This is a genomic window from Actinoplanes sp. NBRC 103695 (assembly GCF_030269485.1).
Classification (GTDB): Bacteria; Actinomycetota; Actinomycetes; order Mycobacteriales; family Micromonosporaceae; genus Actinoplanes.
This window is the reverse complement of sequence record NZ_BSTL01000022.1, coordinates 1-115,343: the sequence shown is the minus strand read 5'-3', so window position 1 is coordinate 115,343 and position 115,343 is coordinate 1. Positions and strand designations below refer to the sequence as shown.

The window sequence follows — 115,343 nt, the reverse complement described above, 5'->3', positions numbered from 1 at the left end:
TCCGCCGCGGGCGCCGGCCGCCGGCGACCTGGCCCTGCGCTACGACGAGCCCGCGGGTTCGGAATGGCTGCGGGCGTTGCCGATCGGCAACGGACGTCTCGGCGCCATGGTCTTCGGCAACGTCGACACCGAGCGGCTGCAGCTCAACGAGGACACCGTCTGGGCCGGCGGCCCGTACGACTCCGCGAACCCCCGCGGCGCGGCGGCACTGCCGGAGATCCGGCGGCACGTCTTCGCCGACCGGTGGACCCAGGCGCAGGACCTGATCAACCAGACGATGCTCGGCAGTCCCGCCGGGCAGCTCGCCTACCAGCCCGTCGGGAACCTGCGGCTCGCCTTCGGCAGCGCCGGCGCCCAGCGGTACGAGCGGACGCTCGATCTCACCACCGCCACGGCCGCCACGACCTACGTGCTCGACGGCGTGCGCTATCACCGGGAGACGTTCGCCAGCGCGCCCGACCAGGTCATCGTCGTCCGCCTGACCGCGGACCGGGTGAACGCGATCAGTTTCACCGCCACGTTCGACAGCCCGCAACGCACGACCGTGAGCAGTCCGGACCAGGCGACCATCGCCCTCGACGGCATCTCCGGCAGCATGGAGGGAATCGCCGGCTCGGTCCGGTTCCTCGCCCTGGCCGGTGTCAGCGTCACCGGCGGCACGGCCACCAGTTCCGGGGGCACGCTCCGGGTGGCCGGCGCCACGAGCGTGACCCTCCTGGTGTCGATCGGCTCCAGCTACGTCGACTACCGCAACGTCGGCGGCGACTACCAGAGCATCGCGAGAAAGCACCTCACCGCCGCCCGCGGCGCCGGTTTCCGGCGGCTGCGCTCCCGGCACCTGAGCGACTACCAGAGGCTGTTCAACCGGGTGACGATCGACCTGGGGCGCACCGCGGCCGCCGATCAGACCACCGACACCAGGATCGCCCAGCACGCCGGGGTCGACGACCCGCAGTTCTCCGCCCTGCTCTTCCAGTACGGCCGCTATCTGCTGATCTCCTCCTCGCGGCCGGGCACGCAGCCGGCCACCCTGCAGGGCATCTGGAACGAGGAGATGGCGCCGGCCTGGGACTCGAAATACACCGTCAACGCGAACCTGCCCATGAACTACTGGCCGGCCGACACCACGAACCTCTCCGAATGTCTCCTGCCGGTCTTCGACCTGATCGAGGATCTGACGGTCACCGGTGCCCGCACCGCCCGTGCGCAGTACGGCGCGGGCGGCTGGGTCACGCACCACAACACCGACGCGTGGCGGGGCACGTCGGTCGTCGACGGCGCGTTCTGGGGGATGTGGCAGACCGGCGGCGCGTGGCTGGCCACGCTGATCTGGAGCCACTACCGGTTCACCGGCGACCTCGGGTTCCTCCGCGGCCACTTCCCGGCGATGCGGGGCGCGGCGCAGTTCTTCCTCGACGCCCTGGTCACCCATCCCTCGCTCGGATACCTGGTCACCAACCCGTCGAATTCCCCGGAGCTGGCCCACCACCCGGACGCCAGCGTGTGCGCCGGACCGACCATGGACAACCAGATCCTGTACGACCTGTTCAGCGGCTGCGCGCGGGCCTCCGAGATCCTGGGGGACGACGCGGCCTTCCGCAGCCGGGTGCTGTCGGCCAGGGACAGGCTGGCACCGATGCGGATCGGCTCCCGCGGCAACATTCAGGAGTGGCTCGCGGACTGGGTGGAGGCCGAGCGCACCCATCGGCACGTCTCTCACCTGTACGGCCTGCACCCGAGCAACCAGATCACCAGGCGGGGCACCCCGCAGCTGTACGAGGCCGCACGCCGCACGCTGGAGCTGCGCGGCGACGACGGGACCGGATGGTCACTCGCGTGGAAGATCAACTACTGGGCCCGGCTGGAGGACGGCGCACGCGCCCACAAGCTCATCCGCGACCTGGTGCGCACGGACCGGCTCGCGCCGAACATGTTCGACCTGCACCCGCCCTTTCAGATCGACGGCAACTTCGGCGCCACGTCCGGCATCGCGGAGATGCTGCTGCAGAGCCACAACGGCGAGCTGCACGTGCTCCCCGCGCTGCCCCCGGCCTGGCCGGCCGGCAGTGTCGCGGGTCTGCGCGGCAGCGGAGGATTCACGGTCGGCGCCACGTGGGGCGGTGACCGCACCGAACTGGTCGTCACCCCCGACCGCACCGGCGCGGTCCGGGTCCGCAGCCGGGTCTTCGCCGGTGAGTTCGAGTTGCACGACGACACCGCCGACGAGGTTGTCCACCCGACACGCCCGGAGACCGATCTGGTCGAGTTCACCGGCGTGGCCGGCCACACCTACCGTGCCTCCGCCGCGACGGCGGCGGGACCGACAGGGCAATGAGGTGAGCTCAGCAGCGCCGGCGGCCGGCTTCCCGGTGAGCGGGCACCGTTCTACGAACCACAGTGGAACGGTGTCACGCCGGCCGCCATCCGGATGCCGCCGTAGAGGTGGGCCAGCAGCAGCGGATCGGAGTAGTACTCGCTCTTGTGGCCCATCGCGGTGTAGAAGGCACGCCCTCCGTCGTACGGCTGGCACCAGGAGACCGGGTGGTGGGCTCCCATGCCGGGCGACCCGCCGGGGACGCTGTAGCCGCGCGGGTCGTACGTCCGCTCGTCCACCTCGGCAAGAACGCGCACGGTGTGCCGGGGGTTGGTGCGGAAGTTGTACCACTCCTCCTCCCGGTCCCAATCGCGCGGCAGCGGCCGGGTGGCGGGGGTGTCACGGCCGAGGACGTTGACCGTCGCCACCTGGAACTGGGCGTTGACCGAGCCCGGGTGGTCACGGAAGTACGCCCCGACCAGCCGGCCGTACCACGGCCAGTCGTACTCGGTGTCCGAGGCGGCGTGGATGCCCGCGTACCCGCCACCGGAACGGATGTAGCGCTTGAAGGCATTCTGCTGTTGCTCGTTCAGCACGTCGCCGGTGGTGCTCAGCCACACCACGACGTCGTACCGGGCGAGGTTGGCGTCGGTGAACGCCGACGCGTCCTCGGTCGCGTCGACGGTGAAGTTGTGCTCGGCGCCGAGCTGCCGGATCGCGGCCACCCCGGCCGGGATCGAGTCGTGCCGGAACGCCGCGGTCTTCGAGAAGACCAGTGCGGTGAACCGGGGCTGCGCCGACGCCGCCGCGGCCGCGGGCCCCGCCGAGCCGGCCAGCCCGATCGCCACGACGACCGCCATCAGGTATCTGACCAAGCGTCTCATGATCACTCCTCGGCATCCGTGCCTGTGAAAAGGGCTGCCATCGAAGCCTATGACTTCCGTGCCCGATCAGAAAGAGCGAGTTCCGGAAGTTTCGGATTGAAACCTTTCGACTCCGCCCCACTTGCATGGAGGGTGAAAAAAGTTATCAGGCTTCCGAAGAGGCAAATTGCCAGCTAGAGAAGGTAAACGATCGACGCGGCGCCACACGGGGTCACGATCAACTTCCGGATGTTTTCCGGAAAGTATTGTTTCGCTGGTGTTGCGCTGCCTAGCATGACCTCACATTCACCTTCATCGTTCCCTGGTTCAGGTCGGGCAATCCACCGACACCTCCTTCACCCGCACGGTGGCTCGATGCCCCTGCCCGCGTGAAGCGGGTGGCCCGGTCCGGAACCGAGAAAGGAGGCCATCGTGGCAATCAGCTCCCGTTTACCCTTCCGGCCACTGCTCGGCGTCGCCGCGGTCGTCCTCGCCGCAGCGGGCATGGGATTGGCGATGCCCGCCGCCAACGCCGCGGCGAGCACCCTGGGGGCCGCGGCCGCCCAGTCCGGCCGGTACTTCGGCACGGCCATCGCGGCGAACCGGCTCAGTGATTCGACGTACAGCACGATCGCCGGCCGCGAGTTCAACATGATCACGGCCGAGAACGAGATGAAGCCGGACGCGACACAGCCCAACCGCGGCCAGTTCAACTTCAACTCCGGCGACCAGATCTACAACTGGGCGACCCAGCGCGGCCTGAAGGTACGCGGCCACACCCTCGCCTGGCACGCGCAGCAGCCCGGCTGGATGCAGAGCCTCAGCGGCAGCAACCTGCGCCAGGCCATGATCGACCACATCAACGGCGTGATGGGCCACTACCGGGGCAAGCTCGCCGCGTGGGACGTCGTCAACGAGGCCTTCGAGGAGAACGGCAGCCGCCGCAACTCCAACCTGCAGGGCACCGGCAACGACTGGATCGAGGTGGCGTTCCGCACCGCCCGCAGCGCCGACCCGAACGTCAAGCTCTGCTACAACGACTACAACATCGAGAACTGGACGTACGCCAAGACGCAGGGCGTCTACAACATGATCCGGGACTTCAAGTCCCGCGGCGTGCCGATCGACTGTGTGGGCCTGCAGACCCACTTCACCGGCGGCAGCTCGCTGCCGGGCAACTTCCAGACCACCCTGTCCAGCTTCGCCGCCCTGGGCGTCGACGTGGCGCTGACCGAGGTCGACGTCACCAACGCGTCCACCTCGCAGTACGCCGGGCTGACCCAGGCCTGCCTCAACGTGGCGCGCTGCATCGGCATCACCGTCTGGGGCGTGCGGGACAGCGATTCCTGGCGCTCCGGCGAGAGCCCGCTGCTGTTCGACGGTGGCGGCAACAAGAAGGCGGCCTACACCTCGGTGCTCAACGTGCTCAACTCGGCGAGCCCGGGACCGTCCCCCAGCGATGACCCCTCCACCCCACCCGCGCCGAGCGGGACACGGATCATCGGCGCTCAGTCGGGCAGATGTGTCGACGTGCCGGGCTCCTCCCAGAACAACGGCACCCGGGTCACGCTCTACGACTGCAACGGTCAGAGCAACCAGACGTGGACGCTCACCTCGAGCAAGCAACTGACCGTGTACGGCAGCAGGTGCCTGGACGCCGCCGGATCCGGCAACGGTTCGGCCGTGCAGATCTACAGCTGCAACGGTCAGGCGAACCAGCAGTGGAACGTCAACTCCAACGGCACCATCACCGGCGTGCAGTCCGGACGCTGCCTGGACGTCTGGGGAACCGGCAATGGTCAGCAGGTCCAGATCTACGACTGCAACGGACAGGCCAACCAGCGATTCAGCCTGAGCTGAACCCGGTTGCACCGCGCTGCGGTGTGGCGGCGCGACCGGCCGCCACACCGCAGCACCCGGTCCGTGGACCCGGTCAGGATCCCGGCCCGGCGGCTTCCCGGCCTCGCACCCAGTCCTGCTGTCGCCGGGTCAGGACACCCGCCGTGGCCAGCGCGGCGACGCCCAGGAAGGTCAGCAGCCAATGGGTCTGGTCCACAGCCGGCGGACCGGTCAGGCCCAGGCCGCGAGCGGCATCGCCGGACAGTCCCCAGACGTCCGGGCGCAGCAGGCCGCCCATGCCTGTCGAGCCGGCCTTCATCAGGTACCACCACAGCGACACCGCGAACGCCGTGGCCGGCACGAGCAACGCGACCAGTCCGCCCACCGCCAGCCCGGCGTTCACCCGCGGGCGGCCCGACGCCACGATGCGATGCGCCATCGAGGCCGCGAGCAGCCAGCCGGTCAGCAGACCGAGCAGCAGCCCGCCGCCAAGCAGCCACCCGAAACCGGCGGGCCGCAGCGGCCACCCGGCAATCTGTCGCAGCCGCATCTCACCGCCGTAGGCGTACACGCTCAGCTCGATCCCGCCGCGTTCCGCCTTGAAGTGCGCGGCGTCGTCGATGGTTACGGGCTCGACCGACCAGCCGTCGGCGACCAGCCGCTGCCGGGTTCGTTCGGCCACCGCGGCCGGATCGGCGCCGGCCGGCAAAGTGTCGTTGATGCCCAGATAGTGGTCCGACGCGCCCCTGCTGATCGGGGTGCTGCCCGGCACGGACAAACGCTGCGCCATCGCCGCCGGCGCGGGCAGATCCGCGTACCCGGAAGTCGCCGCGAAGGCGCCACCGGCCGCACCCAGCGCACCACCGGCGATCAGCGCCAGCACGGCCGCGACGACCGCGGTGGGCCGGCCCGCGGGCAGCCGGAACCTCTCGCGCAGTCCATCGAGGACGAACTGCCGGCGGGCGGAGCGGTCGACCCGCCCCGACGGGCCGGCAAGGTCCGTCAGCGTGGCGATCAGCTCGGCGCCGTGCCGGCGACGCATGCGCAGCGGGTACGCGAGGAGCAACGCCCTCATGCCGCACCCCCCGCGAGACCCGCCCGGCCGTCCAGCAGGCGTTCGGCGACCGACGCGCGCCGGTGCAGACGCTGGGCCTGAACGGCGAGCGCGGTCGCACCGGCGTCGTTGAGCCGGTAGTAGCGGCGCAGCCGGCCGTCCACCGCCTCCTCCCGGTCGACGCCGATCAGGCCCTGATCGGCGAGCCGGTCGAGGGCGCCGTAGAGGGTGCCCGGCCTCAGCTTGACCTCGCCGTCGGACAGGTCGACGACGGACTGGATGATCCCGTAGCCGTGCAGCGGCCGGGCCGCCAACGCACTCAGGATGAGAAAGCTCGTCTCATGCACGGCCGGGGACAGTACGCGAGACTGAATATAACGTCAAACGTTCTATTGCGCCGACGCTCCACACGATCGTCGGTTTCTGCGAGCCGCAACTTCCGGGACTTTCGCGTCGATCCTCTGTCGACGCCGGTGACCCCATTTGTTGATCTCCACGGCAGGTTCGGTCAGACGAATGCCTTGACATGTCTATGTATCTCTTCCTAGCTTGGGCTTCACATTCCGGAAACACTTCGAAACTTTCGGAACCCGAGAGGTGAGCTTCATGGCACCCCATAAATCCCTGGCCTTGGCGGCCGCACTGGCTCTGAGCACGGCCGGCCTGGTCGCCTGCAGCGGTGGCGACGACGACGGCTCCGACTCCGGCGGCAACGTCACCATGCAACTGTGGGAGAACGCCACGACCGGTCCCGGCAAGGCCTTCTGGGAGAAGGTGGCCGCCGACTACCACACGGCCCACCCGACCGTCACGATCAAGATCCAGACCGTCCAGAACGAAGACCTGGACGGCAAGCTTCAGACCGCGCTGAACTCCGGCTCCGCGCCCGACATGTTCCTCCAGCGCGGCGGCGGCAAGATGGCCGCGATGGTCGAGGCGGGCCAGCTCAAGGACCTCACCGACGACCTCACCGCCGAGACCAAGGCGGCCGTGGGCGACGCCGCCCTCGGGACCGGCACCATCGACGGCAAGGTGTACGCCGTGCCGACCTCGATCCTGCCCGGCGGCTTCTGGTACAGCCAGGACCTGTTCAAGGCGGCCGGGGTCACCACGCCGCCGGCCACCCTGGACGAGCTCAACGCGGCGGTGACCAAGCTCAAGGCGAAGAACACGCCGATCGCGCTCGGCGGCAAGGACGCCTGGCCGGCCGCTCACTGGTACTACTGGTTCGCCCTGCGCGCGTGCAGCAAGGCCACACTCGACGCCACGGCCAAGAGCAAGACCTTCGAGGACCCGTGCTGGACGAAGGCCGGCGAGGACCTCAAGGCGTTCGCCGCGACCCAGCCGTTCAACAACGGCTTCCTGACCACCTCGGCGCAGCAGGGCGCGGGCAGCTCGGCCGGCCTGATCGCCAACCGAAAGGCGAGCATGGAACTCATGGGCGCCTGGGATCCGGGCGTGATCGCCGGCCTCACCAAGGACACCAAGCCGCTGCCCGACCTGGGCTTCTTCCCCTTCCCGTCGGTGCCCGGCGGCCAGGGCGACCCGGCCGCGATCATGGGCGGCGCGGACGGCCTCTCGTGCTCGGCCCAGGCGCCCAAGGAGTGCGGCGAATTCCTGAACTACCTGGTGACCAAGGACGTGCAGACGGCCTACTACAAGGCCTTCAACTCGCTGCCGGTCAACAAGGAGGCGCAGGCGGTCATCACCGAGCCGTACCTGAAGGCGGTCCTGGAGGCCTACAACAAGGCGCCGTACGTCTCGCAGTGGCTCGACACGGTCTACGGCCAGAACGTCGGCAACGCGCTGAACATCGGTGTGGTCAACCTGCTCGCCGGCAAGGGCGACGTCGCCGGGATCATCAAAGCCGTCAACGACGCGGCCAAGAAGGGCTGACGTGAGCGCTGCTGTGACCGAGGGAGCATCCAGCAGCCGCGAACGGGACGGAGGCGGCGTGCGTACGTCGCCCCCGCTCCGGCCCCGCCGGCGCGGGATCGGCTGGGCCCAGCGCCTGGAGATCACGGCGCTGTCGGGCCCGGCGATCCTGATGTTCCTCGCCTTCGTGATCTTCCCCGTGGTGATGGCCGCGTACTACGGCTTCTACCGGTGGAAGGGTTTCGGGGTACCGACCAACTTCGTCGGCCTCGACAACTACGTCACGATCCTTCAGGACAAGCCGTTCCGTGAGGCGCTGTTGCACAACGGCCTGATCGTCGTGCTGTCGCTCGTGCTCCAGGGGCCGATCGCCATCGGTTTCGCGCTGCTGCTCAACCAGAGGATGCGCGGCCAGTCGGTCATCCGGGTGCTCATCTTCGTCCCGTACGTCATCGCCGAGGTCATCGTCGGCACCGCCTTCAGCCTCATGCTGCAGACCAGCGGCGCCGTCAACGGCGTCCTGCAGTCGATCGGTCTCGGCTCGCTGCAACAGGACTGGCTGTCGAACCGCGCCATCGCCATCTGGACGCTGGGGCTGATCCTGACCTGGAAGTACGTCGGGTTCGCGGTCATCCTGTTCCTGGCCGGGATGCAGAACATCCCGGAGGAGCTGTCCGACGCGGCGGCGATGGACGGCGCCTCGTACTGGCAGACCCAGCGGTGGATCACCCTGCCGCTGCTGATGCCGACGATCCGGATCTGGGCCTTCCTGTCGATCATCGGCGCGCTCCAGCTGTTCGACCTCGTCTACATCATCTGGGGCCAGTACGTCTCGTCGACGGCCGGCACCTCCACCATGGCGACGTACATGGTCACCGAGGGCCGCAACGCCGGCAACTACGGGTACGGCAACGCGGTGGCGGTCGTGCTCTTCATCATCTCGATGACCGTCGCGCTCGCGTACCAGCGTTTCGTCCTGCGCCGGGACACCGAGGGCGCGCTCACCGGAGGGCGGTAGGAATGGCAACGAGAACCGGGAACCGCTGGGGCAGCCCGATCGTCTATCTCGCCGCTCTGCTGCTGATCGGGGTGATGCTCGGACCGGTCGTCTACATCATCGTCGGCGGGTTCCGGACCAACTCGCAGATCACCGTCGACCCGGCCGGCTGGCCGGACCCGTGGCAGATCGGCAACTACCTCGACGTGCTGCGCAGCGACACCTTCTGGCGGCAGGTCGGCAACTCGACGATCGTGGCCGTCGCCACGACCGCCGGGGTCGTCGCGCTCGGCGTCATGGCCAGTTTCGTGCTGGCCCAGTACACGTTCCGGGGCCGCGGGGCGATGTACGCGCTGTTCGCCGCCGGCCTGATGTTCCCGGCGACGGTCGCCATCACGCCGCTCTACATCTTGATCAAGGACCTCGGGCTGGTGAACACCCTGCCCGGCATCATCCTCCCGCAGATCGCCTTCGGGCTGCCCACGACGGTGATCATCCTGGTGCCGTTCCTGCGGGCGATCCCCAAGGACATCGAGGAGGCCACCGCCATCGACGGCTGCAGCCGGCTGGGCTTCTTCTGGCGGATGGTCCTGCCGCTGTCGGTGCCGGGCCTGATCACCGTCGCGATCCTCGCGTTCATCGGCAGCTGGAACAGCTACCTGCTGCCGCTGTTCGTGCTGAACAACCAGGAGTCGTTCACCCTGCCGCTGGGCGTGCAGGCCTTCTCGTCGCAGTACTCGGTCGACACCGCGAAGGTGCTCGCGTTCACATCGTTGTCGATGATCCCGGCCCTGGTGTTCTTCAGCCTCTTCGAACGTCGCATCGTCGGCGGGCTCACCGGCGCCGTCAAAGGATGACCCGTCAAGTCCCTGTCGAAACATCATACGTGTTACCTATTGAAACATGATACGTATGCCCTTACGTTGCGTGTTGATGAACGGCCCGTCAGCACGTTGACCCGACAGAGGACACCGACATGGGTGAAACAGCTATCTCGCGGCGGCCTCGCCGCCTATCCGGAGCCGTGCGTGGCGCCGGGATCCTGGCCGTCGCCTTGACCATGGCCGCCTGCAACGGTGGTGGCGGCACCGGTGACAACCCGTCCGGTTCGTACGGCTTCCCGCAGGTGGCTCAGGACGACAAGGCCGAGATCACGGTCTGGGTGGACGCCGATCGTGCCGGCGCGGTGGAGGCCTTCAAGAAGGCCAACCCTGCCGTGCCGGTCAAGGTGGTCAGCTACGACGGGTCCGCCAACGGGTCCAACTCGTTCCGGACGAAGATGCAGCTGTTCGACCGGGCCGGCAGCGGCTGGCCCGACGTGGTGTTCTCGACCCAGAACAACGACGCGGCCTGGGCGAGCCAGAAGACCGGCGGCAAGCAGGCGTTCGCGGCCGTACTCGGTGGCGGTCTCGTTCCGAAGGCCACGCTCGACGGCTTCACCCCGGGTTCGCTGAACCCTTGCACCGTCGAGGGCAAGGTGTACTGCCTGCGTAACGACCTGGCCCAGGCGGTGCTCTGGTACAACAAGACCCTGCTCGACAGGTTCGGCTACGCCGTTCCGGCGACCTGGCAGGACTACCAGGCACTCGGCGAGAAGGTGGCGCGGGAGCACCCGGGCTACATCGTCGGGACGGTGGGCGACGCCTGGACCCCGGAGGTGTACTTCTGGGCCAGCAAGTGCCAGGCCAACGGAATCACCGGACCCAAATCGGTCACGGTCAGCACCGGCAGCACCGAGTGCAAGCGCGCCGCGACGATGCTGGACACCCTGATCAAGAACGGCACCACACCCAACATCAGCGTCTTCACGCCCGAGTTCGTCAAGAAGTACGCCGGCAAGGTCCTCCTCATGCCCGGTCCGGCCTGGTACGCGGGCGCCATCTTCAACAACCCTCAGTCGCTGAACGTCCCCAAGGGCCAGCTCGGCGTCGCGGCGCCGCCCGCGTGGCAGGGCGAGACCGCCGTGACCGGCAACGTGGGCGGCGGCACCTGGTTCATCAGCAGCCATTCCAAGAACCTCAAGGCCGCGGCCACGTTCGCCGAGTTCGTCACGACCGCCGACGACTACCAGGTCAACGTCGCGCCGGGCTATCCGGCCTTCGCGGCGGCCGGTGACAAGTGGATCAAGAAGCAGGAGTCGAGCGGCTACTACGCCACCGACCTCCGGCCGGTCGTCAAGGCGGGCACGGAGATCTGGGACGGCTGGGGATCCGGGATCTTCAGCCAGGAGGCGATCTGGGCGAAGACGATGACCCCCGCGATCGCCGGCGGCAAGAGCCTGGTCGACCTGCTTCCCGAGTGGGAGACCGCGATCAAGAACCAGGCCCAGGTGAACGGCTACACGGTCAAGTGACAGCAGTGGACACGGCGCTCCGGCCGGCGGCGACGCCACGCCGCCGGCCGGGCCGCGCGAGCGACGAGCGCTCGCGAAACCCGATGAGCTACGCCTTCATCGCGCTCTACGCGGTGCTGACCGTGGCGTTCGGCATCCTGCCCGCTCTGTACGCGCTCTATCTGGCCTTCACCGACGCCGAGGGCGGGTTCGCGGGCGTCGGCAACTTCACCAAGGTCGTCGGCGACTTCCGGTTCATGCCCGCCGTCGGTCACGTCGCGCTGTACCTGGCGATCTGGCTGGTCGCGCTGGTCGTGCTGGTCACCCTGCTGGCCATCGTCGTGCACGCCGTCGCGGTGCGCTGGGTCAGCAGTACGCTGCGGCTGATCTTCTACCTCCCCGGCGCGCTGGCCGGCGCGTCCAGCGTCCTGCTCTGGCTGTTCGTGCTCGACCCGGCCGCCGGCCCGATCGGTGGTTTGTTGCACCTGCTCGGCTTCGACAGCTTCGTCGAGGTCATCGTGCCGGCGAACCTGCCGCCGATCTTCGCCGTCATCGCGTTCTGGACCGGCGCCGGCGGCTGGATCGTGATCATGTACGGCGCGCTCAACAACATCTCCGCCGACGTGATCGAGGCGGCGCGCATGGACGGCGCCGGCCGGATCCAGATCGCCTGGCGGATCCAGCTGCCGCTGCTGCGCAAGTGGATCTCCTACATGGGCATCATGTCCCTCGCCGCCGGCACCCAGCTGTTCGTCGAGCCACAACTGCTGTCCCAGGCCAGCAACGCGATCGTGCCCAACGACTACTCGCTCAACCAGCTCGCCTACCAGTACGCGTTCCAGCAGAACGACTTCAACGGCGCTGCCGCGATCTCGTTGCTGCTGCTGGCCATCGCCCTCGCGCTCTCGGCCGTGTTCGTGCTGCGCGGCGGCTTGTTCGAGAAGGACTGAGCCATGCCGACAACGCGTGCCGGCCGACCGGCCGGTGTCACCGGCCGGAGCGGCCGTGCGATCGGCACGGCCGTCGTCGCGATCTTCGTGCTGTTCTTCCTCATCCCGATGGCCTGGCTGCTGCTGGCCACGACGAAGTCCGCACGCGGCCTGACCGTCGGCAGCCCGTTCACCCCCGGCACCCTCGGCGATCTGGGCCGGAACTGGGAGCAGCTCTTCGCGTTCCAGGACGGGGCGGTCACCCTGTGGGTGGGCAACTCCGCCTTGTACGCGGCCGGCGCTCTGGTCATCACCGTCATCGCCAGCATCCCGGCGGGCTACGCCATGGCGCTCACCCGGTTCCGGTTCCGGCGCCTGCTGCTGGTCATCACCCTGATCGTGATGCTGATCCCGAACACCGCGCTGGTTCTGCCGATCTTCCTGGAGCTGAACTCGGTGGGCCTGATCGGCAGTCCCCTGTCGGTGATCCTGCCCATGTCGTTCTTCCCGTTCGGCGTCTACCTCACCTACATCTACTTCTCCACGAGCATTCCGCGCGACCTGCTCTCCGCCGCCCGCATCGACGGCTGCACCGAGCTCCAGGTGTTCACCAGGGTGGCTCTGCCGCTGGCCGCGCCGATCGTGGCGCTGGTGGCGTTCTTCAGCTTCGTGCAGAGCTGGAACAACTTCTTCCTGCCCTTCGTGATGCTCCCGTCCAGTGACGGATACCCGATCCAGGTCGGGCTCACCTCGTTGCTGGCGTCGACGCCGGCGTTCAACCCCAGCTCGGCCGGGTCGGAGTCCGTCCAGCTGCCGACGCTCGCGCTGGCCACCGTCATCTCGGTGCTGCCCGTGCTGATCGTCTTCCTTTTCTCGCAGCGTTTCCTGGTGGCCGGCATGACGGCCGGCGGCACCAAGGAGTGAGGCGCGCACCCGCACCGAGGAGCAAGAGTGAAGATCACCGGATACCGCAGCCTCATCACCGGGCACGACTGGGGCAGGCGGATCGGCGATGCCAACGGGGTGATGCCGCGGCCGCTCACCGACGTGCACGTGCTGATCGTCGAGACCGACACCGGCCTCGAGGGTGTCGGCGTCGGCCCGCACGGCGACATCGACCGCGTCTTCGCCGTCGTGCGGGGCCAGGACCCCCGAGGCGTGACAGCGCTCTACGACCGGATGCTCGCGGGCGTCTTCAAGACCGGGCACGCCGGGGCGACCTTCGGCGCAATCGGCGCTATCGACATGGCCCTCTGGGACCTCAAGGCGAAGGCCGCGGCCGAACCGCTGTGGCGCACGCTCGGCGCGCTGGACCGGTTCGTGCCCGGCTATGCCTCCGGTCTGGACATGGCGCTCGACGACGATGCGCTCGTGGCCCTGTACACGGAGTTCGCCGATCGGGGCTTCGCCGCGGGCAAGCTGAAAGGTGGCCGGGACCTCGAGCACGACCTGCGCCGGCTGGAGGCGATCCGCGATGTCCTCGGGCGCAACTCGAGGCGACCCGCTCTCATGTTCGATGCCAACGAGTCCTGGAACCGGTCGCAGGCGGTGCGGTACGTGACCGCGCTCGAGCGCACGGTCGATCTGACCTGGATCGAGGAGCCGGTCCGCCGATGGGACGCCGCCGGACTCGCCTCGGTGCGCCGCGGCATCCGCGCCGCGGTCGCCACCGGCGAGAACCTCACCGGCCTCGAACAGTACCGGCCGCTGCTGGACGCCGACGCGGTGGACATCGTCCAGGTGGGCAACGTCTGGGGCATCACCCACTTCCTCCGGGTGGCGGCCCTGGCACACGGCCATGACCTGCCGGTCAGCCCGGTGGCCTATCACGCCAACCCGCTCGCCCACGCCGCCGCGGCGGTCCCCAACCATCTGGCCTTCGAGGTTCAGGGCCTGACTCCCCCGATCGGCCTGGCCGTGGACCAGGAGTACGAGGACGGCGGCATCGTCCTCGGCGACGAGCCGGGTATCGGCATCCGGGTCGACGAGAAGCACATCAGCGCCGTCCGCGCCGCCGATCCGCCCGCCGCGGTCGAGGGCCCACACGTTCGTCCCGGCCGGGCGGGCCTGCGCCTGACACCGGACTCACCGAGGGAGCGTCTCTAGGTCGTGGGTGGCGCCTGGAACCGGCGCCGCTGCCAGGAACCGATGATGTGGTCGCGCATCGCCTGTTCCGCGGCGGCGACGTCCTGCCGGGAGATGGCACCGACGACGGCGGCGTGCTCCTCGAGGGTGGAACGGAAGGCGTCCTCGTACCCGATTCCGTGGAACCTGCTGCTCTCCTGAGCGCGGAGATACAACCGTTTGGCGATGTTCTCCGCGAGGCGGTTGCGGGACAGCTCCATCACCGTGAGGTGGAAGACCACATCCGCCTGGCGGAAGGAATCACTCTCGTGTTGCATCTCGCGCATCACTTCCAGCGCGTGCTCGATGCGAACGAGTTCCTCCGGCGTGCGACCGGCCGCCACCGTCCCGGCCATGGCGGACTCCAGGTGCCCGCGGACGACGGTCAGCTCGTCGAGCACACCCGACGACTCGTCGTTGTCGATGAGCGCGGAGATCACCACCGGGTCCAGCATGTTCCACGAGCCGGACCGCGCCACCTGGGTTCCCCGTCCCTGGGTGACGATGACCAGGCCCTTCTCCTCCAGCCGCTTGGCCGACTCGCGGATCACCGTGCGGCTCACCCCGAAGTGCTCACTGAGCGGCCCCTCCGGCGGCAGCAGCGCGCCCTCGAGAAGCTGCCCGGTGACGATCAGCTCGGCCAGCTCGGCCACGACGGCCACACTCAGACGCTCGGCGCGACGGCGCGGAGGCAGCTTGAACGCGTCGGATGGAGCCGTCATGACTGGTACCTTAGCCACCGCGGTCAGTCGTTGAGCTGGGCGCGCTCGATCTCGGCCAGCGCCGCCGTCAGGTAAGCCGTCACCCGCTTGTCGGCGACCTCGTCGCCGCCGGAAAGATCGCCGGGAAGATCGCCGGGCACGCCGCCAGAAACACGGCCGGGTACATCACCGATCAGGTCGGCCAGCAGCAGCGCCGCGTGGCGGGCCTGAGACTCCGGGGACGGCAGCGGCTCGCCGTCGTCCTCCCAGACGCCGAGCGCGCCGGCCAGCAGCACCAGCAGCACGTGCGGGTCCACCTCGGGGTGCCACACCGCCGCCGACCGGGCGCAGCGCTGGAGCACCGTCCGCACATCGTCGCCGTCCACCCCGTCGGGGTGGGTGTCCTCCAGCACGACCCGGATGGCCGTCCCGAGGATCAGTCCCACCTGCGCCGGGTCGAGGGCCGCGAGCCCGGCGGCGGCCTCGGTCAGCGCAGAGGAGTCGCGGTGGCGCGCCGCCGCCACCCCGGCGAGGGCAGCGGCGGCGATCGGACGGGCCGGCGCGGGCAGATGCCGCCAGTTCTGCGTCATGCGGAAACCCTAACGACTGTCCTGACCCTCGTCCGGATCCCTCAGCGAACTGATCATGCTCCGCAGGACGGTGTACGCGGCCGCCTGCTCGGCCCCGGTCATCCCGCCCAGCATTCTGACCTCGACGGATCGGACCGCGGCAGACGCCTTCGCCAGGCTTCGCCGGCCGCGTGGCGTGAGCCTCGTCGGCAAAGCCTTTCCCACGGGCGCCTGCGCCGGCCTGATCACGTACCCGTCTCGTTCCAGGGTCTGAAGCAGCACGTTCATCGACTGCCTCGTCACGAACGCGCCCCGCGCGAGCTCGGAGTTCGACAAACCGGGGCGCTGCGCCAGCAGTTCGAGGCAGGAGTAGTGCGTCACCGTCATCCCCAGCGGCCGCAGCACCGCCTCCATAGCCGCCCGGAGGGCGCTCGAGGCCTCTTTCAGCAGGTAGCCGAGTGAAGTCTCGAGGTCGACGCCCGCGTCGTCTTGACTCATGTCAGGATTCTGACATAGCTTGGTGCATGTCAGCAAACTGACATGACAGCAGAAGGAGCATCATGCCCGTCACCGGCCCCGACTTCATTTCCCTGCAGGCTCGCGACCTCGAGGCGTCGCAGGCGTTCTACGAGCGGTACCTCGGCCTCGTCCGCTCTCCGGCGGGACCTCCGCACGCGGTCGTCTTCGAGACCAAGCCGATCGCGTTCGCTCTCCGTGACATCGTTCCGGGCACCGATCTCGCGTCCGTCGTTCAGCCCGGCATCGGTGCGGCGATCTGGCTCCACGCCACCGACGTCCAGGACATTCACGATGCCCTGGTCGCCGATGGCCACACCATCGTCTCGGCGCCGATCGACGGGCCCTTCGGCCGGACGTTCACCTTCGCCGATCCCGACGGCTACCAGGTCACGCTCCACGACCGGAGCTAGGTGGTGTGTCAAACCCGCGCCTGGACGGGTTTGACGCACCACCTAGGTCGTCCGGCGGGCCTCGGCGACGCGGCGGCCGGCCTCCGACTCAGGAAAGCGGTCGAGCATGGCTCGAATCTCACCGGCGTCGGTGTTCGCGCCGAAGATCTCGGTGCCGGGCTGCAGGCGTACGCCCTCGGAGAGAGGCCCGGCCACCACCGGGTCGAAGCCGAACGCGGAGATCAGCCCGGCAACCACCTCGACGTCCGCGGGGTCGTCGCCGGCCAGGGCGATCGCCTTGCGATCGGGCCCACCCGCCTCCAGGTCGTGGTAGCCCATGTGGTTGAAGGCCTTCACGACCCGCGACTCCGGCAGGAAACGCTGCACGATCTCGCTGGAGGACGTACGCGGGTCGGTGAGGTCCTCGCGGATCCCGTCGATCTCCCACCAGTAGTTCATCGCGTCCACGACCAGCTTGCCGCGCAGCTGCTCGACCGGGACGCGTCGGTGCTTGCCGAGCGGCAGCGCGAGCACCACGATGTCGGCCCGCGCGGCCGCCTCGGCGCCGGTGACCGCCTTCGCGCCCGGCACCAGGACCTCGACGATCAGCGCGATCTTCTGTGGATCCCCGGAGCCGGCGATCAGCACGTCGTAGCCGGCCGCGACCGCGAGCCGGGCCAGGACGGTGCCGACCTTGCCGGCGCCGAGGATGCCGAGGGTGGCCATCGCGTCAGCCCGCCAGGATGTCGCGGACCATCGGGATCACCTTCGAGCCGTACAGTTCGACCGCGCGCGTGCGGGCGCTGATCGGCTGCGGGCCGACGGTGTAGATCAGGTCGAAGCGGCCGACGTCCAGCGCCTTGACCGAGGCGGCGATCCGGCGGGCCACCGTCTCCGGCGAGCCGACGTAGAGCGAGCCGTCCGCGACCTCGTTGTTGAAGGCGATGCGGCTCATCGGCGGCCAGCCGCGCAGTTTGCCGATCCGGTCCATCTGCTCCTTGTACGCCGGCCAGAAGATCTCCTTGGCCTGCTCGTCGGTGTCCGCCACGAAGCCCGGCGAGTGCATGCCGACCGGGAAGGCCTGCGTGTTGAGCTGCTCAGTCGCCCGCTGGTAGAGGTCGACGTACGGGGCGAAGCGCGCGGCCTGCCCGCCGATGATGGCCAGCATGAGCCGCAGCCCGTGCTGGGCGGTGCGCACGACCGACTGTGGGGAGCCGCCGACGCCGACCCAGGTGGTCAGCCGGCCGGACTCGGTCTTGGGGAACACCTCGATGTCGTCCAGCGCCGCGCGGGTGGTGCCGCTCCAGGTGACCGGCTTCTCGTCGAGCAGCTTCACGAACAGGTCGAGTTTCTCCTCGAAGAGCACGTCGTAGTCGCTCAGGTCGTACCCGAAAAGGGGGAACGACTCGGTGAACGACCCTCGCCCGAGGATCGCCTCGGCCCGCCCGTTCGAGATGGCGTCGACCGTGGCGAAACGCTGGAAGACCCGCACCGGGTCGTCGGAGCTCAGCACGGTCACGCCCGAGGCCAGCTTGATTCGCTGGGTACGCGCGGCGATGCCGGCCAGCACCGTCTCCGGGCTGGAGATCGAGTACTCCGGGCGGTGGTGCTCGCCCAGCGCGATCCCGTCGACGCCGGTCTGGTCGGCGAGGACCGCCTCCTCGATGACCTGCCGGATGGCGGCGGCCTGCGAGACGGGCTCGCCCGAGTCGCCCAGCGGCACGTCGCCGAACGTGTCGAGACCCATCACGAGGTTGCTCATGGTCCTGCCCTTCCAGTAGATGACACATCAACTATCACATGATGTAATTGACACGTCAAACACCGAGGGAGGCACGCTTATGCCCGGGACGCGACGGCTACCCACCCGCCACGAGCTGGCCATGTGGCGGGAGTTCATCGAGGCGACGGAGTTGCTGCGTACGGCGGTCGCGACCCGCCTGCAGGACGACGCCGGGCTCTCCATGGGCGACTACACCGTGCTGCTGGCGCTCACCGAGGCCCCCGAGCGACGGTACCGCTCGTCCGACCTGGCCACGGCCGTCGGCTGGGAGCGCAGCCGCCTCTCCCACCACCTGGGCCGCATGGAACGCCGCGGGCTGATCCGCCGCGAACACTGCACGGCCGACAGCCGGGGCTCCGAGATCGTCCTGGAACCGGCCGGTGACCAGGCCTTCCACGCGGCGACGGCACCGCATCTGCGGGCCATCCGCGAGCTGTTCGTAAGCGCTCTCACCCCCGAGCAGGTCGCCGCGGCCGGCGAGGTGGCCGCCGCCCTGCGCCGCCACCTGGGCTGAACGCCTCAGTTCCGCCCCGATCCGGCCGATCGTTCGAGGTGCCGGAACGGCAGCGGATTCGGTCGGTGGAGGCACGATGCGGTCACAACGACCAAGGCGCTCGCCGCGGGCGATGGCCGTCACGTTCGGCCTGATCCTGGCCCTGCTGTCCGGTTTGGCGGTGCTGGGCAGCTGGCGTCAATCGGCCCTCGTGCGGCAGCTCACCGCCGACGCCGACAAGATCGACGCCTACCAGGAGGCCATCTATCTCTCCCAGCGGGAGATGGAGATGGTGCAGGCGGTGCTGAACGATCCCAACGGGGCGGAGCGCGACGAGCTGCTGACCCTGCACGACCGGACCCGTACGTCGATCGAGCGGCTGGCCGCGACGGTCGCCGACGAGCACCGCGGGCCGGCCGAGGTGATCGCGCGACGGGAGGCCGATCTGGAGCCGATCATCCGGACCTACATCGCGCAGATCTCCCGCAACGACCTGGACGCCGCCTACGACACCCTCGAGGAGGACATCGAGCTGAACCAGGACGCCATCGCGGCCAACCTGCGGATCATCGTCACCGCCGAGTCCACCGAGTACCAGCAGGCCCGGACGGCCGCGGAGAACGACTCCCGGACCCTGTTGTGGGGCACCGTCGCCATCTTCCTGCTCGGCCTGGCCGTGCTCACGCTGTACGGCCTGTCGGCACGCGCGCACCGGCGCCAGATCGATCACCTGGCCGCCACCGACACCCTGACCGGGCTGCCCAACCGCGCGGCGTTCGTCGCCGCGGTCGGCGCCGCCCAGGATCGGCGGGAGGAGTCCCCGACTGTGGTGGCCGTCAACCTCGACGGGTTCCGCGACGTCAACGACCGGTTCGGCCATCGGGTCGGCGACCTGCTGCTGATCGAGGCCGGCCGGCGCATCGCCGCCTCGGTGCGCGAGGAGGACATCGTCAGCCGGCTCGGCGGGGACGACTTCGCGATCCTGCTCGCGGACGCGGTGCCCGGCCTCGACGAGACCCTGGCGACCCGCTTGCACGAGCTGTTCCTGACGCCGTTCGCCCTCGGCGACGTCAGCGTCGACCTCGAGGTCAGCATCGGTTCGGCGGTCGCCCAGCCCGAGCAGGACCCCTCGGCGGTGCTGGTCCACGCCGACCTCGCCCTGCACGACGCCAAGCAGAACCGGTCCGGCTTCCGCCGCTTCGACCCGGCCGAGATCCAGGGGTACGCCGCCCGGCTGACCATGCTGGGCGACCTGCGCCGCGCCTTGGAGCACGGCGACCAGCTGGCCCTGCACTATCAGCCGAAGTACGCCCTGGGCGGCACGGCCATGACCGGGGTCGAGGCCCTGGCCCGCTGGACCCATCCGACCCGGGGAGCCGTGTCGCCGAACGAGTTCGTCCCCGTCCTGGAGACGACCAGCCTGATCCACGAGTTCACCTACTGGGCCTTGCGGACCGCGCTGCGCCAGGCCCGGGAGTGGCTCGACGCGGGACGTCCGCTTCCGGTTTCGGTCAACATCTCGACGCGTACGCTGCTCGACCCGGGGTTCCCCGACCGGGTGGCCGGCGAGCTGGTGTCCGCCGGGGTTCCGGGTCACCTGCTCTGCATCGAGATCACCGAGTACACGGTGATGAGCGACCCGGACACCGCCGTACGCGTGCTGCGCCGGATCCGGGAGCTCGGCGTGAAGACGTCGCTCGACGACTACGGCACCGGGTACTCCTCGATGGCGTATCTGAAGACGCTCCCGCTGGACGAGCTGAAGATCGACCGGGCCTTCGTCAGCGACATGATCGCCGACCCGGGCAGCCTGGCGCTGGTCGAGTCGGCCGTGACCCTCGGCCACAAGCTGGGCCTGACGGTCGTCGCGGAGGGCATCGAGGACGTCGCCACGGCCGACGCGCTCACCACGATCGGCTGCGACATCGCTCAGGGCTATCACTACGCCCGGCCGATGCCCGCCGACGAGGTGACCCGGCTGAGCGCGGCCCCCCTGGTCATGGACCGCGGAGCGTGAGGCCGCTACCATCGTCGGCGATGGTTACCTACTCGCAAGGAACGGGGGTCTCGTTCGTCTCAGGTGAGCGCTGATGCGTTCCTGGACGAGCTCGGAGACCCGGCTTCTGTGCTGGCGGCGCGTGCGTGAGTTCGCCGTTCCGCCCTCGATGGTCGAGACCGCCACCGCCCGCCGCGAGGCAGGCGACTGGGCCGGCGCGTGTGCCGCCGCACGGTTCGACGTCGATCTCGATCCGCGGGCCGTGGCCCGCGACCTCACCCCGCTCCTGCGTGACGACCTGCGTCATCTGGCGCCGGATCTGCTGCGCTGGCACTGGCCCCGGGTCGCGCCGGACGGCCTGCTCCGGCCCGGCCTGACCGTCGCGCTCGCGCGCTATCCGGGCGGGCTGCAGTTGGTGGCGCGGACCCCGCCGGGCTGGGCCGAGGCCGGTCAGCGGATCAGCCTCGCGCTGGCCCGCAGGTCCGATCCGCGGTACCGCCTCGACCTGCACCGCCACCTCTGGGATGCCCGGCGGGCGCCCGAGTTCCGGTCCCGGCCGGGCCTGGCCGAGCAGAGCGACGAGGACCGCTGGCGTGCCGAGGCCGAGCTCCTGCGGGAGCGCCACGTGGTCGTGCGCGGCCGCCGCCGGGCGTTCCTCGACCTCGACGGCTGCGGCCGGGAACCGACGCGGGTCGCCTATCTGCCTTACGCCGCCACGTGGCTACCGCCCGATGTGGAGCTACTGCGGGCCGGGATGATCGATCCCGGACGGCTGCATCCGTTGGTGGCCAACGCCTTGGCGCCCGGGGCCCGGATCGAACCCCCGGCCGGTGACGACGGGCCGATGCTGGTCGAGTGCCGGGGCGCCTCGCATCGGATCGGGCTGCGTAACGGCCGCCCGGTCCCCCTCGACCACGATCCGGACGACCTCCGCCGCGAGGAACTCCTGGTCGCGCTGGGTGGCCCGCCGATGCCCTGCCTGCGGGCCATCGACCGGGCGATCCGCCACCCCGACGACCTCCCGGAGATCCGGAACCGCCTCGATCACGGTGACACCGCCGGCGCCTTGGCGGCCGTCGAACGCCTGCTCGGACCGGACGTGCTCCTGCGCGACGGTCCGCTGCGGGACGAGCTCGCCGCGGCCGCCGAGCAGTGGATCGACCATGGCCTCTTCCGCGCCGGCCTCGCCCGGCACTGCCCGCCCGGATCGGATCGCGCCGTCATGCGCGGCCGCCCGCGGCAAGCCTTCACTCGCTGACTTCCTTCGACCTCCCAGGTGATGACATGACTGTGACCGCTGCTGCCCGATTGCTGGATCTGCTGACCACTGTGGACACCGAGGACCGCCCCGACCCGCAGCTCGAAGCCCTGGCCCTGGCCGTGCAGGCCGACCTGCCGGTGCTGCTCTGGGGCGAGCCCGGGATCGGCAAGACCGCCGCCATCGGCCACCTCGCCGAGTCGCTCGACCTGCCGCTGACCACGGTGATCGCGAGCGTCCACGAGCCCTCCGACTTCTCCGGCCTGCCCGTGGTGGGTGACGATCCGGCCGTCCAGGGCGTGCCGATGGCCCCGCCGGACTGGGCGGTCCGCCTGGCCGAGACCGGCCGGGGGCTGCTGTTCCTGGACGAGTTGTCGACGGCCCCGCCCGCCGTGCAGGCCGCCCTGCTGCGCCTGGTGCTGGAACGCCGGGTGGGCGCGCTGCGGCTTCCTCCGGGCGTACGCATCGTGGCCGCGGCCAACCCGCGCGGCTCCGCGGCCGACGGCTGGGAGCTCAGCGCACCCCTGGCCAACCGTTTCGTGCATCTACAGTGGACATTCGACCCCGATGTCGTCGTACGCGGACTCGCCGGCACCTGGCCCCGGGCCACGCTCCCCCACCTCGACCCGGCGAACCTGACCGATGCGGTGGCCTTCGCCCGGCGCGCGGTGTGCGGCCTGCTCACCACCCGGCCGGCGCTGGTGCACAAGCTGCCCTCCGGCGAGGCCCGCCGCGGCAGCGCGTGGCCGTCCCCGCGCACCTGGGACATGACCCTGCGCCTGGTCGCGTTCGCCACCGCCGCCGGCACCTCCCGCGAGGTGCTGTCGATGCTGGTCCGGGGCACGGTCGGCGACGGGCCCGGCCTGGAACTGCTGGCCTCGATGGAGCGCCTCGACCTGCCCGATCCCGAGGCGCTGCTGGCCGATCCGGCCAGCCCGCTCCCCGAGCGCGGCGATCTGCGGCAGGCCGCGCTGGACGGGGTGGTCGAGGCGGTCCGCAAGGCGCCGACCGAGCCACGCTGGGACGCGGCGTGGGCGGTGCTCGTCCACGCGCTCGACACCGGCGCGCCCGACCTGGTCGTCGCGCCGGCTGCCACGCTCGCGGCCCTGCGCCGGGACGACTGGGCGGTGCCCGCGGCCATCGAGCGGCTGGCCGGCGCCATCGCCCTCGCCGAGCGGGCCGCCTGATGGACCTCGGAAAGCTCTACACGGCCCGGCTGCACGCCGTGAACAAACGGCCGTACCTGGCGACCGCCTTGTTCGCACTGAACCTGGTGCCGTCGAAGCGGGTACCGACGATGGCCGTCGACCGGCACTGGCGGTGCTACGTGTCACCGTCCTTCGTGGACCGGACGGCGATCACCGATCTGGCCGGCGTACTCGTGCATGAGGTCTCTCATCTCCTGCGAGACCACCACGGGCGCAGTGAGCGGGTCGCGCGCCGCAAGGACCTCACCGGGAACGGCGATCAGCTGCGGATGAACATCGCCGCCGATCTGGAGATCAACGACGACGTGTACGGCCATGGGCTGCCCACGCCGGAGGGCGCGATCACGCCGAAGCGGCTGCGGCTGGAGCCCGACCGGCTGATGGAGGAGTACCTCACGCAGTTCCGGCTGGGCCGGCTCACCGACGAGTGGGCCTGGCTGGACTGCGGCAGCGGCGCCGACGGCCTCGCGCGCGAATGGGACCTGGGTGCGGACGGCGCGCACGGGCTGAGCGATCAGGAGCGGGACGCGGTCCGGTTCCGGGTGGCGCAGGGACTGATCGGGCATCCCGGCGACGTGCCCCGGGGCTGGAAGCGCTGGGCCGACGAAGCGTTCCATCCGCCACAGCCCTGGCGGGACCTGCTCGGCGCGGCGGTGCGGGCGGCGGCCGGATCCGGGACGGGCGAGGACTATTCGTACGGCCGCCCGGCCCGCCGCTCGGCCGCCCTGCCCGGCGTGGTCCTGCCCAGCCTGCGCCGCCGCCCGCCGCGGGTCTGCGTGGTGATCGACACCTCCGGCTCGGTGAGCGACGCGGAACTCGGCGGCGCGCTGCTGGAGGTGGCGGCCATCTCCCGGGCGGTCGGCGGCCGGCGCGACCTGGTCTCGGTGCTGTCCTGCGACGCGGCGGCCGGGGTCGCGTACCCGCTCTGCCGCGCCGAGGACATCCCGCTGATCGGTGGCGGCGGCACCGACCTGCGTGCGGGCTTCGCGCGGGCGCTGCGCTCACGGCCCCGGCCGGACGTGGTGGTCGCCCTGACCGACGGGCAGACGCCCTGGCCGTCGTCGCGGCCGCCCTGCCGCACCGTGGTCGGCCTGTTTCCCCGCCCGGTGTCGAAACACGGCTGGGATGAGCCGCCACCGGACTGGGCGCGGGTCGTCAGAATCGGGTGACACAGGTCACTTGTGGGGGCGTATGCGCAGCAAGAGGCCCGTTTTGATTCGCTAGCCTCGGCCGTCGTTCGGCGAGATGTCGTACCTCCGATCTAGGGTCCGAGGAGGTAAACGAGAGTTCAGTTGGCGACGACGGGAGTCCCGCTGGTGACCACGCTCGACCAAGGCGAGCTCGCGCGCGAGTTACGCACCGAGGAGGAAGTGGCGGCGCACATCCGCGCCATCTGCTTCAAGACAGGCCCACCGACGTTGATGGGCGCCGAGCTCGAGTGGACCGTCCACCCCACGGCGGCACCCGAGGCGCCCCTCGACCCGGACCATCTGCGTCACGTCCTCGGCCGGTACGCCCCGGCCACCTTCCGACCAGGCCATACCCCAGATCCCCTGCCCTCCGGCGGCACTCTCACACTGGAGCCGGGCGGGCAGCTCGAGATCTCCTCGGCACCGGCCTCCGCCACCGCCGCGCTGCACGCGGCCGTGACCGCCGACCTCGCCCATCTCACCGCCCTGCTCGACTCCGGCGGCCTGCGTCTGGGCGAACACGGCATCGACCCCTACCGACCGCCTCGCCGCCTGCTCGACACGCCCCGCTATCGAGCCATGGAGCGGGCCTTCGACGCACACGGCCCGCACGGCCGCGTCATGATGGGCAGCACCGCCGGGCTGCAGGTCTGCCTGGACGCGGGCACCCCCGCCGAGCTCGGGGTCCGCTGGGCCGCGGCGAACGCGCTCGGCCCTCCGCTGGTCGCCCTGTTCGCCAACTCCACCCGGCACGCGGGGCGCGACACCGGGGTGGCCTCGGCCCGCATGGCGACCTGGTGGGACATGGACCCGCGCCTGACCCACCCGCCGCTCGATCCACCCGACGACCCCTCCGGCGCCTGGGCTCGCTATGCGCTGGCCGCTCCCCTGGTCTGCGTCCGCCGCGACGACGGCCGCTGGGATCCGCCGCCCGGCGTGACCCTGGCCGACTGGGTCGCCGGCGCGGTTACCCAACCACTCACCACGGCCGACGTCGACTACCACCTGACCACGCTGTTCCCGCCGGTGCGCCCACACGGCTACCTGGAGATCCGCTACCTCGACGCCCAGCCCGGCGACGAGTGGATCGCCCCGGTCGCGATGGTCACCGCCCTGTTCGGCGATCACCGGACCACCGAGCGGGCGCTGGAGCTCGCGCAACCGGTCGCCGGGCGCTGGCTGGAGGCGTACCGCTGCGGTCTGGCCGACCCGGCGCTCGCCCGCACCGCCGCGGCCCTGACCGAGCTGGCCGCCGACCGGCTCGACCTGCCCGCCGACCTCGGCACCCACGTCATCGACACCATCCACCGGCGTCTGCGCCGCGCCGGCGTCACCGAGGAGCAGTGATGGCCACCGAGACCGAAACCCTGCGCCCCGCCGACCTCACCCAGGAGCAGTGATGGCCACCGAGACCGAAACCCTGCGCAGCCTGGTCGCCACCGAGCTGGAGCGGGCCCGCGACCGCACCGTCCTGCTCACCGAGGCCGTCGACGAGGACGACCTGGTGCGGCAGCACTCCCCGCTGATGTCCCCGCTGGTGTGGGACCTGGCCCACGTCGGCAACCAGGAGGAGCTCTGGCTGGTCCGCGACGTCGGCGGGCGCGAGCCGGTGCGCCGCGACATCGACGAGCTGTACGACGCCTTCAAGCATCCGCGCGGCGACCGGCCCCAGCTGCCGCTGCTCGGGCCGGCCGAGGCACGCCGTTACGTGGCGACCGTGCGGGACAAGGTGCTCGACGTCCTCGACCACACGCGACTCGACGGGACGCCGCTGGTCGAGCGGGCGTTCGCGTTCGGCATGATCGTCCAGCACGAGCAGCAGCACGACGAGACCATGCTCGCCACGCACCAGTTACGCACCGGCGCGCCCGTTCTCCAGGCGCCGCCTCCGCCCGGCTCGACGACGCCGGTCACCGGCGACGTGCTGATCCCGGCCGGGCCGTTCACGATGGGCACCACCACCGAGCCCTGGGCGCTGGACAACGAGCGCCCGGCCCACCAGGTCGACGTGCCGGCCTACTTCATCGACCGGGCGCCGGTCACCAACGAGCAGTACGCCGCCTTCCTCGACGCCGGCGGCTACGACGATGAACGCTGGTGGAGCACTGCGGGGTGGCGGCATCGGCGGTCGGCCGGGCTGAGCGCGCCGCAGCACTGGCAGCGGGACGGCGACGGGTGGGCGTACACCCGATTCGGCCGCACCTCGCGGATCGTCCCGGACGAGCCGGTGGTGCACGTCTGCTTCTACGAGGCCGAGGCCTACGCGGCGTGGGCCGGGAAGCGGCTGCCGACCGAGGCCGAGTGGGAGAAGGCCGCCCGCTTCGACCCGGCGACCGGCCGGTCCCGGCGCTTTCCCTGGGGTGACGAGCCGCCGACCGCCGACCAGGCCAACCTCGGGCAGCGGCATCTGCGACCCGCGGCCGTGGGCGCGTACCCGGCGGGCGCCTCGCCGAGCGGGGTGCACCAGCTCATCGGCGACGTCTGGGAGTGGACGTCCAGCGACTTCCACGGCTACCCCGGGTTCGCCGCGTTCCCCTACCGGGAGTACTCGGAGGTCTTCTTCGGATCCGACTACAAGGTGCTGCGCGGCGGCTCGTTCGGGACCGACGCGGCCGCCTGCCGGGGCACGTTCCGCAACTGGGACTACCCGATCCGCCGGCAGATCTTCAGCGGGTTCCGCTGCGCGCGGGACGCCTGATGTGCCGCCACCTGGCCTACCTCGGCCCGCCCGTACCCCTGGGGAAATTGCTCTTCGATCCTCCGCACTCGCTGGTCAAGCAGTCGTGGGCGCCGCAGGACATGCGCGGCGGCGGCACCGTCAACGCCGACGGGTTCGGGATCGGGTGGTACACGCCGGACGGTCCGGTGCGGTACCGGCGGGGCACGCCGATCTGGAGCGACACCACGCTGCCCGGGCTGACGGCGGCGCTGAGCTCGACGGCGGTGCTCGCGGCCGTCCGCAGCGCGACCGCCGGCATGCCGGTCACCGAGTCCGCGGCCGCGCCCTTCGGTGAGGGGCCCTGGCTGTTCAGCCACAACGGGGTCGTCACCGGGTGGCCCGGCTCGGTGGCGAAACTGGCGTCCACGACGGCGATCGACGGTCTGCTCGTCCTCGAGGCGCCCACCGACGCGGCCCTGCTCTGGGTGTTCGTCCGCGACCGCCTCAGGTCCGGCGCCACCCCGGGCGACGCGCTCGCCTCGGTCGTGGCCGAGGTCGAACGAGCCGCGCCGGGCTCCCGCCTCAACCTGCTGCTCACCGACGGCGAGACGATCGCCGCCACCACCGTCGGTCACTCGCTGTCGGTCCGGCGGCGGGCGGCCGCGCCCGGCGGCGAGCCACCCCTCGCCTCCGGTCATCCGTCTTCGGCCCGCCGGGCGGCCGACGTCGTCGTGGCGTCCGAGCCGTTCGACGACGACCCCGGCTGGCAGCCCGTCCCCGACCGCACCCTGCTGGTCGCCACGGCCACCGCCCTCACGACGACAACCCTGGGAGAACCGTGAACGTGCACGCCATCGACGTCCACCTGGACGCCGACGAGCTCAGCCGCGCCCTGCGGACCGACGTGACCACCGGGCTCACCACCGACCCGAAATCCCTGCCGCCCAAGTGGTTCTACGACGCCCGCGGCAGCGAGCTCTTCGAGCAGATCACCGAGCTGCGCGAGTACTACCCGACCCGCACCGAACGGCAGATCCTCACCGACCGGGCCGCCGATATCGCCCGGCACACCCGGGCCACCTCGCTGCTCGAACTCGGCTCCGGCTACTCCACCAAGACCCGGCTGCTGCTGGACGCGCTGACCGCGACCGGCACCCTCGAGACGTTCGTACCGATGGACGTCTCACCCACCGCGCTGACCGCCGCCGCCGACCGGATCACGGCCGACTACCCCGGCCTGCGGGTGCACAACGTCGTCGGCGACATGACCCGTCACCTGAAACACCTGCCGACCGGCGGCGACCGGCTGATCGCGTTCCTCGGCGGCACGATCGGCAACCTGGTGCCGGCCGAGCGGGCCGCGTTCCTCGCCGACGTACGGGCGGTGCTCGAACCCGGCGAGCACCTGCTGCTCGGCACCGACCTGGTGAAGAGCCCGAGCGTCGTGGTCCCGGCCTACGACGACGCTTCCGGGGTGACCGCCGAGTTCAACCGCAACGTCCTGCGGGTCCTCAACAACAGCCTGGACGCCGACTTCGACCTCGAAGGCTTCGCCCACGTCGCCCTCTGGGATCCCGACCACGAGTGGATCGAGATGCGGCTGCGCGCCCGCTGGCCGATGCGCGTCACCATCCCCGGCGTCGACCTGGTCGTCGACTTCGCGGCCGGCGAGGAGGTCCGCACGGAGGTGTCCGCCAAGTTCCGCCGCGAGGGTGTCGAGCGGGAACTGGCCGAGGCCGGGTTCAGCCTCGACCACTGGTGGACCGACCCGGACGGGCTGTTCGCCCTGTCGCTGTCCACCGCCGTCCCGCAGGGCTGAGCATTCCCGCACGGCCGCCCAGAGCGTCCCCCGACGAGGAGGCATCGCGGCCTCGCCTCCTCGTCCCAGCGCCGAACCTAACCGGCCAGGCCGGCCTTCACGTTCCGGCTCAGGTCGTCGGCCAGGATTTCCGTCAGGCCCGCCGCGATGCCGTCCAGGGCCTGCCGGGCGACGAGCGCCGGGTCGGTCTTCTGGTCGGCCGGGGCGTGCGCGGCCATGTCGGTGTCCATGTAGCCGACGTGCAGGGCGGCGACCGCGATGCCGCGCGGGGCGAGCTCGTGGCGGACCGAGTCGGTCATCGCCCAGCCGGCCGCCTTGGCCGCCGAGTAACCGCCGGTGACGTCGAGGTGGAGCCAGGACAGTACGGACAACACGTTGAGAATGGCGCCGCCGCCGTTGGCCTCGATCGACGGGACGAACGCGCGGGTGACGCCGAGGGTTCCGAAGTAGTGCGTCTCCATCTCCTGCCGGATCAGGTCGAGGTCGCCGCCGATGAGCGGCTGGCGGAGCGAGATCCCGGCGTTGTTGATCAGCAGGGTGGTGTCCCCCGCCGTCTTGACGGCCCGCTCGATCGAGGCCGGGTCGGTGATGTCGAGCTGCAGGGGAATGGCGCCGGGCAGGTCGACCGAGGCCGGGTTGCGGGCGCCGGCGTACACCTTGGCGCCGCGTTCCAGCAGCTGAGTGGCGAAGTGGCGGCCCAGGCCGCGGTTGGCGCCGGTGACGACGGCTACCGAGTTCGTGATGTCCATGCCAAATAGATTATGACCGTCATCTAAGCTGCGCAAGGTAATAGATGACACATGCCATCTATACTCGGATCCATGGGACGGGTGTCGCAGGCGCAGGCGCAGGAGAACCGGAAGCGGATCGTCGAGACGGCGGCCCGCCTGTTTCGCGAGCAGGGGATCGACGGGGTCAGCGTGGCCGACGTGATGGCCGAGGTGGGGCTGACCCACGGCGGGTTCTACAAGCACTTCGCCTCGAAGGACGCGCTGGTCACCGAGGCGGTCGGGCTCGCGTTCACCCAGGCCGGCGAGCGGATCACCTCGCTCGACCGGGACGCGTTCCTGGAGGCGTACCTCTCGCCCGAGCACCGCGACGCACCGGGCACCGGCTGCCCGACCGCCGGGTTCGGCGGCGACCTGGCCCGCGAGGATCCGGACAACGCCGCCATTCCGGCGTACGCGAAGGGGGTGGAGCTTTACGCCCGGCAGCTGGCCACCGACGGCGGCGAGGACCTGGTCGCGGTGAGCACCCTGGTCGGCGCGCTGCTGCTGGCCCGGGCCACGGCGGGCACCGAGCTCTCCGACCGCATCCTGGCCGAGGCCAGAGCGGCCCTTATGTAAAGTCCCCCGGATGGATTCTCCCGGATGGCTTCCGCTGGTGTCCGGCGGCCGGGTCGCGGTCGGCGGCGACAAGCTGCGGCACTGGGGCATCAGCGAGACCTGGCGGATCCGCTGGACCGGCGGCTCGACCACGATCGTCAAGCGCGGCGCCGGCGCGGAAGCACTCGCGCTCGACGTGTACGAGCAGGTGCTGATCCCCGGCCGGATCGCCGCGCCACGGCTCATCGCGGCGCATCGCGGAGACGGCTTCGTCGTCCTCGAGTTCGAGGACGTCGGCGCGCAGTCGTTGGCCCAGCGACCGTCCACGGACGGCTGGCTGGCCGCGGCACGGCTACTGGCCCGGCTCCGGAACGAAGCGCGAGGGCGGATGGACGCCGGAAGCCGGTTCCGGTTCTCGACGGCCGAGCTCACCGACACCTGGAGGCGGGCCGCCACGGCGCTCGCCGGGGTGCGGCCGGACCTCGCCGGCGCGCTGGACGGATGCGAGCCGTTGCTCGAGCCCCGGCCCACGCCCACAACTCCTCCGCGGCGCCGGCGTTGCCGTTGCGCACCGGTGAACGCTTCCAGGAGATCGAATACGCGAAGCCGGTCACCCCGGCGCCACCGGCCGGCGGGCTCGACGAGTACCGCTGCGTGATCCTCGACCCCCAGATCACCAAGCCGGCGTTCCTGACCGGCGTCCAGTTCACCCCGCAGAACGTCCCGATCGCCCACCACGCCATCACCAACGTGATCGCGCCCGAGCACGCGGCCGAGGTCCGGGCGATCGACGCCAAGACGCCGGAGGAGGGCTGGACCTGTTTCAGCTCGGCCGGAGTCGGTGACGCGACCTGGGTGGACACCTGGACACCCGGCGTGCAGGAAATCCCGCTCGACGGTGACCTCGGCTTTCCGCTGAAGCCGGGCAGCCTGATCGTGATGGAGACGCACTACAGCCTGCTCGGCACCGGCGGCAAGCCGGCCGGCAGTGACCAGTCCACCGTGCGGCTGCGCCTCACCGACGGAACGCCGCGGACCACGACCCTCGACACCTCGCCTCTGTTGGTGCCCATCGAGCTGCCCTGCGCGCCGGACGAGTCGGGTCCGCTGTGCGACCGGAGCGCCGCGGCCGCCGACGTCACGAAACGCTTCGGGGCGGAGTCCGGCGCGATGGAGGGAAACCTGCTCAAGATGTGCGGCTATGCCAAGCCCAAGCCTGGCAACACCCAGACCTGCGACACCCCGGTCCCGGGACCGATGACCGTGTACGCCGCCCGGGGGCACATGCACCTGCTCGGCAGGTCGGTCACGGTCGAGCTCAACCCGGGCAAGCCCGACGCCAGGCTGCTGCTCGACGTCCCGGCCTTCGACTTCGACAACCAGGCGCTGCAGGTGCTCCCCGAGCCGGTCAAAGTCAAGGCCGGAGACACTCTCCGGACCACGTGTACGCATGACGCCGGCCTCCGCAAGCGGTTGCCGCAGCTGAAGGCCCTGCCGCCGCGCTACGTGATCTGGGGTGAGGGCACCGCGGACGAGATGTGCCTCGGCATCCTGACCACGTCGGCCGGGTCATGAGCCGGTCGCCGGGCCGGATCCCGCTGCCGCTGCGAATGTTCCTCGGCTTCGCCTGTGACCAGGCGTGTGACCACCGCCGATCGAGTGCGGTGCCGGCCATTCAGTGCGCACACCATTTCTGGCGCCGTCTGACCCAGCGCCTACGACTACATGCACGGCGTATTTCCGGGAATTGGCAAGTGCAGCGCGTGTTACTCGTCGCGCACCCGGGCGAGTGACCACTTGACGGCCCATGAGAAGCACACATCTCTTCCGCGGATCAAAGGCGAATTTCCCGTTCCGCGTTATCCGGAGCGATGGTAACGCGAGATCGTGGCAACACGCCGATCCCATTCGGCAGGTTGCGTGGACAGCCACCGGCGGCCGCGCTCGCGAGCTCCGGACATCAGCCAGCCGTGCCCGGTCAACGCAAAGGTGGTCGGATTCCCGACGGGTGCATAATCCCCTCCCGCTGTCGGTGATCTGACCGGAAGAACGTCAGCCTGACGGAAGCATCCATCGCATGGCAGTGTCCCAGCCCGGCGAGGTCGGCTCGCCCATCGCGGTCACCGAGGACGAGCTCCGGCGGCTCCTACGCGACGCGCTAGCCGCGGAAGCCGATCCGAGCATCGGCTTCGTCTGGCAGGACTTGGACAACGAATTAGCTGTACACAGCCTCGAGTTACGGGTTGCACTGCGCGAAGGACTGCTACTAGCCGCTCTGCCGGTTCAGTGCGACCAGGCGAGAACCCAACTGGTGGTCCCGTACGCACTGGGCACCGAGAGCGAGCCGGCCGGGCTGATCGGTACCGCGGAGACCGCCGCCCGTGGCGCGGATCCGCTGGTCGTGGCGGTCTGGGGACCGACCGCGGTGGCCGCCGTGTGGATCGCGTTCCGTCAGGTGTGCGAGACCGTGGCGGCCCGGGCCGGTGAGGACGCGCACTGCTGCCCGATGCTGCCCGGCGCGGTCTGGGCGAGCCACGGAGTGCTGCGGGTGGTGCCGCAGGCCCGGCACGCCATCGACCGCGCCGCGCGGTCATGATCGGCGTCGAGCTGCCGGACGAGCTGGTGCAGGTCGGTCTGGCGCTCGGTGTGCTGCGGCTGGACCGGCCCGGGGATCCGGCGAGCCTCGCGCTCAATCCGGCCTTTTTCGGCGACCCGTCCGGCACGCTGGCCGGTGTCGCGCACGACCCGGACCGGCGGGAGGCGCTGCTGCGACTGGCCGCGTCGCTGTTCGGCGAGGTGTCCCGCACCCTCGACCTGCCCGCCCTGCCGCCCGGCCAGACCTGGATCCCGCTCGTCCAGGAGGGACCGGCCGCACTCTGCGCCATCGTGGACGCCGCACCGGGCCGGGTCAGCTTCGGACTCGGTGGGCGCGCGGCCACCGAACGCGACGGCCTCAGGCTCTCCGCGACCCTGGCCGTGCCCGTCGCCGGCAGCGATGGCGAGAGCGGTGTGGTGCTGCTACCCGGCACCCCGGCCGGGACGATCCGCTTCGGCATCGCGCTGGACTTCCCGCCGGCCGGCCCGGACGACGTGGTTGCCCTGGCCGGTGTCGCCGTCATGGCCGACCTGCCGACGGCCGGCGGACAGGCTCCGGCGCTGGCCGTCCGGCTCCGCGGGCTGCGGCTGCCGGCCTGGCCGCAACCTCGCGACCTCACCCTGACCGACGACCCCGATCTGCTCGGCGCCCAGCTGGTCGAGGTGCTGCACGGCCTGCTCGAGACGCGGGCCGGTCGCGGCGACGACGACTCCGGGCGGCTGCGGGGACTGCTCGCACTGCTCGGCCTGGGTGACCGCGAGGGCATTCCGCCGCTGCCGCTGGCCGAGCTGTTCAGCCGCGGGCCGGCCGCCCTGGTCGACTGGCTGCGGACGATGGTGAGCTCGGGCGGGCTGGGAGCGTGGCTGCAGGCGCTGGCCGAGCTGTTGGAACTCGACCTGCCCGACGGCGTGCTCGGCACCGGAACCGCGGCCGACCCGCTGCGGTGGGTGGTGCGGCCGACCGGCGACGTCGAGGTGTCCGTTCAGATGGTGGTGACCGAAGCCGGCGGTGCGGTGACCATCCGGCCCGCGGTCGCCGGCAGCCTGCGCACCGGTGATGCGGCCACGCTGCCGGGCCGGCTGCGCGTGCTGGTCGAGCTGTGTGCGTTGACGTTGGCGGCGACGCCTGCGGTCACCTGGCTGCCCCGGTTCGACGTCGGGTTCGAGCTGAGCCGCGACGGCGTGCCGCTGGTGCGGCTGCCCGCCACCGGGACGGCCGACGTGCAGGTGGGCACGCTGCGCGCCGGAATCGGGGCCGGGGCGGACCATCGGCCCGCGCTGCAAGTCGAAGCGATCGGCGTGATGCTGCGCGGGACGGCGTACCCCACGCTTGATCTGTCCTCGGTGGAGGCGATCGGCCGGGCCGCGAGCGCTGCCGCGGCCGACGCGCTGACCGCGGCGCTCGACGACTTCCTCGAACCGGGACGTGCGCGGGCGCTGGCCGTGCTGCTCGGGCTCACCCGGCCGGTGCCGGTCGCGGAGACCTGGCCCGGGCTGCCCGCCCTGCCCGAGCTGATCGCCGACCCGCTCGGGGCCTGGGGGCGGTACCAGGCGGCCGTGCTCAGCTCCGGGCGATGGGGCACGCTCGCCGGTGAGCTGGCCCGGCTGCTCGGCGCGACCGCCGTCGAGACGCCGGCCGGCGATGCGGCCGGCCCGTGGGTGCTGCGGCTGGCCGGCGTGGCCGCGGGTGAACTCGAGCTGCGGCTGTGGCGCTCCGGGCCGGACGCGGCACCGGTCCTGCACGTGGGCGCCGGCGTCGTGCACGATCCGGTCGCGCTGAACGGCGCCGAGCTGCGGCCGGCCATGCTGCTGACCCTCGCCCGCATCGAGTTGCCCGCGGCCGGTCCGGTCGTGTCGTTCGCCGACGGTGCGCTGGTCCGGCTCGAGATCGGCGACGACCTGGAGGTCGGCGGGCCGATCGCGGTCCGCTTCGGCACGGCCACCGCGGTGGTGGAGTGGCGCCGGGAGACCGGCTGGGAAGGCCGGCTCGCCATCCGCGGCGGCGCGCTGGCCTCGGCCGGCGAGACGCTGACTCTGCCCGACCCGTTCGAGCTCGGCACCGGCCTGCCCCCGCCGGGCGATGACCTTTGGACCGCCTTGGAGTGGCTGCTCGCACGTGGATTGGCCGGCGCCGACGCGGATGGGTTCGGGGCGGTCGCGGCGGCGCTGCTCGGCTGGCGGCCGACCGCTCGTCTGCGACTCCGGCACGATCCGGGTCCCGGCATCGACGTGGCCGCCCTGGCCGCCGACCTGCCGCCGCTGCGGCTGGATGAGCTGCTCGCCGATCCGGTCGGCGCGCTGCGGTCGTGGCTGGCCCGGCTGATGGCGAGCGACTCCGGGCTCGACCTGGCCGACCTCGCGGTCGGCGTGCTGCAGGGGCTGGTGGCGCACGATGCGGCCGGCGGCGGGTTCGCGGTGGGCACTCGGGGGACGGGTACGCCCGCAGATCCGTGGCGGATCACGCTCGGCGCGTACCCGTCAGGGCCGGAACTGCTCGCCTGGCTCGACCCCGACGGGCCCTCACTGCGCGGGCTCGACCCCGTGCTGGACACCATCGTGCCCGGCGACCCGGCCGCCACAGCGGCCGAGATCCTGACCGCGGCCGCCCGCTTCGATCCGCTCCTGCGTGACCTGTCGGCCGGCCGGGACGTGGTGGCCGACCTGGCCGGGCTGCTCGCGCTGCGGGACAGCGACGGGATCTTCCGGACGGCCGACCAGATCGCCGACGGCGACGCCCAGGGCGCGACTCTCGACGGCGTGTCCCATCTGGATGCTCCGGCCGCCTTCGAGCTGAGCCTGCACGCGCCCGGCGTCGACGGCGGCCGGGTGATCTACGTCGCGGCGGCGCTGCCGGGTGTCGCTCCCTGGCGCGGGCAGCCCGACCCACCGGATCCGGCGCTCATCGACCTGCGCGAAGGCGAGTTGCCGGCGTCCGCCACGGTGGCCGCGCAAGGACCGTGGTTCGTCCTGCTGCCACCGGTCGCCGACGTGGCGGGACGGCTGCGAGCGGCGGTGCAGGCGGTGCGGGCCGCAGCTCCCGGGCCGGTGACGCTGGTGGCGCATTCGGTGGCCGGGCACGCCGCGCGAGCGGTCTGGGCCGGCGGTGACGCGGAAGGACTGGTCACCGTCGGATGCCCGTACGGGCCGGCGGTGGCCGCCGCGACCGGCGCCGAGGCGACCGTGCTGGCGGGCCGACTGGCCGCGCTGCTGCCACAGCCGGACGCACAGGAGATCGCCGGGCTCCTCGGCCTTCTGCGGGCCCGCGCCGCGTTGTGCGGCGCGGCGGTGCCAGGTCCGGGTGGGTTGGCGGCGGCCACGCCCTTTCCGGTACGCGACTTCCTGCCGCCCCCACTGCCCACGCCGCTGCCGGGCGCCGTGGCACCGCTCGCCATCCCGGCCGGCTTCACCGGGGACGACCTGGTCCTCGCGACGGCGGGCCTCGCCCGGGCGGTCGCCGGGCACGTCCGCGGGCTGCTGCCCGACGAGTCGGCGGGCCGCACCCGCGCCCCGGCCACGCATCTCGGCCTCGGCATCGCCGCCGCCCGGTCGGCACCGGAGTCGGACGACCTGCGCGCCAGCGTGGACGTCCGCGCCGACCTGCACCGGATCCGGTTGCGGGCCGGCGGCCCGGGCGACCCCGGGCGGGCCGTCACGGTGCGCACATCGCTCTGGCGCGAGGGCGGCTGGCTGGCCGGGTCGGCGGCCGGCGGGTCCGGCCCGCGGGTGCGCCGGGCCGATCTGACCGTGGTGCTGGGCTCGTCCGGCGCGGCCACGATGACGTTGCACGATGCCGCCGTCGCCGGGATCGAGCTCGGCGCGGTCCGGCTCGGTGCGCCCGACGCGGCCGCCCGTACCCTGATCGGCGCGCTCGGCCGGGCGCTGTCCCCCGCACCCGCCACCGGCCTCGTCCGTGATCTGCTCGACGTGCTCGCCGCAACCGGTCTGATCGCGATCGCCCCGGACGGCACGGTGACCTTCCCGCCGGACGCGCTGGACCGTTTCCTCACTGATCCGATGGAAAGCCTGCGCGCCGGCCGCGAACTCGTCGTCGACGCAGCGGGGCGGCTGCTGGCATCCGGCGACCACGGACTGTCCCTGGTGGACGACGGTGCCGGAACGCGCCTGACCGCCGCGAGCACCGTGCTGCTGGGCGGCCTGGTGCCGTTCGACGGCACGCTCACGCTCGATCCGGATTTCCACGCGCGGGCGCAGCTGCGGCTCGGCCCGCTCGTGCTGGACGCGGACTCCCGGACCGGCACGACCGCCGACATCGAGCTCGACGCGGGCCGGCCGGCGCCGGACCGCATTCCCCTCTGGCCCACGGCCGATCTGCCCACCCTCGGCGCGCAGGTGGCGGCGGCCGCGGCGGCCGAAGTGCTGCGCGCCGGCCTCGAGCACGTGCGCGGTGACCGGGTCGACCCGCTGCTGCGGGCACTCGGCCTGCTGCCGGCTGGGACGGGCCGGGTGCGCAGCCCGATCTGGCTGCTCCGTGACCCGATCGGCTGGCCGAGCGGGATGCTCGCACCGGCCCGGCTCGCCGCCCTGCTCGGGGCGGCCGGGCGGCTGATCGGGCAGAGTGGGGACGGGCTGGCGCTTCCGGGTGGCGGCTCGGTGACGGCCACCGAGGACGGCGACGCGCTGCGGCTCACCGTGCGGCTGCGGCGGGCCGCCGCGGACGGGTCCGGCGCGGACGTGGCGCTGCTGGTCTCCGTGGCGCCGGGGCTGGTGGTTCGCACCGGCGTCCGCGCGGCGATCCGGCGATCCGGTACCGCCGGGTTCCGATCGGCCGGGGTCGAGCTGGAAGCCGGGCTGTCCACCGCCCTGACCGTGCGGCTGCAGCCGGCCGACCCGTCGGCCACCGAGCTGGTGCTGCCACTGCTGCCAGGTACGCCCGACCTAGGCGCGCTGGCCGGGCTGGCGGCCACCGCCGCGGTCGAGCACGCCCTGCCTGTATTGCTAGACGCGCTCGGCGACGCCGGCGACGCCGACCCGCGGATCGCCCGGTTCGCCGCCGCCCTGACCACGCTGGGCGAAGCGCTCGGCCTCCGCGACCCAGCCGGCGGCACCTTCCGCATCACCGAACTGCGGCTGCTGGCCGCCGACCCGCCGGCCGAACTGGCGTCCCGATTCCGGGCCCGGCCGGCCGCGGCGCTGGCGGCTTTGCGCGAACTGGTCGCCGCCGTGACCGGCGACCCGGCCGGAAACGGTCCGCTGTGGCGCAGCCCGGCCGGGGCGATCGAGGTCGACCTGGCCCCGGCCGCCACCGGCGCACCCCGCATCCGGATCCGCGCGGCCGGCCTCGAGCCGCTGCCCGGACTGCGGATCGGCGGCGAGGTCACCGCCGGGGACACCGGCCTGGCCGCGGCCCGGCTCTCGCTGACCACGACGGACGCCGACGCGCTGCTGCCCGGCCCGGTCGACCTGCTGCCGTTCGTCGAGGTCACGCTCGGCGCGGACGTGCCGGAGCGGGTCGAGGCCGGAGTGTGGCTGGACCCGGTATCCGCGGCCCGCCGGGAAGCGTTGCTCGTGCAGGTCACGCTCGGTAAAGGCACGCTGGTGCTGCACCGGCGGGCCACGGCGGCCGAGGTCGTCTCCGGCACGGATCTGACCGCGGCGATCCCGGCGCTGGTCAAGCGGCTGGCCGTGCCGCTCGCGGCCGAGCTGGCGCTGGCTCAGGCGACGCTGGGCGACCTGCTCAACGGCCCGTTCGGTTCCGCGCCGAGCCTCGGTGGGTTGCTCGCTGAGGCGGGCGTGCTGGCCGGCTCGCAGGGGTCCTGGCGGCTCGCCGGGGACCTGGTGGACAACATGACCGGGCGGGTCCTCGGGGCCATCGCCAAGTTGGTGGACGCGCACGGCGGGCCCACGCTCGGGCCGTTCGAGCTGGTCCTGCTGACCCGCACCGGCGGGACCGTGCCCGCCGGATCGCGGCGATACGGCGTGGGGCTGCGGCTGACCGAAGCGATCGTGCCGCCCGCGATCGGGCCGCTGGTGCTGGCGGTCGAGGCCGACGACGTCTGGGATCCGCCGCTGCCCGGGCCGGCCGGCGGCCACCTCGAGCTGTGGGTGCTGGAGCTGCCGGACGACCTGATCGGAGGCGTGGCGGTGCGGGCGGCTCCGGGCATCAGGATCCGGGGGCTCGGCGTCCGGGTCCGGGCGGAGCAGGGGCCGCTGCTGGATGCCGGGTTGCGGGTGGGCAGCCTGCGGCTGTCCGGGGCGTACGAGCAGGACGCGAGCGGGTTCGGGCACGCCGGCGGGCGGCTGGTGATCGACGGCTTGGCGCTCGACGTCGGCTCGGCGGGCGGCGGGAACCCGGTGGCCGGCAAGGTCCTCTCCCCCGGCCCGGGGTCGGGCGGCGACCCGGAGAAGGTCGCGCCCAGCTTCAGCCCCGAGCTGCAGGTCCGCAAGACGGCCACCGAACCGGTCCGGGTCACCGTGTCGGCCGGCCTCGGCTCGGGGCCGTGGTGGATCCCGATCCAGCGGTCGTTCGGGCCGATCTACATCGCCCAGATCGGGCTGGACGTGGGCACCGAGGGCGGCCGGCCCACCGACGTCAGCCTGCTGCTGGACGGCGGCGCCGCGCTGTCCGGCCTTGAGGTGGGCGTGGACGACCTCGAGCTGATCATCCCGTTCGCCACCGCCGCGAACCCGCTGACCTGGCGCATCGACCTGGCCGGGCTGGCCGTCGCCTTCCACGACGCGAACGTCGAGCTGGCCGGTGGCCTGCGCAAGCTGGAACGCGACGGCGGCGTCGAATACGTCGGCATGCTGGTGCTGCGGGCGGCCGGCTTCGGCATCGACGTCATCGGCGCCTGGGGCGAATTCCCGGTGCCGGGTAAGTCCGAGAAGTACACGTCACTGTTCATCTTCGGCGCGCTCTCCGCGACGCTGGGCGGCCCGCCGGCCTTCTTCGTCACCGGTGTCGGCGCCGGCCTCGGCATCAACCGGGGCCTGACCATCCCCGACGAGGTCGGCAAGGTCAACGCGTTCCCGCTGGTCCGCGCGATGAGTTCCAGCGGCGGCCTGACCGGCGACCCGATGCGGGCGCTCAACGACATCGCCGCCGCGTTCCCACCGCTGCGCGGCAACTTCTGGCTGGCCGCCGGGGTGCGGTTCACCACGTTCACCATCGTCGAGTCGGTGGCGATGCTCGCGGTGTCGTTCGGCGACGGGGTCGAGGTGGCCATCCTGGGCACCTCCCGGATGGGCCTGCCGAACCCGGCCGCGCCGCTGGTCAGCATCGAGCTGGCGCTGCTGGCCCGGTTCTCCAGCCGGGACGGCGTGCTGTCGGTGCAGGCGCAGCTGACCGCAAACTCGTGGCTGATCAACCCGGCCTGCCGGCTGACCGGCGGGTTCGCCTTCATGATCTGGTTCCGCACCGGCGAGGTGCTGCTCACGCTCGGCGGCTTCCATTCGCGTTTCATCGCCGAGACGCGCCGGACCCGGCCACACATCGTGCTGCCGCAGATCCCGCGGCTGGGGCTGAGCTGGCAGGTCAGCTCGATGATCGTGGTGAAGGGCGAGTCGTACTTCGCGCTCACCTCGACGGCGGTGATGACCGGCGCCCGGATCCAGGTCGTCTTCGACGGCGGGTTCGTGAAGGCGACCTTCACCGCCGGGTTCGACGCGGTCGTGTCGTGGGATCCCGCCTACTACGACGTGACCGTGTTCATCGGCGTCACGGCCAGCCTGAACATCGAGATCAACCTGTGGTTCCTGGGCACGATCCGGATCTGGCTCGGCTTCTCGATCGGCGCCGAGCTGCACGTCTGGGGGCCGCGGATCCGCGGCGAGGCGACGCTGGACCTGGGCGTGGTCCGGGTGCGGATCCCGTTCGGCCCGGGCGGCCGGGTGACGGTGGAGCCGATCGGCTGGGGCGCGTTCCATGACAAGTACCTGGTCGCCGGGGATCCGCACGAGCAGTCGATGAGCGTGGTGGTGGCCGGCGGTTCGATCCCGCCGGATCCGGGCGGCCCGGCCGGGGCGCCGGACGACGGGAGCGCCGAGCGGCCGTTCCGGGTCGGACCGGAGTTCACGCTGGCCACGAGCACCCGGACGGCGGCGAACCGGGTCAACGACACAGTCCTCGGCGGGCTGCCGCTGGACCTCACGCCGATGCAGGTCGCGGACGTGACCTCGCGGCACACCGTGGCGGTGGTCGACGACGCCGGGCAAGCGGTGCCGGTGGACATCGTGGCAGTGAGCGGGGCGGTGCCGGACGGGCTGTGGCGCATCCCGGAGCCCGGCGACGTGGGTGCGGACGGGATGCACCCCGCGTTCACCGGCGCGCGGATCGTGGCCGTGCCGGTGCTGCTCGGCGTGCCGCGGGTCGGCCGCATCGACGACGTCGAGCCGGGCAGACCGCGACGGCTGCCGCTGCTGGACGACCGGGATCCAGGGCAGGCCATGTCGGCGGCCATGGCGGCGGCCGCGGCCTGGGCGGTGGAACAGCAGCAGGCCGACGCGTTCACGGTGAGCGCGGCCGCCCTGGCCGGCGGCGCGATCCACGCGGTGGCCGGTGCGGCGCTGGGTCGCTGCCTCGGCGTGCGCACCGGACGCGCGGCGGCGGCCGGGCCCAGCGGGTACGCGATCAGCCTGCTCGCCGCCGATCGACTCGCCCCGCCCCGGCTCGCCCGGATCACCACCGGCGCGTACGTCGCACCGGCCGACCCCGTACCCGTCGTGCCGCGCCACGCCGACCCGCCAGCGCCCGGACCCCGCCCGGGCGAACCGCTCCTCGCCGCTCTGCTCTGGTCGCGCCCGGCCGCCGACGTGACACCGCCCGGCCGCACCACCGTCGGCTCGTGGGGCCGCCGCCTGCCCCGCCGCACACCGCCCTCCCTGGCCGAGGCCCGCTTCGCCGAACCGCCGCTCGCCGCGCACCTGCACGTCACGGCGCCACCGCTCGGCGCCGGTCCGAAATCCGGCCTTGCCGCCCGCGACGTCACCAACCGGTTCCGCCGGGTGGGCGACGGCCGGGAGCGCCGCCGCGAGCTGCTCGCCGACCGCGGCCCACTGCTCGAGATGGAAACCCGGCTGGCCGCCGCCGGCGTCTCGCTGCCGGCCGGGCAGGCCCAGGTGTGGCACGTGCCGCAGGCCCGCGCCGACGTGTCGGAGCAACGCCCGGCCCTGTCGATCACCGGCGACCAACTGGTCCGGGTGGTGACGGTCGGCCGGGACGGCACGGCCCTGACCGACGCCGAAGTGACCACGGCCGACGTGACCGTGCCGCGGGGCGCCCAGCGCCTGGTGCTGGTCGGCACCGGCCGGACGGACGCCGCCCCGGGGCTCGCCGGCTGGTACGCGGGCACCCCGGTGCTGCGCGCCCATCCGATGACCTGCCTCGTCCCCGGCGGACTCCTGCGCGCGGCGGCCGCACCGGAGCTACGCAACCGCACCCCGGTGGACGCCGCACTGACCACCGGCGCCGACGCCGTACGCGGATCCGCCCTCACCCGGACCACCCTCCCGGCCGGCACCCGCTGCGTCCTGCTCGTGCTGGACACGGCGCCCGGCGCCGGAACCCCCGCCGAAGGCTTGATCCTCGGCCTGGACGGCGCGACTCAGCAGACCGGCGCCGACGGCCGCCCGGCACCGCCGGTGTCCACCGTGGCCGGTTACCGCACCCACCTGTTCTTCACCGTCCGGCCCGAGCCCGGCCGCGCGGTCGTCGTGACCGTCGGGCACCAGCCGGACTGGCAGGTCGCCGGGGTCCTCGGCAGCGCCCGCCCGGCCGCCCTGGTCGCCGCCGAGACGGCCCGTCGCGGCCTCGAGGCGCTGGTGCCGGGCCTGACCGAGCGCGGTTCGCGGGCGTCGCAGCTCCGCTGGATCGCAGGCAGCTCATGACCGGCCTGGGCAAGGGCGAGTTCCGCCTGCACGCCGCGGTGCGGCCGCCGGTCACGGCCGGGGACCACACGGTCCGGCTCGGGCATCGGATCGAAGGGGTCGGCGAGGTCGCGCCGGTGACCGCCCATTTCGCCGTGACCGCCCCGCAGTTCGGGCTCGCCGCCACCGAGGTGCAGAGCGTCTACCCGCCGCACAACTCCGAAGGCGGGTACGACACGCGGCTGCCCCAGGTGGCCCTGCTGCGCCGCACGCTGCCGTGGGAGCGCGAGGCAACCGCGGGCGACCCGCAACGCCGGCCCTGGCTCGCGCTCGTTGTCCTCACCGACGCCGAAGCCACCCTGCGAACCGGGCGGCCGGTGACCGAAGCGGTGCCACCCGCGCTGCACGCCCGGCTGAAGATCCGGGCCGAGTCCGGGACGTGCGACCACCTCGAGGTCAGCCCCGCGGTGGTGGCCCGGACATTTCCGCGGCCGGACGAGCTGGCCTGGCTGTGTCACGTCCGCGAGGTGGCGGTCGGCGACACCGAGCTGGCCGGGGCGGACGAGGACGGTCAGCTGGCCGTGGTGGTGTCCGCGCGGCTGCCGCGGGCGCCGGCCGGGGAGAAGCTGGCGTACGGCGCGTATCTGATCTCGCTCGAGCACCGGCTGGACGTGCTGCCCACGACGACCGGCGACCCGGTGGACGGTCTCGGCCCGATGCAGGCGACGCCGGGTGGCGGGCCGCCGCTCCGCTTTCCCGTGCTGTTCCGCTTCCGGTTCACCGTCACCGGCTCTGGCGACTTCCAGTCCATCATGGAGAATCTGGACTCGGGAAGCCTCGGCACCGCGCCGGACGGCTGCCCGCCGGTCACACCCACCGGCCACGTCGCGATCGCGCACCGGACCCGCCGCGGCGAGGAGGCCGCGGCCTGGTACCGCGGGCCGCTGGTCCCCCGGCCGGTCGTTCGCGGCCAGGCCGGTGCGCCGCTGTTCGCCGCCGACCAGGGCCGCGCGATCGCCGCCGATGGGCTCGAGGATCTATCGGTGGCCGCCGCGTTCGAGACCGGGCGCCTGCTCGCGCTCTCCGATCCACGGTTCCTGGCCGAGCTGGCGACCTGGCGGCGCCACACCATGGCGGCCGCGACGCTCGCGGCCACGCTACCGAAACTGCCCGGCGTCACCAGCCTCGGCATCGACCCGTCGGGCGCCGGCCGGCTGCTCGCGCAGGCCCTGCTGAAGAGGATGGCGGCGGATCCGGTCGCGGCGTTCGGCGGCATCGTCCCGATCGTCGACACACCGCCGGGCTTCCTCGACCCGGCCGACGCGGCCGACATCGCGACCGGGCTCGGCCTGGATCTCGCGGTCGTCGACCGCATCCTGCGGGACGCGCCGGTCGGCACCACCCGGCCCGCCCCACCGGCCGTGCCCGCGCTGGAGACCGACTTCCAGACCCTGGCCGACCACCCGGAGCTGCTCAAGCCGCTGCGGGCGGAGCTTCGCCGGTACGTGGAGGCACTGGCCGAGGCGGCCGGGCTGGACCCCGCGCACGACACCTTCGACCCGTCCTTCGCCCCGTCGACCATCCCTGACCTGTACGGGTAAGGAGCACCGATGGCCATCTCCGGCAAGGCCGCCCTCGAGTCCGCCGAGGCGATCTCGATCGTGCTGTCCGCCGTCCTGGACACCGACGCCGGGCCGCCGCCACCGCCCGGGGTGGTCGACTGGCTGGCCCGGCTGCGGCTGCTCGAGAACGTGCCGTTCGCGTACCTGGTCTCCGACCCCCGGCTGCTGCCACTGGAGTCGATCCGCTTCTTCTTCCTCGACCGCACGTGGACCGACGCGGCGGTCGACGGGGCGCTGGCGGCCGGCGCCGGCACCACCCGTGAACGCGCACACCTGCGGACCCGGCACGCGCAGATCAGATCCGCGGTGGACGCGGCCGAGCGCGAGGTGTGGAACGCCAAGGCGGCCACCAGTGTCGCCTACGAACCGGGGCCGGCCGAGGTAGTGACCGGGTTCCTGCTGCGGTCCCGGGTCGTGGCCGGGTGGCCGGGCCTGCACGTGCGAGCCGAGCGGGCCGGCGAGCCGGCCCGGCCCCTGCGGATCGAGCGGCTGGCCCCGGCCGTCCTGCTGGTGCTGTTCGACGGGGTGCCCGACCGGGTGTTCATCGAGGAACCGCGCAACGGCCTGCAACTGGGCTTCGACCCCCCGGTCCCGCCCGCGGACCGGCGCACGGTACGCGCGCTGGCGGGCGGTGACGTGGTCGCGGTGCCGTTCCGGCCGGACGCGCCCGGCGTTGTCGACGTCGCGGCGCTGGCCGGGCGGCTGGGTGCCGACGACTCTGCGGCGCTCGCCCTGCGGCTCGTGCAGCTGCCGTTGCGGCAGGTCTTCGAGGACGTGGACGCGGACCGGCCGTCGTTCGTCCCGTCCATCACGCTCGACGACCTCAACCAGGCGTGGACGTCATGACGCATCCGTTCCCGCACCATCCGCGGTTCGCGGTGTCCGCGCGCACCGGGCTGGGCCGGGCGGCGGCGCTGACCTTCGACGGCGGGTACGACGGCGGGCCGGCGCTGCTCGTCCCGGTCGACGTGCAGGCTCTGGTGTCGACGGTGGATGATCCGGCCGGGCACGCCGACGTGCGTACCCGAATCTTCGACCTGGCCGTCCCGGGCGGGCCCCGGGTGCCGGAACCGTTCGCGCCCGACCTGCCGGACCGCGCGCCGGGCGTCTTCCTGCACTGGGCCATGCCCGACGGCTTGACCGGCGGGCGCACCACCGGACCCGACGGGGCGCCGCGCTGGCGGCCGCTGCCGGACCGGTGGGTGGTGCTGCGGCTGCTGCCCGGCGAGGGCAACCTCGACCGGCGGCCAGTCGAGGGCTGGCTGATCGAGGCCGAACGCCGCCGCGTGCACCCGCTGGACACCTGGCGGCCGGGTCCACCCGACGTCACCGACCCACCGCCGGCGACACCGCGGCTCGACCCGGCCGACCTGAACGCCATGCTCGGCGGCGACCCGGCCTGGGCCGCGATCTTCGACAACGTCGAGGACCGGTTCGCGATCCACGACCGGTGGGACAAGCTGCCCGGGCCGCCGCCGGGTCACGTCGCCTACCTGGTCGTCGGCTGGTACTCCCAGCCGCGGCTGGACCCGCTGGGCGGGCTGGAGACGTCCGACGGATTCCACGCCCGGCTGTCCGAGCTGGCCTGGACGGTCGACGCCTCCCGGCTGACCGCACTGCAGGAGGCCGCCGGGCGGGCCGCCACCCAGCGGGCGTCGGTCGGGCTGGCCGCGGTGACGCAGACCCGGGCTTGGTGGCCTCGGCGATGCGTGTTCCACGGTGTCGTCTACGGCGTCCGCACCGAGGAGCCGCCGCCCGACCAGCGACCGGACGCCACCCGGGTGCGCGTGGCGATCGGCGAGAGCGCGGAGCAGGCGGCCGCCGCGATGCTGGCGTCGGCGCTCGGCGAGCCCGAGACGGAAACACTGCACGCCGCCTTCCATCTCGGGCTGGCCGACACGCTCGGCGAACCGGACGGTCCGGCCCAGGTGGAAGCCGAGATGCACGCCGCCGGCTTCGCCTCGGCGCCCGGCGAGGAGATCGTCGAGCGCGTGCTGGACGGAGACCCGTTCGAGGGGGTACGCCCACCGCCCGCGACCCCGGCCACCGATGCGCTCCTGGCCGAGCACCCGGACCGTACCGTCCGCTTCGAATTCACCACCGGCGGCGACCGCGCGGCCGACCGGCACACCGCCGCACACACCCCGGAACGCGGCGCCGTGCCGCCGGAGCCGCGCACCGTCCGGGAGGTCCGCCGCCCCGGCCCGCGCTGGTTCACCGCCCGCGACCCGAGCATCGTCGTCAGCGGCCTGAACCGCAGTCTCAGACACGGGTACGACGGACGGTTCGAACCCGGCGACACGCTCGCCTGCCGCCTCACCGGCGACCCGGTCACCCGGCTGCTCGGCTTCCTGGACGGCGACGCCCTCCTGGAACGCGGCGTCGAACACGGCGCCGTGCCACCGGAGGCGGAGGCGCTGCTGCGCGAGGCCGCCATCGAAGACCCGTTCGAGGACTACCGCAACCTCCTCGAACGGTTCACCAATCGCTTCGGATACACCCAGTTCGAGCTGCTCAAGGCGCTGCGGGCGGAGTCGCGGCTGTTCCGGCGCTGGCTGGCCGACCCGGCCCGCGGCACCTACCTGATGGCGGCGTCGCTGAAGGACGGCACCGGCCCGTCACCGGCCGGCATCACCATCTGGCGGCCCGCCTGGGTGCCGCTCTATCTGCAGTGGCAGGTCGCCGTCGACCTCGATCCGGCGCAGGCCCGCTGGCCGCTGGGCGAGCTGGACCGACAGCCGCCGGAGCAGGCCTCCGCGGGGCCCGAGGCCACCGTCCGGTTCACCGGCCAGTCGCTGCTGACCCCGTCGAGCGCCCGCACGCTGTCCGACCAGATCCGCGTCTTCCTCGCCGCCGAGGACCAGCTCGACCTCGCCGGCCGCGGCCTGATCCCGGAGGACCTCGAGGCGACCCTGCACAAGCTGGGACAGGAGGCGGGGCGCGCCGATCTGCTCACCGCCGGCGTCGACGGGCTGGGCGACCGGCTGCTCGGGTTCACCGGCGACGTCACGTACGGCGGCGCCGACCGGCTGCCCACCGAACCTCCGCGGACTGTGCGAGCCGGCGCCCTCACCGTCGAGCGGGTCCGGGTGGTCGACGCGTTCGCGCGGTCGCTCGTACTCATCGACAAGGGCGCCCCCGCGCCCGCCCTCGCGGCCGGCCTCCGCGGCGAACCGGACGGCCCGGCCGTGCTCCGCCCACGCATCACCCGGCCCGCACGCCTGCTGCTGCGGCTCACCGAGGCCGGCGACGACCAGCGCACCGTGGTGGTGGACCAGAGCCCGGGAACACCGGCGGCCGGCCCGATCGCCGGATGGCTGCTGCCGGACCACGCCGACGCGGCGCTCGAACTGTTCGACCCGGACGGCGCCCCGCTGGGCCAGCTCGCCCACGAACCGCTCACCGGTGCGGTGACGTGGGAGGCCGAGCCGGGCGGGACGGCGGCGATCGGCGGCCGGCCCGAGGAGACCCTGTCCGGACCGCGGCTGCGGCACCTGAACGGTCTGGCGCGGGCCCTGCTCGACCGGGACGTCGCCGAACGCGCTGCCCTGCCAGCCGGACACGTCCGATCGGACACGCCGCTGGAGGCGCTGCTGCGGGTGATCGACACGACCGCCGCCACCATCGCCCCGGCCGGATCGACCGAACACGTCGCCCAGCTGGTCGGCCGCCCCGTCGCGGTGGTCCGGGCGAGCCTACGGCTCGAGGTGCGGCCCGAGCCCGCGATCGGCGGGGCCGCGGAGGCCTTTCCGGTACGGCTCGGCGCGCTCACCCGCCTGGACGACGGGCTGCTCGGCTACTTCGTCGACGACGACTACGCCCGGTTCTTCCCGGTGCACGACAGCGTCGCCGGACTGGCCGTCGACTCCGGCCCGCACCACGGTGACCTGGCCGCCGCGGGCTCCGCACCGGCCGGCACCCGCCCGCTGGTGTCCGGCTGGTTGTCCGCCGACCCGGTGGTGTGGCTGCGACCCGGCCGCACGGTCATGCTCACCCTGCTGCAGGACCCGGCCGGCAAGGTGCACGCCACCTGCGGTGTGCTGCCCCGCAAGGAGATCAGCCTGGTGCGGGACTGGATCGCGGTGCCCCTGGCGCGTCTGGTGCCGACCTTGCGGGTCGGCCCGGTCCTGGTCGACCCGGCAGCCATCCGCATGCCGGTGACGAGCCGGACGGGCGAACGGCGGGAATGGGTGCGCCGCGACGGCCCGGCGTCGTGGCGGCAGGACCCGATCACCACGGCGAGCGGCCAGGCGTTGCTGCCGGAGACCGCCGCGGTGGTCCAGGAAGGGTGGGTCCGGGTGACGGCCGACGACCCGCAAGCCGAGTGAGCACGCCATGGCATTGACCGACGCCGCACGGATGCTCGTGGCGACCGTTCTCGGCCTCCGCCCGCCCAGCCGGTTCCCGCTGCGCGACCTCGACGTGAGCGATCCGGCGATCACCGTTGTCAACGACGCCGAACTCTTCCAGCCGAAAGACTTCGACCCCGTCGAACTACATTGGACCGAAGACAACGATCCAGCGGCCACGCCGGTCTTCAAGGCCATGGGTCTGGGCCTGCACTGGACCGCCCGGGCCGGCCGCGGCATCGAGGTGCTCGCCCCGGCCACCGGGCCGATGATCTGCGATCCACGCACGGAGAACGGCGAACTGATCGAGCAACGGCTCACCATCAATCTCAGCGGCGAAGACCTGAAACGCCTGCGAGAAGGTCCCACGCCGAACGGCGACGCCTTCGACGTCGGCGCCGCACGGCTGATCCTCGTGATGGGCCCCGGCCTCGCCGCGTCGCTGACCGAGCGAATGCGCGAGCATCATGCAGCACGCCGCCTGCGCCCCGTGCCGCCCGGCGCGGCCGGCGCCGCCGATCAACTGGATCGATGGCTCGCCGGCGACGACTCCGTGCCGTGGCGCTTCACGGACGGCGTGGGACCGCGCGACGCGGGCCTGGGCGAACTGTCGGACCTCGAGACCCTCGTGCTCCACGCCGAGGTCTCGGAGCAGAAAGCCGATGGGCCGCTTGCGCTCTGGTATCGCATCAACCCCGGCCTCGTGCTCGATCGGCTGCGCCGGGCCGACGACGGGATGCAAGCCGGGTATACCCTCATCATCAGCGATTACGCGGCACGGGGCGTGGCCAGCGGCGGCGCCGTCAACGCCCGTTCCGAGCTTTGTGTCGTCCGGGGCGGCTCGCTGAATTCGGTGGTGCTCCAGCCCCGCGGAGTGGTTCCGGCCGCGCTCTTCAGTTTCGTCACGAGCGACCCGATTCAGGTCTTCGCGCCGGCCGTGGACGACCCACCCGAGCGATCGCTGACGGTGTTCACCGCCCAGCCGACCATCACCCGCGCCGCGCTGCAGCTGCTGTGGAACAAATACGGGATCAAGCACCAACTGAACACCGGACCAGCCGAGCCCGAGGAGTTTCCGGTGATCGACTACCCCCTTCGGGTCGTGCTGCCGGACAAGGTGTCAGCGGACCGGCCATGGGCCTTCTACGACGACCTGGCCACGGAGATCGCCTACGGCGCGACCGGCTGGCGCTTCGCCTCCCTCGCCGGCGCCGGCGTCGAACGGACGCTGATCCCCCAAGCCGACCCGCGCAGCCGGCCGTTCCATCCGCAGTGGACCAAGGCGAGGTCGATGTTGCCGCGGCGACTCTATCCACTCCGTCTCACCGTTCTGGTCGGCCCCGACTTCGTGTCCGGGCCGCAGTTCACGGTGACCCAGGACGAGCGGGACTGCATCCGTCAGGAGTACGTCTTCCACATGTGCTTCGTCGAGCCGTACTTCCAGGACTACCGCGAGAGGTGGCCGGACCCGGAGGAACGGGCCAGGAATGTGCACCCGGCCCCCACGGCCAGACCCCACGAGATAGAGATCCTCGGGGGGAAACCGGTACGCCCCGCTCTCGGCGCCGGCGGGATGATCCGCATCCCCCGCCGCGGCGACCTGCGGCCGGCGACCGACCGCCGGACCGCGTACCGCCACACCCTGCTCACACGGCGGTCCGACGGTCTGTTCGCGGAGGCGCAGGCCGCGGCGGCGACGTACGCCCTAGAGATCTTCGGGGTGGTGCAGGCGCTGATGAAGGACGACTTCCCGCCGCAGGTTTCCCTTCCGGCCTACGCACGTGACGCGGTGATCAAGATCGTGCGGCTGTGGCGCGGCGTCCCGCTGCCGACGTCGACGACGGACGGCTTCCTACAGGCCATGATCTTCGCCCTCAATGCCGTCAAGCAGTTCGCGGAACTCGACGCATCAGGCACGGCCACGATGAAGCCCTACCGGCTGTACATGTCGTCCGGCTGGCGACCGCCGGAGCACAACGAGACGGTGAGCTCGACCCCGCTGAGCAATCACCAGATCGGCGAGGCCATGGACCTGCAACCGCTCGGGGCCGGCAGCGCCGCGACCCGAAACCCGCTCGCCATCCTCGCCCTGCATCTGGCCGCGCAGGACTTCGCCAAGGGCGCGCCGGCGGTCCGGAGACTCCGGGAATGCCTTCTCGAACTCGAGAGGGGCGAATATCTGGTCGGGCAGGTAGAGGAGGAAAAGGTAAGTCGCGTCGTCGTCGAACGGATCGGACCCGGCGGCAGCCGCAGGTTCGTGCTGAGCCGCGCGGGGTTCCCGGATGAGGAGTTTCCGCACTTCCCGAGCCTCGATGGCGAACCCATCACGGGCGGGACCCCGCTCGACCTCCAGCTCGTGCAGGAATTCCGCACCGCGTTCAACAAGATGAACCAGAAGAACCCGGCGCCCTGGCCACTGCCCACATACCTCGACGTCTACATCTTCGGACTGTGCTCAGGATCGCATGTTCACCACACCTGGAACATCGCAGAGTAACCGTCAGCGGCCATGTCTCGGCCCGCTACCGCTAGAGACCCTGCGAGGTTGAGGTCTGGTCAGGCCGTGCTGCCGGGTGTGCAAGGTGCCCGGGTGCCTGCTGCACCCTGGTTGCCGCCGCTCGCGCCCGGTGCGGGGTCGGGCGGGGTGCCCGCTCACCCTGGTTGCCGCCGCTCGCGCCCGGTGCGGGGTCGGGGCGGGGTGCCTGCTCGCCCTGGTTGCCGTTGCTTGCGCCCGGTGCGGGGGCGGGGTGCCTGCTCGCCCTGGTTGCCGTCGCTTGCGCCCGGTGCGGGGTCGGGGCGGCTTGCCAGGCGCCCGGGTGCCTGCTCACCGTTGCTGCGGCCGGTCGCGGCCGTGGCCGGGCGCGGTTGGTGGCCGGGCGCGGTTGGTGGTAGGAGCGGACATGAGTGGTAGACCAGGCAGGCAGTGGTGGGCCAGGGCGGTATTTCGGCCCGGATACCGCGCTGGGCTACCACGGTCCGCGCGCGTGGTAGCCCAGAGCGGTCAGCGGTCACGGATAGCGCCTGGTCCTACCACCGGCCACGCGAGACCGGTCGGCCAGAGCGGTCGCGGCGGGCCGAACAGGCCGGATGCCGCCTTCGGCTACCACTCTCGCGCCCAGCTACCACCGCAGGCTACGGCTACCACCCTCGTGCCCGGCTACCACCACAGGCCGCGGCTACCACCCTCGTGCCCGGCTACCACTGACCGCGCCCGGGCAGAGCCGCGAGCGGCGGCAGCGACGGTGAGCAGGCACCCGGGCGCCTGGCAGACCAACCGAAAGCCCACACCCGGCGAAAGCGCCGGCAACAAGCGCACGCACCGAAGAGCCCCGGCAACCCGAGGGAGTCCCCGCCGTGGGAGTCCCGGCAACCCGAGGAGACCGGCAACGCGAGCCGGACCTCCACCGCGAAGAGTGTCTAGTTGTTTCGGTGATCTCGGCTATTGGGTTTCGGTCGCTCGGGACAAGGAATCGATGGCTGCCCGATCCTCATCCGGTCCGATGCGGCGGGCAGCAGCCACGAGTTCCTCACCCACGTCAGGGGCGGTCGCGGACGAAGACGTCGGCTGCCTCGTTGGTGTCGCCCGGGACCAGGTTGCTCGCCCACGACAGGAAACCGACGTGCCGGCCGTCAGCGCTGATCGCCGGCTCCAGGCATGTGCTGTTCGCCTGAGCGCCCCGGGCGGTGACGCTCTCCCTGGTCGTCTCGCCGGTCCGCACGTCATGGACGAAGACGTCCTGCTCGGCGTTCGTGTCGCCGGGCACGAGGTTGGACGCCGCAGAGCCGAACACCACGTACCGCCCACTGGTGTTGATCTTGGTCTGGTAGCTGTAGCCGTCGGCCTGGGCTCGCCGGGTGGAGACGCTGATCCGGGTGGTCGTGCCGCGGCGCCGGTCGCGCACGAACGCGTCCTGCACCACGTTGGTGTCGCCACGGACCAGGTTGGACGCACCCGACACGAACGTGACCCAGCGGCCGTCCGCGCTGATGCCCGGATAGGAACTGACGAACGTCGGCGTGTCCGAGGACGCTTGCGCCTCGGTGTCGGAGACGCTCACCCGGGTCGTGGTGCCGGCCCGGACGTCGCGGACGAAGACGTCGGCCAGCCCGTTCGTGTCGCGGCGCACGAGGTTCGCCGCGCTGGACCAGAACACCACGTACCGGCCACCCGCACTGACGGCGGCGTTCTCGTTCTGGCCGGCCGCCTGCGCGCCGGTGCTGGATACGCTGACCCGGCGGGTCGTCCGCAACCGCAGGTCGTGCAGGAACACGTCGCTGCTGCCGTTGGTGTCCCGGGCTACCAGGTTCGTGGCCGACGAGTGGAATACGACGAAGCGGCCGTCCGGGCTCATCGAGGGCCACCCGCTCCCCAGATCGCCCTGTGCGCCCGCCCCGGACACGCTGACCCGGCGGGTCGTCCGCAACCGCAGATCGTGCACGAACACGTCGTCGGCGTTGTTGTTGTCGCCGCGCACCAGGTTGGACGCTCGGGAGTGGAACGCGACGAACCGGCCGTCCGGGCTGATCGCCGGTTCGGCGCTGGCCCGGTTACCTTGCACTCCCCTGCTCGTCACGCTGACCCGGCGGGTGAGACCGGACCGGCGATCGCGCACGAACACGTCCTCCACGCCGTTGGTGTCGCCGGGCACCAGATTCGTCGACGAGGCGTGGAAGGCCACGGACCGGCCGTCGCCGCTCAGCGCCGGCCCGTCGGCGTAGTAGTCGCCCTGGGCGCCGGTCGTCGACACGCTGACCCGCGAGGTCGTCGCGCCTCCGGTCCCACCCACGGCAACCGCAGGAGAGGCCGTCAGTACCATCACGGCCGCCATCGCGGTCGCCGCGAGCAGCCTCGTCCGGGTGTTCATCGTCTACCCCCTGCTGTCACGCTATGCCTTATCAGCGGTAGAGGTGGCGCAACGGCGTGGAACCGGTGACGGGCCAGGCGGTCGACGGCAGGCTGTTCCCGCGGCTCGGCGGGTGTGCGGCGGTTCCCGGCGTGATCAGAGGGAACTTCTCCGACACCGGTACACCCTGGGTCGCGGGCTACTACGCCCACGGCTACCAGATGCCGGCGTCACCCGGCGCCCAGCCAGTCGAGACGCCCCAGTTCGCGCCGTCACCGGCCTGGACCGCGGGCGCGATCATCTCTACCACCGACGACCTGCACCGGTTCTACGCCGCCCCGCTCGGCGGCCGGCTGCTACGGCCATCACTGCTCAAGCATCGCCTTCCACGACCGCAGTGGGCGCCGGGGCGCCGTCCTCATGCTGCCCACCGAGCCTGACCAGGCGCTCTGGTCACCGTTCCAGCTCACCATCGAAACGGCAGTGTGCCAAATGCCGGCGTAGCCCGCCCCGGGGCGAGGATGGATTGATCACGTTGACGCTCGACACGCTGGACCCGTTGGAAGGCGACGATGGGGCCATGTCCAATTCTCAGGACGCGGCGTTGGGGTAGTCGATGACCTTGGTCGGGATGACCACCCGGCGGGCCAGCGGGCTGGACGACGGGTTGTCGATGTGGCCGCAGACCAACTCGGCGGCGACCCGGCCGATCTCACGGGCGTCATAGGACACCACGATCAGCGGCAGGTCGAGCAGGTCGGCGAAGTCGAAGTCGTCGAAACCGGCCAGGGCGGTCGTGCCGCCGTGCGACCGGATGGCGCGGTAGGCACCGATGGTGTTGCGGTTGTTGGCGGCGAAGACGGCGGTCGGCGGGTCGGGCTGGTCGAGGATCGCGTTCGCCGCCTCGACCGCGGCCGCGACGTGGGGCTGGTTCCGGCGGACGAATCGGTCCTGCACCGCCAGTCCGGCCGCCTCCAGCGCCGCCACATAACCGCGGTAGCGTTCCGAGCCGGTCCAGGTGGCCGCGGGCAGACCGAGGAAACCGATGTTGCGGTGGCCGCGCGCGATCAGCATGCTGGTCGCCTCGTAGGTGCCGCCGAAGTCGTCCAGCAGCACCGCGTCCACGTTGATCCGGTGGGGCGGGCTGGCCGCGAGCACCACCGGGACGGCGGCGAGACCGGCCGGGTCGAGGTGGTCGTGCTGGTTGGCGGCCGGCACCGCGATGATGCCGTCCAGCCGGCGGGCCGCGAAATCCTGGACCAGCTGGCGTTCCCGGTCGGTGTTCTCGCCGGAGTTGGCGAACACGACGCGCATCCCGCGCTTGTCCGCGTGGTCCTCGATGCCGAGGGCGAGCTGGGCGTAGAACGGGTTGGCGATGTTGGTGATGACGACGCCGAGCAGCTTGGTCGAGCCGCCGACCCGCAGGGTGCGCGCGGCCTCGTTGCGCCGGTAACCGAGGGCCGCGACCGCCGCCAGCACACGGCTGCGTTTCTCGGGGGCGACGCTGGGGTCGTCGCGGAGGGTGCGCGACACGGTCATCGGGCTGACGCGCGCGTAGTCGGCGACGTCACGCATCGTCGGGTTCATCGCTGCGATGGTATCGCCATCACGGCGCCGTCTCCCGCCGCGTCAGCCAGGCGGCGCCGACGTGCGCGGCGGTCCGCGGGTGGGCCGCGACCAGCACCTCCACCTGGGCACCGCCGTCGGCCAGCCCGGCGATGAACAGAGGCCCGATCACGTCCCACGACCGGGTCACCGCGCCGCCGACCACGACGGCCCGGGCGGCGAAATCGCGGACGTACGGAGCCAGCGCGCGGCCCAGCCGGCGGTAGGCGGTCAGGGCCCCGGCGTCCCCTGCCCGGATCACCTCCAGCACACCCGCGGCCTGCCGCCCGTGTGCCCGGAGCACCGCCCGGGTGCTGACCGTCTCCTCCAACGGGCGGCCGTCGATCTCCAGCAGGTCGGCCCGGCCCTCAGGTGGCACCGCCGGGCCGTCCCGCACAGCCCGGCCGCGGTCGAGGAAGGCCGATCCCACGCCGGTCCCGAGCGTGATGCCGGCGATCCGGTCCAGGCCCCGGCCGGCCCCGGCGACCCACTCCCCGACCGCGAAGGCCTCCGCGTCGTTCACGAAGGTGATCTCCGCCGGCTGCCCGTCGAGCGCCTCGGCCAGGGCGGCGCGCACATCGACGCCGTTGAGCGTCGTGAACTTCCCGACCCCGGCGTACCGGCCGACGCCCCCGGCATAGTCGAACGGGCCGGGAACGGCGAGGCACAACGGCGTACCCGTCAACGGTTGTGCCGATCGCGCCGCGACCGTGAGCGCCTCGATCAGGTCTCGCACCGTGGCCTGCGGATCCACCCGCCAGGCCGGCGGCGCATCGTCGCGCGCCGTCCAGGTGGCCGGATCGATCCGGGTCGCGCTGACGTGGCTGCCGCCGAGCTCGACCGCCGCGATCATCGGACGAACGCCTTCACCACACGCGCTCCCGCCGGGCCGAGGGCGGTGACCGTGTAGCGACCGGCCGCCGCCGGGATCACCAGCGTCTCGGCGAACGACACCAGGTGCTCGCCGAGTCCGGTGCCGATCCGGACGCCCTGCCCGGCCACCACGTTGAGCACGTGGAAACGGTCGGTCGTGTCCTGCGGCGCCGTCGCCCCGTCCGCCAGCTCCAGGCGGTGCACCTGGAAGAACATCTCGGGCAGGGCTCCGATCAGGTCCTCGCGCCAGCCGGCGCCGGCCTCGACCGTCCGAGGCCGCTGGACGAGATCGGCGCGCGACTCGGGCCCGGTGCGGCTGGTGTCCAGGTTGCCGAACGCGTGGCCGACGTGCACCGGGCGCTGCCGGCCGTCCGCGTCGCGGCGCAGCCAGTCGTAGAAGCGCAGCGAGTAGAGATAGGGCGTCGCGCTGACCTCGAGCACCACGTTGCCCTTGCCGCTGCCGTGCGGGGTGCCGGCTGGGATGAGGAACAGCTGGTGTTCGTCGGCGGGGTGCTGCTGCACGAACCGTTCGATGTCGAAGGGCTCGCCGTGGTCGTGTGCCGCGTGTGCCTGACGCTCGAAGGCGGCCAGGTCCACGCCGTCGCGCAGTCCCAGGTAGACCACGTTCTCCGGCGAGCCCACCATCATGTAATACGTCTCGTGCTGCGGGTACGGCCAGCCGAAAACCGCACGCATGCGGTCCGGCCGCGGATGGCAGTGCACGGAGAGGTTGCCACCGCCGTACGTGTCGAGGTAGTCGAACCGGATCGGGAACGACGTACCGAACCGCGGGTGCACGGCCTCGCCCAGCACCGCTTCCGGGTGCGACGCGACCAGCAGCTGGAACGGTACCTCGACGGCGCCGCCGTCCCGGGTGCCGATCAGGATGCCGCTCTCCGGTCCGATCAGCTCGTACCCGAGGGCGGTGTTGCGCGCGCCGGCGTTCATGCCGAGCTGTTCCTGCGCCCAGTGACCGCCCCACGAGGTGGTGTTGAAGGTCGGCCGGGTGCGCAGCGGACGACGGGACAGCCAGGCCAGCGAGGCGCGGAGATCGGCGCCGGCGAGCAGCTGCGGATCGGCCGGGTCCTGCAGGTCGAGCCATTGCGTGAGGTCTGCGGCGACGGCGTCGCGGTGCCGGTCGAGCAGCGGCCAGTCGACATAGAACAGGCGCCGCGTGTCACCCGCCTCGCCGGCCGGCCGGCCGAGGTTGCGGCCGTGGCCGTCGATCGTCGCCTTTTCCGCGTACCGCTTGGGCAGGTCGGCATACCAGAGCTCGTCGTGCCCGGCCAGAGCGGCGCCGGGGCCGAACACCACGGTCAGCCGGCCGGGGTCGCGTGGCACCGGCGGCACCCGGTCGATGAGATCCGCCAGGGTCCCCGTGGCGAGGGTGGCGAAGTCGGGGTCGCCGGCCAGCTCGCGGGCGGATTCGGTGCGCTTGCGCACCTGATCCCAGCCGACCGTCGCGGTGCGCATGTCGACGAGCAGCGCATCGGGCGGCAGCGCGGTCAGCACGGCGGTCCAGTCCTGCACCATCGGGCCGTCGATCGCGAGCACCGTGCCGGGACGGGGAAGGACGTCGCGGACCGCGTCCCATCCGCGACGGACGGCACCCGTCGCCGGCGGGTAGATCGGCTCGGGCTCGTAACTCATCTGGTCACCCACCCCGGCGATGGTATCGGTACCAGAGTCGCGCAGTCCACATCTCCGTGCCACACCAGGATTTGTTTCCAACGTATTGCCTAGTGTCTATGGTAGCGATACCGTGCCGGAGATGCGGATCACGAAACGGACAGCCAGCGCGCTTCTCGCCGCGGTGCTCACGGCCACGTCGGCCGTCGCCTGCGGGGGCGGCAGCGAGCCGGCCGGCGGCACCGGCCCGCTCTCCCTCTACTCCGACAATCCCACCTGGGAAAAAGGCTTCGTCGACGCCGGCACGGCGCTGCAGAAGATCACCGGCCGCGGCATCAAACCGGTCAGCGTCCCGTCGACCTCCGACTACGAACAGGTGGTGCGGACGTCGATCACCACCCGGAAGACCAACGACCTGGTCAAATGGTGGAGCGGATACAAGCTGCAGGACCTCGCCTCGACCGGGCTGCTGACCGACCTCACCGACGTGTGGAACTCGGCCGAGCAGAAGGGCTGGGTCGACCCGGCGCTCAAGCCCAATTACACCTTCCAGGGCAAGGTGTACGGCCTGCCGATGTACCAGTCCTACTGGGTGGTGTTCTACAGCAAGCCGCTGTTCGCCGAGCACGACATCCAGCCACCGACCACGTTCGCCGAGTTCGAGAAGGCCGCCGCCACCCTCAAGCAGAACGGCGTGACGCCGCTGTGGACTGGCCAGTCCGACACCTGGACGTCGTTCATCCCCTACCAGACCCTGGTCGCCGCCCAGTCCCCCGACTTCTACGCCAAGCTCACCCAGAACCAGGCGGCCTGGACCGACCCGGTCTCCCAGAACGCGATGACCATCTGGAAGGGCTGGATCGACAAGGGCTGGACCACCCCGGCCGACGTCAAGCTCGCCGACGCCCCGGCGATGATGAAATCCGGCAAGGTGGCCATGCTCCCGGTCGGCACCTGGGAGAACAGCAACCTCAAGCTGGCCGGCATGACGCCGGACAAGGACTACGGCGCCTTCTTCATGCCGACCGTGACGCCCGGCGCCCCCCGGTCGACCTTCGTCGAGGGCGGCGCGTGGACCGTGCCCACCAACGCGCCGAACCGCGAGGACGCGGTCAAGCAGCTGGGCAGCTGGCTCGACCCGTCGGTGCAGACGGTCTGGTCCACCTTCCTCGCGGACAGCTCGGCGAACCCCGACGTCCCCTCCACCGACCCGCTCATCAAGAAGCTGCAGACCCAGGTCGCCCAGGACAAGCCGGTGCTGCTGAACCGCTTCTACGAGGCTTTCCCGTCCAAGCTGGTGCTGGCCGCGACCACCGAGCTGCAGGGGTTCATGGTCGACCCGGGCACCGGCCCGAAGACACTCGACGCGATCCAGAAGACCTCCGTGACCGAGTGGGCCGCCTGGAAGAAGCAGGCCGGATGACGGTCCGGGCCGCGGCGTCCCGCGCGGCCTTCCTGTTCCCCGCCGTCGGATGCGTGGCGGTGGTGCTCCTGACGCCGTTCGCCATCACGTTCTACCGCAGCTTCTTCGGTGAGGGCATCGCCCCGGAGTTCACCGGGCTCGCCAACTACGCGCAGATGTTCCGCGACCCGATCCTGGTCAGATCGCTGGTCAACACGCTGATCTGGGTGGTCGGGTCGCTGGTCCTTCCGGTCGGGCTGGGCCTGGCCATCGCGGCGATGACCAACGCCACGAGATGGGGACGCTGGGCGCGGCTGGCGGTGGTGCTGCCGTACGCGATCTCCGGCTCCGCGGTCGCCGTGGTCGGCGCGTTCATGCTCCAGACCAACGGCGCCGTGAACCAGCTGCTGACCGCGGCCGGACTGGACAGCCTCACCGCACAGTGGCTGCTGCTCTGGCCGCAGAACACGATCAGCGCCATCCTGCTGAGCACCTGGCAGAGCACCGGCGTCGCGGTCGTGTTGTTCCTCGTCGGCCTGCAGACCGTGCCGGTGGAGACCATCGAGGCGGCCGCGCTGGACGGCGCGGACGGCTGGAAGCGATTCCGGCACGTCACGTTCCCGCAGTTGCGCGCCGTCACCGTCGTGGTCGTCGGCATCACGCTGGCCAACGCGCTGCGCGCCTTCGACGTCATCTGGGTGCTCACCCAGGGCGGCCCGGCCCGCAGTTCCGAGACGCTCGCCCTGTCGATGTACCGCGAGACGTTCCTGCTCCAGGACGCCGGGCAGGGCTCGGCGATCGCGGTGGTGCTGACGATCGTCGTCGTCGGCGCTTCGTGGATCTATCTGCGCTCGAACCTGAGGAGCAGCCGATGAGGAACCTGACCCCCGGCCGGGTGGTGCGCAATGTCGTCGTGGTGGCACTGGGCCTGATCTGGTTGCTGCCCACCTACCTGTTGATCGTGAACGCGGCCGTCTCCAACGACTCCTACTCGGGAACCGCCCGGTGGTTCCCGGGCAGCTTCGCGCTGTGGGACAACATCGAGGCCGGCTGGCGGGCCGCCGACTTCACCGACACCGCCCGCAACAGCCTGCTCTACGCAGGAGTCTGCGCCGCGGCCGCCGTGCTGATCGCCACGCTGGCCGCGTTCGCCCTGGTGGTGATGCCGGTCCGGCGCAAAGCGCTGTGGTTCTGGCTGATCTACGCCGGCACGCTGCTGCCGCTGCAGGTCTTCGCCCGGCCGTTGTTCCTCGCGGCCTCCACCACCAACCTGTACGACACCCCGTGGGGCTTGGGCATCGTCTACGTCGCGATCTGCATCCCGTTCGCGATGTTCGTGGTCCGCAACTACCTGACCACACTGCCTCCGGAGGTCACCGAGTCGGCCCGGATCGACGGCGCCGGCTGGTTGCGGCTGTTCTGGTCGATCCACGTCCCGCTCTCCCGGTCCGCGATGGCCGCCGCGTTCGTGTTCCAGTTCGTCTACATCTGGAACGAGCTGTTCTTCGGCATCACCCTGTCGCTGAGCCCGGAGGTGCAGCCGGTGATGGCCGCGCTGGCGGGGTTGCAGGGCAACTTCAGCGCCGTCGGCCAGCCCGCGGTCCTGGCCGCCGCCCTGGTCGTGTCGCTGCCCACCGTCGCGCTGTTCTTCGGCTTCCAGAAATTCTTTGTGACCAGCCTCAAGTCCAACATCTGATCCCCGAGGAGGCGCCCGGTGACCACCAAGACATTGATCGCGAGGTCGACCTGGGACTGGGACCTGGCCCGCGACGACCTGCGGAACCGGGCCACCACGGCGTCGGCCGGGCCGATCCGGGTGCAGGCCGAGCCGCTGCTGCGAAGAACCGCGTCGGGAGCGCTGCTGCAATCGGTCCGGGTCCGCGCGGGCCGGGCCTTGACCCAGGCTTCTGTACGCTCGGCGTCCGGCGCCGAGATCCCGGCCCGTGTCGCCGCGGCGCCGGACGGCCTGCGCCTGCTCGTCGCCGAGGTGGCCGCGCCGGAGACGATCACCGTCGAACTGCCCGAGGTCGCGAGCGGCGAGCGCATCGAGCTCGTGCTCACACCGGTCCGCCACTGGGACGTCCACCTCGTGCACCATTCCCACCTCGACATCGGATACACCGACCCCCAGGGCCGGGTCCTCGCCGAGCATCTGTCCTATCTGGACTCCACACTCGACCTGATCCGGGAGACCGACGACTGGCCGGACGACGCCCGGTTCCGCTGGTCGGTGGAGTCGCTGTGGTCGTTCGAGCAGTGGTGCGCCAACCGGCCCGCGGCCTCCGTCGCCGACATGATCGACCGGGTCCGGCAGGGCCGGATCGAGCTCACCGCGATGCCGTTCAACCTGCACACCGAGACCTGCTCGACCGACGAGTTGCACGAACTGCTGCGGATCGCGCGCGACATCCGCCGCCGGCACGGCGTGGACATCCGGGCCGCCATGCAGACCGACGTGCCCGGCGCGGTCGGCGGGCTGGTCGACGTGCTCGCGGAGAACGGGGTGCGTTACCTGTCCGTCGCCCACAACTGGGCCGGCCGGTCGGTGCCGCACCTGACCGGTGGGCAGGACGTGCCACGGCTGTTCTGGTGGCGGGCGCCCAGCGGCGAACGGGTGCTGGTCTGGTCCACCGACACCCCGCACGGGCTCGCCTACATGGAGGGGTCGGTGCTCGGCTTCGACGTCTCCTACGACATGGTCGACGACCTGCTGCCGGCGTACCTGACAGCGCTGGCCACGCGGCCGTACCCGTATGACGGGCGGGCCTTCGGGTTCCCGGTTCCCGACGCTCCCCTGCACCGGCCGCCGTACCCGTGGGACATCCTGCACCTGCGGGTGCAGGGACGCTTCGGCGACAACGCGCCGCCGCGGCGGATCATGGCCGAGAGCGTACGGCGGTGGAACGCCGAGTGGGCCTATCCGCGCCTGCGGCTCTCGCGCAACGAGGACTTCTTCACCGAGGCCGAGCGCCGGTACGGCGAGCGGCTGCCGTCGTTCACCGGCAGCTGGAACGACTGGTGGGCGGACGGCATCGGCTCCGCCGCGCGGCCGTTGCAACTCGTCCGGCGTGCCCAGGCCGCCGTGGCGGACGCCCAGACGGTCAGCACGATCGCCGGCCTGCGTGGCGCGCCCGGCGCGGCCACGGACACCGCCGATGCCCGGGGCGTGTACCTCAACGCCTCTCTCTTCGACGAGCACACCTGGGGTGCGGCGGACCCCTGGACGCACGGCGACGACCACACCCACTCCGGCGAGGAGCAGTGGCACTGGAAGTACCACACCGCGCTCGCCGCGCACGACGACGCCGAGCGGCTGCTCACCCGGGCGGTGGCGCGGCTCGCGGGCACGCTGGACGGCGGCGCCGCGCTGTACGTGGTGAATCCCGCGGCGCACGCGCGGACCGGCGTGGTGACCGCGTTCGTACCGGAGAGCCGCATCCCGATCGAGACGCCGCTGTCGGTGGCCGACCCGCGCACCGGCAAGACGCTGCCGGTCGAGGAGACGCCGCAGCTCAACCCGACGCATCGGGAGGCCGGGCGGTTTCTGCACATCGCGGTGGACGACGTGCCGCCGCTGGGCGTCCTCCGCCTCGACCTGGCCGACGCCGGCCCGCCCACGGCCGCCGCGCCACCACCCGCCGGATCCGTGCTCGAGAACGACGAGCTGCGCATCGAGGTCGATCTGGCGACCGCGGCCATCCACTCGATCATCGACAAGCGCACCGGCGCCGAGCTCGTCGGCCCCGGCGGCACCTTCGGATTCAACGCGTACGTGTACGACCACTACGCGACCGCCGGTGGCATCAACCACCAGTCGTCGAAGACCGAGGCCACGGCGAACCTGGCCCTGCTCGGGTCCCGGGGGACGGCCCGGCCCGCGGCACTGGTCGACGCCGGCCGTACCGCGGTGCGGCAGTGGCTGACCTACGAATCCGTGGCGCCGGGCGCCGACTGGGTCCGCACCACGTTGACGCTGCGACCCGGCACCGGCGTGCTGGAGATCGAGAACCGGATCGCCAAGCCCGCGACGATGGCCAAGGAGAGCGCCTTCTTCGCGTTCCCGTTCGCGTTCACCGACCCGGTCCTCCGGATCGACGCCACCGCGACCGTCAACGGCACCGACCTGCCGTACGTGCCCGGCGGAGCCGCCCACATGCAGGCCGTCCGGCACTGGATCGGTCTGCACGCCGACGGATTCGGGGCGGCCTGGGTGACCGTCGACGCCCCCCTGGTCCAGCTCGGCGCGATCGCCGTACCGTACGCGCCGTTCCCGGTCTCGACGCCGTCGCACGAGCCCGGCACCATCTACTCCTGGGTGCACAACAACCTCTGGGACACCAATTTTCCCAGCCGCCAGGCGTTCGAGATGACGTTCCGGTACCGCGTCGCGGCAAGCCCGTCGGACAGCCCCGACGCGACATCCGCCTTCGCCGCCCGCATCGCGGCCGACGCCACCAGCCCGCTCGCCGCGGTGCCGGCGCCGGCCTCCGCCCCGACCGGCCCGATCGCCGCCGCCGGTCCGGCCGTCACCCTCTCCGACGATCGGGTGCGGCTGGTCGGGCTCACCACGCCGGCGCCCGGGCAGCTCCTCGTGCGACTGCGATCCGTCGCCTCGGCCCCGGTGAACTGCACGATCACGCCGGGTTTCCCCGCCGGCGCCGCCTGGACGGCCACCTATCTGGGCGAGTCCCGCTCGGCCCTGGAGATCCACGACGCGAAGGTCACCGCCACCGTGCCGGCCTTCGGAACCACCGCAGTGCTGCTGACCTTTCCCACCACCGAGGAGTGAGCATGCGCCACGCCGTCCGTCTCGCCGTCACCACCGGGCTCGCCACGCTGCTGGCCGGTTCGGCAGGTGCGGTGCCCGCCGCCGCGGCGGGCACCTGGAAAGACCGGGCCACCGCCGCCTACCGGTCGCTGCAGGAGCACCTCTACGTCGACCCGCTCTACCAGGAGAACTATCCGAAACAGCCGGCTGACAACCCGTACTCGTATCTCTGGCCCTATCGCGAAGCCGTCACCGCGGCCCTGTCCCTGCACGAGGCGCCCGGCGACAGCCCGGTGAGCCGGCGTGACCTCGCCGCCCGGTTCGCCGGCTTCGACGCGTACTTCAGCGGCACGCCCGGCAGCGCCGGCTACCAGTCCTACGTCGTGCCCCCGCTGGGCACCGGCGGGGACCTGTTCTACGACGACAACGCGATCGTCGGGCTGGAATTCGTGCGCGGTTATCACGCCACCGGCGACAGCCGGCTGATCCCGCACGCCGTCGACGCGCTGAAGGCGGTCGAGCGCGGCTGGGACAACGACCCGTCGCGACCTTGCCCCGGCGGCGAGAAATGGGTCGAGTCGGCGAACAACTCGTTCCGGGCCGCCAATGTCACCGGACTCGGCGCCCAGCTCGCCGCCCATCTCTACCTGATCCGGCACCAGCGGGCCGATCTCGACTTCGCCCGCAGACTGTTCGGCTGGAACCAGCGTTGCCTGCGGCAGAGCGCCGGCCTGTACTGGAACGACATCTCCTACGACGGCGTCGTCAACGAGACGCTGTGGACCTACAACTCCGGCGCGATGATCGCCTCGGCCACCCTGCTCTACCGGGCCACACACGACCGCTCCTACCTCCGCGAGGCGGTCGCCGCGGCGCGCGGCGCGCTGGACTACTGGACCACCGGCGACCGCCTCTACCAGCAGCCCGCCATCTTCAACGCGTACCTGCTCAACGACTTGCTGCTCCTCTCCTCGGAGGCTCCGGACGCGCGCTACCGGGCCGTATTCGAGCGGTACGCCGCCCGGCTGTGGTCCGAGAACCGCGACGCGGCCACCGGCCTGTTCCACTTCCAGGCCAGCGGCGGCGGCGCACCCGACCCGGCGAACGTTCCCGCGCAGACCCTGGAGCAGTCCGCGGTCGTCCAGATCTTCGCGGCGCTGGCCTGGAGCCCGCGCGACCACTGGCGCATCGCCTAGGTCGTGTTCAAAACCCGGGCAAGCGCGAGGCGAGGTCGAGAGTGTGGCTGACGGCGTCCGGCGCGCTCTGGGCCACGCCTTCGGGTGACCCGTCCGAGCCATACCCGCACCATAGCTTCAGAAGGGGAACTTCGGGCGCACGACACCAGTCGTGGCCCGTACGTCCGGACCAGCGGTCCGGCAGCCCGCTCCCCGGGCGGAGGTCCATCCGGCGTCGATACCCACCGGTGTGTCTGACATACCCACCTGCGGCGGCGCTCATGTCAGACGCGGGGCGGCCGATCAGAGCTTAGTGAGATGGCTCATACACGGACGCGCTAGGCGACTCGCAGGCACGTTTCTGGTACTCGCGGTGCTGGCGTCTGGTGGTGTTGCGACCGCGTTCGCCACCTCGGTGGTCAGCCGTGGGCAAGAGCGGCTCGCCGAACAGGCGATGACCCAGTCGATGAACGAGTCCGCGGGCGTTATCGCCGACGGCATCGGCGCCTACAAGGATGCGTTGCTGGATGTGGCGACGGCGGTCGGGGCGGGCTTCACGCAGCTGAACGCTCGAACGTTCGCGCACCTCACCGTGGCGCTCAGTGCCGAACGCCTGGCGGGCGCCACCAGCATTTCGTTCGTGGTGCCGGCCGCTGACTCGCAGGTGGCACAGACTCAGGCATACTGGCGGGCCCGGGGCCCCGCCACACTCACCCTCTACCGCACACGGGCCGAGGCGGAACACCAGTTCGTCATCTTCACACGATCCTTCAACTCGCGAGCGCCGACGCCGGGCCGTGACCTCGCCTTGACGCCGGCCACCGCGGAGGCGCTGAACACCGCCCAGCACGTCTGGTCGTTCGCCATGGGCCCGGCGCACATCGCCGTACGGGACCGTCAATTGCCCGCAGCACAGCAGAAGCTCTCGGTGACGATGGCCATACCGGTGCTGGACGGTGTGGGAGCCTTCCGGGGCTGGATCGTGATGGGCGCCTACGCGGACGACTTCCTGCGAGCCACGCTCACCGGCCGGATAAGCGACCACGTCAATCTGACGCTCACCGACGTCGATCCGCAGGCGCCGCGAACCATCGTGTCCATCGACGCGGGCGCGCCGTTGGACGAGCCTGGCCTCGATCGCGGACGGGACCTGTACATCGGTCAGCGTCTCTGGCGCCTCGGGCTGACGCCCACCAGCACCCTGCTCGGCGACGGCGACCGCCGGCTGCGCCGGTTCACGCCATGGGCCGGTGGTGCGTTCACGTTGTTGCTGGCCGCACTGGTCGCAGTGCTGGCGGGCGCCCGCAACCGTGCGATGGACCAGGTTGACCGCGCGACCGCCGCGCTGCGACATGACATCGCGCGTCGGCAGGAGGTCGAGCGGCAACTGCGGGAACGTGAGCGTGAACTGCACGAGATGGCATTCCACGACCAGCTGACCGGCCTCGTGAACCGCAGCCTGTTCTACGACCGGGTGGCCGAAGCGCTGGACGACCATGCCGGCCGGGCGAGCGTCTTCGCGGTGTTGTTCATCGACCTGGACGGCTTCAAAGCGGTCAATGACGCGTACGGTCACAGTGCCGGCGACCTCGTCCTGCGGACCACTGCGGAGCGCCTGCTGAACTCCACCCGGGGCAGCGACACCGTGGCGCGCTTCGGCGGTGACGAGTTCGCAGTCCTCCTCGAGCACATGGCCGGCTCCGCCGACGCGTGTGCCATAGCGGACCGGATAGTCGCCGACCTGCGCGTGCCGATTCGGGTCGGCTCCGACGAGGTGACCGTCACCGCGAGCGTCGGCATCCGGCTGAACCTGCCGGACGACGACACCGACATGATCCTGCGTGCCGCCGACCTGGCCATGTATCAGGCCAAGACATCCGGCAAGTCGCAACACGTGCTGGCGGCCGTCTGACCTTCGGCCTCACTCACCGGATCAGCCACTCGTTCACCTTCGCCGTGGCTTGATCGAAGTTCTGGGCGTACCAGCCGATGTCCTGGTAGACGGTCACACCCGTATTGACCGGGCCGTAGACCTGAACCTTGAGCGCGTTCGGGGGCAGGTTCGGTTCGGCCGCCATGTTCACCGGCGCGGTGCCGACCGCTTCGGAGATGGCGGCGACCGCCTCCGGGCTCACCAGCGTCTGAATGAACTGCCTGGCGGCCTCCTTGTTCGCAGACCCCTTCGGCACCGCGAAGGCGTTCAAGGTCGTCACGGTCTTGTCCCAGACGATGGTGAGGTCGTTGCCGTCGTTCATCAGCGGGACGAGCCGCGAGTCGGGCAGCAGGAACATGTCCACCTGCTTCGCGCCGACTGCCTGCTGGAGAGCGCCGAAGTTCGGAGCGAACGTGACCTGCTTGCGGATGGTTGCCAGCTTCTTCAGCGAACGGTCGATGTCGAGGGGGTAGATGTCCTCCGGAGCCACCTTGTCAGCCAGCAGTGGGTACTCGAGGATGCCGTTCTGGAGAGAGGGAGTGATGCCTCGCTGCCCCGGGAACCGCCGAATGTCGAAGAAGTCCGCAACGGTCTTAGGTGCGGTTTTCGAGTCGGGGAACGCCTCGGTCCGGTAGGCGATCGGAGTCGCGTTGATCCAGTTGCCGAGATAGCACTTGCCGACGGTCAGAGGAACGAGGTCCGTGGTGTCCAGACCGGGGAAGTCGAGCTCCTCGAAGAGCGTTCCGCAGCCCTGAGCCGCAGCCGCCGGCGAGACGGCGACGACGTCCCACTTCACGGCGTTACTCGAGACCTGGGCCTTCACCTGCGCCAGGTCGGGGGGCGACGTGTTGACAAACGTGACCTCGGGGTGGGCCGCGGCGTAGGGCTTCTGATAATTGTCGATCATCGCCTGCTGGCCCGCGCCGCCGTAGGCGGCGAACGTCAGAGTGACTTCACCACCGGTCCCGCTCGGGGACGCACCGCCGACGCCGCAGGACGTCAGCATGGAAGCAGTGATGGCCGCGCCGACCGCACGGCGGACGTAACTGTTCTTCACAACCCGTAATCTTTCACCATTTTAGGAGGGTTCGATCCGTTTTCCGCCAGCGAAGTAGAGTCGAGCGCTAGCCGGCACAGCAAGGCTCAGCTCAAGGCGATCGAGGATCTCAAGAAGGTCTACGGGCTCGGCTACGAGCTACACAGCTACACCTACGGCCACACCTACTCCGCGTACACCGGGTAACCGGATCGAGTACCAGCGTGCGCACGCTGTTGTGGGACTTCGGGGGCTTCACCCGCAGTCTGCTGCCAGGGTCCTCGACCACGATCTGCCGGCACACCTTGAGCGCCCCTTGGTCCGTTTCCAGGTCACCACAACGCAGACCACACAGTTCCCCGCGCCGCAGCCCGGAAACCAGCAGCAACCGCCACATCGGGTAGAGCCGGTCCTCCCGGACGTACTCGTCACGGTAGGCGCGCTCGGTCATCCGCGCGCTCAGCCGCGACGCGCGCACCCTGCCCAGGTACGGCCCACAGGGTTTGTCACCCGACAGCGCCCGTGATCGGGTATCCGCCTCTCGGCCATGAGAGTGAGGCCGTCGATTGGTCTACTGACACCGAGGAGTCGCGCGTCGGCGGCAAGCTCACGACCGACAGACGAGTGCACCCCTGACGTCAGACGACCTATTGCCACGACGCACGTGAGCGCCGCGAATCTGATCCCTGTCCTCTCATGATCCGTAGCAGTTGAGTTACGGCGTGGGTGAGAGGGATGGCTTCTTGCTCTATCCGGCGAAAAGGGGTCGGGCCCGCGGTAGCGATGGTGGCGTACGCGACGGTCTCGGCTTCGGTCAAATGGGGCAAGAGCTCCGCTGACGGCTTGATGGGCCGGCCGGCCTTGTCGTGGTTCACGCCATGCGGGGAGTAGTGGTGCAGGTCGGTGGCTTCCATGAGGATCGAGGGGACATGTTTTGCCGGCGCCCCGTCCGGCGCGGGCACGGCGAGCGTGGCGCGGAAGTGGTCGAGGATCGCGTACCCGTCCGCGTCGATGTCGCCCCAGTAGACGACGTGATCCGCGGAGCGGATCCAGGGCACGTTCGCGAGCAGGGCGGCTGCGGCCTTCCCGCCACCCTCGACCACGATCGTGTCGCGGACCGCGGGGAACCAGAGGCGGGAATCGCGGTTCTCCACGACGAGGACGACGCGCGGCTGGTAGGCGATGTCGTGCACGTCCCCGGTGGTCCAGGCGTCGTGCCTCCGCCGGCCCGACGCAGCATGGCCCGGGTCGACATAGGTCAGGTGCATGACGGTCAGCCGCGGCCGGACTTCGTCGCGGACATCGCGTCCGGTGACGTCACGCAGCAATGCGCCGTGAGTGTCGAGCCACTTGGTGTGCATCCCGGGCACCGGAAGTTGCCGCAGCGTCCAGCTGCCGGCGTCGGGGTGCCGGCGTAGCCAGGTCACCGCGTTGATCAGCACGTCAACGTCGTTGGCGGAAAGGCCGTAGACGGCCCGCAGCGTGGCCGGGGTGAGGGTGGCGCCGGCGGATTGCAGGGTCGATGCCAGCGCACGGGCCCGGCCGATGTCCACGGCGAGGGGTTCAGCACCGTTGCGGGTGTCGGCGACGAGCGTGGCGGCGCCGTCCAGGTCTGCGTTGAGCACGGCCGGGAAATCGCCGGCGACGCCTCGGATCGTCACCGCGGTGCGGACGACTTCCACGCCGGCAGGAAGCCGATCGCAGAAGTCGCGCCACTGCATGTGCCAGCTATGCCAGGTGGTGTGCCCGAGCTGCTCAACAGCCTTGCCCGTTCTCACCCCCGGGCGGAGCCGGACGGAGAACACGACGCGGTCGCCGACACCGAGCTCCGCGCACGCGGCCTCCTCCCACTTCTGTTCGATCCTGCTGCGGACAGCCGCGACGGCGTCCTGTGGGGTGCTGAGCCCTCTCATGCGTCCGGGACACCGACCAGGAGCTTTGCCCAGGATCGGCCGTGGGCGTTCTTGAGGATCACGTACTCCGCGTCCACGTGTGGTTCGATCGCGCTGTGCTTGTCGTTCGGGGCGCCGATGACCAGTTGGAAGCCCAGTCCGCGCCACGCGCCGATGGCTCGGCCGGTGAAATGCGCGTCCGCCTTGATCAACGCCTCGTCGAGGAAGACCGGGGCATAGCGGGGACGGGCAGCGCCCGCGTCGCCCAGCTGGTAACGCAGCGCGGCGCCGACGATGAACGCGACGAGCTCCTGCGACTCGCCGCCGGACTTCTCACCGATGTGGTCGTAGACGGCGACGTGCGTACCGTCGAGGTCGATCTTCTCGGCACTGATCCGGACATGGTTGCGCACGTCGACGAGGTCGGCGAAATCCGGCGCGGCGCGGCGGATGCGGTCGATCACCTTGGCCATCCGATGATAGGCGCGTTCCCGGTCGTCCTCTGTCGCGGCCTGATCGATGAAGGCGCGTACGTCGCGCAACTCCTTGCGGAAGCGGGCGCGCGCCGTGGAGTGACTCTCCTGCGGGTCGATGCGCAGCCGGTGTTCGTCGTCGGCGAACGGCAGTTCGGCGAGGATTCGGTTGACCGGGTCGATCCGGTCGCGGATCTCCCGGACCGCTGCGGCGAGCTCGCTGTCCAGGCCGGTCAGGTCGTTGCCGGACAGGTTGAGCAGACTGTCGCGCCATTCGGTCTCCAGCTCGTGCAGGCCGCTGGTCTGCAGGTCGGTGAGCAGGTGGTCGAAGTCGCGGTAAGAGGCATCCGGGTCGATGCCGAGGTTCGGGTTCGGCCAGCGCTCGAGGAAGGTCGAGAACGTGTCGAGCAGCGCCTTCCTCGACCGGCCGATCGACTCCGTCGCGAAGCGCCGGTCGGTGTCGAGCCGCTCGGCGGCGCGTTTCACGCCGGCGTCGAACCGCGCGAGCACGTCTATCGGGCTGGTGCCGTCCGTCTCGCTGTCGAACAGGGTTTCCAGGTAGTCCTGGTGTTCCGGGCTGAGGTCGACGCCTGACTCGGCGGCGTTGTCGAGCGCCAGCTGGGCGCTGTCCACCTCGTCGACAGTCGACGCCCATGACTCACCGACCGCCTTCACGGCGTCCTTCTGCCGGCCGACCCGCTCGGTCAGATCCCTGACCTGCTGCTTGAGGTCGTCCAGCCGGTGCTGCAGTTGATCGATCTCCGGATTGCCGGCGCGGATTTCGTCGATGACGCGGTTCCAGTGCTTCTGTTCCGCCCGGACGGCGTCGACATCCACCTGATCCCACGACGACTCGGTCAAGATTTGATAGGTCGTACGTCTGGCTTCCACCGAGTTGAGGTTCTCCTCCCCTCTCGAGACCCCCGCGACGGCGTCGGCGGAGCGATTGCGTGCGAGGCTGATCCGGTTCTCGAGTTGGGCGAGCGTCCTGCCGTTCGTGAAGCCGAGCACATTGGGCCGGCCGTGGCCACCGTGCGCGCCCCGGCCACCGTCCGACGTCTGGCCGGTGATCGTGAGTGCCTTGGCGTACTGCGGCAGCAGCCTGGGCGTGTCGACGCAGACGAAGGCGAACCGGCGGGCGAGTTCGCCCTTGAGCCAGGCGGTGAACGGCGATGGCCGGTAGTCGAGCCGGCCGGGGAGAGTCCTGCCGTCGAGTCCGACCTCGTCACGCAGCCCCGTGCGTACGCCCTCGAACTGGACCCGCCGTACGGTCGGCACCGAGTCGATCGCCTCGCGGAACGTGCTCAACCTGCCGATGTCGATCAGCATCCGGGTGGCGAATCCGCCGAGCGCCAGGTTGAACGCCTCGCGCCAGGGTTCGAACTCCGTCCGCACCTCGATCAGCTCGCCGACGAACGGCAGGTCCTCGGGGCCGAGTTCGGCAGCCTCGGCCAACGCCGCGCGAGCCGCGTGCAGGTCTGTCGGGATGTTGCCCCGGCGGCCTTTGACCGCGTTGCGCTCGGCGAGCAACCCTTCCAGCTCTCGCTCGGCCGCCTTCTTCTCCGCCACCGCCTCGGCGTACGCGTTCTGAGCAGTCCGCCGGGCGTCGACGTCGGCCAGAGAGCGATGCGCCGTCTCGACCAGTCCGGCGAAGTCGGCACCGGTTGAGACAGAGGCCCCGATCGTGACCAGTGCCCGGTCCAGTCGCTCCCGGGCCCGTTCGACGTCGCCCAGCCGCTGCTCCACGACGCGGATTTCTCGTTGCGCGGTCTCCATGCGGTCGCCACCGGACGCGCGAATGGTGTCGGCCACCCCGTCGCGCTGTGCCTCGGCCGCGGCGACCAAGGCGTTCGTCTCCGCCAGTTCCTCCTGGGCTCGGCGGTGCCGCTGGTCCAGATCCCCCTCTGCCGAGCGCAGCAGGTCGAGGCGGCGTTGGTGACGCCACAACGCGGCCGGGGAGGACGCATCGGTGAAGGATCCGATCTCGTCGATCGAGCGCAACCGGTCCACCGATTCGTCGATGGTTCGCCGGTGCTCGCGGATCGGGGTCAACGCCTTCACCTGCTGGCGGGCTGTGATCATCCGGGCCCGGGTGCCGGACAGCTCGTCGAACTGCTGCACCACCGCGTCCGCAGTGGCCAGCGTGGACGGCTCCTCCAGGACCATCGTCTTGTACAGAGCGTCGACCGTGGTGATCTGCTGGCCGGCCTGGATCCGTCCCAGCAACGCGACCGCCTTGTGCCCGTCGCCCGCGGCGCCGATACCGAGCGTGGTGTGCAGACGCGCGGTGAACTCCCGGTCGGTGGGAAGCAGTTTCAAGCCGGTCGCCTCGACGTCGTCACGGGCGAACTTCCTGCTCGCCGGACCCTCCAGCTCCCGCAGCTGATAGCCGTGGTCACAGGTGGCGCGTACCGCCGCGACGTCATCCAGGCTGCGGGCGGACGACGGAACGTACCAGGCCCGAAGCGCGGTGAACTCGGCCCCGGTGTGGTCCACCCAGGTCATCGCGATGGCGGACCAGGTGTCGCGGCCGTCGCCACGCAGCACCCGCAACCTCGTCTCACCGTCGGTGCGGGACTCGTCGAGCTTGCCGCGCGCGTACGAAAGGATGTTGCGTTGGTCCTTGCCCCGCGGCCGGCCGACCACTCCGCCGTTGGATGCCCCGTTGAAGGGAGTCGTGTGCGGCATGAGCAAAGCGATGTACGAGTCCATCAGCGTCGACTTACCTGATCCGGAACCTCCGCTCAGCAGGGTCGCGCCAGGCGCAAGCCGCAGGTGGTGGTACCCGTCGTAGCCGCCCCAATTGACCAGTTGCAGATCCCGCAGTACCCACTGCTGACCTCGCGACGCTGCCGGGACCAGCCCGAACAGCGTGTCGATCATGCTCACGCGGTGGCCTCGTTCTGTTCGCGCAGCCACTGGTCCAGCTCGGCGAGCTTCTCCGTGCTCAGCACGACCTCCACCATCGGGGTGATCCGATACCGGCCCGCGGACTCCTCGGCCAGCAGACCTTCGGTGACCAGCCGCTGCACGGCGTTACGCACCTCCAGCTGGCGCCGGGCCAGGTTGTGGTCGTGCGGGTCGAAGTAGGTCAGCACGGTCTGCTCCAGTTCCTCGATGTCCACCCGCGCGGACGTCTCACCCGTGCCACGTTCGCGCTGGAACACGGTCCGCAGGTGTACCAGGACCAGAGTCTCGGCCCGGTTGTAGGGGTCGTCCTTGAGCAGGATCGGCACGTCCAGCTCCACCGACCGCACCTGCTGCTTGTAGGCGACACCTCGATCGTGGTCGACCACGAGGCGCACGAACAGGTCGTGCATACGCGATTCGATGATCTGCTGGTTCTCCAGCAACGTGCGCCACTGCGCCGAGTTCTTCTCGGCGAGCAGGAACTTACGTCGCAACAACTGGACCAGCACCCGTCGTACGTCCGCGTCCAACGTGCCCGCGTCACCGGCGAACAGCTCGGCCGGATCCTCCTCCATCGGAACCGGGTCGATGAACCCGGCCGCCATGCCCGCCGGCCGGCCATCGTCGACGCCGACCGGCTCACTCATCCCCATCGCTCCCGTCCCCGACAGCCGGATTCGCCGCCACCACACTGCCGAGAGCGAACCGTCTGCGAGTCCGATCGGGTCGCACCGTGTCCACCACCACGACCTCGGCCGTCTCGGTCATCCCGGTGTCATGTGCGATCTCCAGCAGACCGAGCAGATCGACCGGCCGTCGGATCTCCTCGCTCGCTGCGCGGAACGCGGCCACGACATCCACACTCGGCGCCCCGCCCGCGAACGCTTCCAGATGCGCATGCAACTCGGCGTACCGAGGGCCGCCCCATGCCCGCGTGTCCGCAGCCGGCAGGTCCTCGGTCTCGTCCCATTCCCGCAGTGGCGTGGGCGGCTGTGGTGGCCGCAGGTCACTCATCCGCTGGCGCAGGTGCCCGACGTCGGCGACCGGCAGGCGCCGCAGCGGCTCGACGGCCTCGCCGCGGCGAGAGCCGGGAACCCACTTGTGCAGGCCCGACATCACGTCCCTCAGCAGTTCGTCCACCTGGCGGTCCCGCATCGGATCGTGGTTGCGAACCTGGGTGGTGATGACATGCGATGCCTGCCTCTGGGCGGCCAGCACCTCTTTGACCCCCTGCTCGATCCGCCGCGATATCTCGGTAAGCTCACGCCGCTGCTGCGGCGGCAGCAGCTCGGTGAACCGGTGCCGCAGCACGGTGCGTAGCTGGCCCCACAGGTCATCGATCTGCGCTGGATCCCCGATCAGGCGCAGCGCCCCCGCGAACGCGCGGCCCTCCGGTGTCGCATCCAGGATTCGCTGGCCGCGCGCAAGGTACTCGCGCAACACCTCACCGGTGGGCCGTACGTCGTGCCGCAACTCCGCGACAACGTCGCGCTGAATGGCCTTGATCGACTCGGCCACGCGAGCGAAATCCGCAGGTAGCTCGCGCGCCAGGTGCAACACGTTCTCGGCCTCCTCGAGCAGCTGCTCGTCGTCGGCAGTCTCGACGGCACCGCCCTTTTCGAGCAGGGTCAGCTCCTTCCGCCGCTGCTCGATCTCCTCATGCAGGCGCACCATCCGGGACATCAGGTCCGGATCAGCGTCCTGGGCCAGTCGCTCAATCGCCTCCAGCAGTGTCCTGACCCGCGACTCCGACACCCTCGTACGCGCTCCGCCGACCCGTCCGGCGACCTCGAGTGCACCGACGCCGTACGCCGAGAGCCGGTACGCCTCGACATCGTCGTCGTACACCTGTCGCACCAACCACCCCGCCTGCACCCACTGCCGGCAGAGATCGCGCGCGTTTCCCGCGGGCAGCGGCTGGCTGTCCTCGTCGCCGTAGCCCGCAGCCCGCAACTGATCAAGGGCGTCGTTGATCTCCGCATGCGCGACCACCACCGCAACAGTCGGGCGCTCCGCGGTGAAGACCGTTGCCAGCACCGTCACCACGAACGGCGCGTGCATCTGATGAAGCAGGGCGAGCATCGGGTTCTGAAAAGCCCGAAGCGCACCCTGGTAGGCACCTTCAACACCTCGCGTAACCATCAACACAGAGCCTACGGCGCAGGTACGACACTGAAGACCTCACCATTGCCGCCGGCACTCCTGCCTGCGGTGCTCGCCGATGCCCTTCCGACTGAACCGGGCAGTGTCACGAGATCGAGACTGAGCAAAGGTCCGCTTGGGTAAGGTGCCCGACCCTGGATGCGGACCCTGGGCTATCGCCGCGGAGGCACGCCACCGGCGCGGAGCATTCGCGCACGAGGGATCTGGTCTGGCCACTCGGGTGGAACTTCCACCGCTTTGAATGGTCGCCCGAAACCTGACCCTGCTCCCTCCGGTTGGAGGTGGCAGGTAGCGGCCGGTCGGGCCGCACGGGTCTCGAGGGGCGTTCGACATGCTCATATCGTGGCGGCGCACAGCGTCGCTGGCAGTTGCGGTCCTGGTCGCCGGCGGTCTGGCCATCGGGGTTCCGCCATCGGCGGACGCTGCGACACCAGATCGAGCGGCCGCTCAGCGACCCGCTCCGCGATGCGTGGCGGCCGGCAAGGCCCGCTTGCTGACCGTGAACATCACCAGCCCGCGCCCGGGTGCGACGGTCGACACCGCCAAGACGCCGGAGATCGCGATCGCCGGCGCCTTTCGTGGTGGTCTTGCCGGCCTGGTCCGCCGGGTCGAGCTGTATGCGGACGACCAGAGCATCGGCGCGGCCGAGATCACCCGCAGGCCGAACCGTGACGGCAGCCGCACCTGGTCGATGACGACATCCGCCCCGGCCGGCCGGCACACGCTGCTGGCCTGCGTCCGCACCTGGGGCGACACGACAGCGGTGGCCACGGTGACGTTCACCGTCAAGGCACCACCGGCCGCTGCCACCGTGCTGTCGCCGGACGTTGTGAAACCCTCGGCGCAGGTCCTCAAGTCGATCAGCCGTGTCGCCGGCGACAGTCTCACGTTCACGCGAGCCCCCGGGCTGGAGACCGGTGACGTGGTGGTCGCCGGGATCAGCCCCACGACACCGCAGGGCCTGCTCCGGCGGGTCACGGACGTGCGCCGCAAAGGCTCGGCCACGGTCGTGGGCACCGTCCCGGCCGCGCTCGACGAAGCCTTCCTGCAGGCCGACATCAATCTGACCGACGTGCCGCTCACACCGGGCGAGGCCGCGGCCGCGCCGACCACGCCCGGCGCGGCCCGGCTGCGCAAGGCGATCGAGATCCCAGCGCTGGACAAGTCCTTCAAGCTCGCCGCCGACCGTACGACCAGCGGCGCCAACGGGAGCGGCACACTGTCCTTCGACGGCGAGGTGCACGCGAAGGTCTACGCGACTCTCGACGTAACCGTCCGCATCAGTGTCGAGGTCAAGTGGGGCCAGCTGCCGAAGGGCAAGCTCCAGTCGATGCGCTGGGCGGTCAGCGACACCGTCGAGGTCGGCGCCTCCGCCAAGTTCAGCGCGGCCGGCGAGCTCAGCTACGTCAAGCACGACGTGATCCGCCCGATCCAGATGGGCGTGATCTTCTTGCCGGGAGGCATCCCGGTTGTTCCCTCGATCGGCCTCGACGCCGGGCTACGCGCCAAGATCGGTGGATCCCTTACCTGGTCGGCGAACGCCACCGCGAACGCGACGGCGGGTTTCGAATACCGCGACGGCCGCGTCTTCGACATCGGCACCGCGTCGGCCACGGCGACGATCGTCAGCCCGCTGAACGGTGGCGCGGAGGCGTCGGGCTCGGCGTCGGTCTACATCGAGCCCCGCATCGGCGCCGCCGTATTCGGGCTGGCCGGGCCGACGATCCGCCCCGAAGCCGGGTTGTCCGGCACGTTCACCGCCCCGTGTCCGGGCCGGATCACCTTCGGTCCGTACCTGACCGCGCGGGTCAGCGCCGACCTCAGCCTGTTCGGCAAGACCCTGGCCAAGCAGCAGGCGACCGTGGCGAACGTCCAGTCGAACACGATCGACCGGCCCTTCTTCGGGTGCGGGCCGGACGGCCTGGCCGTGTCAAGCGACCCGCTGGCCGACGCGACCGTCGGCGCGCCGTACTCCGCTCAGCTGGAAGCCACCGGCGGAACCGGGCCGTACACATGGGCAGCCACCGGTGCGCTCCCGCCCGGCCTGACCGTCGTCGGCGACGCGCTGAGCGGCACGCCGACGGCGGCCGGCACGTTCGATGTCCCGGTTCGCGTCACCGACGCTGAGTCCCGCACCGCGACCGGGACGATCCGGCTGACCGTCCGCGAGGGCGTGGCGTTCCAGATCACGACGGCCCGGCTGAACGACGGATTCGTCGGCATCGACTACGCCATGGGGATGTCCGCGACGGCCGGCGCCGAGCCGTACCGGTGGTCCGCGACCGGCCTGCCGGGAGGCCTCACGATGGGCGAGGACGGCCGGATCACCGGCAAGCCGACCGGCGAGGGCACCGCCACGGTCGCCGTCGTCGTCGAGGACACCGAGGGTCGCACTGCGAGCCGTACATTCCCGCTGAAGGTCAACGCCGAATTGCCGCCGCCGGTCGCCATCGGTGATGTCGACGCCCCGCCGGCACCGTTCTGCGGCAGCCTCTGCACCGTCTCCTGGGGTGATCCGCACCTCCGGACGTTCGACGGCGTGAGCTACGACTTCCAGCGGGTCGGCGAGTTCACCGCGGTGAAATCCACGGTGGATGAGCTCGAGATCCAGGTGCGGCAGCGTCCGTGGAACGGTTCGCGGGTGGTCAGCGTCAACTCGGCCGTGGCCGTGCGCACAGGCGGGCACCGGATCGGTGTCTACCTCACCGCTTCCGGCGTCCGCACCCTCGTCGACGGCACGGCCGTGGATCTCGCCGCGGGCACCGCCCAACTGTCCGGCGGCGGCACAGTGTCGCTGGACGCGAACGCGCGGCGGGTGACCGTGAGCGGAGCCGACGGCACGTATCTAGCGGTCGACTACGATCCCGGCTCGGCACTCAACCTGACGGCCGGCGCGCCGGAGTCCCAGCGCGGATCGTTGCGGGGTCTGCTGGGCGAGGTCGGTGACGACCCCGAGGTCTGGCGGGTCACGCCGGAGACGTCACTGTTCGACTACGAAGCCGGTGAGGACACCTCGACCTTCACGGACTTCGCCTTCCCGTACGCGGACCTACCGTTGAACAGCGTGCCCGGCGCCAACCGTGACGCGGCCCGCGCCGCCTGCGCCGCCGCCGGCATCACCGACCAGAAACTGCTCGACGCCTGCGCTCTCGACGTCGCGCTCAGCGGCGACCAGCAGGCGGCCGCCGCGGCCATCGTGGCGCAGTCGGCGGGCGAAATCGGCGACGGCGCGGTGCTCGGCGCTTCGAAGGCCGGGTCAGCATGGAAGGATCCGGCAGGCGCCACCGGAGTGAGCGAGCTGACCCACGGCCACAACGGCTGTACAGCGCTCGACGCGCGAAACCTGTGCACCGCTGGGACGTACGCCAGGGTTCCGGACGCACCGTGGATCTGGACCCGCCGCCTGCTGACACCGGGCCAGAATCAGGCGACGTTCACCGCGACGGTCACGGTGAGCGCGGCGCAAGCCGCTAAACCGGCCCGCCTGTACGCCGCCGGCGACGACGTGGTGACCGCCGGGCTGAACGGCGCGACCGTGCTGACCGCGGGCTTCACCGAGGCCGGATCGGCGGCGGTGCAGCTGCGCCCCGGTGTCAACACGTTGACCTTCGAGGTTGTCAACGAGGGAAGCTCGCAGGACCCGATCGCCAATCCGGCTGCGCTGGCCTGGAAGCTGGTCGCCGGACAGTGATATGCGGCTGCCGGCACCGACCAGGTGCCGGCAGCCCCGCCGCGGTTTCAGGTTCGCGTTTTCGATGAGCATCGAACGCGCAATCATCCTCTCAACGGATGTAGCCCGACCTAGAACTCACGCGGGTCCGCTGCGCGCCCCCTCGCTCTCTGTTGACGGTGGCCGGCAGGGGCGCGAGTACCGCGGTGACACCGCGGCAGGTCCTGGCGGACGGCGCTCGCTGGGCCCTGGACTCGTCCGCCAGCCGACCGGACGAGTCCAGGGCCGCCGTCGGAACACGGCCGCCGCATCCTGAAGGTCCGAGGCAAGGTGACAAGGCTGTGCCTGTGGCCGGTCGGCCGACGATAATTGTCCGATGGAGACTGTGGTGCACCCCGAGTCCGGACTGACCAAGGCCAGATGGACGGATCAGGACCTCGATGCGATGTCGTGGCACGCCTGTCAGATCCATGCCCTCGCCGTCACCGACGACGAGGGTCCACCCGACGACCTGACCCCGGAGGAATTCCTTGAGCAGGACGACCTCGACGACACCGCGCCGTCGGGCATGGCACTGCACTTCGACCTCGACTACATCGTGCGCCGGGTCAAACCATCAGTTCCCGGGCGCAGCTACGAGTTCTGGGTCGCGCCGGCCACTCTGATCTTCGGCAGCGTGACGGGGATCACCGGCGATCTGCGCTCCATCTGCCTGCCGCTGGAGATGAGAAACCTGCGCCGGTTGGGGCCGGCGATCCCGCGCCATGAGGCCAGATGGCACCTGGAGGGCCGCGACTTCGACCTGAGGTTCCATGCCTGGGACTTCGGGCTCCACATCCGTCGGCCCCCTCGCTACGGCCGGCGGGTGCTGCGGAGGGCCGACCGTGGGGGGATCGGCTTCGACACACGGCCCTTCGCCTGACGGCGAGGCGAAAACGACCACCGACGCCATGTTGTGCGCGATACCGTGCCAGGTCGCTCGGTCGTGCGGCGCCGGGTCGGACACGAAAACACCTGCGGCAACGAGGCTCACCCTTGAATGCCCTCACTGGGCATCGCCCGCGTCCCGGAGGTTGCGTCGGCAAAAGAGTGATACCGAGGCAGGACGCGGCACCGGTTCAGGCGTCTTTCGCCGAGATGAGCTCTACCCGCTCTCACATGATGGTGCGGCCGCCGCTCACGTCCAGCACGGTGCCGGTGATGAACCGTGCCTCGTCGCTGACGAGGAACGTGATGGCCGCGGCGATGTCTTCCGGGTTGGCGACGAAGCCGAGCGGGGCCTGCGCTGCGAGCTGTTGCAGGTACTCTCCCAGGGATTCGGATCCCGGAGTACGGGTCGGGCCGGGGCTGACGGAGTTCACGCGCACGCCGGCGGGGCCGAATTCGGCTGCCCAGCTTTTGGTCAGCAGGTCCAGGGCGGCCTTGCTCGCCCCGTAGACCGACAGGCCGGGGAGCGCGACTTCGGCGGCGAGTGTGGACACGTTGACGATCGCTCCAGCGCCGCGGGCGGCCATCGCGGGTGCGATGTTGGCTACCAGGTAGAACGGGGCCTTCAGGTTGGTGGCCAGCACTGCGTCGAAGGTCGTCTCCTCGGTGCCCGCGGTTGGGCCGGCGGTCCCGATCGCCGCGTTGTTCACCAGGATGTCGAGGGCTCCGCCGGCGACCTCGGTGGCTTTGGCCGCGAGTTCGACAGCGGAGTGTGCGTCACGTAGGTCCGCACGGATGAAGTGGGCCTCCTTTCCTTCGGAGCGGATCTTTTCCACTACTTCCTGTCCTCGTTGTGCATCGCGGCCGGAGACGAGGACACGGACGCTGTTGCGGGCGAGCTTGAGCGCGGTGGCGCGACCGATTCCGCTCGTCGAGCCGGTGATGAGGGCGGTCTTGGTGCTCACGGGATCTCCTTGCTGGTCTTCTGACGGTCTAGGGATGTGACCGGATGACGTGGGGCCGGAAGCGGTCGGTGTTACAGGGCCCGGAGGAAGGCGACGCGATCCGCGAATGCGCTCTGTGCGATGCGGGACGCGGGTGCGAGTTGGTCGAAGCCGTGGAATGCGCCGGGGCGTACGCAGAGGTACACGGCCACGCCGTGTTCCATGAGCCGTGTGGCGTAGGCGACCGTCTCCCGCAGAAGAGATCCAGTTGACCGACATCGAGGTACGCCGTGGGCAGATCGTGGAGTGAGCCCCCGCGGGGCGGCGGAAGCGGAGGCAGGCACGTCGTCGGTGCCCTACTTGTCGCCGAGGTAGGCCCGCCAGCCGGTGATGTTGTCAGCCACCGACCAGGCAAGGAACGGTTCGACCGCCGGGTCGGCGACTGCGGTGCGGTCATCGAGCATGTGATCCTTCAATTTCCGTTGAGAAGTTGGCCCGTCCGGTCCCGCTCTTGTGCTGGGCAGTCAGCCCGGGATCCGTCTGCTTCGCGCGGAGCGGCACTTCGTACGCCCCGACATGACACGTACAACGTACGTAAGAGTGGCTCGCGTACGTTGTACGTGTCAAGTGATGTGGGGCACACGGGCGAGGCGGCTTGTCAGGGTGGCGACGCCGCTGCCATTGCCAGTAGCCGGGGCAGCCAGAGGCGCGGGCCGAGCACGGGAACCGCAGGCCCCACGGGTTCGTGATGGTCACTGAAGTTCTTCTTCATCTTAAGTACGCTGTACGTATTGTAGCCTCGGATACGTACGCCGTACCTAAACCGGGAGTGGTCAGCATGAGAGCCCGTTTCACCCTCGCCGACATCCAGCAACACGCGTTGGCGATCGTCGACCGGGACGGTCTGGTCGGGCTCACCATGCGCTCACTCGCGACGTCCCTGCAGACCGGCGCCATGACCCTCTACAACTACGTGGACAGCCGCGAAGCCCTCGAGGAACTCGTGGTCGACGCTGTCTCCGCCCTCGTCGAGATACCAGAGCCAACCGACGACTGGCTGGCCGACACGCGCGCAGTGGCCACCGCCCTGTGGCGAACCTTCCGCGCGCATCCGGCAGCCATCCCGCTCGTACTCACCCGCCGCACCTCGTCCCGTGCCAGCCTCGCCCCCGCCGAGGCGCTCGCGGCAGCGCTCGCGCGCGGAGGCCTGGACGGCGTCGATCTGTTTGTCGCGTTCCGCACCGTCTCGGCGTTCGTCATGGGCATCGTGCAAAACGAGCTGGCCGGCCGGCTATCGCACGAGAAAGATCCCGCCTCTGCTGCCCAACGGATAGGAGAGCTCGCACAAGGCGTACTACCGACCCTCGCCCAACTAGCTCCAGTCGGGGCCGCGTTCACCGGCCAGGAATTCGAGCGTGGACTGACAGTCGTCCTCAACGGCATCAAGCACACGCCCCGCCCGCCATCCAGCCGGCGGACGCCGCACTCCGATGGCTGATCCGCCACTCGGCACTCGACGGCAAGCACGGTGACTTCGTCATCCTCGGAGCACCCTCACTCGAGCATCTCCAATAGGACCTCGATGCGGTAGCGACCGAGCCACTCCCGAACAACATCGTCGCGACCATCGACCACGCGGCCGAGCAGACGTCAGGCTGCCAGTGGCGGCCGGCCACGAGGCGCAGGTCGGCAGAGGCCGACGGGTGGGACGGCACGGATGCGAGGTCGCCGTTGTACGCAAGGCGACGTCACGCGTGCTGAGATAGGGGCGTGGATTTCGTCTACGAGGCCCGTCACCCGCCCGCGCCGGCGCGGTTCGTGGAGTCGATCTGGTACGCCCGCGGCCGGATCGACTATCGCCGCGAGCGGATCGCGCCCACCGGCTCCACCGTCGCTGTCATCGTGCTCGGCGACCCGATCCGCCTGGTGGCCGGCGACGGACCGGCCTTGGTCGTTCGCGAAGGCTTCCTCCTCGGCCCGCACGACCGCCCGGTGATCAACGAGCCGCTCGGCGAAACCCACTGCTTCGGTGTGGTCACCACCGCGGTCGGATGCCAAGCCCTCTTCGGCCTGCGGCCGGCTTCCATACGTGGAAAGGTCGTCGACCTCCTTGCGGCCTGGCCCGCAGCGAACGCTCTGCGGCGCGCGCTGCTCCAGGACGGCACGCTCGATCTTGTCGAAAAGGCGGTGGCGGCCGACGCGCCCGGCCCGGCCGTGTTGCGGTGCGAGGCGGCCGTGCTCGCCCTCGAAGCCGACCCGCTGCGGCCGATCGGCGGACTCGCGGCCGAACTGGGCGTCTCCCACGGGCATCTCGACCGGGAGTTCACCGAGATCGTCGGGCTCGGCCCGCGGGTGGTGTCCCGGATCCTGCGGTTGCGGGCACTGCTCGCGGCGATCGACGTCTACGCGCCGGTGGACTGGCCCGGCCTCGCGGCTGCGTACGGCTGGTTCGACCAGAGCCACTTCATCCGTGACTTCCGGCGGCACACAGGCGTGACACCTTCTGCGTACGTGGCGGCCCAGCGCGCCGCGTTCACCCCCGAGCAAGCCGCCCCGGGCTTCGTGCCGGAGATGGTCACCGATGTGAAATCCGTCCAAGACGCGGGTCGGTCCGGTCCGGAACGCTGACCGCCGTGACCACTGCCTTCATCGCCTCCACCACCGTCGAGCGCCCGACCGCCGAAGTGTGGGCACGGTTGACTGACTGGCCCGCCGCGCCCGCCTGGATGCCCGGTGTGGAAAGCATCATGGTGAGCGGCCCGGAACTAACCTTCCGCACCCGCGGCCGCGATCGCAGAGGCCGCATTGAGATCGTCGATCCTGGTCGAACGGTTGTCGTGCACTCGTCCCAGGGCGGCGTTTCCGCCGCGTACACCTACTCCTGCGTACCCGACGGCGCCCGGACGAAGGTCACTCTGACCGCCGATTGCCACGCCAGGGGCATCTGGCGCCCGTTCTCCGGCCTGCTGCGCGCCGCCATCCGCCGGGCTGACAGCGGGCAGCTTGCAGGCCTCAAGCGGACGATTGAGGCAGGCTGACGGGGACGCGATGAAGAAGGCGGTGGCGGCGCGCGGCAGGCCGGCGGAACCTTCACCGGAGCCGGCCCGGCGCTGTCCGTCCTGATCGACGTCGGCACACCGGGCGGGCGCACCGGCGCGCGGACCGTGGCCGGCGCCGGCAAGCGCGAGCTTCTGTACGACGCGGAGCCACCGGTGGGCCCCCTCTCGCTTGGCCTGCCGACAGGTTGATCGAGAGTGGGATCCGCGTCGGCCGGGAGGGCTACGGGATCAGGAGGTGCTTGCCGCGGGCCTGTCCCGAGCGGCTGACGGCCAGAGGCTCGCGCCAGTCGTCGAGGGGATATGTCGCGGCGACCGGGATGGAGAAGCTGCCCTGCGCCGCCAGATCGGCGTATTCGCCGAGGACTTCGTAGCGCATGTTCATGCCGGTGCTGCGTACTCCCAGAGTCTGAAGCGCGGCGAAGTCGGTCATCGTGACGATGTGGGTGGGGTCGGTGACGGTGGTCAAGAGCTCCGGCATGGCCGTTCCCGCCGGCGCGCTGTCGACGACCAGGTCGACCGGGCCGCCGGCCAGCGTCGTCACCCGCTCGCCGAGGCCGTCACCGTACGCGACGACCTCGGCTCCCGCTTCGCGCAACACGTCGGCGAACGTCTTCCCGGCGCTGGCGATCACACGGGCGCCGAGCCGCACGGCGATCTGGGCCGCCGCGAAGCCGATCGTGGTCCCGGCGCCGCTGACCAGCACGGTCCTGCCCGACACGTCGCCGAGGGCGTCGATGCCGCGGTAGGCGGTCTCGACAGCCATCGGCAGCGCCGCCGCCTCGACCGCGCCGAGGCCGGCGGGGCGCGCGAACCAGACGTTCAGCAAGGCCTGGTCGGCCGCGCCCGCGGACGGCCCGGTGTACACCGACGGCCCGAAGACCGGGTCGCCGACGCGGCGTTCGCACACACGCCGGAGGTGCTGCGGCCGCGCGAGTTCCTGATCGAGCGTGCCGCGGTGATCACGGCCACGCCTGCCCTTCGGGAGCGCGAGCTGATCAAAATGCTGAACCTCTCCGAGAAGCTCGTCGCCGCCCTGGTGCGCCGCGGCCACGACGACCACACGGCACACCTGGCCGCCGACGTGGGCTCGGCAATTCTCCGGCTTGCCACCACCCGCTGGATCCTCGGCGACGACTCCGACTTCTCTCCGACCTGCTCACCACCGCCCGGCAAGACCTCCTCGACGTCGCCGCGACCTGATCAGATCGCCCGGAGGCGGCGGAGGCGCTCGCCCGGGCCGCCGCGATCGACGCCTTCGTCCTGGGCGTCTCGACCCGCCGCCGGGTCCTGCGCTCCGAGCCCGGCGATCCGGCGGATCTACGGGCGTGGCTGGCCACCACCATCCAGCGCCTCGCCGACGGATGACGCCGGGCTCCTGGACGGACGCCAATCGATGCCGGCCCGTCACCCACCGCGCCACCCGTCCGGCGCGAGTGCCGGAACACCCCGTTCTAGACCGTCACGACGATCTTGCCGGTCAGGTCGCCCTTCTCCAGGTGACGGTGCGCCTCGACGATGTCGTTCAGGTCGAACACCCGATCGACGGCCGGTCGCAGGACGCCGGTTCGGATACCGGCGTTCAGGAAGGCCGCCGCCCGCCTCGTGACGGCGGGATCGGCCAGATCGGCGAAAGCCATGTAGCGGTGGATCGTCAGCGAGGGCTTCGCCGGAAAGGACGCGGGGCGGGAATCCAGCCAGCCGACGGTGGTCAGGGTGCCGCCCATCTTCGCCGCCAGAGAAAGATCGGCCAGGCCCGGACCCATGACGGCGTCCAGGATGACGTCGGCGCCCGCCCCACCCGTGTGCCGCCGGGTGGCTTCGGCCACGTCATCCTCGTCGGTGGCGATGACCGCCGCGGCGCCGGCGGCCCGCAGGCCCTCGGCTTTCGCGGTATGCCGGGTGACGGCCAGTGGTACAGCGCCGATCATATTGGCGATCTGGATCGCGGCGCGGCCGACGCCGCCCGACGCCGCGGTGATCAGAACGTGGTCCGCGGGTCGCAGCCCCGACTTCTCGACCAGTGCGCCGTACGCGGTGAAGTACGCCACCCAGAGCGCCGCGGAGTCGGTGACGTCGAGGCCGGCGGGCCGCGCCGTCACGTGGCTCGCCGGGACCGTCGTGAATTCCGCGTACGCGCCCCGGGTCTCGAAGTCGGGAATGGCGGTGATGATGACCGGGTCGCCGACCGCCAGCCCGGTGACAGCGGAGCCGGCCGCGTCGATGACACCGGTTCCCTCGACACCCAGCCGGGCGTGCGGCAGTCGCACGGGCCGCGGGGAGTGCCCGGCACGGACCATCTCGTCGAGCGGGTTGACGGCGAAGGCTTCGATCCGGACGCGGACCTCGTCCGGCGCGGGTTCGACGACGGCCTCCTCGACGATGCGCAGCACTTCCGGACCGCCGGCCTCGTCGAACACAACTACTCGTGGCATGAGTGACTCCTTTGCTCCCAGCGGGTTCCGAGAAAACGCTACGGAGTCGATTGGCACCCGCTGGTACCTTTTGGTTTTGTGCAGAGCCCCCGTGGACAGGTCTTCCTCGCCGACTGCCCCACCCGCCTGGCCGTCGAGGTGATCGCCGAGAAATGGGCGGTGATCGTGCTGTTCGCGCTCAGCCTCGAGCCGCAGCGACCCGGTGAACTGGCCGAGCTGATCGGCGGCATCTCCCGCAAGGTCCTCACCCAGACGCTGCGGCGGCTCCAGTCGTACGGGCTGGTGGAACGGCAAGCCTTCGCCGAATCGCCGCCGCGCGTCGAGTACAGCTTGACCCCGCTCGGACGCACCTTGATCGAGCCGATCAAGGTGCTCACCGACTGGGCACGGAACAACGGCGGGACGATCGTCGACTTCCAGCAGAACAATCAGCCTGAGGCGCCGACGACGGACGACACCGCCCGACCGTGAATGCGACACGTGATCACCGTGGATTCAAGGGAACACCGGCAGTGCGCCGTGGCCCCGGCCGGCTCGGTTAACGACTCCTTCGTCGTACCCGGCACCTTCACCTCGGCACTTTGCACCTCGTCGACGATCTTCTTCAGGCGCTGGGGTGGTCGGTGACGGCCGCGGAGTCGCGGGCGTCGTCGAGATTCGCTCGCAGCGCGTCGACCTTCGCCGTGGCGTACGCGTGGGAGTCCGATCCCAGCACCAGGCGGAGCGGCCCTCCGCCGGCGACGACCTTCTCGATCATCCGCTCGGCGGCCTTGGCCGGGTCGCCGAGCTGGTGGCCCTGCAGCTCGAGGTGACTCCGCACCATCGCGCGGATGGCCGGGTAGGCGTCCGAGGGCGCCGCGGGCAGTGCCAGTGCGTCGGTGGTCAGGAAGGCGGTGCGCAGGTAGCCCGGTTCGACGATGGTGACGTCGATGTTGAAGTCCGAGACCTCGGCCGCCAGCGCCTCGCTGATGCCCTCCACGGCGAACTTGCCGGCGCAGTACAGCGCCCAGCCCGGCACGGCGGTGAGACCCAGGACGGACGACACGGTCACGACATGACCGCTGCGCTGGCCACGCAGGACCGGCAAGGCGGCGCGCAGGACGTTCCAGACTCCGACGACCTGTACGTCGAGCATGTCGCGGACGTCGGCCGGGCCGGCCTCTTCGACGGCGCCGAGGTAGCCGTAGCCGGCGTTGTTGACGACCACGTCGAGGCCGCCGAAGCGAGCAGTGGTCTCCTTCACGGCGCCGTCGACGGCGTCGGGGTCACGGAGGTCGACAGTGAGGGCGAGCAGCTTCGAGGTGTCCACGCGGCCGTCGAGCGCGGTCTTCAAGCGTTCGGCGTCGCGGGTGGTGGCGGCGAGATTGTCACCGCGCCGCAGGACCTGAACGGCCAGTTCGAGGCCGAGGCCGCGGGACGTACCGGTCACGAACCAGGTGGCGGGGCGATCGGCGGGGATGCTCATGGAAGGTCCTTCCGGGGAGAAATTGTCGTCTCGCCGAGACGTTCGGCGGAATCGGTTCGTAGCTCAACTGTGGTCGTCGTGCTGCGGCCCTGGGCGGTCATCTCGAGCCCTTCCGGACCTGGGAATGCGCGACCTAGGACTGTCCGGTCCACCCGGCTCGCCGACCCGCCGGGCACAATGTGACCATGGCCGCCATCAACCGCGAGCTCGCCGATTTCCTGCGGCGGGCGCGCAGCCAACAGGACCCGCAGCGAGCCGGATTACCGGCTGATATCCGCGTGCGCCGCGTGCCGGGCCTGCGCCGCGAGGAGGTGGCGCTGCTCGCCGGGGTCTCGACGGATTACTACGCCCGCCTTGAGCAGGGACGCCGCATCGTGCCTTCGCCGGCCGTGATCGCGGCGCTCGCGCGCGCTCTCAATCTCGATCCGGCCGGCCAGAGCCACCTCGAGGACCTCATCGGTGCCGGCTCGTCCGGCTCGCCGCGCGCTCGTACGTCAGGGGCCGTGCCGGGGGTGCAACGGATCCGGCCCGGCGTGCAGCAGCTGCTGGACAACCTCGACACCGTGCCGGTACTCGTTCTCGGCCGCGGCAGCAGCGTGCTGGCGGCGAACCGGTTGGCTCGGGCATTGTTCGCCGACTTCGAACGGATGCCCGCACGCGAGCGGAACTACGCCCGCTGGATTCTCCTCGACCCCGAGGCTCGGGCTCTGTTCGTCGACTGGGATCAGCAGGCAAGAACCGCCGTCCAAAGCCTGCGCCTCGAGTTCGGCGCCCATCCGAACGACCGATCGACCACCGAGCTCATCGACGACCTCCGCGCTCGAAGTCCCGAGTTCGAGCGATGGTGGAACGAGCACCGCGTCTATCAGCGCACCTACGGGACCAAGAAGCTTCGCCACCCGGTCGTCGGTGACCTGTCGATCGACTACGAGACCGTCACCCTGCCCGGCGACAAGGAGACGACGGTGTTCCTCTACAGCACCGAACCCAACTCACCCTCCCAGCACGCCTTGAGCCTGCTGGCGAGCTGGTCGTTGAGCTCCGCATCGCTCCGGCCCGCCCCACCAGCCTGAAGGCAAGCCGCCGATATCCGTCACCGTCCTTCTGTTGTGGAGTGACCCCACTTCAGGGTCGTCTCAAAGATCGCGGGAGGCACCGGGGCGCATCGTCCTGCCGGCGCAGGCGAACATCCGCGCGAAGGGCGAGACTCGGCGCATTATTCTGCCGATGAGAGGGCGACCGAATCTAGCGACATTGACCCGCCTCAACCCGTAAGGGCAATGTCAGGGAACTTCGTAGTGCCAAATCCCGATGTGGACCAGTCTCAGCGTTGAATAGCCTCACCGTATGCCGTGGCAGTTGAATTCCCGGGCGGCCGGGTGGAGCGAAGCGTGCTGCCCCCGTGGAGCATCGACGTTGCCAAGCGAGTCCTTGCGACCCGTGTGCAGGACACCAGTTTCGTTCTCGACCAGCTCGAAATCTTGGCGAACGGCGGCAACCCGGACGCACAGCAGCAGTCTCTCCCCGTCGGACTCGGCCGCCTGCTGGACCTCACACGCGTCGGCATGTTCGGCCAATCGGCCGGTGGTTTCACCTCCGGAGAAACAATGGTCTCCGACCACCGCATCGACGCCGGCGCCGATCTGGACGGCAGCATGGCATTCTCGCAGCCCGCTCGAGACTTCGGCCGCGTCGCCAACGAAGGGCTGGACCGGCCATTCCTCCTCATGAGCGCGGGAGACCACAGCGCGCCGTCCGACCCCTCCTGGCAACAGTTCCTGCGCAGCCACCGCGGTTGGCAGCTACAACTGCATATGCCCGCGGGAGAGCACTTCACCTACACCGACCACCAGGCGTTGCTACCTCAGATCGTCGCGCAACTCGGGTTGGAACCGGATTTGCAGGCACCCATCATCGGCGACGTGGACCCTTCACGAAGCATCGCCTCCCAACGCGCCTACCTCACCGCGTACTTCGATGAACACCTGCGGCACCGGCCGCAACGACTGCTCGACGGCGCCTCTCCTGACCACCCCGACGTCCAATTCCTGGGCTGAACCGGGCGTTGCCGAGCTCGCCGCACCGCAGATGGGGTCCGCGGATCAGCGAGCATGGCGTCGATGCCTGCTGCGACCCGATCAACCTGGTCGGTGGACCCCTCGGGCAGCATGGGGAGTGGCGGCGCGGCAGGTTCCGGCATCGCCGCATTGTCCTACTCAATACCCTGTAACGGCAGGTCCAACAACGCGGTTGGCCGCCCCAACTTGACCAGCCATCACCGCGCCTTCTGGACTGTGGTCGCGGTAACGGCGCGGGTATCGCCGCTGTTGCCGTTAATCGGTGATCAGGGCGCCGTGCAGGAAAAGGTTGACGACCTGTTCGGCTGGCAGTGGCTGAACTTCGTTCGGGGCTCGGGTGCAGAATCGCGACATGCTGAGGAAGATTTCGGCGAGGGCTTCGGCGGACAGGCGTAGACGTTGCTCGTCCGGCTTCAGCAGTTTCGCGACGGCCTGCTGGATCTCCGGCAGGCTGCCGAGGGCCCGGAAGTTGTTTCGGCTCAATGGTGGGGTGCCCGTCTCAGTAACCGTACCGTCGTACCCGAAGCCGGCTTGATCGAAGGCTTCGAGGTCAGCGCGGATGCGATCGTAGTAGCCGCCGAGGATGCGAACTACCTCGAGAAGGCGCGGCCCCACCGGCTGATCCATACGGATCGCATCCAGCTTACGTATTTCCTCAGCGGGGTCGCTCGCCGCGCTCAGACGCGCCATCAACATGGACGTCCAAGCTTGAATGACTGCGTCCTTGTCGGGGAAGACCGTCAGGAGCTCGGCTTCGCTGATTCCCGCGGCTGCGGCTATCCGTGCCGTGGTCAAGGTCTCGTACTCGCCGAGCAGGGGAACCGTCGCCTGCACGATGGCCTTGCGGAGTTGTTCTGAACTCATGACGGCCACCACTTTGCTCAGGGTCCGGCTGCCCTGCACGGTAGAACGTGAAAGCAACCAGGTTGAGCAGTCGGTCTCGCGCGGCTGGGCAAAGCTCGCCGCTCGGCTCACCGACAAGACCGAGGGCCGCCCGGTTCATGGACCACCTCGACGCCGCGGCCCGCCGCACCGACTTCAACCTCGCGGCCGTCGCCGGCGCACGTGAGGGATCCGCTACCAGGCTCACTCGATCGGGTGACGGCTTGATGACGTCGAGTGCAATGGCGTCATGACTGCTACGCGCCGGATCGTTGCCGCCGCTGCCCCGGTGCCAGCGTGGGCCGCTCGATCGGCACGGGAAGCGATGCGTTCACAGCGGTGGCAGCTGACGATTTCGGTGCTCGCGATCGTCGCCGGCGCCGCGATCCTCGTGCCGTGGTCGTGGTGGCGGCAGGGTGCACGGCTGGCGACCGCGCCCGGCTGGCGGTGGTTGCCAGTGGTCCTGATGGCGGTCGGCCTGGCAGGGGTGGCCCGGCGACGGCGTGCCGGAAATGCCACCGGACGCCGGCCCTCGACCGTGCGGGCGCCGCTGTTCGTGCATGTCGTGGGTCTGCTCCTGGTCGCAGTGACCGCCGCCGCGCTGGTCGGGATAGGTCTGTGGGTGCTGCTCGGACGCCCGCCCCTGGTGGCCGCCGGCACCGGACGAGCGCCTGGAGCTGCTGCGGCGTGGAGCGTGCAGAACACCCTCAACGCGATGAAGATCGTGCTGTCCGTCGTGGCCGGCATCGGCGGCGTGGTAGCCCTGACGGTCGCCTACCGCAAGCAGGGCCACAGCGAGGCCGCCGAGCACCGCGAAGACACCAAGCTGTTCACCGAACGGTTCGGCAAGGCCGCCGACGAGCTCGGCTCAGACAAGGCCGCCGTCCGTCTCGCCGGCGTGTACGCCATGGCCGGCCTCGCCGACGACTGGAAAGAAGGCCGGCAAAGATGCATCAGCGTGCTCTGCGCCTACCTGCGCATGCCCTACACACCGCCCGAAAAGGACCCGCCGCCCCTGGCCGTTACCGCGCCAGTGGGCCTGCCGCTCAGCACAGCGAAGAGCGCCGACAACGGCGAGGCTCGCCAGGAACAGCAGGTCCGCCACACCGTCTTGGAGGTGATCCGGGAACACCTCCTGCCGGTTAACGCTGATCAACGGTCACGCTGGCACGGTCGCCGCTTCGACATTCGCGGTGCCACGATCGCCGGCGGAAACCTGACGGGAATCGACGTTGCCGATGACACCTTGATCGACTTCGAGGGCGCGATGTTCTCCGGCGGCGCGGTCAACTTCGGGAACTCGAGCTTCTCCGGTGGCACGGTCAACTTCGGGTCCGCGACGTTCTCCGGCGGCACGGTCAACTTCGGGAACTCGAGGTTCTCCGGCGGCACGGTCAACTTCGGGTCCGCGACGTTCTCCGGCGGCACGGTCAACTTCCGGAACTCGAACTTCTCCGGCAGCACGGTCAACTTCCGGGACTCGACGTTCTCCGGCAGCACGGTCAACTTCGGGGACTCAAGGTTCTCCGGCGGCACGGTCAACTTCGGGTCCGCGACGTTCTCCGGCAGCACGGTCAACTTCTGGAGCTCGAGGTTCTCCGGCGGAACGGTCAACTTCGGGGACTCGAGGTTCTCCGGCGGAACGGTCGACTTCTGGTCCGCGAGGTTCACGGGCGGCGCGGTTGACTTCTGGTATGCGAGGTTCTCCGGCGGCGCGGTGGACTTGTCCCGTCCGGCGAGCTGGAAGATCCCCCCACAGGGGGTGAGCGGATCAGAACCGGGAGCCCGGTGGCCGACGTCTGAGCATCTGGCAGTGATCAAGACCACCTGAGCGTCCGAATAACGATCGCGAGGTCAGAAGGTGTATTTGCGCTGATTCCTCAAGCCGGGCGCGATCCGGCCGATTGTCGGCGGTATGGGTGCGGATCTGGTGGCGGTGCGGTCCGGCTTCGCGGCGAGTAAGGGCGACGCTGAGCGGGCGGTCATCGAGATCGTCTCCGGTCGGCGTAACCGTGGCGGCACGATGATCGCGTTGTCCAGCCCGGGCGCGCGCAGTGTGGTGCTGGTCCAGGCCCGCCGGGGTGTGTGCGACGAGGTCGTCGTGGTCGGTGCACCGGACGTGGACGTCTGCGTCGCGCTGGGGTTCTCGTTGTACGGGCTCGGTGACTGGGTGAAGGTCTCGCCGCGCGATGCCGACGCGTGGCTCGGTGAGGCCGCCGTGGCCGCGGCCGTGCTGGGCACCGACATCGACTTGACCCAGGCCGGCCTCGCCTGGCACGAAGGCCGGGAGGTGGTCCAGGCCCGGGCCGCGCTGCTCGCCTTCTTCGGAGCGGACCGGCGGGTGTTCACGACGCCTGGGCGGATCGATCAGGAACGCCTGCTCACCTACGATCGTGACGGGCGCCTGTCGCGCGCGGTGATCGCGATCAGCAAGCCGTACTGGGTCGTGCCGGTGTCGATGAGCGACCTGGAGCAGAACGGGATCCGTACCGCCGCGGATTTTGTCGGCGCCCAGGTCAACTATCTCTCCCTCCGCCGCACCGCCTACGTCATCCGGCGCGACGGCACGCCGCTGCAGATCCGCGGCCTCGGCCCGGACCGGGCGCTCAGCCTCTCCGCCTGGCGTCAGCAGATCGACGCCGGCCGGGCGCCGGTCTTCGGCTGACGCTCGGATCCGCCGAGCGGTCCGGGCACGTGGGCACTTCCCTAACGAGCAAGCCGCGCTCAAATGCGTCTACCTGGCCATCATGAGTCTCGACCCCACCGGGTCGGGAGTGGCGGGTCTCGACGATCTGCTCGTAGTGCTCGTAGTGCTCGTAGTGCTCGGCGGAGAGGCCGGCCGCTTTCGGCTCGGCTCCACGCGCGGGGGAAAGGCTCACCGGCCATCTTCGCCGCCAGCAGTACCGAGTGCAGATTCGGCGCATGTTCAGTCGATGATCTCGTCGATCACCGAAACGCCGCGCGGTGGCGTAGTTGCGTGGTCGAGGACGCGGGCGATGGTGTGCAGGAGTTGGTGGGCACTCACCGGTTTGGTGAGCAGTGTCGCGCCGGTGGGGATGGTGCTGCGGGTGGCGAGGATTGTTTCGGTGTATCCGGACAGGTAGATGACGGGCAGGCCGGGGTGGGAGCTGTGCAGGATCGCGGCGAGGGCGGGTCCGTGCATGTCGGGCAGGATCACGTCGGTGAGCAGGAGGGCGACACCGGGGTGGGTCGCGGCGAGTTGCCGTGCCTCGGCGACGGCGGCGGCGGACAGGACGGTGTAGCCGGCGTGATGCAGGATGCGTTCGGTGACCGCGCGGAGGCCGTCGTCGTCCTCGACGAGCAGGATCGTTTCGCCGGCGCCCGGGCGGTGCCGTTCCGCGGGCGTGGTGTCCGGTTCTGTGAAGTCGTCGGTGGCCGGGAGCAGGGCGGTGATGGTGGTGCCGTGGCCGGGCTCGGAGTAGATCTGGGCGTGGCCGCCGGCCTGGGTGATGATGCCGTAGATGGTGGCCAGGCCGAGTCCCGTGCCGTGGCCCTTGGGTTTCGTGGTGAAGAAGGGTTCGAAGGCCCGTTCCAGGGTGGCTTTGCTCATGCCGGTACCGGTGTCGCTGACCCTCAGCTGCATGTAGCGGCCGATTCGTGCGCTCGGGTGCTGGGCGGCGTAGTGCTCGTCGACGGTGACCGGTGCGGTGTCGATGGTGAGGGTGCCGCCGCCGGGCATGGCGTCGCGGGCGTTGACCGCGAGGTTGACCAGCACCTGTTCGAGGCGTCCGGGGTCGGCTTTGATCCGCCACGGCTGCGCGGTGAGGTCGGTGACGAGCGTGATGTCCTCGCCGAGGGCACGCCGCAAGAGGGTGTCGATGTCCGTGACGACGGTGTTGAGGTCCAGGACACGGGTCTCGGGTGCGGGGTCCGCGCAGGCGAAGGACAGCAACTGCCGGGTGAGGGCGGTCGCACGGTCGCCGGCGGCGATGATCTCGGTGAGGTCGGCGTGCAGGGCCCGCCAGGCCGGGTCCACGGCGGCGACCGGCTCGAGGTCGGCGGCGGCCATGCCGGCGTAACCGTTGATGATGCCGAGGAGGTTGTTGAAGTCGTGCGCGACGCCGGCGGCGAGCTGGCCGAGGCTCTCCAGGCGGTCGGACTGGCGCAGCCGTCGTTGCAGGTGTTCGCGGTCGGTGACGTCGGTGACGACGGCGCAGCGGACCTTCCGGCCGGCGAACGATGTCAGGTACGTGGTGACGGTGACCTCGGTGATCGTGCCGTCGTGCTTGAGGTGGCGTTGCGGCCGGTCGCGTTCGACCGGTTCCGGGGCCGCGCCGGCGGGGTCCGGCTCGCCGGCTTCGCGCGGCGCGAGCAGGCCGGTGTAGGTCATGGTGCGCAGGGTGTCGCCGGGCCGGCCGTAGTACGCCTCGGCGGCGGCGTTGGCGGCGACGATGTCGAGGGTGTCGGCGTCGAACAGCACGACCGGGTTCGGGCTGGCCTCGAACATCTGCCGGTAGTTGCGTTCGTGTTCCCGGGCGGCGTCCTCGGCGCGGCGGCGTTCCTGCAGTTCTCGGTTGACGGTGGCCAGCAGCGCGGTGAACTCCTCACCGAGCTCGGCGACTTCCCGTGGGCCGGAGACCGCGACGGTCGCGTCCAGGTTCCCGGAGGCGGTGGCGGTGCGCACCGTGGCACGCAGACTGCCGATCGGGGTGGTGATGCGACGCTGCACCACCACCGCGGCCAGCAGCCCGGCGATCAGGCCGAGCGCCACGATCAGGGCCTGGCGCCGCGCGAGCCGGTCGGCGGTCGCCGCCGTAGCCGACCGGTCCGCGCCGGCGAGGACCCGCCAGCCGGTGCCCTCGACGGCGGCCCGCCCGTACAGCCGGGGCAGCCCGGTCACGTCGCGGCCGGTGCCGGTCATCGTGAGCGGGGTGTCGCGCACCGGGGTGCCGGCCCACCGGAGCCCGTCGGGCCATCGCGTCAGCACGGTCGTGTGGTCCTCCGTGATGATCAGGAACTCGAGGCGGCGGGCTCCGCCGAACAGTCTGCCCGCTGCCGCGCCGAGGGCGGTCAGGTCGACGAACGCCGCGACCAGTCCGAGTCCGGGGATCACGGCGGTGATCAGAAACGCGGGTCGTCCGGTGCGGTCGTCGCGGACCGGCGCCACGGACTGCGGTGCGCGCAACGCGCCGGGCAACCAGGTTGCCCCGCCGTACGCGTTCGCCGCCGGGCCGCCGGGTGCCGGCTGGGACGAGCACGCGATGGTCCCGTCGCGGCGCAGCAGGTCCAGGTGCCCGTCCTCGGCGCCGCCCAGGGAGAACGCCAACCGGCAGGCGTCCGGGTCGCTGAACGCCTGCGCCATGCCCGGGCTGGACGCGACCGACTCGACGGTGCCGCGCACGGTGGTCAGGGTTTCGTCGATCTGCCGCGCCGCCAGGACGGCGGCCACGTGCGCGTCCGCCCGGGCGGCGGACACGGCGTCGTGCCGGGCCTGCGCCCAGCCCGCGTAGATGCCCGCCCCCGCGGTGATGACGAACAGCACCAGCAGCCCCGCCAGATACGACCGCAACGGCCATCGCCGGCGCACGGGTCGCAGCGAGGCCGCCACCGTGCCGGGGTCCCGTGTGCTCATGCGGCGCCTACTTCCCGACATCTGTGCCAGACCGCCGCCGACCGGGCCGAAGACGAATGCACGGTAGAAGCCAGTTCGCGGGCCGATCACGCATCACGCAACGCCATGGATGCGCCGACGCGTAATTTCCTTGACGGTACGCCGTCGGCCCGGCCGACATGACCGGAATCAGATGCCTTCCGGCGGCTGACCACACTCAAGCGCGGTACGACCCGGCCCAGCTCTTCCGGGTCAACCACAACATCCCGCAGTCGCCGGACGGTGGTCTGACATCCGTCACAAGGTTGCCTTTGACATCGGCGAGGTTCGATGCTGACCCCGTCATGAACCGGCACCCGATTCAGCCGACGGGGGATCCCATGGCACATCGTCCGCACGCCGGCAGGCTGCTCGTTGCGATGGTTGTAGTTGCGCTCGGCCTGACCGCACTGTCACCCACCGCAGCGTCGGCACAGCTGCCGGCCTCACCCCAGGTCGTCCTCGCCTGGAACGTTCACGCGCAGACCGCCATCTACGAAGTTGCCCGGCAGTCCCCCACCGCGGGCACCCGCAGCTTCGCCATGGTGCAGGGCGCCGTGTACGACGCGGTCAACGCGATCGCCGGCACCCCGTACGAGCCCTATCTGGTCGCGCCCCGCGTCCACCGGGGCGACTCGATGCCCGCGGCCGTGTCCGCCGCGGCCTACCGCGTACTCCTCTCGCTCTTCCCCGCCCAGGCGGACCCGCTGCGCGCGCAGTACGACGAGGCTCTCGACGTGATCCCGGACGGGCTCGCCAAGCGCCGCGGGATCAAGGTCGGCGAGGCCACGGCCGCCGCCATGGTCGCGGACCGGCGTGACGACGGCGCCTTCTCCGACGCGACCTGGCCGGTCGGCACCGCCCCGGGCATGTACCGCCTCACGCCGCCAGGATTCGTCCAGGCCGGCGCCTGGTACGCCTTCCTGAAGCCGTTCGTGGTCGACAACCCCGCCGCCTACCGCGTGCCCGGACCGCCGGCCCTGGACAGCGCCGCCTACGCACGCCAGCTGAACGAGGTCAAGTCACTCGGCTCGGCCACGAGCACCACCCGCACGAACGACCAGACCGAAGCGGCGATCTGGTGGGACGACTACCGCCAGGTGGAGTGGTATATCAAGCGCGGACTGGCCGCCGACCACGCGCTGAGCCCGCTGGAGACGGCACGGATGCTGGCGATGGTCGACGTATCCACCGCCGACGCGATGATCTCCTGCTATCAGCAGAAACGGCACTGGAGTTTCTGGCGGCCGGTGACGGCGATCCCCCTGGCCGACACCGACGGCAACCCGGCCACGGTCGCCGACCCGGCCTGGACGCCGCTGCGCGTTACCGCCCCCTCGCCGGAGTGGCCCTCCGGGCACGCCTGCTACACCTCCTCGGTCATGACCGCACTGCGGGAGTTCTTCGGCCGTGACAACCTGTCGTTCAGCGCTTACAGCGCCGATTCCGGCACCACCCGGCACTACGACAGCCTCTCCTCGGCCCGGGCGGAACTGATCGAGGCGCGGATCTGGGGCGGGGTGCATTACCGCGGAGCAACCCTGTACGGCGACCGGCTCGGCAGCACGGTCACCCGCGAGGTCCTCGCCAACGAGTTCGGCCGCCGCGACTGACCGCCCGGCGAGCCGGCGGGTCGGGTGGGTCGCCATACGTCGCGGCGTGGATCCGGCGGCGCCAGCCGGGGATCTCCGCCGCACGCACGTCCGGCCGGTGGTGGGCCCGGAGCGCGAGGCCGGGCTGGGTGGCCACACCGATGCCGGCGGCGACGAGGGACTGCACGACGACGATGTCGTCGCATGCGCGGGGTGAAGCCCTCACGTTGGCACGCGGCGCGCAGTTCCGCCTCGCACCGGTCACACCCGCCGATCCACGCGGAGTCGCGGTGGTTCGTGAGCCGGCCTGATCGCTGGCTCCATGCAGCGGCAGCAGGCATCAGCCGGCCCATTCCGAGGTGGTGCGGTGCTGCCATCCGCAGTGCCCAGCAACCTGTTTAGGCCCCAGTGCGGGTGGTCCACCACCGACAGGACTGTTGGCCGCTCACAATTCTGCTGCCATCGACGCGCCGACTGTCACCATTGGATCCACCTGCTTCCCACGCCGACAAAACTTGAGTGGCAGAGACCGCAACGGGGACAGAGCTCGACGGCACGAGGGACAAGCCTCGACGGCAAACGACAATCACGAAAGAGGGGACAGAACCGAGTTTCGGCGGCGAGCTCCCAGGTGTGCCCCGGTCCAGCCGTCGCCCTACGGCCACCTGCCGGTTCGAGCAGAAGGGCAAGCCCGGCGACGGCGTTGTCCAGTGCTTTGCCTGGCGGCAACGGAACCAGCGCGAGTCAGGATGCCACCCCGTTTCAGGGAGGCGATCCACGCGGGAACCCCATGGTGCTCCGGCCAGACCGGCATCGTGCGGCGCGGAGTCCAGCCGTTGCCAGCCGTTGCCAGATGGCGGCCCGCGGCGAGCCGCTCGACGTAGCCGGGCCACGACTCAGGCTGAGGGCGAGGTGTCATGTATAAATAGACGGTGTTCGATGGAATGCCGATCGTCGTCGAAAGGCCTCCCCCATGCTGAACGGATCCATGGCGCTGCGCTGTGTCCTAGCGCTGACGCTGCCCGCGGCGATTCTGAACGCCACGCCCGCCCGCGCGGCCACGACCTGGACGGTCACCGGGCCGGCCGGCGGATCGGCGGCGTCCGGCCAGGTCACCCTCAACGACAACGGCACGCTGGCGTTCGCGGTCACCTACGCCGGCCGCACGGTGCTCTCCCCCACCGCCATCGGGATCGAGACGACGGCCGCCGACCTGACCCGCAACCTCAGTTTCACGGGGCGTTCCGGCCGCACGGTCACCGAGACCTACCCGATGCCCACCGGCAAGCAGCGCAGCCGGTCCACCGCGTTCAACGAGGCCACGCTGTCGTTCACCGGTTCCGGCGGGGCCCGCCTGGACGTCGTGGTGCGCGCCTCGGACGCCGGTGCCGCCTATCGCTATGTGCTGCCGGGCAGCGGCTCGGTCACCGTACGCCGCGAAGCCTCGTCCTGGTCGGTGCCGACGTCGTCGAACGCCTGGCTGCTGCCCGCCGACCGCGAGGACCAGGGCTACCCGGTCCAGACCACCGCAGGGTCGGCGGCGAGCGGCACCTTCCGGGTGCCCGCGCTGTTCGAGGTCGGCGACACCTTCGCGCTGGTCGCCGAGAGCAATCTGGACGGCCGGTACGCCGGCGCCAGCCTGACCCACGCGTCCGGATCCGGGACGTACGGCACCCAGCTGGACAGCACGACCGTGACCACGAGCCTGCCGCTGTCGACGCCGTGGCGCACCGCGGCCGTCGGCAGCTTGGCCTCGGTCACCCGGTCGACCCTGGTCGACGACCTGTCCGCACCGTCGCGGATCGCCACCCCGGCCTGGGTGCGACCGGGCACGGTGGCCTGGTCGTGGCTGACCGAGCACGCCAGCCCGTCGAGCGAGAGCCGACAGCGGCAGTACATCGACTTCGCCGCGCGCAACGGCTGGAGTTACGTGCTCATCGACGAAGGCTGGCAGGATAGCTGGGCGCCCGGCGTGGTGAGCTATGCGCGCTCCAAGGGCGTACAGGTGATCCTGTGGTTCAACTCGTCGAACCTCTGGACGGCGGCTCAGCGCGAAACCTGGCTGCCCCGGATCAAAGGGTGGGGCGTGGCCGGCGTCAAGGTGGACTTCAGCTACGAGTTCACCCAGCCCACGTTGCAGTGGTACGACGCCATCCTGGCCCGGACGGCCGAGTTGCAACTGATGATCAACTTCCATGGCTCGGCCACGCCGCGCGGCATGCAACGGACGTGGCCGCACGTGATGACGGCCGAGGCCGTGCACGGTGCGGAGCAATATCTGCGGGCGGCGAAGAACACGATGGTGCCGTTCACACGGAACGTCATCGCCAGCATGGACTACACACCGGTCATCTTCAGCCCGTACAACCGGGACACCACCCCGGCGCACGAACTCGCCACGTCGATCGTCTTCGAGTCGGGCTGGCAGCATCTCGGCGACAACCCGGAGAGCTACCAGTCGCGGCCCGAGGCGCTGAGGATCCTCAACCAGCTGCCCACCACCTGGGACGAGACCCGCCTGCTCGGCGGCCGGCCCGGGCAGGACGCCTACTTCGCACGCCGCGACGGCCGGAAATGGTTCGTCGGCGGGCTCTCCGCCCAGTCCGCCCGCACCTTCTCGGCGCCGCTGAGCTTCCTCGACGGCGGGCAGTGGCTGCTGGAGACGATCAAGGACGGGTCAAATGCCACTTTGGTACGCGAGACCGCGACGGTCACCAATGCCTCGACGCTGTCCGTGGCGATGCCCGACCGTGGCGGGTTCGCCTCCGTGCTGTGCCCGTACACGAGCGGCCTGACCACCTGCGGCCCCGACGTGGGCAGTGTGCTGCGCGGGCAGGCGTCTGGGCGGTGTGCCGACGTGCCGTTCGCCGGCCAGGACAACCGGACGCGCGTCGAACTCTTCGACTGCCATGGCGCCGGCAACCAGATCTGGGCGACGACGGCCGCGAAGGAACTGCGGGTCTACGGCAGCAAATGCCTGGAGGTGGACAGCGCGAGCACCGCCGACGGGGCGGCCGTGACCATCTTCGACTGCAACGGCGGCACCCACCAGCAGTGGACCCTCACCTCCGACGGCGCCGTCGTCGGGGTGGCGTCAGGCAAGTGCCTGGACGCGACCGGTGCTGGCACCGCCAACGGAACTCCGCTGCAGATCTGGCCCTGCAACAACGGCGGCAACCAGCGCTGGTCACGATCCTGAAGCTTCGACAGGATCAGGCGAACCGGGTCGCCAGAGTCCGCGCTCTGTTTTCGAGGGGCGGCTGTCGGCCAACGGAAACGGTGACCTGCGTTTCCGCAGGTCACCGGCTACTTTTTGTCGGGCTGACAGGATTTGAACGACCGCGTCGCCCCGCGGCCGGGCGAGTAACCCCGCCTCGGCGGCCCAGGGACTCAAACCCGGAAATAAGTATTAAAGGGGCCCCGACCTCGCGTCGAACACACCGAATGACAAGTGGCTTCTGACTTGCGTAAAAGCAACCGCCAGCGCGGTCCTGGACTTGACCTTTCGCTTGCGCATGGCCGAGTTGACGTGTGCGTCCACCGTTCTGATGGAGAGTCCCAGCGCGTTGGCGATCTCTCGGTTGGTCCGGCCGGTGGCGAGCAGGCGGACCACCTCCAACTCTCGTGGCGAGAGGTCGTCGCCGTAGCCCTGCGGACCCCGTCGTGGCCTCCGCCGCTGGCGGCCGTGCTCCGACAGCACATGTTGTATCCGCTCGGCGTCGCCATGCGCGCCCAGGGCGGCCAGCTCCTGTCTGACCTGGGCCATCAGATGCGCACCGCCGTCTGGGTCCGCCGTGACGAGCAGACAGGCGGCCTGGCGATTGCGGGCCAGCAGCGCGTCGTACGGCCTGGGCAGCGTCTGCCAGGTGTCTGCGGCCTGACCGTAAAGCTCGGCTGCCCGTGTCGTGTCGCCGCGGCCTTCGGCGAGGATGGCCCGGCACAGCAGGAGGGCGGCCTGCCCGGCGGGTGCCTGCCGGTCGCCGAGGTTCTGGGCATAGGCGGTCACCAGCGCGTTCGCCTCGTTCATCCGGCCTGCCGACAAGAGCGCCTGTACGCGAACCGGCGCGAGGTCCGTCGCGTAAAGCCAGATGTTCTTCTCGGTCACCAGCCGCAGGGGTTGTTCGGTCCAGGCGAGCGCGTCCTCGATCCGGCCGGCCAACAGGTGCAGGCGGGCCAACCCGGCGGCCGGCGTCAGTGACGGGTCGATGAGGACGCCACCGCCACGGCCCAGCTCGATCGCTGATCGGAACGTGCGCTCCGCGTCTGTCCAGTCGCCGGCAGCGGTTTGCAGCAGACTGGTGATCAGCAGTGCGTTCACCTGAACCGTCGGTTCGTCGTCGAGTCCGGCCAGTGCGGTGGCACGGTCGGCCAAGCCGTCCCAGGCGCCGGTGAACCAGTCCAGCCGTAGGTTGATCGACCGGCATTGGTCCTGCAGCCGCTGGTATCCGTGCGTACGTGCCAACCGGGCGGCCAGCGTGACGCGATGGCGGGCCTCGTCGTAGCGGCCCCACTGCATCGCCGCCTCGCCCAAGTTGGCATTGCCGCGGACGATCTGGGATACCTCGTCCGGGGTACCCCCGGCGGTCGGGAACGCCGCGGCGGAGGCCCAGCCTGCGTCGTCGCCCAGTACCAGCAGGATGGTTGCCCGGTCGGCGTGCACCGCCAGGCGGTTGGGCGTTGGCGTCGAGGGGTCGGCCGCGATCGTGGCCGCCCGGTCCAGCCAGCGCCGGTAGTCGCCGGCCGAACCGTGGGTGGTGCTCAGCCAGCTGAGCGTGATCGTCGCGTGCAGATCGTCCAGCGGCCGCTCGGCGAGGTCCGGGATGGCTCGCTCCAGCGCCAGACAAGCCGCGGCGAACTCGCCGGTGTGCAGCAGCATCCGTCCCAATTGCCAGCCGGCCAGGCCGCGCTCGGTGGGGGCGAGGGTGGGATCGTCGCGCACCCGACGCAGCACCTCGACCAGGTCGTGCAGGAGCCCTTGGTCGACCCATACCATCAGGAGAGGCATCTTGCCCATCAGCCGAACCACTGCGGCGCCGGGCAGGTCGACGCAGGTGATCACCTCATGGAGCAGGCCCGCAACTGTCCGCAGGTCGCCGGAGGACATGGCCAGATCGGCGGCCTGCTCGGCGTAGCGGCTCCACTCGCCGACGGCACCGGCCTCTCGGAAATGCCGCTGCAGTTGGACGAACGGCGGCCGCAACAGACCCTCCAGCGCCCGGCCGGCGCGCAGGTGCTGGCCGCGCCGTTGGGAGATCGGGATCGACTCGTACACCGCCCGGCAAGCCAGTGAGTGCCGGAAGGACAGTCGTCCAAGCGCGTCCTCTTGCAGGAGCCGGCTGCCCAGCGCCTCGACAACTGCTTGCGGGTACTGGCTCTCCGGCAGGTCACACACCGTCAGCACGACTGCCTCCTCGACCGGATCGCCCAGCACAGCGGCTGCTCGCAACACTTCCTGCGCCGGTGCGCTCAACCGGTCCACGCGTTCCAGCACCGCATCCCGCACGCTTGGCGGCACCGCGATGTCCTCCGGCGCCCGCCGCAGCCACTCGCCGTCCTGAGTCACCAGGTCCGCCTGGTCACACAGCAGCCGTACCGACTCCTCGATCGCGAGCGGCAACCCGTCGGTATGCTTCCGCAAGAACGCGGCGAAGGCGGGGGAAACCGGTTCGTCGTACAACATGGACGATGCCAGCCGTCCGGTTTCCAGCACATCCAACGGGGCCAACTGCACCCGCAGCCGGGCCATTCCCTCGGGCAACCGGCTGGCCAACCACCGCAGTGACGAGTCGGCCGGCGCATCCTCCGGCCGGTAGGTCAGCACCAGACTCGGCTTCGGTGCGCGGCGCGCCGTCAGGAACAAGAGGAACTCCAGGGTCGCCTCATCCGCCCAGTGCACATCCTCCAGCACCAGAACCTGCAGGTCCAGCCGTTCCAGCACCTCGGCCACCGCCCGGAACAGCCGGTGTCGCGCCGCCGCCGGTTCCGTCAACGGTTCCAGAGCCGGCGGCAAGCCGGCCGTCCACTCCGGGAACAACGGCCGCAACGCACCGCCCAATGGGCTCAGCCCCAACTCGTCGACCCTGTCGACCGTGCTGGTCAGCGCCTCCACCACTGGCCCGAGGGTGAACGGCTGCCGGAATGGAGGGCACGTCCCTACGAGAATCCGGTCCGACTCAGGAGGCGATGTGGCGGCGAGCAATTCCCGCACCAGCCGGCTCTTGCCCATCCCCGCTTCGCCCTCGACCAGTACTGCCGCCGGCGCCTCGGCGAGCGCCTGTGTGATGGCGAGAACCTCGCGATCCCGGCCCGTGAAACGCGGCGCACGAACCATCGGCGCACGAACCATCGGCGCACCCGCCGGTCGCCCGCCGCCGGGACCGCTATTGGATCTTGTATCCACATGATCAATCTGAATACGGATTGTGTCCAGGTCAAGGCTCTGGAATCACCTGTGCCCGAAAGCTCACCGTCCGACCAGCCCGCGCACGACGTACCAACATAGTCCTTAATCGGGCAAACCTCGCGACAGGTTTTCGTGGTGGATCGATGCCCGTCCAAGTAAGTCATCGACGAAACCTCTAGGTATTTCCTCGGATATGCAGCCGCATCCACAGGCCTGGATACTTTCGGTCGCTGCATGTGTCGCAAGGGGGGCGTCACGGATGACCGACCGTCAGCACCAGAGCGGGCGTCCATCCACGACCCCGCAGCGAAGCCGCCAACACCGCATGAGGTCGGGGCTTCTCCCGTCGGTACGGTCCCGGATGCGGAGCGCCGGACAGGCAGTAGCGACCAACCGTCCATCAACGACGACCAGCGACTGTGAGCTGGACGCATAGTCCGCATCACACGGCTCAGGGGGCACCACCGTGCTGCCCTGGGTCGCCGATTTTCGAGGAAGGACCAGCATGTTAGAACACTTGAGACCATCCAGAGTGAATCGAGGGAGACCGTGGTCGGCGCTTGCCATCGCGGCGACCGCACTCGCCACGGTGGTCGCCGGAGCGGGACCGGCCACCGCACAGGCGAGGCACGGCGCGGCGGTGGATCCGAGCGGAGTCGCGACGGGGGCGCAGGCGTCGGCGAAGATCACCGCCGAAGCGACGAAGCAGCTCAAGGCGAACAAGAGCGCGGACTTCTGGATCAAGTTCGCCACGAAGGCGGACCTCGCGCCAGCCTACAAGATCGCTGACAGCAACAAGCGCGGGCAATTCGTGTACGACACGCTGCGCGCCACCGCGAAGCAGTCGCAGTCCGATGTGATCGCCCGGCTCAAGGCCGCGGGCGCCAACTACAAGAGCTACTGGATCAACAACTCGATCTACGTCGAGGACGGCACCCTCGCTGTGGCGCAGGGCGTTGCGGCGTCCAGCTCGGTCGCCGGCGTCCATCAGCAGTTCAAGATGGCGGAAACCAAGCCGGTGAAGTCCAAGGCGGCCGGTCCCAAGACGTCGGCCGGCGTGGAGTGGGGAATCGGGGAGATCAACGCACCGGAGGTCTGGGGTAACGGGGTCACCGGCCAGGGGATCACCGTCGCGAGCTTCGACACCGGCGTCGACGTGACACACCCGGCGCTGCGGTCGAAGTACCGAGGCACGAACCCGGACGGCTCGCTCAGCAACGACTACAACTGGATCGACATCCCCGACGCCTGCGGCGGAAACCCGTGCCCGAGCGCCGGTCCGCACGGCACGCACACCACGGGGACAATGGTGGGCGAGGACGGGGCCAACCAGATCGGCGTCGCGCCCGGCGCGAAGTGGATCGCCGCGAACTGCATCGACACGGAGGGGTGCGCCTTCGACGACTACCTGGCCGACGCACAGTGGTTCCTCGCTCCGACCCGCATGGACGGTAGCGACGCGGACCCGGCGATGCGCCCCGACATCATCAACAACTCCTGGGGCATCCCGCCGGGTGTCGACCTCCCCGAGGACTGGATGAGCGCCGAGACCCAGGCATGGAATGCCGCGGGCATCTTCGGCGCATGGGCGGCCGGCAACGAGGGCCCGGGCTGCTCGACCGCTCGCTTCCCGGGGGAGTTCACTCACACGTACGCCGCCGGCGCATACGACGTCAACGGCAACATCGCGAGCTTCTCGTCTCGCGGTCCGGGGCGGGACAACGAGCTCAAGCCGAATATCGCGGGTCCCGGCGTGGACGTGCGATCGTCGGTTCCCGGCGGCTACGCCGACTTCTCGGGCACCTCGATGGCCACGCCGCACCTGGCGGGCGCCGTCGCGCTGCTGTGGAGTGCCTCACCAGCGATGTACCGCGACATCGCCGGCACCGCGGCGCTGCTCGATCAGACCGCGGTGGACACCGCTGATACGAGTTGCGGTGGAACCGCGGGAGACAACAACGTGTGGGGCGAGGGCAAGCTCGACGCCGCAGCGCTGGTCGAAGCCGCGCCCACCACTGGCGTCGGCACGCTGACGGGCAAAGTGACAGACGCCGCGGGCGCCCCGATCGCGGGTGCCCGTGTCGTGGCCGACGGCGATGCGGACCGCACTGTCCTCACGGGCGCGGACGGCACCTACTCCGCCAAGCTGCCCGTGGACGACTACGCCGTCTCGGCCAGCGCGTTCGGCTACCTGACCAAGTCGGCGACCGCGACCATCACCGAGGACGTGACCACCACGGTCAACCTGACGCTCGAGGCGGCGCCGTCGCACAAGGTGTCGGGGACCGTCACGGCCGCAGGCGCGCCCGTCGGGGGTGCGAGAGTCACGATCGCGTCGCAGATCGAGCCCGTCACGACGGGTGCCGACGGAACCTTCACGTTCCCGTCGGTCCCGGAAGGCACGTACGAGCTGGTGGTGACGGCGGGAGGGTGCAACGCTCCGTTCTCTCGCGAGATCGTGGTCGACGGTGACGAGACGGTACCCGTCACACTCGCCCCCAAGAAGGACGCGTTCGGCTACACGTGCGCGGTCTCCGAAGGCGGGTACCTGCGGGGAACCACCCGGACACCACTCAACGGCGACGACGTCAGCGGGACGGTGGCCCTGCCGTTCAACTTCCCGTTCTACTACGGAACGTACGACAAGGCGTTCGTGTCGACCAACGGGTACCTGAACTTCCTTGCTGCGAACTCTGCCCTCGCCAACGTCGCCATCCCCAACGCGCCCGCGCCCAACGCGGCTGTCTATCCCTTCTGGGACGACCTGATCATCGATGCGCAGTCGGGCCTTTACACCGGTACGACCACGGTGGGCGGCAAAGATGCGTTCACGCTCGAATGGCGTGACGTATTCCCGTTCGAGTCGAGCAACACCCGCTTCTCGTTCTCGACGACACTCGTGTCCGACGGCACGATCGTCATGGGCTACGGTCCAGGCACCGCGGACGGGCGCACCCAGGGCAACTCGGCCACGATCGGCATCGAGAACGAGGCCGGCTCCGACGCACTTCAGTACTCGTCCAACGCCATCGCGACCCACGAGGGTCTGACGATCACCTACGACGCTCCGTCCCTGGCAACCGTCAGCGGAGTGATCCGCGACTTCAACACCAAGGCGCCGATCCAGGGCGCCACGGTCACCGCCACCAACAGGGCGGACGGGGCCAAGCGCGTCGCGACCACGGGCGCCGACGGCGGGTACGCACTGAGCCTGCTTCTCGGTAGCTACGACCTCCTGATCGAGGCCGACAACTACGAGAGCGCGACGGGGGTGGCGAACCTGACGAGGGAGGGTCAGGTGTCGACGCTCAGCGCTGAGCTCAAGGCCGGCCGCATCGCGGTCAACAAAGAGTCGATCTCGGCGACGCTCGGAATGGGTGAGTCGGTCACCCGAACGTTCCAGGTGTCGAACACGGGCTCGGCCCCGGTCCGGGTCGACCTCGGTGCCGGCGGCGGATCGTTCGTACCGCTCGGCTCGACGACGGCCGGTACCGCGGTGATCAAGGGCGTCGAGGGACCGGCGACCGTCGCCAAGTCGACGAAGCCTTCGGACAAGGCGCTCAGCACGTCCAAGGCGCGGCTGTCGAAGTCGGGCGCCAAGCTGGGTGCGTCGATCACTCCACGGGCGGCAGCTGTCCCGCTCGCGGAGCAGACCATTACCCACTCGGCGTCGCAGGCGATCACGACCGGGAACTCGGCCTCGTGCAACAACGGTTCCGAGGCGCGGGACAACAAGTACCTGCGGACGTTCAAGCTGAGCGACTTCGGCATCAACGGGTCGTTCGACGTTTCCCAGGTGCAGTTCGGTGTCGAGCTGACGAACTCGGCCCAGCCGCTTTCGGTCAACCTGTACTCGCTCGTGGGTGACCTCCGCTACGCGAACATGACGCCGCTCGGCAGCAAGGACGTCACGGTCGCCGCGGACGCGGACGGCACGATCGTCACGGTCCCGGTCGAGGGATCTGTTCCGGCGGGCGGCACGCTCGTGGTCGAGGTCGACGTGCCGGCCGGCGGCTGGTTCTTCATCGGTTCCAACGATCAGGGCCAGACGGCGCCCAGCTACATCTCGTCGGACGCGTGCAGCCTCCCCGAGCCGACCGACACGACCGACATCGACTTCCCCGGAATGCACCTGGTGATGAACGTCGCCGGTGCGACGGGCGGCAGCGGCGGTGTCGGGTGGCTCGACGTGCAGCCGGGAACGGTGACCCTCAAGCCGGGCGCCCGCGTCCAGGTGACGTCGATCATCACGGCGAACGTCGACCAGCCCGGCACCTACGGGGCCTCGATCGGCCTCCGCGCCGACACGCCGTACAGCGAGCCGTCGGTCTCGGCCACGCTGAACGTCAAACGTCCCGCCGGGTGGGGCAAGGTCACGGGTACGGTCACGGGCGCGGGAACACCGCTCGCGGGAGCCGTCGTCCACCTCGATGGGCTCGCCTACGACGCCACGCTGATCACGGGCGCCGACGGCACCTACGAGTACTGGATGCCGGCTTCGAACGCTCCGGTCCAACTGACAGTGGCCGCCAACGGCTACGTGCCCCAAACCAGAAAGGCGCAGATCGTAAACGGTCAGACGACGGTGTATGACTTCAACCTGACACGACTGCCATGACCTGATCGACAGCCCTAGGTGAAGGGCTCGGCCTCCACGGAGAGGTCGGGCCCTTCGTCGTTTGCGGGAAGTGGGGTCTGGCAGGTGGGGTTCTGCACGATCGTCTGGGCTGGGGGTTTGCGCGGCGGGTGTTCGAAGGTTGGTTTCCATTTACGCCTTCGATGGCGTCGACAACAGCCGCAGCATGTTCAACGCGCCCAAGACCAAGGGCTGCCGGGCCTGGGTCGCGTTGTCCGACCGGGCTATCGCGGCATTGCAGCGGCAACGCCGCCGCCAGCGCCGCCAGCGGCTCGCTGCCCGCGACTACGACGACCTGGGCCCGGTGTTCGCCCGGCCCGACGAGCAATCCCTGCTGCCGCAGTACGTGCTCGACCACCGACGCCGGCTCACCGCCGACGCCGGGCTGCCGGCCATCGGGTGCACGACCTGCGGCGCATCGCGGCCACCATCATGATCAACCAAGGCGTGCCGCCGGCGGTGGTGTCCCAGACACTGCGGCACAAGAACGTGGCTGCCACGGTGGATCTGTACGGCCACCGCACCCGGGACGCCGCCGACGACGGAGTGAGTGCCACCTGCGCGGCCCTGGACGCCGCCGACGCCCGAGAACCGTGGCCAGCAGACGCCGAGCAGCTCGCCGGTGCGGTGCGCGAGGGGCTCGCGATGCTCCTCATCGCCGGGGTCGGTCAGCGCGCCGAAGTAGCCGAAGATCACCGCGCGCATGACCCACACACGGACGCGCGGAGACCCCCCGTGGTGCGAGGGCCTCCGGCGAGGCGGTTCCGTGCGGTGGATCAGGATCCGCGAAAGATCAGGTTGCCGTTGTACGCGGCGCCGCTCTGCGAGCCGCTCATTTCGCTGGCGCGTTTGCGGCCCGCGTTCCCCGCGCGGCTTTATCCGGCTGGCGTTTCATTCAAACCCAAACCACGCAGGACGTTATCGCGATCCGCGTTTCCGCGCAGCGCGGTCAAGGAATTCAAGCGGCCCAGCAAAGTCGTGGAAGATGCGGGGCATTTCAAGTCTTGAATCGCCGACAAGGTCTTTTCAAAACGTTGGATGCGGCTTTCGAGGTCCGTTCCACTCGGAAGGTTCGCATTCTTGAGCGCTACCTGCGCGTTCACCTGGGCTTGAGTGGGTGGGCAACGACCGGGAACTTTCACCCCGGTAGGGCCCACGCGGTCAGCCGTCGCGTTCGGATCGCCCGGGCTGAAACCCAGCGCCGGCACCAAAGCGCTGATGTCACCGGAGCCGGCTCCGGCGTTCCCCGTCGCTCCACCCGCGGCCGCGTCACCGGATCCAGTGGCGGCGGCTCTATCCGCTGGCGTTTCATTTAAACCCAAACCACGCAGGACGTTATCGCGATCCGCGTTTCCGCGCAGCGCGGTCAAGGAATTCAAGCGGCCCAGCAAAGTCGTGGAAGATGCGGGGCATTTCAAGTCTTGAATCGCCGACAAGGTCTTTTCAAAACGTTGGATGCGGCTTTCGAGGTCCGTTCCACTCGGAAGGTTCGCATTCTTGAGCGCTACCTGCGCGTTCACCTGGGCTTGAGTGGGTGGGCAACGACCGGGAACTTTCACCCCGGTAGGGCCCACGCGGTCAGCCGTCGCGTTCGGATCGCCCGGGCTGAAACCCAGCGCCGGCACCGAAGCGCTGATGTCACCGGAGCTACCCTGTTCGGCGGCCTGGCTCATCCCCGTGCCGACCGCGAGCGCCGAGCCGAGCAGCGCTGCGGCGGCACCTCCAATCAACAGCTTGCGCGTCCGGCTGCTGACTCCGCGTCGATACATGCACGGCTCCTCTTCGTCTCGGTACTGCTTGTACCGAGATATACGAGCAATGATGTGGCAGCAGTTCATGACGCTGAGCAAGCGTTCCTTAAAGTTTCTTTAACGAGACTCCCGGGGCGTGCAGGCCCAGGCGCGGATCGCCCTACCTGCGCACTTCCGAGCCGGCGCACCAGAAGCTCCTCAGCTACCCGGCTGACGGATTGCGGCGCCCGGATCGGTGCTCTGCTCAAGGGCCGTCCACCACTCCTCCAGCTCATCGACCCGGCTCTGGAGTGCGGCTTTCGCCGCCCGGGCCGTCGCCAGTTCCTTGGTCAGCGCACCGATCGGCCCGGAGGCGGTCAGGGCGTCGAGCCAGCCCGCGACCAGCCGATCCTCAGCGGCGACCCGGCGGAGCGCGGAGGCGACCACTTCCGGTGACAACTCAGCCACGAACTCTCTCGGGAGCGTGAGCAGGCGAGCGACCTCGCCGAGGCTCCGCGCGGCGCTCATCTGGCGCCGAAGGCGCTCGGCGGACGGCACCGCCGGTTCGGCCGGTGTCGCAGCCGCGATCGGCTTGGCGGGAGAAGGAGCGGGCTTCGACACAGGCGCGGGCGTAGGTGCCGGCTCCGGGTCAGGCTCGGCCTCTGACGGGAGTTCGGGAAGGTCGTCCCCCACCCAGGCGTAGGCCAGAGTGTCGCCCTTCTGCCGTCGGACTACATTTGGCCACTTGGGCAGAACCGCCAGCGCGCGGGGCCCGTGCCGGGCCCAGGTCTCGTTCCGGAGACCGAGCTCGGCCAGACGCTCCCGGATCTCTCGCACCTTCAGCGGGACCGACGACTCGGCCAACAGGTGGAGAACCACCGCGAGGGGCTCTTGCGCGAAGACGGCGTGGAACAGCCGGGAGTCGGACAGAGCCAGGAAACGCAGCGAACCTCTCGTCGCGACGTGAACGCCGGCGCCCCGTGGGACAAGCTCTTCCTCATCGGTGTCATCCCACTTGACCTGGTAGTTTGTCCCGTCATCCGCGAGGATCGATCCGGCTCGGGTACGGCGTACGCCGAACGAATCGGACACCCGGACAAGACCCTGATCTGCGCTCACGAATGCGACTGTAATGGTTATCGTCGCGGCCGGGGCGCCGGCCGGAGCCAGCCCATCCTGGCCAGGCTCATCGGCCGTGTGCGCCCAGCGCCGGTTTGGCGGAACAACTCTGAGAGGAGAGGGGCGCGCTTGCCGGCCGCCCGTACGGACAGATCGGTGAGCTTGTCACTCGGTTCGAGGTCGAGCGTGAACGTGTGCCCGTCCCGGGGCTTCCTGGACGCGCTGCTGGCGCGGATGGGCATGGAGACCCGCCAGGCCGCCCAGCGTCGAGAGGCAGTACCAAACGTTCAGCGCTGGCCGCGTAGACGCAGCCGGCGGCCCCGGACCTGTTAGACGCGTTCGCCGATGCCGAGTCGCACGTGGACTTGCTGGGCTCGTTCCGCGGCCGCGCTGGCACCATAACGGCGCGGCATCTCCTCCGAGGACCACCCCATCAGCAGCATCAGGTCGCCGGTATCGCCGCCGGCCAGCTTCCATTCATGGGCGAAGCTGTGCCGCCACCGCTGCGCATGGACATGCTCAACCCCAGCCCTGTCCCCAGCTCCCGCAGCCGAATCTTGATGCCGTTCAGCTTCAACGGCCGGGCACTCTTCGCGGCGATCCACAACTGCTCGATTCCGGTCAAGCCCGGGCGTCGGCTGCGGGCACGCACATACCGGCGCACAGCACCCGCAGCCTTGGCCCGAACCGCACGCGGCGTTGTTTGCCGCCCTTACCCGTCAGGACGACCGAGTCGGTATCCAGATCGACGTCAGGCACCAGGAGATGCGGCACGCCGTGCATCGGCGACCGCTCAACTTCGCCCTCGATGACAAGCCAGCGGAAGAACTGCTGCAACGCCTTGTACTTGTTCAACCCCGTCCCCGCCGAGCGCTGCTCGATCACCGCCGCTTGAAACGCCGTCACCTGCCGGCTGTCCACCAATGGCGGATCGCAAGCGCCGCCTGCCTCCGGCATCCGCTCGCCCAGATACGCGGCCGGCTGCGAAGCAGCGAGCATATGGTTGTACCGGGTGGTCTCCGGATGATTACCGGCGCGCAACGACCGGTCCCGGTCTCTCAGCGACACCGCCCAGGCCTGACTCTGAACACCAGCCAGGAGATTCTCGATCTTCAATGCAAGCTCCCCGGTCAAGGAGTCGCTGCCCGGCACCGCACCCGCCCGAGTCAAGGGGTCGCGCAGCGGCCTGCTCACGTCCCGCAGCCAAAAACTCCGGTCGGCAGCCCCGGCTCGTGAGTAAAGGGTGGTGCCGCCGGGCCAACGGCCACAAGGGCAACACCCGAACGGCCTACACGGCCCGCTGACCTGCAGCGATACGCAGCGGAGCCTCGAGGACCCATTCGATCAACGGCGAAGGCAGCCAAGTAAAGGAGTCCGCGAAAACGACCTCCCGGCCCATAAGATCGTCCTTGAGCTGCGGAAACATCTTCCGGAATGCACTTCGATCCGCTCGCGCGGATGCTGAGTAAAGAGCGCTGATGGGCCTACTGCGTCGGCGGCGGTGACGTGATGCGCCTGTTCGTGATCTTTCGATTGTGCGTCTAGGTTCACTCTTCTCGGCTAGAGTCGCGCGCTGGCACGGTTACGTTAATGATCGACCGGCTCGTGCACCATGCCGACGTCGTCGCCCTCAAGGCGACAGCTACCGCCTCAAAGACCGAGACCTCGGCCGCGTCCCCTGCGGCCACCACCGACGAGTCATGAACCGGAAGCTGGTCCGTTTTCAATTGCCGGCACCTGCTCAGGATCCGGTTGCCGTTGACAGATCTTGCCCGGGTCTCGATGTTCACGACTTTGCTCCCGAGGCCGGCGCTGGAGCACCCGCGGGCACGCCGCTCACTCACGGTGACGCGGATGACCCGAGACACGGGTTTCCTATGTCCTGAACCACAACACCACGCCCTCCGCCGCTACGGATGACGCGCGCGGAAACCACAGCCGGATTTCAGGTTCCGGCTGTGGTTCCCACTTCTAGCCGATCGTCAGGGTGTGGATGAGCAGATCCGGAGATTTCCGAACCGCGCTCCGGGCGGGAAGTTCGTATCGGCCAAGGTCCAGCCGCCGTAGGCGTTGGCCGTCGCTTCCGGGTTGTTCACTGATGTTGGTGCGGCGCCAATGACACTAATCCAGCCCGACCAGGTCGTCCCACCGTCGAAGGAGGAGTTGCGATAGATGGGGCGGTTCTGCGCGGGTGCTTCGCTTCCGCGGACGAATACCACCAGTTCGCCCGAGCTGGTCACCGCTGCGCCCGGCTCGGAGATCGCACCGCCGCGCGGTGCGGCCAGGCTGTAGTACGAGCCCCACGACGAGCCGTTGTACGAAATTCCGTACACTTTGGAGTCGAATCCCCGCACGAATACGTCGATCCCCGGTCCGCGCTTCACCGCGACCAGATCGCCTTCGTACCGGCCGCCGAGCCCGATCCAGCTACTCCAGGTAGACCCGGTGCGCTCCACGTAGTAGAGGTCGTTGGCCTGGCCGCGGGTCAACACGCCGACATGGTCCGGCCTTGTGGAGACGGCGATCGGGGAGGACGTCAGCACGCCGCCGAGGCTGGTGTGCGGCCCCCAGGCGCCGTTCACGTACTCCAGGTACCACAGCTGCTTGTTGGTGCCCCGATAGAAGACCATGAGGTGCCCAGGCCCGATCGATACCAGGTCCGGGTTATAGGTCAGCACCCCGCCGAGGTTCTGCCAGCCGGTGGAGACGCCGTTCTCGAATTGCATGACGTAGAGCGCCTCGTCGCGACCTCGCACGGCGACCGCGGAGTGTCCCTCCCCAAAGGAGGCCGCCACCGGTTCGGAGCGTGAGAAACCGCCCAGATTCTGGAAGCCGATCGGGGCAGACGTCCGCGGGTCGATCTGGGTGCGGGTGACTGCGCCGTTAAAGTCGGTTTTATAGACGTCCACCGACCCGTTCGGCATCGCTGCCAACCCGGGATCCTTCTGATCGACTCCCTGCCCCTCATAGCAGCTGATGGTAGCGGCTGCGGCCGGGGTGCCCGGAATCACCAAAGTGGCGAGCAACCCCACGACTACCGGAGAAATCATTCTCTTGATACGCAAATCTCCTCCTAGGTCAAATGGCAACCGAGACCATCGGTGATGGCCGTACCCGACCGCCAAACTCCGAGGCGAAGCCTGCCGCCTGGGGCAGTCGGAAATGTTGCGGATATGTTGTGGCCACCGGGATACCGGCTCTAAAGTGCACTGTTCAGCGGACATGGCATGAACGGGCGGCGACGTGGATTTCCGGGTCTTGGGGCCGATCCGTCTGCACACGGCCGGCGGATCCATCGGGTTCGGCGAGCCGCGCCGGCAGACGGTGCTCGCCGCGCTGCTGCTAGACCGGGACTTCGCACATGCTTTTGGACTGCCGTTATAGCCAGCGTGGTCGGGTGGGGTCGACTTCGAGCAGGGCGAGGAGTTGGGCTTGGAGCCAGCCGGGTTGGGGGATTTTGGGTGGTTG

Annotated in this window: 79 protein-coding genes and 2 pseudogenes (1 of these 81 running past the window's edge); 51 read left to right on the top strand and 30 right to left on the bottom strand. The window is 70.4% G+C overall.

Going from position 1 to position 115,343, the window contains the following annotated elements:
• Window positions 1-2,335: the 3' portion of a glycoside hydrolase family 95 protein gene (locus QSK31_RS34035; protein ID WP_285688708.1), read on the top strand. The gene continues 80 nt to the left of window position 1, outside the view; 2,335 of the gene's 2,415 nt are visible here — the last part of the coding sequence; its start codon lies beyond the left edge, outside the window; its stop codon occupies window positions 2,333-2,335.
• Between the two features lie 50 nt (window positions 2,336-2,385).
• On the opposite strand, the gene QSK31_RS34030 is transcribed toward QSK31_RS34035, so the two are convergent.
• On the bottom strand, window positions 2,386-3,198 hold the full coding sequence (locus QSK31_RS34030; protein WP_352244527.1) for a ThuA domain-containing protein: 813 nt from the start codon (window positions 3,196-3,198) through the stop codon (window positions 2,386-2,388).
• 483 nt (window positions 3,199-3,681) lie between these two features.
• Here QSK31_RS34030 and QSK31_RS34025 point away from each other — a divergent pair, with 483 nt between their 5' ends.
• A complete protein-coding gene (locus QSK31_RS34025) occupies window positions 3,682-5,037 on the top strand; it encodes an endo-1,4-beta-xylanase (RefSeq protein ID WP_502873048.1) in 1,356 nt (451 codons plus the stop codon).
• Window positions 5,038-5,110: 73 nt separating this feature from the next.
• Here QSK31_RS34025 and QSK31_RS34020 read toward each other — a convergent pair whose 3' ends face one another.
• Window positions 5,111-6,091 carry a hypothetical protein gene (locus tag QSK31_RS34020; protein WP_285688706.1) on the bottom strand — a complete coding sequence of 327 codons (981 nt, stop codon included), beginning with the start codon at window positions 6,089-6,091 and terminating at the stop codon, window positions 5,111-5,113.
• Window positions 6,088-6,417: a PadR family transcriptional regulator gene (locus QSK31_RS34015; RefSeq protein WP_285688705.1), complete on the bottom strand. Its 330-nt coding sequence runs from the start codon at window positions 6,415-6,417 to the stop codon at window positions 6,088-6,090. The genes QSK31_RS34020 and QSK31_RS34015 overlap by 4 nt, the downstream gene beginning before the upstream one ends.
• Before the next feature lie 259 nt (window positions 6,418-6,676).
• Here QSK31_RS34015 and QSK31_RS34010 point away from each other — a divergent pair, with 259 nt between their 5' ends.
• The 7 genes from QSK31_RS34010 to QSK31_RS33980 all read left to right on the top strand — a co-directional run bounded on the left by QSK31_RS34010 (window position 6,677) and on the right by QSK31_RS33980 (window position 14,309).
• On the top strand, window positions 6,677-7,966 hold the full coding sequence (locus tag QSK31_RS34010) for an ABC transporter substrate-binding protein (protein ID WP_285688704.1): 1,290 nt from the start codon (window positions 6,677-6,679) through the stop codon (window positions 7,964-7,966).
• A 58-nt stretch (window positions 7,967-8,024) separates the two neighbouring features.
• Window positions 8,025-8,963: a carbohydrate ABC transporter permease gene (locus QSK31_RS34005; protein ID WP_502873047.1), complete on the top strand. Its 939-nt coding sequence runs from the start codon at window positions 8,025-8,027 to the stop codon at window positions 8,961-8,963.
• A gap of 2 nt (window positions 8,964-8,965) precedes the next feature.
• Window positions 8,966-9,799, top strand: a complete 834-nt coding sequence (locus QSK31_RS34000; protein ID WP_285688702.1) for a carbohydrate ABC transporter permease — start codon at window positions 8,966-8,968, stop codon at window positions 9,797-9,799.
• A gap of 119 nt (window positions 9,800-9,918) precedes the next feature.
• On the top strand, window positions 9,919-11,295 hold the full coding sequence (locus QSK31_RS33995) for an ABC transporter substrate-binding protein (RefSeq protein WP_285688701.1): 1,377 nt from the start codon (window positions 9,919-9,921) through the stop codon (window positions 11,293-11,295).
• Window positions 11,296-11,300: 5 nt separating this feature from the next.
• Window positions 11,301-12,224 (top strand): carbohydrate ABC transporter permease, encoded by a 924-nt coding sequence (locus QSK31_RS33990; RefSeq protein WP_285688700.1) that lies wholly within the window; start codon window positions 11,301-11,303, stop codon window positions 12,222-12,224.
• 3 nt (window positions 12,225-12,227) lie between these two features.
• Window positions 12,228-13,127: a carbohydrate ABC transporter permease gene (locus QSK31_RS33985; RefSeq protein WP_285688699.1), complete on the top strand. Its 900-nt coding sequence runs from the start codon at window positions 12,228-12,230 to the stop codon at window positions 13,125-13,127.
• A 27-nt stretch (window positions 13,128-13,154) separates the two neighbouring features.
• Window positions 13,155-14,309 carry a mandelate racemase/muconate lactonizing enzyme family protein gene (locus QSK31_RS33980; protein WP_285688698.1) on the top strand — a complete coding sequence of 385 codons (1,155 nt, stop codon included), beginning with the start codon at window positions 13,155-13,157 and terminating at the stop codon, window positions 14,307-14,309.
• On the opposite strand, the gene QSK31_RS33975 is transcribed toward QSK31_RS33980, so the two are convergent.
• The 3 genes from QSK31_RS33975 to QSK31_RS33965 are packed head-to-tail and all read right to left on the bottom strand — an operon-like array spanning window position 14,306 to window position 16,095.
• Entirely contained in the window at window positions 14,306-15,049 is a 744-nt protein-coding gene (locus tag QSK31_RS33975) for a FadR/GntR family transcriptional regulator (protein ID WP_285688697.1), read from the bottom strand. The two genes, QSK31_RS33980 and QSK31_RS33975, sit on opposite strands and share 4 nt — an antisense overlap.
• Window positions 15,050-15,072: 23 nt before the next feature.
• On the bottom strand, window positions 15,073-15,618 hold the full coding sequence (locus QSK31_RS33970; RefSeq protein WP_285688696.1) for a hypothetical protein: 546 nt from the start codon (window positions 15,616-15,618) through the stop codon (window positions 15,073-15,075).
• A 9-nt stretch (window positions 15,619-15,627) separates the two neighbouring features.
• Window positions 15,628-16,095 carry a MarR family winged helix-turn-helix transcriptional regulator gene (locus tag QSK31_RS33965; RefSeq protein WP_285688695.1) on the bottom strand — a complete coding sequence of 156 codons (468 nt, stop codon included), beginning with the start codon at window positions 16,093-16,095 and terminating at the stop codon, window positions 15,628-15,630.
• 62 nt (window positions 16,096-16,157) lie between these two features.
• On the opposite strand from QSK31_RS33965, the gene QSK31_RS33960 reads away from it, so the two are divergent.
• Window positions 16,158-16,526, top strand: coding sequence for a VOC family protein (locus QSK31_RS33960; RefSeq protein ID WP_285688694.1), 369 nt, complete (start codon window positions 16,158-16,160; stop codon window positions 16,524-16,526).
• A gap of 42 nt (window positions 16,527-16,568) precedes the next feature.
• On the opposite strand, the gene QSK31_RS33955 is transcribed toward QSK31_RS33960, so the two are convergent.
• Entirely contained in the window at window positions 16,569-17,231 is a 663-nt protein-coding gene (locus QSK31_RS33955) for an NADPH-dependent F420 reductase (RefSeq protein ID WP_285688693.1), read from the bottom strand.
• Between the two features lie 4 nt (window positions 17,232-17,235).
• A complete protein-coding gene (locus tag QSK31_RS33950) occupies window positions 17,236-18,267 on the bottom strand; it encodes an LLM class flavin-dependent oxidoreductase (RefSeq protein ID WP_285688692.1) in 1,032 nt (343 codons plus the stop codon).
• Between the two features lie 79 nt (window positions 18,268-18,346).
• On the opposite strand from QSK31_RS33950, the gene QSK31_RS33945 reads away from it, so the two are divergent.
• The 9 genes from QSK31_RS33945 (at window position 18,347) to egtD (ending at window position 28,911) form a co-directional block, all read left to right on the top strand.
• Window positions 18,347-18,802 carry a MarR family winged helix-turn-helix transcriptional regulator gene (locus QSK31_RS33945; protein WP_285688691.1) on the top strand — a complete coding sequence of 152 codons (456 nt, stop codon included), beginning with the start codon at window positions 18,347-18,349 and terminating at the stop codon, window positions 18,800-18,802.
• Window positions 18,803-18,878: 76 nt separating this feature from the next.
• Window positions 18,879-20,798, top strand: a complete 1,920-nt coding sequence (locus tag QSK31_RS33940) for a putative bifunctional diguanylate cyclase/phosphodiesterase (protein WP_285688690.1) — start codon at window positions 18,879-18,881, stop codon at window positions 20,796-20,798.
• 73 nt (window positions 20,799-20,871) lie between these two features.
• Window positions 20,872-22,035 (top strand): hypothetical protein, encoded by a 1,164-nt coding sequence (locus QSK31_RS33935; protein ID WP_285688689.1) that lies wholly within the window; start codon window positions 20,872-20,874, stop codon window positions 22,033-22,035.
• 26 nt (window positions 22,036-22,061) lie between these two features.
• Entirely contained in the window at window positions 22,062-23,222 is a 1,161-nt protein-coding gene (locus tag QSK31_RS33930) for an AAA family ATPase (protein WP_285688688.1), read from the top strand.
• The gene (locus tag QSK31_RS33925; protein WP_285688686.1) at window positions 23,222-24,412 is read left to right on the top strand and encodes a vWA domain-containing protein; all 1,191 of its coding nucleotides are present in this window, start codon (window positions 23,222-23,224) and stop codon (window positions 24,410-24,412) included. The genes QSK31_RS33930 and QSK31_RS33925 overlap by 1 nt, the downstream gene beginning before the upstream one ends.
• 123 nt (window positions 24,413-24,535) lie before the next feature.
• Window positions 24,536-25,780 carry an ergothioneine biosynthesis glutamate--cysteine ligase EgtA gene (gene egtA, locus QSK31_RS33920; RefSeq protein ID WP_285688685.1) on the top strand — a complete coding sequence of 415 codons (1,245 nt, stop codon included), beginning with the start codon at window positions 24,536-24,538 and terminating at the stop codon, window positions 25,778-25,780.
• A gap of 52 nt (window positions 25,781-25,832) precedes the next feature.
• Window positions 25,833-27,131, top strand: coding sequence for an ergothioneine biosynthesis protein EgtB (egtB, locus tag QSK31_RS33915; RefSeq protein WP_285688684.1), 1,299 nt, complete (start codon window positions 25,833-25,835; stop codon window positions 27,129-27,131).
• Window positions 27,131-27,934 carry an ergothioneine biosynthesis protein EgtC gene (gene egtC, locus QSK31_RS33910; RefSeq protein ID WP_285688683.1) on the top strand — a complete coding sequence of 268 codons (804 nt, stop codon included), beginning with the start codon at window positions 27,131-27,133 and terminating at the stop codon, window positions 27,932-27,934. The genes egtB and egtC overlap by 1 nt, the downstream gene beginning before the upstream one ends.
• A complete protein-coding gene (egtD, locus tag QSK31_RS33905) occupies window positions 27,931-28,911 on the top strand; it encodes an L-histidine N(alpha)-methyltransferase (protein WP_285688682.1) in 981 nt (326 codons plus the stop codon). The genes egtC and egtD overlap by 4 nt, the downstream gene beginning before the upstream one ends.
• Window positions 28,912-28,988: 77 nt before the next feature.
• Here the strand turns inward: egtD and QSK31_RS33900 are convergent, their stop codons facing one another.
• Window positions 28,989-29,660 carry an SDR family oxidoreductase gene (locus QSK31_RS33900; RefSeq protein WP_285688681.1) on the bottom strand — a complete coding sequence of 224 codons (672 nt, stop codon included), beginning with the start codon at window positions 29,658-29,660 and terminating at the stop codon, window positions 28,989-28,991.
• A gap of 72 nt (window positions 29,661-29,732) precedes the next feature.
• Here QSK31_RS33900 and QSK31_RS33895 point away from each other — a divergent pair, with 72 nt between their 5' ends.
• From QSK31_RS33895 to QSK31_RS33855, 9 genes are all read left to right on the top strand, one after another.
• On the top strand, window positions 29,733-30,257 hold the full coding sequence (locus QSK31_RS33895) for a TetR/AcrR family transcriptional regulator (protein ID WP_285688680.1): 525 nt from the start codon (window positions 29,733-29,735) through the stop codon (window positions 30,255-30,257).
• Window positions 30,258-30,267: 10 nt separating this feature from the next.
• Entirely contained in the window at window positions 30,268-30,894 is a 627-nt protein-coding gene (locus tag QSK31_RS33890; RefSeq protein WP_285688678.1) for a hypothetical protein, read from the top strand.
• Window positions 30,795-31,811, top strand: a complete 1,017-nt coding sequence (locus QSK31_RS33885; RefSeq protein ID WP_285688677.1) for a monooxygenase — start codon at window positions 30,795-30,797, stop codon at window positions 31,809-31,811. The genes QSK31_RS33890 and QSK31_RS33885 overlap by 100 nt, the downstream gene beginning before the upstream one ends.
• A 502-nt stretch (window positions 31,812-32,313) precedes the next feature.
• Window positions 32,314-32,832: a hypothetical protein gene (locus QSK31_RS33880; protein ID WP_285688676.1), complete on the top strand. Its 519-nt coding sequence runs from the start codon at window positions 32,314-32,316 to the stop codon at window positions 32,830-32,832.
• On the top strand, window positions 32,829-42,674 hold the full coding sequence (locus QSK31_RS33875) for a DUF6603 domain-containing protein (RefSeq protein ID WP_285688675.1): 9,846 nt from the start codon (window positions 32,829-32,831) through the stop codon (window positions 42,672-42,674). Before QSK31_RS33880 ends, QSK31_RS33875 begins: the two co-directional genes overlap by 4 nt.
• Entirely contained in the window at window positions 42,671-44,254 is a 1,584-nt protein-coding gene (locus QSK31_RS33870; RefSeq protein WP_285688674.1) for a hypothetical protein, read from the top strand. Before QSK31_RS33875 ends, QSK31_RS33870 begins: the two co-directional genes overlap by 4 nt.
• Before the next feature lie 9 nt (window positions 44,255-44,263).
• On the top strand, window positions 44,264-45,121 hold the full coding sequence (locus QSK31_RS33865) for a hypothetical protein (protein ID WP_285688673.1): 858 nt from the start codon (window positions 44,264-44,266) through the stop codon (window positions 45,119-45,121).
• The gene (locus QSK31_RS33860) at window positions 45,118-48,603 is read left to right on the top strand and encodes a hypothetical protein (RefSeq protein WP_285688672.1); all 3,486 of its coding nucleotides are present in this window, start codon (window positions 45,118-45,120) and stop codon (window positions 48,601-48,603) included. The genes QSK31_RS33865 and QSK31_RS33860 overlap by 4 nt, the downstream gene beginning before the upstream one ends.
• 7 nt (window positions 48,604-48,610) lie before the next feature.
• On the top strand, window positions 48,611-51,121 hold the full coding sequence (locus QSK31_RS33855) for a hypothetical protein (protein WP_285688671.1): 2,511 nt from the start codon (window positions 48,611-48,613) through the stop codon (window positions 51,119-51,121).
• 1,039 nt (window positions 51,122-52,160) lie between these two features.
• On the opposite strand, the gene QSK31_RS33850 is transcribed toward QSK31_RS33855, so the two are convergent.
• Window positions 52,161-53,489, bottom strand: a complete 1,329-nt coding sequence (locus QSK31_RS33850) for a TolB family protein (protein ID WP_285688670.1) — start codon at window positions 53,487-53,489, stop codon at window positions 52,161-52,163.
• A 56-nt stretch (window positions 53,490-53,545) separates the two neighbouring features.
• Here QSK31_RS33850 and QSK31_RS33845 point away from each other — a divergent pair, with 56 nt between their 5' ends.
• On the top strand, window positions 53,546-53,908 hold the full coding sequence (locus QSK31_RS33845) for a serine hydrolase (protein ID WP_285688669.1): 363 nt from the start codon (window positions 53,546-53,548) through the stop codon (window positions 53,906-53,908).
• Window positions 53,909-54,059: 151 nt separating this feature from the next.
• Here the strand turns inward: QSK31_RS33845 and QSK31_RS33840 are convergent, their stop codons facing one another.
• The 3 genes from QSK31_RS33840 to QSK31_RS33830 are packed head-to-tail and all read right to left on the bottom strand — an operon-like array spanning window position 54,060 to window position 57,596.
• Entirely contained in the window at window positions 54,060-55,055 is a 996-nt protein-coding gene (locus QSK31_RS33840; protein ID WP_285688668.1) for a LacI family DNA-binding transcriptional regulator, read from the bottom strand.
• Between the two features lie 19 nt (window positions 55,056-55,074).
• Window positions 55,075-55,926: an ROK family protein gene (locus tag QSK31_RS33835; RefSeq protein ID WP_285688667.1), complete on the bottom strand. Its 852-nt coding sequence runs from the start codon at window positions 55,924-55,926 to the stop codon at window positions 55,075-55,077.
• Window positions 55,923-57,596 (bottom strand): class I mannose-6-phosphate isomerase, encoded by a 1,674-nt coding sequence (locus QSK31_RS33830; protein WP_285688666.1) that lies wholly within the window; start codon window positions 57,594-57,596, stop codon window positions 55,923-55,925. Before QSK31_RS33830 ends, QSK31_RS33835 begins: the two co-directional genes overlap by 4 nt.
• A gap of 121 nt (window positions 57,597-57,717) precedes the next feature.
• On the opposite strand from QSK31_RS33830, the gene QSK31_RS33825 reads away from it, so the two are divergent.
• The 6 genes from QSK31_RS33825 to QSK31_RS33800 all read left to right on the top strand — a co-directional run bounded on the left by QSK31_RS33825 (window position 57,718) and on the right by QSK31_RS33800 (window position 66,832).
• Window positions 57,718-58,998, top strand: coding sequence for an ABC transporter substrate-binding protein (locus tag QSK31_RS33825; protein WP_285688665.1), 1,281 nt, complete (start codon window positions 57,718-57,720; stop codon window positions 58,996-58,998).
• The gene (locus QSK31_RS33820; RefSeq protein WP_285688664.1) at window positions 58,995-59,852 is read left to right on the top strand and encodes a carbohydrate ABC transporter permease; all 858 of its coding nucleotides are present in this window, start codon (window positions 58,995-58,997) and stop codon (window positions 59,850-59,852) included. The genes QSK31_RS33825 and QSK31_RS33820 overlap by 4 nt, the downstream gene beginning before the upstream one ends.
• Window positions 59,849-60,673 (top strand): carbohydrate ABC transporter permease, encoded by an 825-nt coding sequence (locus QSK31_RS33815; RefSeq protein WP_285688663.1) that lies wholly within the window; start codon window positions 59,849-59,851, stop codon window positions 60,671-60,673. The genes QSK31_RS33820 and QSK31_RS33815 overlap by 4 nt, the downstream gene beginning before the upstream one ends.
• A gap of 18 nt (window positions 60,674-60,691) precedes the next feature.
• On the top strand, window positions 60,692-63,766 hold the full coding sequence (locus QSK31_RS33810; RefSeq protein WP_285688662.1) for a glycoside hydrolase family 38 N-terminal domain-containing protein: 3,075 nt from the start codon (window positions 60,692-60,694) through the stop codon (window positions 63,764-63,766).
• A gap of 2 nt (window positions 63,767-63,768) precedes the next feature.
• Window positions 63,769-64,941, top strand: coding sequence for a glycoside hydrolase family 76 protein (locus QSK31_RS33805; RefSeq protein ID WP_285688661.1), 1,173 nt, complete (start codon window positions 63,769-63,771; stop codon window positions 64,939-64,941).
• 352 nt (window positions 64,942-65,293) lie between these two features.
• Window positions 65,294-66,832 carry a sensor domain-containing diguanylate cyclase gene (locus QSK31_RS33800; RefSeq protein ID WP_285688660.1) on the top strand — a complete coding sequence of 513 codons (1,539 nt, stop codon included), beginning with the start codon at window positions 65,294-65,296 and terminating at the stop codon, window positions 66,830-66,832.
• Window positions 66,833-66,845: 13 nt separating this feature from the next.
• Here the strand turns inward: QSK31_RS33800 and QSK31_RS33795 are convergent, their stop codons facing one another.
• From QSK31_RS33795 to QSK31_RS33775, 5 genes are all read right to left on the bottom strand, one after another.
• Window positions 66,846-67,910, bottom strand: coding sequence for an extracellular solute-binding protein (locus QSK31_RS33795; protein WP_285688658.1), 1,065 nt, complete (start codon window positions 67,908-67,910; stop codon window positions 66,846-66,848).
• A 626-nt stretch (window positions 67,911-68,536) separates the two neighbouring features.
• Window positions 68,537-69,802 (bottom strand): Wadjet anti-phage system protein JetD domain-containing protein, encoded by a 1,266-nt coding sequence (locus QSK31_RS33790; RefSeq protein ID WP_285688657.1) that lies wholly within the window; start codon window positions 69,800-69,802, stop codon window positions 68,537-68,539.
• Complete coding sequence (locus QSK31_RS33785; protein ID WP_285688766.1) at window positions 69,799-73,137, bottom strand: ATP-binding protein; 3,339 nt, start codon at window positions 73,135-73,137, stop codon at window positions 69,799-69,801. The genes QSK31_RS33790 and QSK31_RS33785 overlap by 4 nt, the downstream gene beginning before the upstream one ends.
• Before the next feature lie 2 nt (window positions 73,138-73,139).
• Complete coding sequence (locus tag QSK31_RS33780; protein ID WP_285688656.1) at window positions 73,140-73,811, bottom strand: DUF4194 domain-containing protein; 672 nt, start codon at window positions 73,809-73,811, stop codon at window positions 73,140-73,142.
• Window positions 73,804-75,306 (bottom strand): DUF3375 domain-containing protein, encoded by a 1,503-nt coding sequence (locus QSK31_RS33775; RefSeq protein ID WP_285688655.1) that lies wholly within the window; start codon window positions 75,304-75,306, stop codon window positions 73,804-73,806. The genes QSK31_RS33780 and QSK31_RS33775 overlap by 8 nt, the downstream gene beginning before the upstream one ends.
• A 520-nt stretch (window positions 75,307-75,826) precedes the next feature.
• Between QSK31_RS33775 and QSK31_RS33770 the strand changes: the two genes are divergently transcribed.
• Both QSK31_RS33770 and QSK31_RS33765 read left to right on the top strand, forming a co-directional pair.
• Complete coding sequence (locus QSK31_RS33770; RefSeq protein ID WP_285688654.1) at window positions 75,827-79,018, top strand: putative Ig domain-containing protein; 3,192 nt, start codon at window positions 75,827-75,829, stop codon at window positions 79,016-79,018.
• Between the two features lie 355 nt (window positions 79,019-79,373).
• Window positions 79,374-79,919 (top strand): hypothetical protein, encoded by a 546-nt coding sequence (locus tag QSK31_RS33765; protein WP_285688653.1) that lies wholly within the window; start codon window positions 79,374-79,376, stop codon window positions 79,917-79,919.
• A 232-nt stretch (window positions 79,920-80,151) separates the two neighbouring features.
• On the opposite strand, the gene QSK31_RS33760 is transcribed toward QSK31_RS33765, so the two are convergent.
• A complete protein-coding gene (locus QSK31_RS33760; protein ID WP_285688651.1) occupies window positions 80,152-80,889 on the bottom strand; it encodes an SDR family NAD(P)-dependent oxidoreductase in 738 nt (245 codons plus the stop codon).
• A gap of 817 nt (window positions 80,890-81,706) precedes the next feature.
• On the opposite strand from QSK31_RS33760, the gene QSK31_RS33755 reads away from it, so the two are divergent.
• The 3 genes from QSK31_RS33755 to QSK31_RS33745 all read left to right on the top strand — a co-directional run bounded on the left by QSK31_RS33755 (window position 81,707) and on the right by QSK31_RS33745 (window position 83,906).
• Window positions 81,707-82,366, top strand: a complete 660-nt coding sequence (locus QSK31_RS33755; protein ID WP_285688650.1) for a TetR/AcrR family transcriptional regulator — start codon at window positions 81,707-81,709, stop codon at window positions 82,364-82,366.
• Between the two features lie 272 nt (window positions 82,367-82,638).
• Complete coding sequence (locus QSK31_RS33750) at window positions 82,639-83,496, top strand: AraC family transcriptional regulator (RefSeq protein WP_285688649.1); 858 nt, start codon at window positions 82,639-82,641, stop codon at window positions 83,494-83,496.
• A gap of 5 nt (window positions 83,497-83,501) precedes the next feature.
• Window positions 83,502-83,906 carry an SRPBCC family protein gene (locus QSK31_RS33745; RefSeq protein ID WP_285688648.1) on the top strand — a complete coding sequence of 135 codons (405 nt, stop codon included), beginning with the start codon at window positions 83,502-83,504 and terminating at the stop codon, window positions 83,904-83,906.
• 241 nt (window positions 83,907-84,147) lie between these two features.
• On the opposite strand, the gene QSK31_RS33740 is transcribed toward QSK31_RS33745, so the two are convergent.
• The gene (locus tag QSK31_RS33740) at window positions 84,148-84,987 is read right to left on the bottom strand and encodes a zinc-binding dehydrogenase (RefSeq protein ID WP_285688647.1); all 840 of its coding nucleotides are present in this window, start codon (window positions 84,985-84,987) and stop codon (window positions 84,148-84,150) included.
• A gap of 391 nt (window positions 84,988-85,378) precedes the next feature.
• Complete coding sequence (locus QSK31_RS33735) at window positions 85,379-86,359, bottom strand: zinc-dependent alcohol dehydrogenase family protein (protein WP_285688646.1); 981 nt, start codon at window positions 86,357-86,359, stop codon at window positions 85,379-85,381.
• Window positions 86,360-86,437: 78 nt separating this feature from the next.
• Here QSK31_RS33735 and QSK31_RS33730 point away from each other — a divergent pair, with 78 nt between their 5' ends.
• Window positions 86,438-86,830 carry a winged helix-turn-helix transcriptional regulator gene (locus tag QSK31_RS33730; protein WP_285688645.1) on the top strand — a complete coding sequence of 131 codons (393 nt, stop codon included), beginning with the start codon at window positions 86,438-86,440 and terminating at the stop codon, window positions 86,828-86,830.
• Window positions 86,831-86,963: 133 nt separating this feature from the next.
• On the opposite strand, the gene QSK31_RS33725 is transcribed toward QSK31_RS33730, so the two are convergent.
• Window positions 86,964-87,824 (bottom strand): SDR family oxidoreductase, encoded by an 861-nt coding sequence (locus tag QSK31_RS33725; RefSeq protein ID WP_285688644.1) that lies wholly within the window; start codon window positions 87,822-87,824, stop codon window positions 86,964-86,966.
• Between the two features lie 185 nt (window positions 87,825-88,009).
• Between QSK31_RS33725 and QSK31_RS33720 the strand changes: the two genes are divergently transcribed.
• Both QSK31_RS33720 and QSK31_RS33715 read left to right on the top strand, forming a co-directional pair.
• Window positions 88,010-88,897: a helix-turn-helix domain-containing protein gene (locus QSK31_RS33720; protein WP_285688643.1), complete on the top strand. Its 888-nt coding sequence runs from the start codon at window positions 88,010-88,012 to the stop codon at window positions 88,895-88,897.
• Between the two features lie 279 nt (window positions 88,898-89,176).
• Entirely contained in the window at window positions 89,177-89,881 is a 705-nt protein-coding gene (locus QSK31_RS33715; protein WP_285688642.1) for an alpha/beta hydrolase, read from the top strand.
• Window positions 89,882-90,157: 276 nt separating this feature from the next.
• On the opposite strand, the gene QSK31_RS33710 is transcribed toward QSK31_RS33715, so the two are convergent.
• Complete coding sequence (locus QSK31_RS33710; protein WP_285688641.1) at window positions 90,158-90,877, bottom strand: TetR/AcrR family transcriptional regulator; 720 nt, start codon at window positions 90,875-90,877, stop codon at window positions 90,158-90,160.
• A 232-nt stretch (window positions 90,878-91,109) separates the two neighbouring features.
• On the opposite strand from QSK31_RS33710, the gene QSK31_RS33705 reads away from it, so the two are divergent.
• The 3 genes and pseudogenes from QSK31_RS33705 to QSK31_RS33695 form a co-directional block, all read left to right on the top strand.
• Window positions 91,110-92,615 (top strand): pentapeptide repeat-containing protein, encoded by a 1,506-nt coding sequence (locus tag QSK31_RS33705; protein WP_285688640.1) that lies wholly within the window; start codon window positions 91,110-91,112, stop codon window positions 92,613-92,615.
• 84 nt (window positions 92,616-92,699) lie between these two features.
• A complete protein-coding gene (locus QSK31_RS33700; RefSeq protein ID WP_285688639.1) occupies window positions 92,700-93,449 on the top strand; it encodes a hypothetical protein in 750 nt (249 codons plus the stop codon).
• Window positions 93,442-93,558: pseudogene (locus tag QSK31_RS33695) on the top strand (transposase); the annotation flags it as partial. The gene QSK31_RS33700 and the pseudogene QSK31_RS33695, both read left to right, overlap by 8 nt.
• Before the next feature lie 152 nt (window positions 93,559-93,710).
• Here QSK31_RS33695 and QSK31_RS33690 read toward each other — a convergent pair.
• Window positions 93,711-96,377 carry an ATP-binding protein gene (locus QSK31_RS33690; RefSeq protein ID WP_285688638.1) on the bottom strand — a complete coding sequence of 889 codons (2,667 nt, stop codon included), beginning with the start codon at window positions 96,375-96,377 and terminating at the stop codon, window positions 93,711-93,713.
• Between the two features lie 398 nt (window positions 96,378-96,775).
• Here QSK31_RS33690 and QSK31_RS33685 point away from each other — a divergent pair, with 398 nt between their 5' ends.
• Window positions 96,776-98,008, top strand: a complete 1,233-nt coding sequence (locus QSK31_RS33685; protein WP_285688637.1) for a vanadium-dependent haloperoxidase — start codon at window positions 96,776-96,778, stop codon at window positions 98,006-98,008.
• Between the two features lie 952 nt (window positions 98,009-98,960).
• Window positions 98,961-101,186: a glycoside hydrolase family 97 protein gene (locus QSK31_RS33680; protein ID WP_285688635.1), complete on the top strand. Its 2,226-nt coding sequence runs from the start codon at window positions 98,961-98,963 to the stop codon at window positions 101,184-101,186.
• A 210-nt stretch (window positions 101,187-101,396) separates the two neighbouring features.
• Here QSK31_RS33680 and QSK31_RS33675 read toward each other — a convergent pair whose 3' ends face one another.
• Window positions 101,397-104,333 carry a LuxR family transcriptional regulator gene (locus QSK31_RS33675; protein ID WP_285688634.1) on the bottom strand — a complete coding sequence of 979 codons (2,937 nt, stop codon included), beginning with the start codon at window positions 104,331-104,333 and terminating at the stop codon, window positions 101,397-101,399.
• Window positions 104,334-104,922: 589 nt separating this feature from the next.
• Between QSK31_RS33675 and QSK31_RS33670 the strand changes: the two genes are divergently transcribed.
• Together QSK31_RS33670 and QSK31_RS33665 are read left to right on the top strand one after the other, a co-directional pair.
• A complete protein-coding gene (locus tag QSK31_RS33670; RefSeq protein ID WP_285688633.1) occupies window positions 104,923-109,008 on the top strand; it encodes a carboxypeptidase regulatory-like domain-containing protein in 4,086 nt (1,361 codons plus the stop codon).
• Window positions 109,009-109,147: 139 nt separating this feature from the next.
• Complete coding sequence (locus QSK31_RS33665; RefSeq protein WP_285688632.1) at window positions 109,148-109,462, top strand: hypothetical protein; 315 nt, start codon at window positions 109,148-109,150, stop codon at window positions 109,460-109,462.
• A gap of 439 nt (window positions 109,463-109,901) precedes the next feature.
• Here QSK31_RS33665 and QSK31_RS33660 read toward each other — a convergent pair whose 3' ends face one another.
• The 4 genes from QSK31_RS33660 to QSK31_RS33645 form a co-directional block, all read right to left on the bottom strand.
• Window positions 109,902-110,795, bottom strand: coding sequence for a hypothetical protein (locus tag QSK31_RS33660; RefSeq protein WP_285688631.1), 894 nt, complete (start codon window positions 110,793-110,795; stop codon window positions 109,902-109,904).
• A gap of 180 nt (window positions 110,796-110,975) precedes the next feature.
• Window positions 110,976-111,875, bottom strand: a complete 900-nt coding sequence (locus QSK31_RS33655; RefSeq protein WP_285688630.1) for a hypothetical protein — start codon at window positions 111,873-111,875, stop codon at window positions 110,976-110,978.
• A gap of 329 nt (window positions 111,876-112,204) precedes the next feature.
• Entirely contained in the window at window positions 112,205-112,480 is a 276-nt protein-coding gene (locus QSK31_RS33650; protein WP_285688629.1) for a site-specific integrase, read from the bottom strand.
• A 16-nt stretch (window positions 112,481-112,496) separates the two neighbouring features.
• Window positions 112,497-113,069 carry a hypothetical protein gene (locus QSK31_RS33645; protein WP_285688628.1) on the bottom strand — a complete coding sequence of 191 codons (573 nt, stop codon included), beginning with the start codon at window positions 113,067-113,069 and terminating at the stop codon, window positions 112,497-112,499.
• A gap of 396 nt (window positions 113,070-113,465) precedes the next feature.
• Between QSK31_RS33645 and QSK31_RS33640 the strand changes: the two are divergent.
• Window positions 113,466-113,579, top strand: a pseudogene (locus QSK31_RS33640) (ATP-binding protein); the annotation flags it as partial.
• A gap of 278 nt (window positions 113,580-113,857) precedes the next feature.
• Here the strand turns inward: QSK31_RS33640 and QSK31_RS33635 are convergent.
• The gene (locus QSK31_RS33635) at window positions 113,858-114,940 is read right to left on the bottom strand and encodes a DUF8189 domain-containing protein (RefSeq protein ID WP_285688627.1); all 1,083 of its coding nucleotides are present in this window, start codon (window positions 114,938-114,940) and stop codon (window positions 113,858-113,860) included.
• Window positions 114,941-115,343 lie beyond the last annotated feature (403 nt).

Coding starts and splice junctions, on each gene's coding strand:
- QSK31_RS33860 (WP_285688672.1), top strand. CDS start 45,118: ATGACGCATCCGTTCCCGCACCATCCGCGGTTCGCGGTGTCCGCGCGC.
- QSK31_RS33675 (WP_285688634.1), bottom strand. CDS start 104,333: ATGGTTCGTGCGCCGATGGTTCGTGCGCCGCGTTTCACGGGCCGGGAT.
- QSK31_RS33755 (WP_285688650.1), top strand. CDS start 81,707: ATGAGAGCCCGTTTCACCCTCGCCGACATCCAGCAACACGCGTTGGCG.
- QSK31_RS33700 (WP_285688639.1), top strand. CDS start 92,700: ATGGGTGCGGATCTGGTGGCGGTGCGGTCCGGCTTCGCGGCGAGTAAG.
- QSK31_RS34010 (WP_285688704.1), top strand. CDS start 6,677: ATGGCACCCCATAAATCCCTGGCCTTGGCGGCCGCACTGGCTCTGAGC.
- QSK31_RS34000 (WP_285688702.1), top strand. CDS start 8,966: ATGGCAACGAGAACCGGGAACCGCTGGGGCAGCCCGATCGTCTATCTC.
- QSK31_RS33935 (WP_285688689.1), top strand. CDS start 20,872: ATGCGTTCCTGGACGAGCTCGGAGACCCGGCTTCTGTGCTGGCGGCGC.
- egtC (WP_285688683.1), top strand. CDS start 27,131: ATGTGCCGCCACCTGGCCTACCTCGGCCCGCCCGTACCCCTGGGGAAA.
- QSK31_RS34030 (WP_352244527.1), bottom strand. CDS start 3,198: ATGAGACGCTTGGTCAGATACCTGATGGCGGTCGTCGTGGCGATCGGG.
- QSK31_RS33985 (WP_285688699.1), top strand. CDS start 12,228: ATGCCGACAACGCGTGCCGGCCGACCGGCCGGTGTCACCGGCCGGAGC.
- QSK31_RS33835 (WP_285688667.1), bottom strand. CDS start 55,926: ATGATCGCGGCGGTCGAGCTCGGCGGCAGCCACGTCAGCGCGACCCGG.
- QSK31_RS33925 (WP_285688686.1), top strand. CDS start 23,222: ATGGACCTCGGAAAGCTCTACACGGCCCGGCTGCACGCCGTGAACAAA.
- QSK31_RS33895 (WP_285688680.1), top strand. CDS start 29,733: ATGGGACGGGTGTCGCAGGCGCAGGCGCAGGAGAACCGGAAGCGGATC.
- QSK31_RS33780 (WP_285688656.1), bottom strand. CDS start 73,811: ATGAGTGAGCCGGTCGGCGTCGACGATGGCCGGCCGGCGGGCATGGCG.
- QSK31_RS33950 (WP_285688692.1), bottom strand. CDS start 18,267: ATGAGCAACCTCGTGATGGGTCTCGACACGTTCGGCGACGTGCCGCTG.
- QSK31_RS33970 (WP_285688696.1), bottom strand. CDS start 15,618: ATGACGCAGAACTGGCGGCATCTGCCCGCGCCGGCCCGTCCGATCGCC.
- QSK31_RS33720 (WP_285688643.1), top strand. CDS start 88,010: ATGGCCGCCATCAACCGCGAGCTCGCCGATTTCCTGCGGCGGGCGCGC.
- QSK31_RS33875 (WP_285688675.1), top strand. CDS start 32,829: ATGATCGGCGTCGAGCTGCCGGACGAGCTGGTGCAGGTCGGTCTGGCG.
- egtB (WP_285688684.1), top strand. CDS start 25,833: ATGGCCACCGAGACCGAAACCCTGCGCAGCCTGGTCGCCACCGAGCTG.
- QSK31_RS33775 (WP_285688655.1), bottom strand. CDS start 75,306: ATGGTTACGCGAGGTGTTGAAGGTGCCTACCAGGGTGCGCTTCGGGCT.
- QSK31_RS33900 (WP_285688681.1), bottom strand. CDS start 29,660: ATGGACATCACGAACTCGGTAGCCGTCGTCACCGGCGCCAACCGCGGC.
- QSK31_RS34025 (WP_502873048.1), top strand. CDS start 3,682: ATGGGATTGGCGATGCCCGCCGCCAACGCCGCGGCGAGCACCCTGGGG.
- QSK31_RS33955 (WP_285688693.1), bottom strand. CDS start 17,231: ATGGCCACCCTCGGCATCCTCGGCGCCGGCAAGGTCGGCACCGTCCTG.
- QSK31_RS33850 (WP_285688670.1), bottom strand. CDS start 53,489: ATGAACACCCGGACGAGGCTGCTCGCGGCGACCGCGATGGCGGCCGTG.
- QSK31_RS33870 (WP_285688674.1), top strand. CDS start 42,671: ATGACCGGCCTGGGCAAGGGCGAGTTCCGCCTGCACGCCGCGGTGCGG.
- QSK31_RS33725 (WP_285688644.1), bottom strand. CDS start 87,824: ATGAGCATCCCCGCCGATCGCCCCGCCACCTGGTTCGTGACCGGTACG.
- QSK31_RS33930 (WP_285688688.1), top strand. CDS start 22,062: ATGACTGTGACCGCTGCTGCCCGATTGCTGGATCTGCTGACCACTGTG.
- QSK31_RS33945 (WP_285688691.1), top strand. CDS start 18,347: ATGCCCGGGACGCGACGGCTACCCACCCGCCACGAGCTGGCCATGTGG.
- QSK31_RS33820 (WP_285688664.1), top strand. CDS start 58,995: ATGACGGTCCGGGCCGCGGCGTCCCGCGCGGCCTTCCTGTTCCCCGCC.
- QSK31_RS33880 (WP_285688676.1), top strand. CDS start 32,314: ATGGCAGTGTCCCAGCCCGGCGAGGTCGGCTCGCCCATCGCGGTCACC.
- QSK31_RS33790 (WP_285688657.1), bottom strand. CDS start 69,802: ATGAGAGGGCTCAGCACCCCACAGGACGCCGTCGCGGCTGTCCGCAGC.
- QSK31_RS33660 (WP_285688631.1), bottom strand. CDS start 110,795: ATGTATCGACGCGGAGTCAGCAGCCGGACGCGCAAGCTGTTGATTGGA.
- QSK31_RS33680 (WP_285688635.1), top strand. CDS start 98,961: ATGCTGAACGGATCCATGGCGCTGCGCTGTGTCCTAGCGCTGACGCTG.
- QSK31_RS33855 (WP_285688671.1), top strand. CDS start 48,611: ATGGCATTGACCGACGCCGCACGGATGCTCGTGGCGACCGTTCTCGGC.
- QSK31_RS33995 (WP_285688701.1), top strand. CDS start 9,919: ATGGGTGAAACAGCTATCTCGCGGCGGCCTCGCCGCCTATCCGGAGCC.
- QSK31_RS33685 (WP_285688637.1), top strand. CDS start 96,776: ATGGTTGTAGTTGCGCTCGGCCTGACCGCACTGTCACCCACCGCAGCG.
- QSK31_RS33785 (WP_285688766.1), bottom strand. CDS start 73,137: ATGATCGACACGCTGTTCGGGCTGGTCCCGGCAGCGTCGCGAGGTCAG.
- QSK31_RS33865 (WP_285688673.1), top strand. CDS start 44,264: ATGGCCATCTCCGGCAAGGCCGCCCTCGAGTCCGCCGAGGCGATCTCG.
- QSK31_RS33960 (WP_285688694.1), top strand. CDS start 16,158: ATGCCCGTCACCGGCCCCGACTTCATTTCCCTGCAGGCTCGCGACCTC.
- QSK31_RS33840 (WP_285688668.1), bottom strand. CDS start 55,055: ATGAACCCGACGATGCGTGACGTCGCCGACTACGCGCGCGTCAGCCCG.
- QSK31_RS33815 (WP_285688663.1), top strand. CDS start 59,849: ATGAGGAACCTGACCCCCGGCCGGGTGGTGCGCAATGTCGTCGTGGTG.
- QSK31_RS34020 (WP_285688706.1), bottom strand. CDS start 6,091: ATGAGGGCGTTGCTCCTCGCGTACCCGCTGCGCATGCGTCGCCGGCAC.
- QSK31_RS33890 (WP_285688678.1), top strand. CDS start 30,268: ATGGATTCTCCCGGATGGCTTCCGCTGGTGTCCGGCGGCCGGGTCGCG.
- QSK31_RS33735 (WP_285688646.1), bottom strand. CDS start 86,359: ATGCCACGAGTAGTTGTGTTCGACGAGGCCGGCGGTCCGGAAGTGCTG.
- QSK31_RS33965 (WP_285688695.1), bottom strand. CDS start 16,095: ATGAGTCAAGACGACGCGGGCGTCGACCTCGAGACTTCACTCGGCTAC.
- QSK31_RS33765 (WP_285688653.1), top strand. CDS start 79,374: ATGGAGACTGTGGTGCACCCCGAGTCCGGACTGACCAAGGCCAGATGG.
- QSK31_RS33940 (WP_285688690.1), top strand. CDS start 18,879: ATGCGGTCACAACGACCAAGGCGCTCGCCGCGGGCGATGGCCGTCACG.
- QSK31_RS33705 (WP_285688640.1), top strand. CDS start 91,110: ATGCGTTCACAGCGGTGGCAGCTGACGATTTCGGTGCTCGCGATCGTC.
- QSK31_RS33825 (WP_285688665.1), top strand. CDS start 57,718: ATGCGGATCACGAAACGGACAGCCAGCGCGCTTCTCGCCGCGGTGCTC.
- QSK31_RS33805 (WP_285688661.1), top strand. CDS start 63,769: ATGCGCCACGCCGTCCGTCTCGCCGTCACCACCGGGCTCGCCACGCTG.
- QSK31_RS33975 (WP_285688697.1), bottom strand. CDS start 15,049: ATGACGGCTCCATCCGACGCGTTCAAGCTGCCTCCGCGCCGTCGCGCC.
- QSK31_RS33830 (WP_285688666.1), bottom strand. CDS start 57,596: ATGAGTTACGAGCCCGAGCCGATCTACCCGCCGGCGACGGGTGCCGTC.
- QSK31_RS33690 (WP_285688638.1), bottom strand. CDS start 96,377: ATGAGCACACGGGACCCCGGCACGGTGGCGGCCTCGCTGCGACCCGTG.